General features: G+C 66.9%; 90 protein-coding genes and 2 tRNA genes (2 of these 92 only partly in view). 45 read left to right on the top strand and 47 right to left on the bottom strand.

Translation table 11 applies throughout. The annotated features are described in order from the left end of the window. The 6 genes from NSE01_RS07135 to NSE01_RS07110 all read left to right on the top strand — a co-directional run. A protein-coding gene (locus NSE01_RS07135; protein ID WP_147158898.1) for a queuosine precursor transporter crosses the window boundary here: on the top strand, positions 1–440 show its 3' portion. It extends 256 nt beyond the left edge of the window; only the last 440 of its 696 coding nucleotides appear in the window; the start codon falls outside the window, past its left edge; its stop codon occupies positions 438–440. A 44-nt stretch (positions 441–484) separates the two neighbouring features. Beyond that, positions 485–1,423 carry an acetylglutamate kinase gene (gene argB, locus NSE01_RS07130; protein WP_147158897.1) on the top strand — a complete coding sequence of 313 codons (939 nt, stop codon included), beginning with the start codon at positions 485–487 and terminating at the stop codon, positions 1,421–1,423. A 165-nt stretch (positions 1,424–1,588) separates the two neighbouring features. Further along, positions 1,589–1,888, top strand: a complete 300-nt coding sequence (locus NSE01_RS07125; RefSeq protein ID WP_147158896.1) for a YggT family protein — start codon at positions 1,589–1,591, stop codon at positions 1,886–1,888. A 26-nt stretch (positions 1,889–1,914) separates the two neighbouring features. Continuing rightward, complete coding sequence (gene folD / locus NSE01_RS07120) at positions 1,915–2,808, top strand: bifunctional methylenetetrahydrofolate dehydrogenase/methenyltetrahydrofolate cyclohydrolase FolD (RefSeq protein WP_147158895.1); 894 nt, start codon at positions 1,915–1,917, stop codon at positions 2,806–2,808. Between the two features lie 139 nt (positions 2,809–2,947). Then, positions 2,948–3,718, top strand: coding sequence for a hypothetical protein (locus NSE01_RS07115; protein WP_147158894.1), 771 nt, complete (start codon positions 2,948–2,950; stop codon positions 3,716–3,718). Positions 3,719–3,722: 4 nt separating this feature from the next. Continuing rightward, on the top strand, positions 3,723–4,343 hold the full coding sequence (locus NSE01_RS07110) for a MarC family protein (protein ID WP_147158893.1): 621 nt from the start codon (positions 3,723–3,725) through the stop codon (positions 4,341–4,343). A gap of 39 nt (positions 4,344–4,382) precedes the next feature. Here NSE01_RS07110 and NSE01_RS07105 read toward each other — a convergent pair whose 3' ends face one another. Together NSE01_RS07105 and NSE01_RS07100 are read right to left on the bottom strand one after the other, a co-directional pair. Further along, positions 4,383–5,009, bottom strand: a complete 627-nt coding sequence (locus tag NSE01_RS07105; protein ID WP_174812005.1) for an LON peptidase substrate-binding domain-containing protein — start codon at positions 5,007–5,009, stop codon at positions 4,383–4,385. 3 nt (positions 5,010–5,012) lie between these two features. Then, positions 5,013–5,921 carry a tetratricopeptide repeat protein gene (locus tag NSE01_RS07100; RefSeq protein ID WP_147158892.1) on the bottom strand — a complete coding sequence of 303 codons (909 nt, stop codon included), beginning with the start codon at positions 5,919–5,921 and terminating at the stop codon, positions 5,013–5,015. 195 nt (positions 5,922–6,116) lie between these two features. On the opposite strand from NSE01_RS07100, the gene NSE01_RS07095 reads away from it, so the two are divergent. The 3 genes from NSE01_RS07095 (at position 6,117) to NSE01_RS07085 (ending at position 8,405) form a co-directional block, all read left to right on the top strand. After that, positions 6,117–6,191: transfer RNA gene (locus NSE01_RS07095), tRNA-Gly, on the top strand. 371 nt (positions 6,192–6,562) lie between these two features. Beyond that, positions 6,563–8,068 (top strand): aldehyde dehydrogenase, encoded by a 1,506-nt coding sequence (gene adh / locus NSE01_RS07090; protein ID WP_147158891.1) that lies wholly within the window; start codon positions 6,563–6,565, stop codon positions 8,066–8,068. A 4-nt stretch (positions 8,069–8,072) separates the two neighbouring features. Then, complete coding sequence (locus NSE01_RS07085; protein WP_147158890.1) at positions 8,073–8,405, top strand: DUF779 domain-containing protein; 333 nt, start codon at positions 8,073–8,075, stop codon at positions 8,403–8,405. Between the two features lie 39 nt (positions 8,406–8,444). On the opposite strand, the gene NSE01_RS07080 is transcribed toward NSE01_RS07085, so the two are convergent. The 10 genes from NSE01_RS07080 to NSE01_RS06810 all read right to left on the bottom strand — a co-directional run bounded on the left by NSE01_RS07080 (position 8,445) and on the right by NSE01_RS06810 (position 37,765). Next, positions 8,445–8,960, bottom strand: a complete 516-nt coding sequence (locus tag NSE01_RS07080; protein ID WP_147158889.1) for a hypothetical protein — start codon at positions 8,958–8,960, stop codon at positions 8,445–8,447. Between the two features lie 91 nt (positions 8,961–9,051). After that, positions 9,052–9,300 (bottom strand): hypothetical protein, encoded by a 249-nt coding sequence (locus tag NSE01_RS07075; RefSeq protein WP_147158888.1) that lies wholly within the window; start codon positions 9,298–9,300, stop codon positions 9,052–9,054. 11 nt (positions 9,301–9,311) lie between these two features. Next, entirely contained in the window at positions 9,312–9,776 is a 465-nt protein-coding gene (locus NSE01_RS07070) for a nuclear transport factor 2 family protein (RefSeq protein WP_147158887.1), read from the bottom strand. A gap of 235 nt (positions 9,777–10,011) precedes the next feature. After that, positions 10,012–10,608 (bottom strand): pyridoxamine 5'-phosphate oxidase family protein, encoded by a 597-nt coding sequence (locus NSE01_RS07065; RefSeq protein WP_147158886.1) that lies wholly within the window; start codon positions 10,606–10,608, stop codon positions 10,012–10,014. A gap of 126 nt (positions 10,609–10,734) precedes the next feature. Next, positions 10,735–30,591 (bottom strand): beta strand repeat-containing protein, encoded by a 19,857-nt coding sequence (locus NSE01_RS21860; protein ID WP_281289482.1) that lies wholly within the window; start codon positions 30,589–30,591, stop codon positions 10,735–10,737. A 99-nt stretch (positions 30,592–30,690) separates the two neighbouring features. Continuing rightward, entirely contained in the window at positions 30,691–32,601 is a 1,911-nt protein-coding gene (locus NSE01_RS06830; RefSeq protein ID WP_147158885.1) for a TolC family outer membrane protein, read from the bottom strand. 52 nt (positions 32,602–32,653) lie between these two features. Then, positions 32,654–33,001 (bottom strand): PilZ domain-containing protein, encoded by a 348-nt coding sequence (locus NSE01_RS06825; protein WP_147158884.1) that lies wholly within the window; start codon positions 32,999–33,001, stop codon positions 32,654–32,656. Further along, positions 33,001–34,647 (bottom strand): hypothetical protein, encoded by a 1,647-nt coding sequence (locus NSE01_RS06820; protein ID WP_147158883.1) that lies wholly within the window; start codon positions 34,645–34,647, stop codon positions 33,001–33,003. The genes NSE01_RS06825 and NSE01_RS06820 overlap by 1 nt, the downstream gene beginning before the upstream one ends. Positions 34,648–34,697: 50 nt before the next feature. Continuing rightward, complete coding sequence (locus NSE01_RS06815; protein ID WP_147158882.1) at positions 34,698–35,426, bottom strand: hypothetical protein; 729 nt, start codon at positions 35,424–35,426, stop codon at positions 34,698–34,700. A 92-nt stretch (positions 35,427–35,518) separates the two neighbouring features. Beyond that, positions 35,519–37,765 (bottom strand): ATP-binding cassette domain-containing protein, encoded by a 2,247-nt coding sequence (locus NSE01_RS06810; protein ID WP_147158881.1) that lies wholly within the window; start codon positions 37,763–37,765, stop codon positions 35,519–35,521. Positions 37,766–37,922: 157 nt separating this feature from the next. On the opposite strand from NSE01_RS06810, the gene NSE01_RS06805 reads away from it, so the two are divergent. From NSE01_RS06805 to NSE01_RS06790, 4 genes are all read left to right on the top strand, one after another. After that, positions 37,923–39,329, top strand: a complete 1,407-nt coding sequence (locus tag NSE01_RS06805) for an HlyD family type I secretion periplasmic adaptor subunit (protein WP_147158880.1) — start codon at positions 37,923–37,925, stop codon at positions 39,327–39,329. Positions 39,330–39,536: 207 nt separating this feature from the next. Then, positions 39,537–42,209, top strand: coding sequence for a TonB-dependent receptor plug domain-containing protein (locus tag NSE01_RS06800; RefSeq protein ID WP_246135069.1), 2,673 nt, complete (start codon positions 39,537–39,539; stop codon positions 42,207–42,209). Positions 42,210–42,315: 106 nt separating this feature from the next. Then, entirely contained in the window at positions 42,316–44,040 is a 1,725-nt protein-coding gene (ggt, locus tag NSE01_RS06795; protein WP_147158879.1) for a gamma-glutamyltransferase, read from the top strand. Between the two features lies 1 nt (position 44,041). Then, complete coding sequence (locus NSE01_RS06790; protein WP_246135068.1) at positions 44,042–44,578, top strand: GNAT family N-acetyltransferase; 537 nt, start codon at positions 44,042–44,044, stop codon at positions 44,576–44,578. On the opposite strand, the gene NSE01_RS06785 is transcribed toward NSE01_RS06790, so the two are convergent. Then, the gene (locus NSE01_RS06785) at positions 44,575–45,489 is read right to left on the bottom strand and encodes a class II glutamine amidotransferase (protein ID WP_147158877.1); all 915 of its coding nucleotides are present in this window, start codon (positions 45,487–45,489) and stop codon (positions 44,575–44,577) included. The genes NSE01_RS06790 and NSE01_RS06785 overlap by 4 nt on opposite strands. Beyond that, positions 45,474–46,520, bottom strand: a complete 1,047-nt coding sequence (locus NSE01_RS06780) for a cyclic nucleotide-binding domain-containing protein (protein ID WP_147158876.1) — start codon at positions 46,518–46,520, stop codon at positions 45,474–45,476. Before NSE01_RS06780 ends, NSE01_RS06785 begins: the two co-directional genes overlap by 16 nt. Positions 46,521–46,660: 140 nt before the next feature. Between NSE01_RS06780 and NSE01_RS06775 the strand changes: the two genes are divergently transcribed. Together NSE01_RS06775 and NSE01_RS06770 are read left to right on the top strand one after the other, a co-directional pair. Further along, a complete protein-coding gene (locus NSE01_RS06775; RefSeq protein ID WP_218033251.1) occupies positions 46,661–48,154 on the top strand; it encodes a phosphomannomutase in 1,494 nt (497 codons plus the stop codon). A 103-nt stretch (positions 48,155–48,257) separates the two neighbouring features. Continuing rightward, the gene (locus tag NSE01_RS06770) at positions 48,258–48,818 is read left to right on the top strand and encodes a VOC family protein (protein ID WP_147158875.1); all 561 of its coding nucleotides are present in this window, start codon (positions 48,258–48,260) and stop codon (positions 48,816–48,818) included. Between the two features lie 30 nt (positions 48,819–48,848). Here NSE01_RS06770 and NSE01_RS06765 read toward each other — a convergent pair. Then, positions 48,849–48,925 (bottom strand) — tRNA-Arg (locus NSE01_RS06765). 155 nt (positions 48,926–49,080) lie between these two features. On the opposite strand from NSE01_RS06765, the gene NSE01_RS06760 reads away from it, so the two are divergent. Next, positions 49,081–49,398, top strand: coding sequence for a hypothetical protein (locus tag NSE01_RS06760; protein WP_246135067.1), 318 nt, complete (start codon positions 49,081–49,083; stop codon positions 49,396–49,398). A 48-nt stretch (positions 49,399–49,446) separates the two neighbouring features. Next, a complete protein-coding gene (locus tag NSE01_RS06755; protein WP_147158874.1) occupies positions 49,447–49,947 on the top strand; it encodes an MmcB family DNA repair protein in 501 nt (166 codons plus the stop codon). On the opposite strand, the gene NSE01_RS06750 is transcribed toward NSE01_RS06755, so the two are convergent. Further along, positions 49,944–50,519, bottom strand: a complete 576-nt coding sequence (locus tag NSE01_RS06750) for a TMEM165/GDT1 family protein (protein WP_147158873.1) — start codon at positions 50,517–50,519, stop codon at positions 49,944–49,946. The genes NSE01_RS06755 and NSE01_RS06750 overlap by 4 nt on opposite strands. A gap of 379 nt (positions 50,520–50,898) precedes the next feature. Here NSE01_RS06750 and NSE01_RS06745 point away from each other — a divergent pair, with 379 nt between their 5' ends. Beyond that, positions 50,899–52,284, top strand: coding sequence for an alginate export family protein (locus NSE01_RS06745; protein WP_246135066.1), 1,386 nt, complete (start codon positions 50,899–50,901; stop codon positions 52,282–52,284). On the opposite strand, the gene NSE01_RS06740 is transcribed toward NSE01_RS06745, so the two are convergent. Further along, positions 52,257–52,445, bottom strand: a complete 189-nt coding sequence (locus NSE01_RS06740) for a DUF1289 domain-containing protein (protein WP_147158871.1) — start codon at positions 52,443–52,445, stop codon at positions 52,257–52,259. The two genes, NSE01_RS06745 and NSE01_RS06740, sit on opposite strands and share 28 nt — an antisense overlap. Beyond that, complete coding sequence (locus NSE01_RS06735) at positions 52,442–53,767, bottom strand: M20/M25/M40 family metallo-hydrolase (protein WP_147158870.1); 1,326 nt, start codon at positions 53,765–53,767, stop codon at positions 52,442–52,444. The genes NSE01_RS06740 and NSE01_RS06735 overlap by 4 nt, the downstream gene beginning before the upstream one ends. A 284-nt stretch (positions 53,768–54,051) precedes the next feature. On the opposite strand from NSE01_RS06735, the gene NSE01_RS06730 reads away from it, so the two are divergent. The 9 genes from NSE01_RS06730 (at position 54,052) to NSE01_RS06690 (ending at position 63,480) form a co-directional block, all read left to right on the top strand. Continuing rightward, positions 54,052–55,563, top strand: coding sequence for a DEAD/DEAH box helicase (locus NSE01_RS06730; protein WP_147158869.1), 1,512 nt, complete (start codon positions 54,052–54,054; stop codon positions 55,561–55,563). 115 nt (positions 55,564–55,678) lie between these two features. Then, on the top strand, positions 55,679–56,389 hold the full coding sequence (locus NSE01_RS06725) for a sterol desaturase family protein (protein ID WP_147158868.1): 711 nt from the start codon (positions 55,679–55,681) through the stop codon (positions 56,387–56,389). Then, the gene (locus tag NSE01_RS06720; RefSeq protein ID WP_246135065.1) at positions 56,386–56,874 is read left to right on the top strand and encodes a DUF2141 domain-containing protein; all 489 of its coding nucleotides are present in this window, start codon (positions 56,386–56,388) and stop codon (positions 56,872–56,874) included. The genes NSE01_RS06725 and NSE01_RS06720 overlap by 4 nt, the downstream gene beginning before the upstream one ends. Before the next feature lie 71 nt (positions 56,875–56,945). Then, a complete protein-coding gene (locus NSE01_RS06715) occupies positions 56,946–57,830 on the top strand; it encodes an HpcH/HpaI aldolase/citrate lyase family protein (protein WP_246135064.1) in 885 nt (294 codons plus the stop codon). Between the two features lie 104 nt (positions 57,831–57,934). Further along, positions 57,935–59,326: a PAS domain-containing protein gene (locus tag NSE01_RS06710; protein ID WP_147158867.1), complete on the top strand. Its 1,392-nt coding sequence runs from the start codon at positions 57,935–57,937 to the stop codon at positions 59,324–59,326. A gap of 43 nt (positions 59,327–59,369) precedes the next feature. Further along, positions 59,370–60,338, top strand: coding sequence for an alpha/beta hydrolase (locus NSE01_RS06705; protein ID WP_147158866.1), 969 nt, complete (start codon positions 59,370–59,372; stop codon positions 60,336–60,338). A 48-nt stretch (positions 60,339–60,386) separates the two neighbouring features. Further along, a complete protein-coding gene (locus tag NSE01_RS06700) occupies positions 60,387–61,733 on the top strand; it encodes a M48 family metalloprotease (protein ID WP_246135079.1) in 1,347 nt (448 codons plus the stop codon). A 32-nt stretch (positions 61,734–61,765) separates the two neighbouring features. Continuing rightward, on the top strand, positions 61,766–62,566 hold the full coding sequence (locus tag NSE01_RS06695) for a DsbA family protein (RefSeq protein ID WP_147158865.1): 801 nt from the start codon (positions 61,766–61,768) through the stop codon (positions 62,564–62,566). Next, positions 62,566–63,480 carry a hypothetical protein gene (locus tag NSE01_RS06690; protein ID WP_147158864.1) on the top strand — a complete coding sequence of 305 codons (915 nt, stop codon included), beginning with the start codon at positions 62,566–62,568 and terminating at the stop codon, positions 63,478–63,480. The genes NSE01_RS06695 and NSE01_RS06690 overlap by 1 nt, the downstream gene beginning before the upstream one ends. Here the strand turns inward: NSE01_RS06690 and NSE01_RS06685 are convergent. Beyond that, positions 63,477–64,100, bottom strand: a complete 624-nt coding sequence (locus tag NSE01_RS06685) for an HD domain-containing protein (RefSeq protein ID WP_147158863.1) — start codon at positions 64,098–64,100, stop codon at positions 63,477–63,479. The genes NSE01_RS06690 and NSE01_RS06685 overlap by 4 nt on opposite strands. Positions 64,101–64,194: 94 nt before the next feature. On the opposite strand from NSE01_RS06685, the gene NSE01_RS06680 reads away from it, so the two are divergent. The 6 genes from NSE01_RS06680 to NSE01_RS06655 all read left to right on the top strand — a co-directional run bounded on the left by NSE01_RS06680 (position 64,195) and on the right by NSE01_RS06655 (position 68,686). Next, positions 64,195–65,355 (top strand): sensor histidine kinase, encoded by a 1,161-nt coding sequence (locus NSE01_RS06680; RefSeq protein ID WP_147158862.1) that lies wholly within the window; start codon positions 64,195–64,197, stop codon positions 65,353–65,355. Between the two features lie 3 nt (positions 65,356–65,358). After that, the gene (locus tag NSE01_RS06675; RefSeq protein ID WP_147158861.1) at positions 65,359–66,156 is read left to right on the top strand and encodes a LytR/AlgR family response regulator transcription factor; all 798 of its coding nucleotides are present in this window, start codon (positions 65,359–65,361) and stop codon (positions 66,154–66,156) included. 39 nt (positions 66,157–66,195) lie between these two features. Further along, positions 66,196–67,059 (top strand): carboxylating nicotinate-nucleotide diphosphorylase, encoded by an 864-nt coding sequence (gene nadC / locus NSE01_RS06670; RefSeq protein ID WP_147158860.1) that lies wholly within the window; start codon positions 66,196–66,198, stop codon positions 67,057–67,059. Positions 67,060–67,129: 70 nt separating this feature from the next. Further along, the gene (locus NSE01_RS06665) at positions 67,130–67,558 is read left to right on the top strand and encodes a hypothetical protein (protein WP_147158859.1); all 429 of its coding nucleotides are present in this window, start codon (positions 67,130–67,132) and stop codon (positions 67,556–67,558) included. Further along, positions 67,558–68,250, top strand: a complete 693-nt coding sequence (locus tag NSE01_RS06660; protein ID WP_147158858.1) for a ribonuclease T2 — start codon at positions 67,558–67,560, stop codon at positions 68,248–68,250. The genes NSE01_RS06665 and NSE01_RS06660 overlap by 1 nt, the downstream gene beginning before the upstream one ends. A gap of 49 nt (positions 68,251–68,299) precedes the next feature. Further along, positions 68,300–68,686 (top strand): VOC family protein, encoded by a 387-nt coding sequence (locus NSE01_RS06655; protein ID WP_147158857.1) that lies wholly within the window; start codon positions 68,300–68,302, stop codon positions 68,684–68,686. 3 nt (positions 68,687–68,689) lie between these two features. Here NSE01_RS06655 and tadA read toward each other — a convergent pair whose 3' ends face one another. Beyond that, positions 68,690–69,145: a tRNA adenosine(34) deaminase TadA gene (gene tadA / locus NSE01_RS06650; protein WP_147158856.1), complete on the bottom strand. Its 456-nt coding sequence runs from the start codon at positions 69,143–69,145 to the stop codon at positions 68,690–68,692. Between the two features lie 125 nt (positions 69,146–69,270). On the opposite strand from tadA, the gene rpmB reads away from it, so the two are divergent. Further along, on the top strand, positions 69,271–69,555 hold the full coding sequence (gene rpmB / locus NSE01_RS06645) for a 50S ribosomal protein L28 (RefSeq protein WP_147158855.1): 285 nt from the start codon (positions 69,271–69,273) through the stop codon (positions 69,553–69,555). Positions 69,556–69,618: 63 nt separating this feature from the next. On the opposite strand, the gene NSE01_RS06640 is transcribed toward rpmB, so the two are convergent. The 5 genes from NSE01_RS06640 to NSE01_RS06620 all read right to left on the bottom strand — a co-directional run bounded on the left by NSE01_RS06640 (position 69,619) and on the right by NSE01_RS06620 (position 75,034). Next, positions 69,619–70,596, bottom strand: coding sequence for an esterase-like activity of phytase family protein (locus NSE01_RS06640; protein ID WP_147158854.1), 978 nt, complete (start codon positions 70,594–70,596; stop codon positions 69,619–69,621). A gap of 54 nt (positions 70,597–70,650) precedes the next feature. Further along, on the bottom strand, positions 70,651–71,166 hold the full coding sequence (gene msrB / locus NSE01_RS06635) for a peptide-methionine (R)-S-oxide reductase MsrB (protein WP_246135063.1): 516 nt from the start codon (positions 71,164–71,166) through the stop codon (positions 70,651–70,653). Between the two features lie 166 nt (positions 71,167–71,332). Next, the gene (locus NSE01_RS06630) at positions 71,333–72,667 is read right to left on the bottom strand and encodes a cytochrome P450 (RefSeq protein WP_147158853.1); all 1,335 of its coding nucleotides are present in this window, start codon (positions 72,665–72,667) and stop codon (positions 71,333–71,335) included. Between the two features lie 112 nt (positions 72,668–72,779). Further along, the gene (locus NSE01_RS06625) at positions 72,780–74,012 is read right to left on the bottom strand and encodes an ABC transporter permease (protein ID WP_147158852.1); all 1,233 of its coding nucleotides are present in this window, start codon (positions 74,010–74,012) and stop codon (positions 72,780–72,782) included. Further along, positions 74,012–75,034 carry an ABC transporter ATP-binding protein gene (locus NSE01_RS06620; protein ID WP_246135062.1) on the bottom strand — a complete coding sequence of 341 codons (1,023 nt, stop codon included), beginning with the start codon at positions 75,032–75,034 and terminating at the stop codon, positions 74,012–74,014. The genes NSE01_RS06625 and NSE01_RS06620 overlap by 1 nt, the downstream gene beginning before the upstream one ends. A gap of 46 nt (positions 75,035–75,080) precedes the next feature. Here NSE01_RS06620 and queG point away from each other — a divergent pair, with 46 nt between their 5' ends. Then, positions 75,081–76,148, top strand: a complete 1,068-nt coding sequence (queG, locus tag NSE01_RS06615; protein WP_147158851.1) for a tRNA epoxyqueuosine(34) reductase QueG — start codon at positions 75,081–75,083, stop codon at positions 76,146–76,148. Here the strand turns inward: queG and NSE01_RS06610 are convergent. From NSE01_RS06610 to NSE01_RS06590, 5 genes are all read right to left on the bottom strand, one after another. Then, on the bottom strand, positions 76,132–77,370 hold the full coding sequence (locus tag NSE01_RS06610) for an NAD(P)/FAD-dependent oxidoreductase (protein ID WP_147158850.1): 1,239 nt from the start codon (positions 77,368–77,370) through the stop codon (positions 76,132–76,134). The two genes, queG and NSE01_RS06610, sit on opposite strands and share 17 nt — an antisense overlap. A gap of 202 nt (positions 77,371–77,572) precedes the next feature. Further along, positions 77,573–82,291: an NAD-glutamate dehydrogenase gene (locus tag NSE01_RS06605; RefSeq protein WP_147158849.1), complete on the bottom strand. Its 4,719-nt coding sequence runs from the start codon at positions 82,289–82,291 to the stop codon at positions 77,573–77,575. A gap of 178 nt (positions 82,292–82,469) precedes the next feature. Continuing rightward, positions 82,470–83,495, bottom strand: coding sequence for an LLM class flavin-dependent oxidoreductase (locus tag NSE01_RS06600; RefSeq protein ID WP_147158848.1), 1,026 nt, complete (start codon positions 83,493–83,495; stop codon positions 82,470–82,472). Further along, on the bottom strand, positions 83,492–84,502 hold the full coding sequence (locus NSE01_RS06595; protein WP_147158847.1) for a tetratricopeptide repeat protein: 1,011 nt from the start codon (positions 84,500–84,502) through the stop codon (positions 83,492–83,494). Before NSE01_RS06595 ends, NSE01_RS06600 begins: the two co-directional genes overlap by 4 nt. Positions 84,503–84,512: 10 nt before the next feature. Then, positions 84,513–85,244, bottom strand: coding sequence for an alpha/beta fold hydrolase (locus NSE01_RS06590; RefSeq protein ID WP_147158846.1), 732 nt, complete (start codon positions 85,242–85,244; stop codon positions 84,513–84,515). A 120-nt stretch (positions 85,245–85,364) separates the two neighbouring features. Between NSE01_RS06590 and thrS the strand changes: the two genes are divergently transcribed. The 4 genes from thrS to NSE01_RS06570 all read left to right on the top strand — a co-directional run bounded on the left by thrS (position 85,365) and on the right by NSE01_RS06570 (position 89,545). Continuing rightward, entirely contained in the window at positions 85,365–87,359 is a 1,995-nt protein-coding gene (thrS, locus tag NSE01_RS06585; RefSeq protein WP_147158845.1) for a threonine--tRNA ligase, read from the top strand. Further along, positions 87,356–88,102 (top strand): sulfite exporter TauE/SafE family protein, encoded by a 747-nt coding sequence (locus NSE01_RS06580; protein WP_307725967.1) that lies wholly within the window; start codon positions 87,356–87,358, stop codon positions 88,100–88,102. Before thrS ends, NSE01_RS06580 begins: the two co-directional genes overlap by 4 nt. A 91-nt stretch (positions 88,103–88,193) precedes the next feature. Then, positions 88,194–89,129, top strand: coding sequence for a hypothetical protein (locus NSE01_RS06575; RefSeq protein ID WP_147158843.1), 936 nt, complete (start codon positions 88,194–88,196; stop codon positions 89,127–89,129). Between the two features lie 95 nt (positions 89,130–89,224). Continuing rightward, complete coding sequence (locus NSE01_RS06570) at positions 89,225–89,545, top strand: PilZ domain-containing protein (protein WP_170233778.1); 321 nt, start codon at positions 89,225–89,227, stop codon at positions 89,543–89,545. On the opposite strand, the gene NSE01_RS06565 is transcribed toward NSE01_RS06570, so the two are convergent. The 11 genes from NSE01_RS06565 to NSE01_RS06510 all read right to left on the bottom strand — a co-directional run bounded on the left by NSE01_RS06565 (position 89,542) and on the right by NSE01_RS06510 (position 98,373). Further along, the gene (locus NSE01_RS06565) at positions 89,542–90,876 is read right to left on the bottom strand and encodes an oxygenase MpaB family protein (protein WP_147158841.1); all 1,335 of its coding nucleotides are present in this window, start codon (positions 90,874–90,876) and stop codon (positions 89,542–89,544) included. The two genes, NSE01_RS06570 and NSE01_RS06565, sit on opposite strands and share 4 nt — an antisense overlap. A gap of 271 nt (positions 90,877–91,147) precedes the next feature. Then, on the bottom strand, positions 91,148–91,519 hold the full coding sequence (locus NSE01_RS06560) for a HesB/IscA family protein (protein WP_147158840.1): 372 nt from the start codon (positions 91,517–91,519) through the stop codon (positions 91,148–91,150). A gap of 23 nt (positions 91,520–91,542) precedes the next feature. Next, on the bottom strand, positions 91,543–92,010 hold the full coding sequence (locus NSE01_RS06555) for an SUF system Fe-S cluster assembly protein (protein WP_147158839.1): 468 nt from the start codon (positions 92,008–92,010) through the stop codon (positions 91,543–91,545). Then, positions 92,007–93,218 carry an aminotransferase class V-fold PLP-dependent enzyme gene (locus tag NSE01_RS06550; protein WP_147158838.1) on the bottom strand — a complete coding sequence of 404 codons (1,212 nt, stop codon included), beginning with the start codon at positions 93,216–93,218 and terminating at the stop codon, positions 92,007–92,009. The genes NSE01_RS06555 and NSE01_RS06550 overlap by 4 nt, the downstream gene beginning before the upstream one ends. After that, on the bottom strand, positions 93,215–93,949 hold the full coding sequence (locus tag NSE01_RS06545) for a SufD family Fe-S cluster assembly protein (protein WP_147158837.1): 735 nt from the start codon (positions 93,947–93,949) through the stop codon (positions 93,215–93,217). The genes NSE01_RS06550 and NSE01_RS06545 overlap by 4 nt, the downstream gene beginning before the upstream one ends. Further along, positions 93,942–94,304, bottom strand: coding sequence for a hypothetical protein (locus tag NSE01_RS06540; RefSeq protein ID WP_147158836.1), 363 nt, complete (start codon positions 94,302–94,304; stop codon positions 93,942–93,944). Before NSE01_RS06540 ends, NSE01_RS06545 begins: the two co-directional genes overlap by 8 nt. Beyond that, positions 94,301–95,044 carry a Fe-S cluster assembly ATPase SufC gene (sufC, locus tag NSE01_RS06535; RefSeq protein ID WP_147158835.1) on the bottom strand — a complete coding sequence of 248 codons (744 nt, stop codon included), beginning with the start codon at positions 95,042–95,044 and terminating at the stop codon, positions 94,301–94,303. Before sufC ends, NSE01_RS06540 begins: the two co-directional genes overlap by 4 nt. Further along, the gene (locus NSE01_RS21670; RefSeq protein WP_246135060.1) at positions 95,044–96,057 is read right to left on the bottom strand and encodes a GNAT family N-acetyltransferase; all 1,014 of its coding nucleotides are present in this window, start codon (positions 96,055–96,057) and stop codon (positions 95,044–95,046) included. The genes sufC and NSE01_RS21670 overlap by 1 nt, the downstream gene beginning before the upstream one ends. Next, on the bottom strand, positions 96,054–96,440 hold the full coding sequence (locus tag NSE01_RS06520; protein WP_147158834.1) for a hypothetical protein: 387 nt from the start codon (positions 96,438–96,440) through the stop codon (positions 96,054–96,056). The genes NSE01_RS21670 and NSE01_RS06520 overlap by 4 nt, the downstream gene beginning before the upstream one ends. Beyond that, positions 96,437–97,924 (bottom strand): Fe-S cluster assembly protein SufB, encoded by a 1,488-nt coding sequence (sufB, locus tag NSE01_RS06515; RefSeq protein WP_147158833.1) that lies wholly within the window; start codon positions 97,922–97,924, stop codon positions 96,437–96,439. Before sufB ends, NSE01_RS06520 begins: the two co-directional genes overlap by 4 nt. Then, on the bottom strand, positions 97,921–98,373 hold the full coding sequence (locus NSE01_RS06510) for an RrF2 family transcriptional regulator (protein ID WP_147158832.1): 453 nt from the start codon (positions 98,371–98,373) through the stop codon (positions 97,921–97,923). The genes sufB and NSE01_RS06510 overlap by 4 nt, the downstream gene beginning before the upstream one ends. Positions 98,374–98,847: 474 nt before the next feature. Between NSE01_RS06510 and NSE01_RS06505 the strand changes: the two genes are divergently transcribed. The 3 genes from NSE01_RS06505 to NSE01_RS06495 all read left to right on the top strand — a co-directional run bounded on the left by NSE01_RS06505 (position 98,848) and on the right by NSE01_RS06495 (position 103,606). Then, entirely contained in the window at positions 98,848–99,879 is a 1,032-nt protein-coding gene (locus NSE01_RS06505) for a quinone-dependent dihydroorotate dehydrogenase (protein ID WP_147158831.1), read from the top strand. 12 nt (positions 99,880–99,891) lie between these two features. Then, positions 99,892–101,655, top strand: a complete 1,764-nt coding sequence (gene ggt / locus NSE01_RS06500) for a gamma-glutamyltransferase (RefSeq protein ID WP_147158830.1) — start codon at positions 99,892–99,894, stop codon at positions 101,653–101,655. A gap of 109 nt (positions 101,656–101,764) precedes the next feature. After that, positions 101,765–103,606 (top strand): AMP-dependent synthetase/ligase, encoded by a 1,842-nt coding sequence (locus NSE01_RS06495; RefSeq protein ID WP_147158829.1) that lies wholly within the window; start codon positions 101,765–101,767, stop codon positions 103,604–103,606. A 27-nt stretch (positions 103,607–103,633) separates the two neighbouring features. Here NSE01_RS06495 and NSE01_RS06490 read toward each other — a convergent pair whose 3' ends face one another. Continuing rightward, positions 103,634–105,622 carry an alkyl/aryl-sulfatase gene (locus NSE01_RS06490; RefSeq protein ID WP_147158828.1) on the bottom strand — a complete coding sequence of 663 codons (1,989 nt, stop codon included), beginning with the start codon at positions 105,620–105,622 and terminating at the stop codon, positions 103,634–103,636. Between the two features lie 204 nt (positions 105,623–105,826). On the opposite strand from NSE01_RS06490, the gene NSE01_RS06485 reads away from it, so the two are divergent. Further along, a complete protein-coding gene (locus NSE01_RS06485) occupies positions 105,827–107,560 on the top strand; it encodes a DEAD/DEAH box helicase (protein ID WP_147158827.1) in 1,734 nt (577 codons plus the stop codon). A 124-nt stretch (positions 107,561–107,684) separates the two neighbouring features. Here the strand turns inward: NSE01_RS06485 and NSE01_RS06480 are convergent, their stop codons facing one another. From NSE01_RS06480 to NSE01_RS06470, 3 genes are all read right to left on the bottom strand, one after another. Beyond that, on the bottom strand, positions 107,685–108,233 hold the full coding sequence (locus NSE01_RS06480; RefSeq protein ID WP_147158826.1) for a hypothetical protein: 549 nt from the start codon (positions 108,231–108,233) through the stop codon (positions 107,685–107,687). Between the two features lie 166 nt (positions 108,234–108,399). Then, the gene (gene trmB / locus NSE01_RS06475; RefSeq protein WP_147158825.1) at positions 108,400–109,128 is read right to left on the bottom strand and encodes a tRNA (guanine(46)-N(7))-methyltransferase TrmB; all 729 of its coding nucleotides are present in this window, start codon (positions 109,126–109,128) and stop codon (positions 108,400–108,402) included. A 42-nt stretch (positions 109,129–109,170) separates the two neighbouring features. After that, on the bottom strand, positions 109,171–111,474 hold the full coding sequence (locus tag NSE01_RS06470; protein ID WP_147158824.1) for a TonB-dependent receptor: 2,304 nt from the start codon (positions 111,472–111,474) through the stop codon (positions 109,171–109,173). Positions 111,475–111,566: 92 nt separating this feature from the next. Between NSE01_RS06470 and NSE01_RS06465 the strand changes: the two genes are divergently transcribed. Continuing rightward, a complete protein-coding gene (locus NSE01_RS06465) occupies positions 111,567–112,409 on the top strand; it encodes a helix-turn-helix domain-containing protein (RefSeq protein WP_246135059.1) in 843 nt (280 codons plus the stop codon). An 84-nt stretch (positions 112,410–112,493) separates the two neighbouring features. Here the strand turns inward: NSE01_RS06465 and ctrA are convergent, their stop codons facing one another. Next, a complete protein-coding gene (gene ctrA / locus NSE01_RS06460) occupies positions 112,494–113,195 on the bottom strand; it encodes a response regulator transcription factor CtrA (protein ID WP_147158822.1) in 702 nt (233 codons plus the stop codon). Positions 113,196–113,458: 263 nt separating this feature from the next. Next, positions 113,459–114,496: a tetratricopeptide repeat protein gene (locus NSE01_RS06455; protein WP_147158821.1), complete on the bottom strand. Its 1,038-nt coding sequence runs from the start codon at positions 114,494–114,496 to the stop codon at positions 113,459–113,461. Between the two features lie 309 nt (positions 114,497–114,805). On the opposite strand from NSE01_RS06455, the gene NSE01_RS06450 reads away from it, so the two are divergent. Beyond that, positions 114,806–115,343, top strand: partial view of a cyclic nucleotide-binding domain-containing protein gene (locus NSE01_RS06450; protein WP_246135078.1) — the beginning only. Its footprint extends 1,991 nt past the window's final position; only the first 538 of its 2,529 coding nucleotides appear in the window; the start codon lies at positions 114,806–114,808; the stop codon falls past the right edge of the window.

The raw sequence follows: 115,343 nt of genomic DNA, 5'->3' as shown, positions 1-115,343 counted from the left end.
TTGGTTTCGTGCCGCTGATTTGCTCGATGCTGCTGCTGACCTTCGTTATCAACGCGGTCCCGCCCGCGCCGTTCTGGGGCGATCAGGAAGCCTATGCCCGCCTCCTCGGCCAGGGCGCGCGGATGCAGTTCGCGGGGCTCATTTCCTACGGCACCTCGCAGACGCTCAATGTCTATGTGTTCTCGCGGCTTGCCGGCGGGCGCGGGCGCCTGCTGATCCTGCGCGCGTGGATCGCCAGCCTCCTCAGCCAGATGGTCGATACGCTGATCTTCATCACCATCTCGTTCGCCGGGGTGAAGGATGCCGCGGGCGTGCCGCTGCCGATCGGGGAAATCATGACCGGGCAGATCGCCTCCAAGCTGCTGCTTTCCACGATCATGGTGCCGCCGCTGATCTGGGCCTTCGTGAAGCTGGGGCGCTGGATGGACGGCGAACGCTAGAAATATTGCGCCGCCGCGCCGCTTGGTCCAAAGCGCGGCGCATCATGGCTACCACGCACGAACCCGCCGCCGACGACGCCGCCCACCACAAGGCTATGCTCGCCAAGGCCGAAACGCTGACCGAGGCGCTGCCGTACCTGCAGCGATACGCGGGCAAGACGTTTGTCGTGAAGTATGGTGGCCACGCGATGGGCGATCCTGACCTTGCGCAGGACTTTGCCGAAGACATCGTGCTGCTCAAGGCGATCGGCATCAATCCGGTGGTCGTTCACGGCGGCGGCCCGCAGATCGGTCGGATGCTGAAGGCGCTGGGGATCGAATCGCGGTTCGTCGATGGCCTGCGTGTCACCGACAAGCAGACCGCTGAAGTTGCCGAGATGGTGCTGGCAGGCGCGATCAACAAGGAACTCGTCAGCTGGATCGCGCGTGCAGGCGGCAAGGCCATCGGCATTTCCGGCAAGGACGGCGGCATGGTGATCGCCCGCAAGGTCGAGGCCAAGAAGGCCCCCAAGGCGATCAACGACAAGGACAGCGGCGAACAGATCGTCGTCGATCTCGGCTTCGTGGGTGAACCCGCGCGGATCGATACCACGGTGATCGATACCATCACCGCCGCGAACATGATCCCAGTGATCGCCCCCATCGGTGTGGGCGAGGACGGCGAGACCTACAACATCAATGCCGACACCATGGCGGGCGCGATCGCGGCGGCGCTGGGCGCGGCGCGGCTGTTCCTGCTGACCGACGTGCCGGGGGTGCTCGACAAGGAACGCCGCCTGCTGACCGACCTTACCCCGGCAGACATCAACCGCCTTGCCGAGGACGGCACGATCAGCGGCGGCATGATCCCCAAGCTCGAAACCTGCGTCCACGCGGTCGAAGCCGGGTGCGAGGCGGCAGTCGTGCTCGACGGGCGGGTGCCGCATGCCATGCTGATCGAGATCTTCACCGCACGCGGCGCGGGTACGCTGATCCGGGCCTGAGGGTTTCCCGACTTCGCCAACTTTGCGCGCACAAGCTCTGGACAAATTTGTATGCAACACATACAAGTTTGTCCATCGCCGTCGGTCGTTCGGCGAGGGAGCCCTTGTGGGGCGGGGAGAGGGTCGGCTAGGAGCAGGCCTCCTCGCTGACATAGGAAATGCGAAATGCTGTTGTTCACGCTGATCTCTGCCATTTCGCAGCTGATCGACATCGTCGTGATGGTGGTGATTGTGCAGTTCGTGCTGAGCCTGCTGATCGCCTTCAATGTGGTGAACACGCACAACAAGGCGGTTTCCGCCGTGTGGACCGCGCTGAACGCAATCCTTGATCCGCTGCTGAACCCGATCCGCCGGGTCATGCCGAATACGGGGGGCGTCGACTTTTCGCCGATGATCCTGATCTTCGGCCTGCGGCTCCTCGTCCAGCTGCTTTACTACCTCGCGATGGCGGCCACTTCGATCTGATCCAACCAGCCATAGAAAGTGCCGAGATGACTGCCGCGATTATCGATGGGAAGGCCTTTGCCGCGAACCTGCGCGGCAAGGTTGGTGAACTGGCCGCCGCATTCGAGGCGAAGGCTGGCCGCAAGGCGGGCCTTGCCGTGGTGCTGGTGGGCGAAGATCCGGCCAGCCAGGTCTATGTCCGTTCCAAGGGCAAGCAGACAGTGGAAGCCGGGATGGCGAGCTTCGAGCACCGCCTGCCAGCCGAAACGGCGGAGGCCGACCTTCTCGCGCTGGTCGAACAGCTCAACACCGATCCCGCCGTCGATGGCATCCTCGTCCAGCTGCCGCTGCCCGGCCATATGGACGAGCAGAAGGTCATTTCCGCGATCAACCCGGACAAGGACGTCGATGGCTTCCATGTCATCAGCGCGGGTAGGCTCGCTGTCGGCCAGCCGGGCTTCGTGCCCTGCACACCGCTGGGGTGCCTGATGCTGCTGAAGGACCGCTTGGGCTCGCTTTCGGGCCTTGATGCCGTTGTGATCGGCCGCTCCAACATCGTCGGCAAGCCGATGGCGCAGCTGCTGCTGGCCGAAAGCTGCACCGTGACGATCGCGCATAGCCGCACGAAGGATCTGCCCGCTGTGGTGCGCCGTGCCGATATCGTGGTGGCGGCGGTGGGCCGTCCCGAAATGGTCAAGGCGGACTGGATCAAGCCCGGCGCAACCGTCATCGACGTCGGCATCAACCGCGTGCCTGCCGCCGAGGAAGGCAAGACGCGGCTGGTAGGCGATGTCGGCTATGCCGGCGTGATGGAAGTTGCCGGCGCGGTGACGCCGGTGCCGGGCGGCGTGGGCCCGATGACGATTGCCGTGCTGCTGCGCAATGCGCTGGTGGCGGCCTATCGCAATGCCGGACTGGAACTGGCTGCGGACGCAATCTGAGGGAAGACCCACCCCCAACCCCTCCCGCTTGCGGGAGGGGAGAAGAAAGCACGACCTTAACTCCCCTCCCGCAAGCGGGAGGGGTCGGGGGTGGGCCTGGCGCTTCCCCTTGGCACGCACCTGCTCTAGGCTGCGACGCATGAAGCGCCTGATCCCCCTCGCCGTGCTGGCCCTCGCTGCATCCGCCTCTGCACAGGATCCGCGCTCGGCGCCGGGTTTTGGCGGCGGGATCACCCCCATCGGCAACCCCAGCGCGCTGATCGCGTCGGAAAGCGCCTTCGCGCGGCTGGCGCGCGAGAAGGGGCAGTGGACGGCCTTTGCCGCGACGGCGACCGACGAGGCGGAAATGTTCGTGCCGCAGCGAACGCTGGCCAAGGCCTGGCTCAAGGGCCGCGCCAATCCGCCGCAAGCGGTGCAGTGGCAGCCCAGTTCGGTGTGGATGAGCTGCGATGGCAGCGCAGGCGTGACCTTTGGCGGCTATCAGGCCGGCAGCGCCAACGGCTGGTTCTCCACCGTGTGGCAGCGCCAGAAGAAGAAGGGTGACTACAAGTGGGTCCTCGATCAGGGCGGAGACCTGACGGCGCCGCTGGCAGGCGCTGACTTCATCACCGGCAAGGTGGCGGACTGCGTGCCGCGCCCCCGCCGCAATCCGCTGGCGGATGAGCCCCCGCCCCCACCCAAGCTGCCCAAGGGCACGCCGCCGCCGATGCGCCCGCTCCCCGGACCGATCCCGCCGCTGGCAGCCGTGCCCGGTGTGGATAGCAAGGATGGCCGCTCGATCGACGGCACGCTGGTCTGGCGCTCCACCGTGCTGCCCGGCGGTACGCGTGAATGGACCGTATGGATGTGGCAGGACGGCAAGATGAACGAAGTGCTGAAGCGCACGGAAGTCGCGAAGAACGAAGGTTGATCTGATGCTGGCCCTGTTTCTTTCCGCCTTCACGACGCTGTTCGTGGTGATCGACCCGCCCGGCTGCGCGCCGATCTACGCCGGGCTGACGGCCAATGCCACGCCGCGGCAGGCCTTCATCATGGCCGTTCGCGCGTGCCTGATCGCCAGCGGCATCCTCGTGGTGTTCGCGCTGTTCGGCGAAGACCTGCTGGGCGCGCTCCACATCGAGCTCGACAGCTTCCGCATTGCGGGCGGGATCATGCTGTTCATGATCGCCATCGACATGGTGTTCGAAAAACGCACCGAGCGGCGCGAGGAGCGGGCGGAAAAGGTCCGCACGCAGCAACCGCACGTGGAGGATGTCTCGGTCTTCCCGATGGCCATGCCGATGCTGGCGGGGCCGGGCTCGATCGCTTCGGTCATGCTGCTTACCGCGCGGGCGCATGGCCTGCAGGAAACGCTGGTGATCCTTGGCGCGCTGGCGGCTGTGATGACGCTGAGCTTCATCGCGCTGGTGGCGGCACGTCCGATCATCCGCATGCTGGGATCGCAGGTGGAAGCGGTGATCACCCGGCTGCTGGGCGTCCTTCTCGCGGCGCTGGCCGCGCAGTTCGTGATCGACGGGATCAAAGCGCAGTTCTAGCTCCCCTCCCGCATGCGGGAGGGGTCGGGGGTGGGCCAGCTACTGCAGCGTCACCCGCCCATCATCGGAATCGCGCCTGCCGAAGAACTGCATCAGTTGAACGAGCAGCTCGCACCGCGCGGCAAGGGTGTCCGCTTCGAGCAAAGCCTGCTTGGCGGCAGCATCGAACGGGGCGATCTGCGAGACGCCGTTGATCAGCGACACGTCATCGAGCCGGCCGACCGAATCCCAATCGACCGAATAGCCCTGCGCTTCGGCAAAGCGGCGCGCTTCGCGCTCGAATGAAGCGCGCTCGACGGCGCTGAGGCTGGCTCCGGCGTCATCCTCGATCAGTTCGGCCTCGATCTGGCGGAACGGCGTCGTCACATCGAGTTCGCGCAGCATGCGGAAGCGCGAGATGCCTTCGAGGATGACGTTGTAGCGCCCGTCCTCCATCGCCTCGACTTCGCCGATCTTGCCAACACAGCCGATCTGGAACAGCGGCGCGCCATCATACTGGCCTTGCGGCTGGATCATCGCGATGCGCCGATCCCGCACCAGCGAATCGGAGATCATCGAGCGGTAGCGCGGCTCGAAGATGTGCAGCGGCAGCTGCAGCCCCGGGAACAGCAGCGCGCCCGTCAGCGGGAAGATCGAGAGACGCACGGGTTTGCCTGCCTCGCCCATGGCCTAACCGAACAGCACGGTGGAAAGCTTGCGCCGGGTGGCGGCGACCCACGGATCTTCAAGGCCGATGGCTTCGAAGATCTGGAGCAGGCGCGTGCGGGCAGCGCCATCGTTCCAAGCACGGTCGCGCGCGACCATGCCGAGCAGGAGGCTGGCGGCGCCGTCGCGGTCTCCAGCGGCGTAGAGGCCGTTGGCGAGGGCGAGTTCGGCGTCCATGTCACCCGGATTGGCGCTGGCGGCAGCGCGCAGGCCATCAAGTTCGCTGGGTTCCGGCGCATCGGCAGCCAGCGCGAGGGCCGAGCGGGCCTGCGCCAACGCCGGATCGTCCGCCAGCTTGGGATCGAGCGAGGCAAGCACGTCCTCCGCCGCGGCCTTGTCACCCGCCAGCAGCAGCGCGCGAATCAGGCCGGAGAAGGCAGCGGCGTTATCGGGCGCGATCTCTGCGATCTGCGAAAAGATGCCGACGGCGCGTTCGCCATCACCGCCTGCCAGCACTTCCTCACCCATGGCGAGGAGCGGGGCGATATCCTGCGCGGGCTCGTCACCGGCCTGGATGGGCAGACGCGCAAGCATCTGATCGAGCATCAGGCGCAGCTGCGATTCGCTGCGCGCGGGCGTGAGGTCTGCCACCGGCTGGCCCTGGAACATGGCATAGACGGTGGGGATCGAGCGCACCTGAAACTGCGCGGCGATGAACTGTTCCTCATCGACGTTGACCTTGGCGAGGACGACGCCCTTGTCCGCATATTCGCCGCAGACCTTTTCGAGCACCGGGGTGAGCGCCTTGCACGGGCCGCACCATTCCGCCCAGAAATCGAGCACGACGAGCTTGGTCATCGAAGGTTCGACCACGGCCTTGCGGAAGCGGTCTACCGCTTTCTGTTCTTCGAGATTGAGGCCAAGGCTTGCCACTGGATCGTCTCCGCAACTGGATGTCGTGATTCCCCATGTGGGAAGCGGGGGCCATTCGGCAAGGGCATTTGCGGGCAAGCAGGGCCGGGATGGCCCCGACACGCATTTTTGCTGTTGCGCAGGCCAGAGAGGGAAGCTAAGGGCGCACCTCACCCCGGTCGGGGGCCTTCTGGCAGCCCGATCCGAAACGCACGAGCGGGCGTAGCTCAGGGGTAGAGCACAACCTTGCCAAGGTTGGGGTCGAGGGTTCGAATCCCTTCGCCCGCTCCAGTTTCCTTCCCAAACATCGCGATTGTCTCGCAGCCCTCCGACGGGCTGAGAGCGATTCGTTGCGTCCCCAATTTAGGTCAGGTTGACACAGTTGACACAGTCCTGAGCGAAAACTCCGGGCGGGGTCGGCAGCGGCCTCTTGCGGCTGGATTTCGCGGGATTGACGGGGGTCAAGGAGCATCGCGCCGGATTACCGCAGGACGCGGCGTGTAGGACAGGGGTTGCGCGCCGGTCTGGCTGCGGCCTTGCATCGAAGCCCTTGTTTTCACGCCCGCCAGCGATAGGCTTCGCGGGCGGAGCGGCCCTTGGCGGCCAGCCCCTGATTCCATGCCCGGGCGCCAGACCCGGCGGGACAAACGAGAGGAACGACGATGACCGGCGAACTGCCTGCGCACCCCTACAAGGATTATTACGGCAACTTTATCGGCGGACGCTGGGTCGATGCCGCAGACGGGCGGCGGTTCGACAATCCCTCTCCGATCACCGGGCAGGTCATCACGTCGCTGGCGCGCTCCTCTGCCGCCGATGTCGAAGCCGCGCTTGACGCAGCACACGCTGCCAAGGATGCATGGGGGCGGACGAGCCCGGCCGAGCGCGCGCTGATCCTCAACCGGATCGCCGACCGCATGGAAGCGAACCTCGCGCTGCTGGCGGCGGCGGAGACCTGGGACAACGGCAAGCCGATCCGCGAGACCATGGCGGCGGACATGCCGCTCGCCATCGATCACTTCCGCTATTTCGCCGGGTGCATCCGCGCGCAGGAAGGCGGCATTTCCGAGATCGATCACGACACGATCGCCTACCACTTCCACGAACCGCTCGGCGTCGTCGGCCAGATCATTCCGTGGAACTTCCCGATCCTGATGGCGGTGTGGAAGCTGGCGCCCGCGCTCGCCGCTGGCAACTGCGTGGTGCTGAAGCCTGCCGAGCAGACGCCTGCTTCGATCCATGTGCTGCTGGAACTGATCGCGGACCTGCTGCCGGCGGGCGTGCTCAACGTGGTCAACGGCTTTGGCCTCGAAGCAGGCAAGCCGCTGGCGCAGAGCCGCCGCATCGCCAAGATCGCCTTCACCGGCGAGACGACGACCGGCCGCCTCATCATGCAATATGCCAGCGAGAACCTGATCCCCGTCACGCTGGAACTGGGCGGCAAATCGCCCAACATCTTCTTCGCCGACGTGATGGATGCGGACGACGACTTCTTCGACAAGGCGCTCGAAGGCTTTGCCATGTTCGCGCTCAATCAGGGCGAAGTCTGCACCTGCCCGAGCCGGGCGCTGATCCAGGAATCGATCTACGACCGCTTCATGGAGCGCGCGATCGCCCGCGTGGAGAAGATCGTGCAGGGCAGCCCGCTCGATGCATCGACGATGATCGGCGCGCAGGCTTCTTCGGAGCAGATGGAGAAGATTCTCTCCTACTTCGAGATCGGCCGTGGCGAAGGCGCCAAGGTGCTGACGGGCGGCGAACGCGCGGTGCTGCCGGGCGCCATGGCGGGCGGCTTCTACATCAAGCCGACGATCCTTGAAGGCCACAACAAGATGCGCGTGTTCCAGGAAGAAATCTTCGGACCCGTGGTGGCGGTGACGACTTTCAAGGACGCCGAGGACGCACATGCCATTGCCAACGACACGCTCTATGGCCTTGGCGCGGGCGTGTGGACACGCAACGGCACGCAGGCATACCGGACGGGCCGCGCGGTGCAGGCCGGGCGCGTGTGGACCAATTGCTATCACGCCTATCCGGCGCACGCGGCGTTCGGCGGCTACAAGCAATCGGGCATCGGGCGCGAGAACCACAAGATGATGCTCGACCACTACCAGCAGACCAAGAACCTGCTGGTGAGCTACAGCCCCAAGGCGCTGGGCTTCTTCTGAGCCAATGAGCGGCGTTTCCGCCACGCCGGAAGCGCTGGCCCTGCTCGGCGCAATCGTCGCCGAGCATGGGCCGGTGCTGTTCCACCAATCGGGGGGGTGCTGCGATGGCTCCTCCCCGATGTGCTACCCTGCGGGCGAGTTCCGCGTGGGTGCCGGGGACGTGCTGCTGGGCGAGGTGGGCGGCATGCCCTTCTACATCGGCGCGCAGCAGGCGGAGGCGTGGGCCAGCAATCTGGACCTTCTGCTCGATGCCGTGCCGGGGCGCGGGGGCATGTTCAGCCTGGACAACGGGCGTGAGAAGCGGTTTCTGATCCGCAGCGGGGCGTGTGCGGTTTAGGTTTGGATGACCGCTCTCGACCCCGTAGCGGTCATTTGGCTAGTCCGGATATTCGATGCCCAGGTCCTCCAGTGACCTGAAGCGCCGAAGCCCGACCTGATCAAACTCGTCGCGCTCGTGGGACCGAACTACGCCGAGCCTTCTGAGCCCTTCATTGATCGGTGACTTTCCGCCCTTCGAGGTCTTTTCATACAATTCAGCGAGCGGCGATCCAGCCGAAGGCGTTTCGGTCGATTCTGCGCCCCACCACGTTAACTGGCCATTCTCGAAATAGGCGGCGCTCTGCCCCCCAATTCCACCGAAGTATTCCGTTTCGACGTAAAGAGTTGGACCACTTAGCGCGGCCGCAATCCTCTGGGCCATCAGCGGCGTTAGGTACGTGAACCCGTTGATCGCCGGTTCTATCGAAATCGCGAGATCATCAAGGCGCTGCTCATCTAACGGGATGATGACGAGACCGAACGAAAGCTCCGTTGGTGCGGGTGAACCAAGCCGAGCAACGAGACTTTTCAAGGCTTCATTGGTGCCGATTAGCGCGTTGATGTGGTGTCCCATCAAACGAACTTATCAGCAGAGGATGTGGGTGCAACGGCAGCTAACCACCAATCCCAGACACCCCGCTAGCGGCTGAACCTGTCCGCCCCGCTCACCGCTGGCCGCAGGGCTTCGAGCCCGAGGCCTGAACAACCGGCAGCAGGATCCACGGGAACAGGCCCGCAAAGAACACGGCCTGCGCGGGCACTGCCGCAGCAGGGGGGAAGATGAAGAACGCGAAGGCGCCCCAGGCGAGGAGCAGGGCCCAGCCGAGCAACCAGCTTTCCAGCCATTCCGGCCGGGCGTTGAGGCGTTCGAAGCAGAGATGCAAGGCGAGCGGGCGGGTGCGGGCGAGTTTCATCGGTCTGGCTTTCAGAAACCCAGCTCGGTGAGGCTGGGATAATCATCGGGGCGGCGGCTGAGCGGCCAATCGAGCTTGCGTTCGTCGGCGCGGATGGGGTGTTCGTTGATGCTGGCGATGCGGCGGCGCATGAGGCCGTGTTCGTCGAATTCCCAGTTCTCGTTGCCATAGGCGCGGAACCACTGGCCGCTGTCGTCGTGGTATTCATAGGCGAAGCGCACCGCGATGCGGTTCTCGGTGTAGGCCCAGAGTTCCTTGACGAGGCGGTAATCCAGCTCGCGCGCCCACTTGCGGGTGAGCAGCGCTTCGGCCGCGGCGCGGCCCTGCGCGAACTCGGCGCGGTTCCGCCACTGGGTGTCCTCGGTATAGGCGAGCGCGACGCGCTTGGGATCGCGGGTGTTCCACCCGTCTTCGGCAAGGCGCACCTTCTGGGCGGCGGTTTCAGCGGTGAACGGCGGGAGCGGCGGACGCGACATGACAGGGCCTTTCCATGAGGCTGGGAGAGGATCGGTAGAACCGAATAAAAAGGGTGGCACCCGGGCAGGAATGCGGGGGGGGGATGGCTCCCGCCCGGGTGCTGGGGCTCTGCGCGGCCAGGGATGTGCCGCCAGAGCGCTAGGGGCCGCCGGGAAGGGAGGGGGGGGGAACCGGCGGCTGCTCACTCTATGTAGGTATTGGGACTTAGCTTTGGTAGAGGGATAAACTGCAACGCTATGTTCCATTTTTTGAAAGGGCGGCGAGCTGTGCTTCGAGCGCGGCGATCCGCTCGTCGCGCGTGGCGAGCGCTGCGGCGACATCTTCTGCGTGCAGCAATTGCGGGATGTGCTGCGGGCAATTGATGTCCCACGCGGTGATCGTGAAGACCATCGCCTGTTCGGGAACGCCGCGATAACCGGGCATGGCGAGCGCCGCGTTGAGTTCGGCATCGCCTTCGATCACATCGAGCTCGCCCCAGATCTTGATCCGCTGGCGGTGCGCGTAATCCATCAGGAAGATGAACGCCTTGCGGTTTTCCGCCGCATTGCCGGTGGTGATGTACTGCAGGTTGCCGCGAAAATCGGCGAAGCCGAGGCGCTGGTCATCGAGCACCTTGAGGAAGCCCTTGGGGCCGCCGCGATGCTGGATATAGGGCTGGCCATCTGCGCTTGCAGTGCCGAGGTAGAAGCTGCGCACTTCTGCAATGAAGGCGGCAAGACGGGCATCCACCCGGTCCGCCATCATCATCCCGGCATAGTGGCGGCGCGAACCCTTGCGGATCTGCGCGGCCTTTACCGAGGGTGAGAAGGCGTGATCGGTAGGGTCTGTCATGTGCGGAACCTTCATGCGGTGTTGGACCTGTTTTAGCTTTGCCGCGGCGGGCGACCAGCCGCCCGGCCCGCAAGGCACCCTTGCACAAAACGGATGGCGGGCGTCCCCAGCCCTGAAACCTGCACCTCAGATCACCGAAAGCTGCGCCACGGTCGTCGTCAGGCTGCTGTCGCTGTAGAAGGCGTAGTCGTTCCCGCTCTGGGTATAGAATGCCCCGCTGCCGATCTGCAGCGTATCGCCTGCATCGAAATCGACCGTCAGGTGCGAGGCGTTGCCCGCGCCGGTGACGCTCTGGATGAAGCTGGCATCGACCGTGAGGCTGGCGTTGGTGCCGCTGGCGGTGAAGTCTATCGTCTCGACCCGGCTGAGCACTCCGGCGAGCTGCGCGGAATCGACCGTGCCGGCATTGGCGGCGAGCGCGACCGTATCGCTGCCCGCCCCGCCATCCACGCTGAAGCCCGCGCCGAGGATCAGCGTGAAGCTATCGGCGAAGCTGGAACCGATCACGCTTTCGATGCCGGACAGGGTATCGCCCGCAGCATCGCCCGCGCTGCCGGTGCCGGTCCCCGCGCCGCCGCCGCCGAGTGACAAGGCCACCGCGCTGCCCGATTGCGAGTAATCGGCGATATCGGTTCCGGCGCCGCCGATCAGGCTGTCTGCGCCCGCGCCGCCCGCGAGCCGATCGTTGCCTGCGCCGCCATCGAGCACGTTGTTGGCGCCGTCACCGGTAAGCCGGTCATTGAAGGCCGAGCCGATCAGGTTCTCGATGCTGGCATAGCTATCGCCCGCCGCCTCGTTGGTGTTGAACGAGCTATCCGCAAGGTTGGCTGCAACGCCGAGCGTGGAATTGGCATAAGTCGCCGTATCGGTGCCCGCGCCGCCATCGAGCAGGTCGCTGCCGAGGCCGCCGTTCAGCAGATCGTTGCCCGCCTCGCCATAGAGCGTGTCGTTGCCCGCGCCGCCGGTCATCGTGTCGTCACCGCCGCCGCCGCGGAAGGTTTCGTCGGCGCCGGAACCGAGGAAGGTATCCGCGAGCGAGGTGCCGATCACTTGCTCGATGCCCGAGAGCAGATCGCCCGCTGCGTCACCGCCGCCGGACGCCGTGCCATCGAGCCGGGCGGTGATCGCCGAAGCGGAGGCGGAGTAGTCGATCGTATCGAACCCGCCGCCGCCGATGAGCGTATCGGCACCGGCGCTGCCGTAGAGCGTATCATCGCCGAGGCCGCCATCGAGCAGTTCTATACCCGCCCCGCCGCGCAGGGTATCGTCCAGCGCGGAGCCGACGACGCCTTCGATCGAGATGTAGCTGTCACCCACCGCATCGGACGCCGCGACGACGAGGCTGCCGCTGGCGAAACTTGCGATGATCGCGCTGGCGGAATTGGCGAAGGAGACGCTGTCCGCCCCCGCGCCGCCATCGAGCACATCTGCCCCCGCGCCGCCGACCAGCACGTCGTTGCCATTGCCGCCCTGCAACGTGTCCGCACCCGCGGTGCCCCACAGCGTATCGTCGAAAGCGGAGCCGATGAGGATCTCGACGCCGGTGATGCGGTCACCGGTGGCCTCGTTGCCGCTACCGGCGGTGCCATCGAGATACGCGGTCACCCCGCCGGTCGAATTGGCATAAGTGAACGTATCGGTGCCTGCACCGCCGTCCACGGTGTCGGCCCCGGTGCCGCCGTCGATGAAGTCGTTGCCATTTCCGCCGTTCAGCGTGTCATCGCCGACGAACCCGCTGATCGTATCATCGCCGTCGCCGCCGCTGATGGTCTCGTTCGAATTCGAGCCGACCAGCGTATCGTTGAAGGACGAGCCGATCAGCCCTTCGACCGAGGTCAGCACATCGCCCTGCGCGAAGCCCCCGTTGGCCGAGGTGCCATCGAGATAGACCGAGACGGCGGCGGTGGAATCCGAATAGTCGGCCGTGTCGAAGCCGTTGCCGCCGCTCAGCGTATCGGCGCCGGCCCCGCCGCGCAGGAAATCATCGCCCGCGCCGCCGCTCAGCACGTTGGCACCAGCATCGCCGATCAGCGTGTCGGCGCTGCCCGAGCCGGTGAGGTTCTCGATGCTGACATAGGCATCGCCTGCCGCATCACCGGCGCTGCCACTACCGGCCAGCAGGCTGGCGATGACGCCGGATGCAGAGCTCGCATAGCTGACGGTGTCCGAACCTGTGCCGCCATCGAGCAAGTCGGCGCCGGCATCGCCGCGCAGCGTATCGTTGCCTTCCATGCCGTAGATCGTGTTGTCGCCGGAGCCGCCCCAGAGCGTGTCGTCGAACTGGGTGCCCTGCAGTATCTCGATGTTGGTGAGAACGTCGCCCTGCGCCTCGTTGCCGCTGCCCGCGGTGCCATCAAGCCCGACGGTGACCGCGCCCGAGCCGTAGTAGCTGACGGTATCGGTGCCCGCGCCGCCGTTGATCGCATCCGCACCGCCAAGACCGCGGAACCATTCATCGGCGGCAGTGCCGGTCACGCTGTCGTTCTGGTTGGTGAGATAGATGATCTGGAAGTTCTTGTAGGTATCGCCCGCCGCATCGCCGCCCACGCCGAGCGTGACACCGTCGAGATTGATGGTGACACCGGTGGTCACGGCGACGCTGTTGGGGAAGCTGGCGTTGGTGCCGAAAAACAGCGTGTTGACGCCCGCGCCGCCATCGAGCGCATCGGCGCCGGAACCGCCGGAAATCGTATCGTTGCCATTGCCGCCGAGAATGATGTCATTCCCGCCAAGGCCGACGAGGCCATCGTTGCCATCGCCGCCGCTGAGCACATTGTTCGATGCATTGCCCTGAAGCACGTCGCCAAAGGCCGAGCCGGTGAGGTTCTCGATGGCGACATAAGTATCGCCGAGCGCATCGCCGGCCGTGCCGCTGCCGGCATTGAGATCCGCCGTTACCGAACTGCCGGCACCCGAATAATCGACGGTATCGGTGCCCGCACCGCCATCCATGAAATCGAAGCCGCTGCCGCCGAGGAACGTGTCGTTGCCGGCATCGCCATAGAGCGCGTCGCTCCCGGCGCCGCCATCGATGCTATCATCACCGGCGCCGCCGCGGATCGTGTTGCCGCCATTGCTGCCGACAAGCGTATCGTTGAAGCCTGAGCCGATCAGGTTGACGAAGTTGGTGAAGGTATCGCCCTGCGCCTCGCCGAGCGTGCCGGTGCCCGTCGCTAGGCTGGCGGCGACCGCCGATGCGGCGGAAGCATAGCTCAGCGTGTTGGCGCCGTTGCCACCATCGAGCACATCGGCCCCCGCGCCGCCGTCGATGGTATCGTCGCCGTCGTCGCCATAGAGCGTATCGGCCCCCGCACCGCCCTGGATGGTATCGTTGCCGAAGCTGCCCCAGATCGTGTTGGCATTCGCATCGCCCGTCAGCGTATCGGCGCCGTTGCCGCCCTGGATGTTCTCGAACCCGGTGAGCGTATCACCCGCCGCATCGCCGCCGCTCGCCGTGCCGGTGAGGAGGCTGACGGTGACGCCGACCGCCGCGCCGAGATAGCTGACGGTATCGGTGCCGGTGCCGCCATCCATCACGTCTGCTCCGGCGCCGCCGAGGATCACATCGTTGCCGGCGCCGCCCCGGAGGGTGTTCACACCCGCGCTGCCGGTGATCGTATCGTCGAAGGCCGAACCAATGGCGTTCTCGACCGTGCCGGGAACGAAGAAATCGCCATCCGCATCGCCGCCGGTGTTGTTGGTGCCGGTGCCGCCGATCAGCGTATCGTTGCCGTTGCCGCCGTAGAGCGTGTCATTCCCCGCACCGGTATCGAGCGTGTCGTTGCCATCATTGCCGTAGACGGTTTCCGCGCCGGCAGCGCCGATGAAGCTGTCGTTGAAGGCAGAAAGCGACCATACCTCGATGTTCGCAAAGGTATCGCCTTGCGCCAGCCCGGTGGAGAGCGCGGCATTGGTGACGTTCACCGTCAGCGCGCTGGCGGAGCTCGTATAGTCCACCGTATCGGTGCCCGCGCCGCCATCGAGCGTATCGGCGCCGAGCCCCGGTGCGAGCACATCATCGCCGCCGCCGCCGAAGATCGTATCGGCGTTCGCGGAGCCATAGATCACATCGGACAGCGCCGAGCCGATCACGCGTTCAACGTTGAGCAGCACATCGCCATTGGCCTCGCCCGCGCTGCCCGCCGTGCCGTCCATGCGCACGATCACACCGCCTGCGTTGGAATAGTCCGCCGTGTCGAAGCCGTTGCCGCCGTCGAGCGTATCCGCCCCGGCCCCTCCGACCAGCGTATCGTCGCCATCTCCGCCGAGCAGCGTCTCGTTGAAGCCCGCCCCGATCAGCGTATCGGCCAATGCCGAGCCGATCACGCGTTCGACGCCGGTGATCGTATCGCCCTCCGCATCGCCGCCGCTGGAGGCCGTGCCGTCCAGCCGCACGGTCACGCCGGTAAGGCTGGCCGAATAATCGACCGTATCGCTGCCGGTGCCGCCGTCGATGCTGTCTGCCTGGCCGAACGAGACGAAGGTATCGTTGCCGCCCCAGCCATAGAGCGCGGTGGCCGCAGTTGTGCCGCCGCGCAGCGTATCGCCATAGTTGAGCGAGCCGTAGATCACCTCGACGGCGGACAGGACATCGCCCGCAGCCCAGCCGCCGGAACCCGCCGAACCATTGTTGGTGACCGTGATCGCGGCGTTCGAATTGCGGTAATCGACAATGTCGGTGCCCGATCCGCCCGTGACCTGATCGGCGCCGAGACCGGTGACGATGGTGTCATCCCCCGCGCCGCCATCGAGCACGTCCGCGCCGTCCGCGCCGGTCAGCGTATCGTTGCCGCTCCCTGCAAGGATGGTCGAGCCGGTGGCTGCGGCAATGATCGTGTCGTTCTGCGCCGAGCCGATCACGGTTTCGATATCGAACAGCCGGTCCCCCGCCGCATCGCCGGTGCCGCCGAAGCCGCCGTCCATGTAGATCAGCATGCCGCTGCTGGTGGAGGCAGAGTAATCGACCACGTCAATTCCCGCATCGCCGTGGTAGATATCCGCGCCGCCCGAGGCGATGAACGTATCGTCCCCCGCACCGCCGACGAATTCCTCGTCTGCGCTGCGGCCTTCGAAGCGGTCCGCGAAAGCCGAGCCGACGACGCGCTCGATATTGGCAAGCGTATCGCCCTCGGCATCGCCGCCGCTGGAAGCGCCGCCGGTGCGGATGGTGACGCCGGACGAAGATGCGGAATAGTCGGCAGTGTCGGAACCTGCGCCGCCGTCGATGGTGTCGGCCCCGGCCCCGCCCGAGAGCGTATCATCGCCGATGCCGCCAAGGAGCGTATCATTGCCCCCGCCGCCAGAGAGCGTGTCGTTGCCGTCGAAGCCATCGAACCAGTCGTCGCCGGTGCCGCCGATGAACGTGTCGCTGCCGCGCGAGCCGGTGAAGCGTTCGACCGAGACGAAGGTATCGCCCTGTGCATCGCCGCCGGTGGCGGTGCCTGCGGCAAGATCGACGGCAACGCCGCTGACCGAGCCTGCGTAGCTGACGGTATCGGTCCCCGCGCCGCCATCGAGCACATCGGCGCCGCCATCGCCCGAAAGGAGATCATCGCCCGCGCCGCCAAGCAGCATATCCGCGCCGCTACCGCCCGACAGCACATCGTTGCCGCCGCCGCCGCTCAGCGTGTCGTTGGAGAACGTGCCGGTGATCGTATCGGCATAGGCCGAGCCGATCACGCCTTCGATCCCGGTGAGCCTGTCGCCTGCTGCAATATCGCCGCTGCCGGCGCTGCCATCGAGCGCGATGGCGATCCCGGCGGCCGCGCCGGAATAATCGGCGGTATCGTTGCCGGTGCCGCCGATCATCGTGTCGATGCCCGCGCCCGCGACAAGCAGATCATCGCCCGCGCCGCCTTCCAGCGTATCGACCGCCGCGCCGCCGATCAGCGTATCGCCATAGTCCGAACCAAGCAGGCGCTCGATCCCGGTGAGGACATCGCCTGCCGCCTCGCCCGCCGAGCCGCTGCCGTTGCCGCCACCAGCCGCAAGGCTGACGGTAACCGCAGCGGCGGCGTGTTCGTAGGATGCGGTATCGGAGCCGGCGCCGCCATCGATCGCATCGGCGCCTGCGCCGCCTTCGATCACATCGTTGCCATCGCCCGCGATCAGGGTTTCAGCGGCGCTTCCGCCCACCAGCACATCGGCAAAGGCGGAGCCGAGCACGCGCTCGATGCCGATCAGCACATCGCCCGTGGCCGCGCCGCCCGATCCCGGATCGACGCCGTTGTTGTAGACCGTCACGCCCTGCGTGCTGGCGGTGTAGTCCGCCGTGTCGAAGCCGGTGCCGCCATCGAGCACATCGCTGCCGGTGCCGCCGATCAGCGTATCATCACCCGCGCCGCCGAGCAGGGTATCCGCCCCCGCGCCGCCATCGAGCCGATCATCGCCCGCGCCGCCTTCGAGCACATCGGCATTGGCCGAACCGGTCAGGCGGTCCGCAAAGGCCGAGCCGACGACGCGTTCGATGCTGCTGAGGGTATCGCCGGCTGCATCGCCCGTGGTGCCGGTGCCTGCGGCGAGATCGACAGTGACCGCGCCGGTGGAGGCCGCGTAGTCTGCCGTATCGAAGCCTTCGCCGCCGGAGAGCACGTCTGCGCCGCCGAGGCCTGCCAGCACGTCATCGCCCGATTGGCCAAGCAGGGTATCTGCGCCCGCGCTGCCGCCGAGCATGTCAGCAAAGGTAGAGCCGCGGATCGTCTCGATGCCGGTGAGCACATCGCCCGCGGCATCGCCGCCGCTGCCGGTGCTGCCGTCGGTGGCGATAGTGACGCCCGAGGCCGAATTGGCGTAGTCCGCGATATCGGCGCCAAGGCCGCCGTCGATCTGGTCTGCACCGAGGCCGCCTTCGAGCGTATCGTTGCCGCTGCCGCCGGACAGCGTGTCATCGCCCGCCGCGCCCTGGATCGCATCATCACCCGCGCCGCCTTCGATGACATCCGCCGCAGCGGAGCCGAGCAGGCTATCGGCATAAGCCGAGCCGACGACGCGCTCGATCCCGGTGAGCACATCGCCGAGGCCATCGCCAAGCGTGCCGGAGACCCCGTCCATGCGCACCGCAACGGCGGAGGCAGCGCCCGAATAGTCGGCCGTATCGAAGCCCGCACCGCCATCGAGCGCGTCCGCCCCGGTGCCGCCGATCAGCGTATCATCGCCATTGCCGCCGGAGAGGCTGTCTGCGCCCGCGCCGCCCGATAGCGTATCGTCGCCATCGCCGCCGAGGATCGTATCGGCAGCAGACGAGCCGACCACCGTATCGGCAAAGGCCGTGCCGATGACTTGCTCGATACCGCTCAGAACATCGCCTTCGGCAAGCCCGCCAGAGGACGCCGCGCCATCCATGCGCACGGTGACGGCAGCGGTGCCGGCGCTGTAGTCCGCGGTATCGAACCCTGCGCCGCCGGTGAGCAGATCGACCCCGGCGCTGGCGTTAAAGAGGTCGTCCCCCGCGCCGCCATCAATCTGATCGGCATTCGCCGAGCCGTTGAACACATCGTTGAAGCCCGAGCCGATCACGCGTTCGACATTGAGGATGACATCGCCATCCGCATCGCCGCCGACCGAGGCGGTGCCATCGAGGTTGATGGTTACGGCGCTGAGCGAGGTGGCGTAGGACACGGTATCGGTGCCGAGGCCGCCGTCGAGCAGGTCTGCCCCGGTGCCGCCGATCAGCGTATCGTCGCCCGCCTCGCCAAAGAGTTCGTCGTCCCCGTCGCCGCCGGTGACCACATCGTTACCGGCCCCGGCGCGGAAGGTTTCGTTGGCGGCGGAACCGGTGAGGCGGTCGTCGAAGGCCGAGCCGATCAGCTGTTCGATGCTCACCAGAGTATCGCCCGCCGCATCACCGCGGCTGCCCGCCGCGCCGCCGAGCGTGACGGTGACCGCGCTGGCCGATCCGGCATAGCTCGCGGTATCGAAGCCCGCACCGCCATCGAGCGCATCCGCCCCTGCGCCGCCGATCAGCTTATCGTCTCCGGTCCCGCCGAAGAGCGTATCGTTGCCCGCGCCGCCGCTGATGATATCGGCCCCGTCGCCGCCAAGGATGGTGTCATCACCCGCCGAACCGCCAAGCGTATCGTCGGCGGACGAGCCGATCAGCCGCTCGATGGTAGACAGCGTATCGCCGGTCGCATCGCCTGCGGTGCCGGCGCTGCCATCGAGAGCGACCGCGACGGCAGCGCTCGCCGCGGAATAGTCTGCCGTGTCGAACCCGTCGCCGCCAACGAGCGCATCAGCGCCGCCGCCGCCGATCAGCGTATCGTCGCCCGCACCGCCTTGCAGCGTTTCATCCGCATCGGCGCCGATCAGCGTATCGCCCTGCGCCGAGCCGATCACGATCTCGATGCCGGTGAGCACATCGCCTTCGGCATCGCCGCCCGAGCCGGTGCTGCCATCGAGCGCGACGCGCACGGCCTGGATCGAGCCCGAGTAATCGGCCGTATCAGTGCCTGCGCCGCCATCGAGCACATCGCTGCCCGCGCCGCCGGTGAGCGTGTCGTTGCCCGTACCGCCGCTCAGCGTGTCATCGCCAAGCCCGCCGAGCAGCACATCGTTGCCGCCGCCGCCAAGCAGCACATCGGCGTTGTTGCTGCCGGTGAGCCGGTCGGCCTGCGCTGAGCCGACGACCATCTCGATACTGGTGAGCACATCGCCCTGCGCGTCGCCCCCGGTGCCAGTGCCATTGGCGAGATTGACGGTAACCCCGGCGCTGCTCGCCGAATAGTCGGCCATATCCAGGCCCGCGCCGCCATCGAGCACGTCCGCACCCGCACTCCCTTTGAGCACGTCATCGCCCGCCCCGCCGAGCAAGCTATCCGCCCCCGTCCCGCCGCGAAGGGTATCGCCAAGGGCGCTGCCGATCAGCACTTCGGCATTGGCGATCACATCGCCTGCCGCATCGCCGCCAGTGTTGGCCCCGCCATCAAGCCCGGCATTAACGCCGCTGGCCGAGGCCGAGTAATCGACCGTATCGGTGCCCGCGCCGCCATCGAGCACGTCCGCGCCGAGGCCGCCGACGAGGGTATCATCGCCCTCCTGCCCGAGCAGGGTATCCGCCCCGGCGCCGCCGAGCAGCGTATCGTTGCCGCCGCCGCCTTCGAGCGTGTCGTTGCCATCCGCGCCGCGCAGGCTATCGGCCTGGGCCGAACCGACGACGCGCTCGATATCGGTGAGCATATCGCCCGCCGCATCGCCGCCGCTGGAAACCGTGCCATCGAGATTGACGGTGACCCCGGCAGCGGAAGCCGAATAGTCTGCCGTGTCGAAGCCCGCACCGCCGTCGAGCATGTCCGAACCTGCGGTGCCGACCAGCGTGTCGTCCCCCGCATCGCCATAAAGCGTTTCCGCGCCGCTGCGGCCGATCAGGGTATCGGCAAAGGCGGAACCGCGCAGCACTTCGACATTGGTGATCGTATCGCCCGCCGCATCGCCGCCGATGCCCGCCGTGCCGCCAAGCGAGGCGGTGACGCCTGCCAAGGACGCAGCATACGTGACCGTATCGAAGCCGCTGCCGCCATCGATGCGGTCTGCCCCGGCACCGCCATCGAGCAGATCATCGCCCGAGCCGCCGAGCAGCGCATCATCCCCGGCAAGGCCGACGAGCGTATCATCGCCCGCGCCGCCCGAAAGCGTTTCCGCACTGGCGCTGCCCGTGAGCATGTCGTCAAAGGCGGAGCCGTTGACGCGCTCGATCCCGATGAGGACATCGCCCTGGGCATCGCCGCCGCTCGCCGGAGAGCCATCGAGCACGATCTGCACCGCCGCATCGGAGGTGCCGTAGTCCGCCGTATCGAAGCCGTCGCCGCCGGAGAGCACATCGGCCCCGGCGCCGCCGCGCAGCAGATCATCCCCGGCACCGCCGAGCAGGGTATCCCCGCCGCCGCCGCCCGTCAGCGTGTCGTTCCCGCCGCCGCCTTCCAGCGTTTCCGCTGCCGAACCGCCGATGATCACATCGCCGAAGGCCGTGCCGACGACACGTTCGATGCCGGTCAGGCTATCGCCCTCGGCATCGCCGCCCGTCGCGGTCGAGCCATCGAGCGTGATCTGCACGGCTGCGGTGCTGGCGCTGTAATCGGCGCTATCAAAGCCCGCGCCGCCATCGAGCACATCGGCGCCCGCCCCGCCCGCGAGCAGATCATCGCCGATCCCGCCCGCGAGCGTATCGCTGCCCGCCCCGCCGGAAAGCGTATCGTTGCCCGCCCCGCCGAGCAGGACTTCATCCGCCGCAGCGCCGGTAATGGTGTCATCGAAGTCCGAACCTTCGACCTGCTCGATCCCGCTGACCCGGTCGCCCGCAGCATCACCGCCGGAACCGAGGCCGCTCGCGAGGTTGAGCTGGATCGCCGCAGCGGAGGTCGCATAACTAAGCCGGTCGAAGCCGGTGCCGCCATCGATCACGTCCGCACCGCTGCCGCCAATGATCGCATCGTCGCCCGCGCCGCCCAGCAGCGTGTCGTCACCGGCGCCGCCGGAAAGCACATCATCGCCGGCGCCGCCTTCGAGCGTATCGGCGCCCGCGCTGCCGCCGAGCGTATCGGCAAAGGCCGAGCCGACCACGCGCTCGATCCCACTCAGCGTATCGCCCGCCGCATCGCCGCTGCTGCCCACGCTGCCATCGGCGGCGATGGCCACGCCGCTGGCGGAAGCCGCATAATCTGCCGTATCGAACCCGGTGCCGCCGATCAGCACATCCGCGCCGATCGAGCCGGTGAGCGTATCATCGCCCGCGCCGCCATCGAGCGTCTCGCTGCCGATGCCGCCGCCGAGCGTATCCCCGTAAGCCGAACCGACAAGCCGTTCGATCCCCGAGAGGACGTCGCCCGCCGCAAACCCGCCGCTGCCGATGCGCCCATCGAGCGCGGCACTGATCGCGCCGGTCGAGCCGGAATAGTCCGCCGTATCGGTGCCATCGCCGCCGACAAGCGTATCGGCGCCAAGACTGCCGACGAGCGTATCGTCACCATCGCCCGCGCGGATGGTTTCGCTGCCGCTGCCGCCGCCGAGCCGGTCGTAGTAGATCGAGCCGACCAGCACTTCGATGCTGGTGAGCGTATCCCCCGCCGCGCCGTCCGCGCCCACGCTGCCATCAAGCGCGATGGTCACGCCGCTGGTGGAGCTTGCATAGCTGGCGGTATCGTTGCCAAGCCCGCCATCGATCGCATCGGCGCCGTCGCCGCCAACGATCACGTCGTTGCCCGCGCCGCCGAGCAGCACATCGTTGCCCCCGCCGCCGTAGAGCGTGTCGTTGCCCGCACCGCCGTCGATCCGGTCGGCATTGTCGCTGCCGCTGAGCTGGTCGTCGAACGCCGAGCCGACAAGGCCCTCGATATCGATCAGGACATCCCCCGCCGCATCGCCGCCGCTGCCACCCCGGCCATCGAGATAGGCGGTGACCGCCGCGCCCGATCCAGCGTAGCTCACCGTATCGAAGCCGCTGCCGCCATCGAGCAGATCGTTTCCGGCGCTGCCGAGCAGGGTATCATCGCCCCCGCCGGCAAGGATCGCTTCGCTACCGCTGCCGCCGCCGAGCGTATCGGCAAAGGCCGAGCCGATGAGGCGCGAAATGGCGGTGAGCTGATCGCCGGTTGCTTCGCCGCCAGTGCCGGCCGCGCCCGAGAGATCGACCGCGACGCCGGAAGCCGCGCCCGCATAGCTGGCGGTGTTGATGCCCGTGCCGCCATCGATCACATCGGCGCCGAGCCCGCCCGTGAGTTCATCATCGCCGCTGCCGCCGAGCAGCACATCGTTGCCTGCCCCGCCGACCAGCACGTCGTCACCCGCACCGCCGTCGAGCCGGTCGTCCGCAGCGCCGCCGATGATCGTATCGTTCTGCGCCGAGCCGATCACGCCTTCAATGCTGGTAAGCATATCGCCTTCGGCATCGCCGCCGCTGGCCAGACTGCCATTGGGACCGCCATCGAGGCGCACGATGACCCCGGCGGCGGAATCGGCATAACTCGCGGTATCAAAGCCATCCCCGCCGTCGAGCAGGTCTGCTCCCACGCCGCCCGCAAGGATATCGTCGCCCGCGCCGCCCAGCAGCGTATCGCTGCCACCCTGGCCGGAGAGCACATCGTTGCCGGCACCGCCATCGAGCACTTCACCCTGCGAGGCGCCGATGATGGTATCGTCGAAGGCGGAACCGATCGCGTTCTCGATCGAGGACAGCGTATCGCCCTGCGCATCGCCGCCCGCTGAGAGCGAGCCATCGAGGTTGATCGCGATACCGGCGGCGGAGGTCGAATAATCGGCGGTATCGGATCCCGCGCCGCCGAGCAGCAGATCCGCGCCCGCGCCGCCGCGCAGCACGTCGTTGCCCGCGCCGCCATCGAGCACATCGGCACCGGCGCCGCCATCGAGCAGATCGTTCCCGCCGCGCCCGCGCAGCACATCATCTGCGGCAGAGCCTGCGATGCTGTCGTCGAACTCGCTGCCTTCGACGATCTCGATCGAGACGAAACTGTCGCCCGCCGCATCGCCGCCCGTGCCGCCGGTCAGGAGGCTGAGCGTGACGCCCCCCGCCGCGCGCGAGAAGTCCGCTGTATCGATGCCTGAACCGCCATCGAGCACGTCCGCGCCGCCGCCACCGCGCAGGATATCGTCCCCGCCTTCGCTGTGCAGCACTTCATCGGCCGCGCTGCCGGTGATGACGTCGGCGTCGGCCGAGCCGATTACTTCCTCGATACTGGTGAGCACATCGCCTTCGGCAAGGCCGCTGGCGCTGGCACCCCCGGCAAGCGTGACGTTCACGCCGACAAGCGAGGCCGAATAGTCGACCGTATCGTGCCCGGCGCCGCCATCGATCGCATCGGCACCGGCGCCGCCGTCGATCATGTCGTCGCCCGCCCCGCCGAGGATCGTGTCATCACCGCCAAGGCCGGCGAGAACGTCGTTCCCCGCGCCGCCTTCCAGCGTATCGGCCTGCGAGGAGCCGGTCAGCTGATCGGCAAAGGCCGAGCCGACGAGGCGCTCGATGCTGTCGAGCCGGTCGCCCGCCGCATCCCCGGCGGTGCCGCGCCCGGCGGCGAGCGAGACGGCAACACCGCCGCTGGCGTCACTGTAGTCCGCTGTATCGAAGCCGGTCCCGCCATAGAGCAGATCGGCGCCGCCGCGCCCGGTGAGCACATCATCGCCCGCACCGCCGAAAAGGCTGTCGTCCGCCACAGTGCCGCGCAGGGTATCGGCATAGTCCGAGCCGATGAGGTTCTCGACATTGAGCAGCCGGTCGCCTTCCGCCGATCCGCCAGTGGAAACCGAGCCATCGACCGAAACCGAGACGCCGGAGGTCGAACCCGAATAATCGACAGTATCCGAACCATCGCCGCCATCGATGAGATCGGACCCTGCGCCGCCATCGAGCAGATCGTTGCCCGCGCCGCCGCGCAGCGTATCGTCGCCGCCGGCGCCCTTGAGCACATCGTTGCCCGCCCCGCCATCGAGCAGGTTGGCCGCGCTGTTGCCGGTCAGCCGATCATCGAGCGAAGAGCCGATGACGCCTTCGATGCTGGTGAGCTGGTCGCCCGCCGCATCGCCGCCCACGCCGATCGAGCCATCGAGCATGACCGTGACGCCGCCATCGCTGGCGCTGTAATCGACCTCGTCGGTGCCGGAGCCGCCATCGAGCATGTCGGCCCCGGCGCTGCCGCGCAGCACATCGTCGCCCGCGCCCGCGAGGATGGTCTCGCTGCCCGCGCCGCCGCCGAGATTGTCGGCATAGGCCGAGCCGATGAGGCGCTGGATACCTGTCAGCGAATCGCCAGCCGCCTCGCCGCCGGTCCCCAACGCGCCGGAAAGATCGACCGCGACGCCGGATGCCGCGCCCGCGTAGCTGGCGGTGTTGATGCCCGATCCGCCGTCGATCACGTCGGCGCCGAGCCCGCCGGTGAGCACATCGTCACCGCTGCCGCCGAGCAGGCGGTCATCGTCCGCGCCGCCGATGATCGTATCGTCGCCCGCGCCGCCAGAGATCGTCTCGGCTGCCGCATCGCCGATCAGCGTATCGTCATAGGCCGAGCCGGTGAGGTTCTCGATGCCGAGAAGCTGGTCGCCCTCGGCGCTGCCGCCGGTGCTGACGGTGCCATCGAGCCGCACGGTTACGGCTTGCGCCGAGGTGCCGTAGTCGACGGTGTCGATCCCGTCGCCGCCCTCGATCCGGTCCGCACCGGCGCCGCCATCGAGTATGTCGTCACCCGCGCCGCCGCGCAGAGTGTCGTTGCCCTCACCGCCGATGAGCGTGTCACTGCCCGCGCCGCCTTCGAGCGTATCGTCGTTGATGCTGCCGAGCAGGCGGTCGTCGAACGCCGAACCGACGAGGCGTTCGATCCCGGTGAGCGTATCGCCTGCCGCATCGCCGCCTATGCCGATGCTGCCGCCGAGGCCCGCGACAATGCCTTCGCTCGAGCCGGAATAGTCGACCGTATCGAACCCGGCCCCGCCTTCGAGGGTGTCCGCGCCAGCGCCGCCATCGATGATATCGTTCCCCGCGCCGCCGAGCAGAATGTCCGCTCCGTCGCGGCCCGCGAGCAGATCGTCGCCCGCGCCGCCTTCGATGGTGTCATCGCTCGCCGCGCCATAGAGCCGGTCCGCGCCGGACGAGCCGATCAGGTGTTCGATGGAAATGAGGGTATCACCCTCCGCATCGCCGCCCGTGCCGGTGCCGGCAGCGAGATCGACCGCCACACCCAAGGCCGAGGTGCTGTAATCTGCGGTATCGATGCCCGCGCCGCCATCAAGCACGTCTGCCCCGCCGCGCCCGGTGAGCACATCGTTGCCGCCACCGCCGCGCAGCGTCTCGTCCGCACCCGCGCCGGTGAGCCGGTCGTCATAGCCGCTGCCGATGACTTCCTCGATCCCGGCCAGCGTATCGCCGGTGGCGGTGCCGCCAAAGCCGGTGGTGCCATCGAGATAGACGCTGACGCCCGAGCCGGAGAGGCTGTAGTCCGCGCGGTCGTAGCCCCCTCCGCCGTCGATCACATCGGCGCCAGTGCCGCCGTCTATCACATCATCGCCTGCACCGCCGAGCAGGGTATCGTCCCCCGCCGCGCCGCTCAGCATATCGTTGCCATCGCCGCCGATCAGGCGGTCGGCGGAGGCGGTGCCGGTGAGCTGGTCATCGAAGGCGGAACCCTGCACGCTTTCGATGCCGGAGAGCTGGTCGCCTTCGGCATCGCCGCCCGCGCCCGTGCCTGATCCGAGATTGACGGTGACCGCGGCGGAAGAGGCGCTGTAGTCGGCTGTATCGAACCCGGCTCCGCCTTCGAGCACATCGGCCCCGGCGCCGCCATTCAGCATGTCGTCGCCCGCATCGCCGCGCAGCGTGTCATCGCCGCCCGCGCCGAAAAGGCGGTCGTCCCCGCCGCCGCCTTCAAGCGTTTCCGCCGCGCCGACGCCGGTGATCGTATCGTCGTAGGCCGAGCCGAGGATGCGCTCGAAGCCGGTGACGGAATCGCCTTCGGCATCGCCGCCCTGGCCCGCCGAACCATCGAGTGTGAGCGAAATCCTGCTGCGGCTGTCCTCGTAGCTCGCGGTATCGAAACCCGCGCCGCCATCGAGCATATCGGCACCGCCGCGGCCTTCGATCACATCATCCCCCGTGCCGCCGATGAGGGTGTCATTGCCGGCCGAGCCATCGAGCGTATCGGCGAAGGCCGTGCCTATGACCCCTTCGATCCCGGTGAGCGTATCGCCATCCGCATCGCCGCCGCTGGCGCTACCAAGCGCGAGATCGACGCGCACGCCGGCGCTGCTGGCGCTGTAGTCGGCGACGTCCGCACCGGCGCCGCCATCGAGAATATCGGCCCCGGCGCTGCCGTAGATCGTGTCGTTGCCGCCCTGGCCGAGCAGCACATCGGCATCGCCAGAGCCGCGCAGGATATCGCCGAACGCGGAGCCTGAAATGCCTTCGACCCCGCTGAACTGGTCGCCCCCGGCATCGCCGCCGGAATTGGCGCCGCCATCGAGACCGGCGTTCACCCCGGCTTCGGAGCGGCCATAATCGACGATATCGATGCCGAGCCCACCGATCAGCGTATCTGCCCCCGAACCGCCATCGAGCCGGTCGTTGCCCGCGCCGCCATCGAGCGTATCGACCCCCGCGCCGCCAGTGAGGCGATCATCGAAGCTGGAGCCGAGCACGCGCTCGATACCGGTCAGCGTATCGCCCTGCGCATCGCCGCCAAGGCCGACCGAGCCATCATTGCCGACGGCCACGCCGGTAGCGCTGGCGCTGTAGTCGGCGGTGTCGAAGCCGTCGCCCCCGATCAGCCGATCAGCCCCGCCAAGGCCGGCGAGCACATCGTCGCCCGCGCCGCCGTTCAGCGTATTGGCGCTGTCATTGCCGGAAAGGCGATCGGCAAAGGCCGAACCGGTGAGCGCTTCGATGCCTTCAAGCTGATCGCCCGCCGCATCGCCGCCGCTGCCCGCCGATCCATCGAGCGCAACGGTAACCGCTTCGCCCGAGGCGCCGTAGTCCGCCGTATCGAAGCCTTCGCCGCCCTGGAGCAGGTCTGCCCCGCCGCCGCCCGCCAGCAGATCATCGCTCGCGCCGCCGGAGAGGCGGTTGGCCCCGGCATCGCCGATGAGGCGATCAGCATAGGCCGAGCCCGAGACGTTCTCGATACTGCTGAAGCTATCGCCCGCAGCGCTGCCGCCAAGCCCGGTATTCGCGGCGAGGTTGACCTGAACGGCGGTGTTTGAATCGCTGTAGTCGGCGGTGTCCTGCCCGCTGCCACCGGCGAGCCTATCGGCACCGAGACCGCCGCGCAGGGTATCATCGCCCGCGCCGCCTTCGAGCGCGTTGTCGCCGCTATCGCCGATCAGGGTATCGGCATAAGCGCCGCCGACAAGGCGCTCGATGCCGGAAAGCCGGTCGCCCTCGGCGATATCGCCGGAGGAGGCATTGCCATCGAGCCGCACGGTGACCGCGCCGCCGGCAGCGGAGTAGTCGGCCGTATCGAAGCCATCGCCGCCAATCAGGGTATCCGCGCCCAAATCGCCGGTCAGCGTATCATCGCCGCCCTTGCCCGAGAGCGTGTTGTCACCCGCGTCACCGCCGAGTCGGTCGGCGAAAGCGGAGCCGGTGAGCGCCTCGATCCCGCGCAGCACATCGCCAGCGGCATCGCCGCCGACGCCCGCAGTGCCATCGAGCGCGACCGAAATGCCTGCGCCGGAGCCGGAATAATCAGCCGTATCATAGCCGGTGCCGCCGAGCAGCGTATCTGCCCCGGCGCCGCCGGAAAGCGTATCGTTGCCGTCGCCGCCGACGAGCGTGTCGTCTCCGCCCGCACCGATCAGGGTATCGTCACGCGCGCTGCCGACGACTTTCTCGATATTGGTGAGCCGGTCACCCTCGGCATCGCCGCCTTCGGAGAGCATGCCATCGAGCCGCACCGTGACGCCGAAGCGCGAGGCGCTGTAGTCGGCGGTGTCGAACCCGTCGCTGCCATCGATGGTATCGGCTCCGCCGAGGCCAGCGAGGATATCGTCCCCGCCAAGGCCGCGCAGCAGATCGCTGCCCGCAGAACCCAGCAGCGTGTCGGCAAAGGCCGAGCCTTCGAGGCCCTCGATGCTGATGAAGCGGTCCCCCACCGCATCGCCGCCATCGCGCAGCGCGCCATCGAGCGCGACCCGCACCCCGGCGCTGGAACCGGCATAGCTCGCAATGTCGAAGCCGGCGCCGCCATCGAGCAGATCGGAACCGAAGCCGCCTTCGATCACGTCGTCGCCCGCGCCTCCCTGAAGCGTTTCATCACCCTTCCCGCCGACAAGGTGGTCATCGAAGGCGCTGCCCTTGAGCACTTCGATATTCGCGTAAGTATCGCCCTCGGCATCCCCGCCGTGGCTGGCGCGGCCATCGAGATAGACTTCGACGGCAACGGCGCTGGTGCTGAAATCGACCGTATCGATCCCGCCCGCACCATCGATCCGGTCCGCGCCCGCGCCGCCGGTCAACACGTTGTCTCCGGCATCGCCGGTGAGCACATCGTCGAAGGCCGAGCCAGTGATGTTCTCGACCCCGAAGGCGGTATCGCCCTCGGCATCGCCGCCCTTGCCCGCCGTGCCATCGAGCCGCGCATCGACGCCGGTGGCCGAGCCGCTGTAGTCGAGCGTATCCACGCCGGCGCCGCCGTCGAAGCGGTCCGCTCCGGCGCTGCCGGTCATCACGTCGTCGCCCGCGCCGCCTTCGGTCCATTCGTCGGCTGCGCCGCCGTGGATGATGTCGTTGCGGCCCGTGGCGATCAGGTGTTCGATGCTGAACAGCGTGTCGCCTTCCGCCTCTCCGCCGCGCGAAGGGGTGCCGTCGAAGAACACCTCGACACCCTTCGCACCCGCAGGCGCGCCATCGAATGCCCCGCTGTAGTCCGCCGTATCCGTGCCCGCGCCGCCATCGAGCACGTCGGCACCCTTGCCGCCGATCAGCGTGTTGTCGCCCGCATCGCCGGTAAGGCGGTCGTTGAAGTTAGAGCCGACCAGGCCCTCGACGTTGACGTAAGTGTCGCCTTCCGCCGCGCCGCCCTTGCCCTTGCCGGTGGCAAGGTTGGCATCCACGCCTTCGCCGGAGAGATGATAGTCGGCCACATCGAAGCCGGTGCCGCCATCGATCTTGTCCGCGCCCGCGCCCGCACCAACGTGGTCGTCACCCGCGCCCGCATTGATATTGGTGCCGGGCGGATTGGCGAAGAGGACGTAAATCGGCTCACCGGTGACGGGATCCTTCACGGTCATCCCGGCCTGATCGACAACGTCCTTGATGCCGAAATGCGTCGAGACCGAGACCGAATAGGAGGATGTCTTGCCGTCTGCCGAGAGGCCGAGCAGCACCGGGAAATAGAACTCGTCCTTGAAGCCATTGGCGGCGGCTTCGGCGATGGTCGATGGCAGCTTGTAGGTGAGCTGCACATCGAACGCGAAGTGCGACTGGCTGGCGGGGATCGGCACGGTCTTGCCGGTTGCCGGGTCGGTGGTCGTCGTCAGCTTCTCGATCTTGCCCTGATCGATCGTGACGAGCCAGCCCTTGTCGGTCAGCGTGCCGTTGACGATGCCGTAGCCCGGCGGGAGCGAGGGGATCAGCACTTGCAGCAGCTGGAGGCCCTTGGCCGGCACTTCGGCGACCACATGCAGCACGCGCAGGCTGCTTCCTTGCGGCGCATGGGTGGGGTCATCGGCATAGAGCACGTCGCTGCCCGCGGTGCCCTCGATGCTTTCGGGCGCGGACTGAGCGGCGAAAGCGGCATCCTTGGCCGAGCCGGGGCCACCGGTATCACCCTTGATGACCGTCTCGCCGTTCTCGGTGCTGCGGGTCACGCCTTCCGAGTTGTAGAGCGTGAAGGTGAGCTTGGGGACGAGCTTGCCGATACCGGCAGGGCCCAGCGCATCTTCCGGTGCGGGCGTCGCGGAACGGGGAGACTGCACGCCCGGCGACGTTGCGGTTTGCGGCGGGGAATCGCTGATCTTCTCGGTCAGCGCCTTGCCGGTCATGTCGGACTTGTGCTGCTTTTCCTGCTTGGCGGCGGCATCAGCCTGTGCCTGCGCGGAATCCTCGGGCTGGACGGCGCCGGCAGGCTGCTTGGCCTCGGTCGGCTTGGTCGCATCCGCGCTGCTGAGGTGAAGCTCGAGGTTGGGGTTCTGCGGATTGATCTCGCCCACCATGCCGACCGTCTCGTCCGCCGAAAATTCCTTGTCGGCGAACACGATGATCGGCTTGCGGCCTGAAAATGCGGCCAGCGCCATGCCCGGGATGATGATGCGCGTGCCGTCCGTAAACACGAGCACGACGTCGACATCGGCAATCTCGACCTTGAACGGGGCGTATTTGACACCGAGCCGGGCCTTGTCGTCCGCATCGAGCTGGACGACCTTGGCCGCGCCCAGGTCCTGCTTCGCAACCGCGGCCTGCGCGCCTTCCGCTTCGGGCGCGAGATGAGGCGGGCCCTTGCCGCCGAGTGGCTGGCCGGTGGAACCCGATTTGGCGCGAACGATCTTGACCATAAGACCTCAGTGGATGGGCGGCGATTCTAGCGCCCGCGTGCTTAGGGCTTGGGCCAGAGCGCGCTCCGGTACTTCACGTATGCGGCGGAGAGGGCCTGCTCAGTCCTCGCTGCCGGGGGCGGGCTGGACGAGATCGGGGAGCGGCTGGCCGCCGCTGACGAGATCGAACAGTCCGCCGAGCTTCTGGAGCACGCGGTACTCGGCGGCGCGCAGGGCGATCTGGTTGGCGGTCTGCTTGGCCTTGGCGGCGAACAGCAGCTGTTCGGCGTCGAGCAGATCGAACACGGTGCGCCGCCCGCCGCGGAACTGCTGCTTGTAGAGATCGGCGACTTTCTCGGCCGAGGCGATTTCCGCCTCAATCGTGGCGATCTTCTCGCGCGCGGCGCCGAGGCTGGCGTAATCGATGCGGATGTCCTGCTCCACCTCGCGGCGGCGGCGGTCGAGCTCGTAATCGGCCTGGCGCAGACGCGCGGCAATGCGGCGCTTGGTCGCGGTGGCCGCGCCGCCGTTGTAGAGCCGGTAGGAGAACGTCACCATCGCGCGGGCATCGACGGCGCGGCCAGTCGAGCCGAGCACGTCCTGCCGGTAATCGCTGGCGATGGTGAGGCCAAGGCGCGGCAGCGCGGTATCGGCCTGGCTATCGTACTGCTTGTCGAGCGAGCGGCGGTCTTCGACGGCCTGCGCGAGGCGCGGGCTGCGTGTGTCGATCAGATCGACCGCGACATCAGCGCTTTCGGGAAGCGCAGCGCCGGCGGCGGGCACCTCCGCCGCGCGGAGGGGCATGTGGTCCGTAAGGCGCTTGTAGGCATTGCGTGCCTGCTCGAGCGCGCTCTGCCGATCGAGCAGCTGCGAGCGGACATTGTCGAGCCGGGTCCGCGCACGCTCGACATCGGCGGCGGTGGTGAGGCCGAGATCCTTCTGCACGGTGACGATGCGCAGGATCTTCTGCACCGAGGCGATTTCGCCATCGGCCAGTGCAACGAGGCTCTGCTGGAGCAGGACGCCGAGGTAGGCATTGGCGATATCGTAGGAGATCGCCTCGATCCGCTCACGCGTGCCCCATTGCGCGGAACGGTAGCTGGCGCGGGCGCGCTTGATATCGTTGATAGTGACGCCGAAGTCCCACAGGTTCTGGTTGAGCGCGATGGTCGCTTCGCTGCGGAAGCGCTGGGTGGGCGCCTGCGGAATGCTGCGCGCGAACTCGCGGCCCCACGCGCCGGTCACATCGACGCGCGGCAGGTAGGCGGCGCGGGCCTCGTTCACTGCGTAACGGGCATCGTCCTGCTGGGCGAGCGAGATCTGGATCTCCGGATTGCCCTTGAGCGAGGCGATGATGGCATCGGTGAGGGATTCGGTTCCTGCCGTCCCGGTCGGGGGCGGAGAGGTTGGGCCGGGATCTGGGCCGGGATCTGGGCCGGGATCAGGTGCATCGGGCTCTGCCGGAACGGGCGGAGGCGCATCGAGCAGCGAGAGGACAGCCCGCCGTGGCCGCGCTTCGGCCACGGCGGGCTGCGCCGGATCGAGCGGGGGAAGCTCGCCATCCGCGGTGACGCTGGCCGCGAGCGCCGAACCATCGGGCATCGGCCCTTGAGCCGGAACCGGTGCGGGCGCGGCGGCGAGCTCTGGAAGCGGGAGCGGCGGGACGACGTCGGTGAGGATGGCCGGCGCGAAGGGAACGGGGAAAAGCGGGCCAGCCGAAGCGAGCCGGATCAGCGTTTGAGGGAGCGGTGCGGGTGGTGGCGGCAGCACAGAGGCGGGCGGCATGGCCGCGCCATGGCCCATGCCCGCTCCGGATGCGGTGACCAGATCGGGACCGTCCAGCCCTTCGAGAACATAGGCCAGCTGCGGCGGGGACGCCGGAGTGGCGGCAGGGGCAGGCTCGGCAGCGCGCGCCGTGACCCCCGCAAGCGCCGCGCCTGCGGCGAGCGCCGTCAGCGGCAGTCTGGCAAGGGAGTGCAGCACCTCGGCTTCCTTCTCGATCTTTCCGATCCTGTCCCGGTCTGCGACCATCGTAGTTAATTGCGGTGCAAGCAGGCCCTAGGGGATCGCCCTTGCGCGCCCCTCAGGCGGCGTCAGACTCCACCCTGCGATGGGCCAGCAGGTGGTCCATTTCGCTCTCGCCAAGCAGCGTCTCGAAGCAGATGCCGAAGCCGAGAGGGGTGGTTGCGACGATCTCGCCGACGAGGGCGAGGCCGGCGGCCTGTACCTGCACCGCATCTCCTCGGCGGTTCATCAGGTAAGCAAGGCGCGGGCGGAACATCGCGCCGCCGCGCGAAAGGTTGATGAGGCGGCCCTCGTAGCTCACCATCTTCTCGGTCAGCACGATCTCGCCGTCGATCCGGCAATCGTGGCGCACGTCGGCGCGCGAGAAGACGGGGCGGCGGCCGAACGGGTGGAACTTCAGCGGCATCACATCGCTCCGCGCTGGGTGGTGGGAGTGGCTTCATTGCCCTCTGGCGGTTGCGCCACCGGCTCCTCGAAGCGCATGTCGAGGCGGCGGCGCAGGCGCTCCATTTCGGTGCGCGCATCGCCGAGCTGGATGGAACCGGTATCCGGCGAGGCAGCCATGGCCGCGGCGAAAGTCTCGAACGCGGCGCGGTGCTCGGCGCTGCGCAAGTCCAGCCGGGCAATCGCATCGCGGTGGTGCGCGGACGCAGTGGCGAGGCGCTCCAGCCGCCGGTCGAGCCGGCCGGCCATCTCGCGCATGGCGCGCCGGTTGGCGGCAAGGCTGCCCTGCATCTCATGGCGCAGGCGCCGCGCCTCGACGAGCTGACGCCGCGCTGCGGTGCGCGGAGAACGGCCAAACCATGCCGCGAAACGATCCCAAGCGGATGACGGCAGCGGCGCGATCTCGCGCGGTGCGGCAGAGCCATGCGGCATATGCTGCGCTTCGCCCGCCAGCGTGATGAGGCTATCGAGCTGGCGGTGGATCTCGTCGCCATCGAGCGCGGCAGACCGCTCTGCCAGCACGCCGAGCGCGGCGAGCGTGGCGCGGATATGCGCGCGGTCGGCCGCGGCATCCTCATGGAGCGCGCGCAGCTGGGCGAGCATGTCGGACTGGTTGTGCGCCAGTTCCGCCACCGCGTCGGACACAGGGCGCAGCAACTGGCGCGGATCGGAGAGCCCGGCGACGACATCGCCCAGCGTGCCGACCGCAGCGGTGAGCCCGGCGATTTCCTGCCTCGTCGATCCGGCATCGCGGGCAAGCCCGATGATCGCGGCACGCAGTTCGGCAAGTTCCGCCGCCCCTGCCTCGATCGCTCGGCGGACCGAGCCGAAATCGCGCGAGGGGCTGGTGGCCGCCTCGCCCTGCCCGGCTTCGAGCTGGGCGAGATTGGAAAGCCAATGCTCGAACTCGCCTCGCAGGGTCTTCATCGCGCTCGTCATGCAACGTTCGAGCGCGCCGAGGACCATCGAGGTCATCAGGCCGAACAGCGACGAGCTGAAACCCACCGACATGCCGTTGAGCGGGGCCTTCATGCCCTCGATCATCTTGCCGAAGCTGTCGGCGCCGGCAGCGCCCGACAGGTCCATCGCGCCGATCAGGTCGGACACCGAATGGACTGTCTTCATCAGGCCCATGAACGCGCCGAGCAGGCCAAGGAAGACCATCAGGCCGGAGAAGTAGAGAATGGTCGACTTGCGATCATTGATGCGCTGATCGACATCGTGGAGCAGCGTCTGGACGGTGTCCGCGCCGATCTCGAGGTGGTCCTGCTTGCCCAGTTCCTCGGCGATCAGGCGGTAGCCCTGGCCGAGCAGTTCGGGTTCGCGGAACACGATGGCGGGCTTCGCATAGGGATCGCGCGGGCGCTTGGCGCGCTCGCCGTAATCGACCTGGAGCGCGTGGAGCGCGACGACTTCGTTGCGCAGCGAGAGGACGTTGCGGAAGGCAATGCCCGCCGCGACCCCGAAGACAGCGAAGATCGACAGGTTGAGCGCCATCTTGGCCTTGATGCCGTCGATCACGAATTCGTGGGCATAGATGCCGAGCCCGACGAGGACCGCCATGATGACGGCCATCTTGAGGAGTTCGGCGCGGAGCTTCTTTTCCATGGCGGAGGATCCGGCGGCAGAGCCTTTTCTGGAATGGGGGGCGGCGGCGTTCACGGCTTGATCACCACGCGCACCATGTGCCCATCGGGCGCAGCCGCATCGGTGACGCGGATCTGGGTGGTGAGGTCAGTCGGTGCGAGCCCGGCGCGCAGCAGCAGGTTTCGGGTCATCGCGGCGCGGTAGAACGCAATGCGCTGCGCTTCGGAGACCGAGCGGGTCTGCGGCGCGAACGACCAGATCTCGTACTTCGTGCCGGGCCGCGCCTTGCCCTTGATGAAGCTGATGACGCGCGCGGAATTGGCCTCGTCATAAGTCGCGGCATTGGGCGCGAAGGCGATCTTGAGCAGCGTGTCGGCGGTCTTGACCTCGACGCCCCTGGCATCATCCGGCTGCTCCTGCGCCTTGACCTGCAGCTTCAGCGTATCGGGCGTTTCGCGCGTACGGATGGAAAGGCGCTCGGCCCCGTCGGTCATGGAGGGGGAACGCAGCACGGCGCCGAGTTCGGCAACGGAAGTGCCCGCATCGGCATCGCGCGGGAAAAGCACCGGAGCGGCGCCGGGCGCGCAGGCGATGGGCCTGCCATCCTTGCCGGCCTTGTGCTGCTGCTCAGCCTGATGGATCATCTGCTGCTTGAAATTGGCGATCACGCGCTGCGAGAGCTGCATCACCGCCGCACTCATGATGACGAGCAGGAAGGTGACCACCATGATGACGGTGGTGAGCACGTCCACGAAAGCCGGCCAGTGATTGACTTCGCCGTCGGCGGATGCCCCTGCCACGTCGCGCTCCTGTAGGTGGCGACGCGAAACGGCGCGGCGCCATGCTTAACCGGCCATAAGGCACTGTGTTTAAGGGGTCCGGGCGAGGCTGCTCAGGCTGCTTCCCTAGGGGCCCGTTTACCATTGGCCTGCGCATTCTGGCCGCCAAGCTGGGCGAGCACTTCGGCCTTGGGGCGGTCTGCCACGATGCGGCCTTCCTCCAGCCAGATCACCCGGTCGACGATCTCGAGCAGGGCAAGGCGGTGAGTGGCGACGATCAGTGTCTTGCCGCGCGCCGCTTCTGCCAGCCCGGCGATGACGCCCTGTTCGCTCGCAACATCGAGCGAGGCGGTGGGTTCATCGAGCAACAGGACCCGGGGATCGCGCACCAGCGCACGCGCCAGCAGCAGGGCCTGGCGCTGCCCGCCCGAAAGCGCGGAGCCGCGCGGGCCGACCTGCCGCATGTAGCCTTCGGCGGTCCGCGCCACGAAGCCGTCGAGCCCCGAGCAGCGGATCGCCCGCTCCACCACCGCAGCTTCGGGTTCCGGCATGCCGAGCAGGATGTTGTGCCAAACCGTGCCCTCGAAGATCATCGCATCCTGCGCGCTGTAGATCACGTTCCGGCGCAGCTGCGGGATGGCAAACCGATCGAGCGCGTGCCCATCGAGCGTAATCAGCCCTTCCTGCGCGGGGATCAGCCCGGCGAGCAGCTGGAGCAGGGTCGACTTGCCCGAGCCCGACTTGCCGATGAGCGCGACGCGTTCGCCTTCGCGGATGGTGAAGGTGAGGCCCGTAAGGCTGGGCGAACCGCTGCCGCCGAACGTGTGCGCAAGGCCCGCAACCGCCACTGCGCCGCGCATCGGGGCAAGGCTCACGGCGGGATCGGACACATCGCGCTCCGGTTCGGTCTGGAGCAGCCCGGCCAGCGCCTGAAACTGCGCGAGGCTCTGGTAGGCGCGCGCGAACATGCTGACCGTGGCCGCCACGGGCACCATCGCGCGGCCCGTCAGAAGCACGACGGCGATCAGTGCGCCGGTGGTCATCAGGCCCGCCTTGATCTGGAGCACGCCGATCACGACGACCATGACCGTCACCAGCTGGACCAGCAGCCCGGAGGCCGAGGCCGGCAGTTCAGACCAGTGCCGCACCTGCTTGTTGCCGATGGCAAGATGGTCCGAAATCACGTCCCAGCGCCCTTCGAACAGCCCCTCGGCATGGTTGGCCTTGATCGTGGTCCAACCGCTGGTGAGTTCGGCGGTGAGGTCGCTGCGGGCCTGCACAAGCTTTGACGCGCGGCGGCTGGCGAGCTTGAGCGCATAATTGCTGACCATGCCGAACAGAATGAGGCCCAAGGCACCGGCCGCGGGTCCGATCACGGTGAACCCGCCAATTGCGGCAATCAGCGTGAACATCAGGACGACGAAGGGGAGATCGACGCAGAGCGTGGCGATGGCGTTTGGCACCAGCAGCGAAAGCGCTTCGAGATCGCGCAGGCCGGTCAGCATGGCGCCGAAACCCATGCCCAGTGTTGGCGCGCGGGCGCGCAGCACGGCAACGACGGCGCGGTGCTGCACCGCCTGCCCCACGCGGGTCGCCACCGCCTCAACGAAGCGCGCCTTGATCTTCTTGAGCAGCAGTTCGAACACCAGCACCAGCATGACGCCGATGGACAGGGCCCACAGGCTCTCGATCGCCAGATTGGGGACAACCCGGTCGTAGATCGCGCGCATGTAGAGCGGGATGGCGAGCGCACAGAGGTTGAGCAGGGCGCTCGCCAGCAGCATCTGCCCCAGCGGCCGGCGCTCGGCGAGATAGGCGCCGAGCAGCCACATCGCCGGGTTGCGGCGGATAAGTTCGCGTTCATGCGCATCGCTGGCGCCGTTCACCGGATCGACCGGACCGCTGTGCAGCGCCTCGCCGGAAAGCAGCGGGCGCAGGGCGGCAAACGGCACCGACTGCTGACCGGATGCATCCAGCAGGGTGACATGATCGCTGGCGTGGCCGGTGACGAGCACCGCGCCGCCGCTGGCCATGGTCATCACGAGCGGGAGATCCGCTGATTCCGGCGCGTGCTGGCCAATCGGGCGCCAGTGCGCCTCGATCCCGATCCGCGCGAGCGCGAGGGGCGCAAGCTTTGCGGCAAGGGCTTCCTGCGCCATCGGCAGTGCTGCACCGAGCGCGGCCTGACTGCGTTCAATCCCCCGCGCCGCCGCCAGCGCTTCGAGTGCGGCGAGCATCGGCAGGGGCGTGACCATGGGCTGGCCCTGAACGCCGGATGGCGGGGCCGACGGCTTGCGGAAGATCCTGCCGAAGAGGCCTGAGCGGTGCGCATCAGGCGGGGCGGACGGTGGTTCGATCATGGCGGTTACCCTGCTTTCAGGGCCGGGAGTGCCAGTTTATGGAAAACGCCGCCTGAAGCGGGGCCTAGGGGACTGCGCGTAGGTCTGCGGCAAGCCGAAACAAGGATAATGATTGGTAAATCCCCGGCAACACTCTCTCTATGACCGAGGTTCTGCCATGCGCTTCGCGCGCCTTCGCCAGTCCGTGATTACCTCGCTCGGCGGCGCGAGCCTGTTCGACGACTTGCGCCCCGGTGAAGCGGATGCGGTGCTCGGCGGCAAGCTCGCGCTCATCAGCCAGCCGATCGGCGCGGTGCTGCCGTGGAGCGCGCGGATCGGTTTTGCCGGGGCTTCGCGGTTGCTGAAGGCGCTGGCGATCACGTTTGGCCTCGTGGTGCTGTGGATGGCGCTGTTCACCGTGGACAAGGTGACGCGCGGCGCAGGCCGGGTGCTGCCGTCCACCCAAAACCAGCTCGTCCAGCATCTTGAAGGCGGGATCGTGAAGGAAATCCTCGTTCAGGAAGGCCAGCGCGTGCGCAAGGGACAAGTGCTGATGCGCATCAGCAATGCCTCGACCGGGGCGGCCATCGAAAGCGCTCGCACCGATCTGGTCGCCAAGCGGATCGTGCTCGCGCGGCTGGATGCCGAGATTACCGGCGCGGGCAGCTTTGTGCCCCCCGCCGAGCTTGCGGCGCAGGCCCCTGACATCGCCGCAAGCGAGGCCGGCCTGTTCGCCTCGCGCCGGGCGCAGCGGATGAGCCAGGTGGGCGTAATCAACGAACAGGCGCGGGCGAAATCGGCCGAGGTCGGTTCGCTGCAGGCACGGCTTGCCAATCTGCGGAATGAAGAACGGCTGGCGCTGGAGCAGTTCTCCAAGCTTGAGCGGGCCTATGCCGAAGATGCGGTTTCCGAGCGCGACGTGCTCGACAAGCGCGCCGCCATCCTTTCGCTGCGCACCCGCATTGCCGACGTGGCCAACCAGATCCCGCAATCCTCCGCAGGCCTTGGCGAATCCGCCGCGCGGCGCGGGGAGATCTGGGCGAGCGACATGGAGCAGATGCGCGCGCAGGCGGCGCAGCTCAGGCTCGAGCTCGCCAAGGCCGACGAGCAGTTCGGCGCAGTGCAGGACCGCGTCGCGCGTGAGGAAATCCGCGCGCCGGTTGATGGTGTCATCAATCGGCTTAACGTGCGCACCGCAGGCGGCGTGATCCGCGGCGGCGAGCCGGTGGCGGAGATCGTCCCCGCCGCCAGCCAGGTCATCATCGAGGCGCGTATCGCGCCCAAGGACCGCAGCAATATCTGGCCGAGCCTGCCCGCGCGGATCAAGATCTCGGCCTACGATTCCACCGTCTACGGTTCGCTCGAGGCCAAAGTGGTCGACGTCTCACCCGATGCGATACAAGACCCGCGCGGCGGGCTTTACTACCGCGTGCGGCTCGATGCGGGCCGCGCCAGCTTTGGCGCAGGCATGCCGGTGATCCCGGGCATGACGGGCGAAGTGGCGATCCGATCGGGCCGCCAGACGATCCTCAACTATGTGCTCGGCCCGCTCATCCGCATCTCGCAGGAAGCCCTGCGAGAGTGATGAAAATCCTAGCAAAAATGTCTGTGGCAGTGTCGCACCGACAATAGCAAAAATGTCACACAGCAGCCGGTTTCGCACGTGCAGCACCCCGAATGCCCTGCAAAGCTGTTTACACTTTCAATCGAGAGAATATCCCCGGCTCACTGCAACCGCAGGCAGCTGGGGGGGAATTGCGCCCGGCTGCTCAATTCAGGGGGGTACCCTATCGTGCGTAAGTTCTCCAATCTCGCCCTGCGTGGCGCACTGCTGGCCTCGGCCGCTGCCTTTGGTAGCGTCGCTGCGCCGCAGGCGGCGTTCGCGCAGGAAACCGCCGCGCCGGCCGATGACGCCGCCGCCGCGCAAAGCATCGTGGTCATCGGCACCCGCCGTACCGACCGCACTGTCGCTGACTCGGCCTCGCCGATCGACGTGATCAGCGCTGCCGACCTGACGACGCAGCCGACCGCGAACTTGCTGGACTCGGTCCGCAACCTCGTGCCGTCGTTCTTCGTCGGCCAGAACTCGATCTCGGACGCCTCGACCTTCGTGCGCGCGCCTTCGCTGCGCGGCCTTCCGGGCGACCAGCTGCTCGTCATGCTCAACGGCAAGCGCTACAACCGCTCGGCCCTCGTGCAGGTCTACAACGGTGGTGACACCGGCCTTTCGTTCGGTTCGCAGGGCCCCGACATCTCGGCGATCCCCGCGATCGCGATCAAGGGCCTCGAAGTGCTGCGCGACGGCGCGACCGCTCAGTACGGTTCGGACGCCATCGCGGGCGTGCTGAACTACGGCTTGCGCGACAACGGCGGCTTCGAGCTCGTCGGTCGCTACGGCCAGTTCTATGCCGGTGACGGCCGCAGCTACCAGATCGCAGGCAACGCCGGCCTCAAGTCGGACCGCGGCTTCATCAACGTTTCGGCAGAATACAACAACGACGGCCGCACCAGCCGCGGTGTGACCCGCCCGATCGCCGCGCGCTTCGCCGCGGAAAACCCGAATCTGGCCGACAAGCTGCCGTTCTACCCGCTGCCCGCGCAGATCTGGGGCAACTCGCCGAGCGAAGGCTGGAAGGCCGTCGTCAACGCTGCCTACGACGTGACCGACAACAGCAAGGTCTACGGCTTCGGCAACTTCGCGCACAGCAAGGCCGAGCAGAGCTTCAACTTCCGCTCATCGTATCAGGGCTCGAGCAGCTTCGAATACGACGATGGCACGGGCCAGCTGAAGACCGGCACCATCGGTGGCCGCAACTTCTTCCAGGTTCCCTACTACAACACGCCGTGCCCGGCTGGTAACCCGACCTGCCCCGCTGGCGGCTACGTCAAGGACGGCAACGTCTTCAACCTGACCTCGATCTACCCGGGCGGCTTCACGCCGATCTTCGTCGGCAGGACCGACGAGGCCTATGGTACCGTGGGCTGGAAGGGCAAGACCGACAGCTCGTTCACCTGGGACATCTCGGCCTCGCTGAGCCGCAACTCGCTCGACCTGTCGATGTACAACTCGATCAGCCCGTCGTTCGGCAAGGATTCGCAGACGAGCTTCGAGTTCGGCAAGCTGATCCAGAAGGAATTCGACGCCAACCTCGACCTGACTTACGCAGTCGACGCTGGCCTCGCCAGCCCGATCACGTTCTCGGGCGGCGCGGAATACCGCCGCGAGACCTACACCTCGACCGAAGGCGACTTCCAGTCCTACGGTGCAGGCCCCTACGCGATCGCGCATAACCTCTATGTCCAGACCGCGCCGGGCGTGTACGCCCCGTCGATCGTTGGCGAAGGGGAGATCGAGCAGACCGCGTCCTACGATCCGGCGGCAAGCGGCTACGGCGGCACCTCGCCCAAGTATGCAGGCACCAGCCGCCAGAAGAGCTACGGCTTCTACGTGGGCGCCGAAGCGGACATCACCAAGCAGCTCACGCTCGGTGCCGCCGGTCGCTACGAACACTACGATTCGTTCGGTGGCCGTTTCGTTTACAAGTTCAACGGCATCTACCACGTGACTGACGAGTTCGCGCTGCGTGCCACCGTTGGTTCGGGCTTCCACGCCCCGACCCCGGGCCAGAACAACACCGCGGTGCTGACGACCAACTTCCTCGCCGGTAACTCGGTGCAGGTCGGCACGTTCCCGGTGACCAGCGACGTCGCGAAGTACTTCGGCTCGAAGGCGCTCAAGCCTGAAAAGTCGAACAACTTCGGCTTCGGCTTCGTGTTCCAGCCGACCAGCGCGCTGACGCTGACGGTTGACGCCTACCAGATCAAGGTCACCGATCGCATCTTCATCTCGAAGTCGTTCGTTGTCGGCGCGTCCGACATCGCCGCGCTGCCCGAGCTCGCCTCGGTTGGCGTAGGCGGCAATGTCCAGTACTTCACCAACTCGCTCGACATCCGCACCCGCGGCGTCGACGTGGTGGGCAGCTACCGGACGGATCTCGCTGGCGGCAAGCTGAACCTGACGCTGGCCTACAACTACAACAAGAACAAGGTGACGAAGTTCGATCCGGCCGCCATTGGCCCGTCGCAGATCATCGACGCCGAAAACCTTGCGCCGAAGCACCGCCTCAACCTCCAGGGCAACTGGACGCTGGGCAACTTCTCGATCGGTGCTGCGGGTCGTTACTTCGGCAAGTGGCGCGCGGACACCGACTATCCGGGTCAGGAATTCGGTGCCAAGGTCACGGCCGACATGGACGTGAGCTACACCTTCATGGACAACTTCACGCTGACCGTGGGTGGCAACAACATCTTCAACACCAAGCCCGACCGGATCAAGGCTTCGACCTCGAATCCGATCTACACGCTGACCAACAGCACCGGCGACGGCCAGATCTATCCGCGTAACGGCGGTCCGTTCGGCTTCAACGGCGGCTTCTGGTACGTCCGGGCTCGCGTCAAATATTGATATAGGCCGGTTTGGCCAAACGGATCGGGCGGGGAAGTTTCGGCTTCCCCGCCCTTTTCTTTTGGGCGCTGCAGAGGCAGAGGAAGGCCGAGAGGAAAAACCACCCATGACCTTGCGTACGACAGCCATTGCCGCGCTTGCGGCGCTTTCCCTCGTATCGAGCACCAGCCTGCAGGCCGCATCGCAAGTGCCGGTGGGCGCCGAGCACGGCATGGTCGTATCCGCGCACCGGCTCGCAAGCGATGCCGGGGTCGAGGTGCTGAAGGAAGGCGGCAATGCCGTCGATGCCGCGATCGCGGTCGCCTATGCGCTGGCGGTGACGTTCCCCGAGGCCGGCAACATCGGCGGCGGCGGGTTCATGACGGTTCGCTTTGCCGATGGCCGCACCAGCTTCATCGACTTCCGCGAGACCGCGCCGGACGCCGCGACGCCGACGATGTATCAGGACAAGGCCGGCAAGGTGATCCCGCTGCTTTCGACGCGCGGGCACAAGGCGGTCGGCGTGCCGGGCACTGTCGCAGGCCTCGAACTGGCGCGCGAGAAGTTCGGCACGCTGCCCCGCGCCCGCCTGATGGCCTCCGCCATCAGCCTCGCGCGCGATGGCTTCGTGATGGATCAGGGCGATGCCACGTTTCTTGCCGAAGGGGCCGAGGATTTCGCCAAGGACCCGGCCAGCGCGGCGATCTTCCTTGATGGCGGCAAGCCCTGGGAAAAGGGCCACCGCTTCGTGCAGGCCGATCTTGGCCGCATGCTCCAGCTGATCGCCGACAAGGGCGCCGACGCGTTCTACAAGGGCGAGATCGCCGAGAAGATCGCAGCCTCGAGCAAGGCGCATGGCGGCATCCTCACCAAGGCCGACTTTGCCGCCTATCGCGCCATCGAGCGCGCGCCGCTCGAATGCGACTACCGCGGCTATCACATCATCTCCGCCCCGCCGCCGAGCTCGGGCGGCGTGGTGGTGTGCGAGACGCTGAACATCCTCTCCGCCTATCCGATGGGCGAACTCGGCTGGCATTCGGCGCAGAACATCCACTACCTCACCGAAGCGCTGCGCCACTCGTTCCATGATCGCAACGTGAGCCTTGGCGATCCGGGCTTCGTGAAGGCCGATGTCGCAAAGCTGATCTCGCCCGATTATGCGGCCAGCCTGCGCACCGGAATCAGCGCGGACAAGGCCACACCGTCCGTCTCGCTCGGCGTGCCGGGCACGGGCCACGAAGGCGCCAGCACCACGCATTTCTCGATCGTCGACGCGGCGGGCAACGCCGTCTCGCTCACCTACACGCTCAACGACTGGTTCGGCGCGCGGGTGACGGCAGACGGCACCGGCATCCTGCTCAACGACGAGATGGACGATTTCTCGTCCAAGCCCGGCGAGCCCAACATGTACGGCCTTGTCGAGGGCACCAACAACGCCATCGCGCCGGGCAAGCGGCCGCTTTCCTCGATGACGCCGACGATCGTGACCAAGGACGGCAAGCTGGCAATGGTGGTCGGCACCCCCGGCGGCAGCCATATCCCGACCGGGGTGCTGCAGGTCATGCTCAACGCGATCGACCACGGCATGACGATCACCGAAGCGACCGATGCCTCGCGCATTCATGCGCAGTGGCTGCCCGACGTGATCTTCATGGAACCCAACGCGCTGAGCGCTGAAACCCGCGCCGCGCTGGAGGCCAAGGGGCACAAGCTGGCGGCGATGGACTACTGGAACCAGATCGCCGCGATCCTCGTCGGTGGGCCTGCGCTGGGCAAGCCCCCCGTAGGCCATGACCGGCTCTATGGCGCGATCGATCCGCGCCTGCCGGTGGGCAGCGTCGCCGGGTACTGAGTTGGGCGAGTTCGCGCACGCACTGGCCACGGAGGCAGACCTACCGCGCCTGCGCGCGCTGATGACGCGCGCGATCGAAGAGTTGCAGCGCGGCTTCCTCACGCCGGAGCAGGTGACCGCCAGCCACCAGATCATGGGGCTCGACACCCAGCTGGTGAAGGACCGCACCTACTTCATGATTCTGGATCAAGGCGCGCTGGTCGGTTGCGGGGGTTGGAGCTGGCGGGCGACGCTGTTCGGCGGCGACGACAGCATCGTCGCGCGCGAGCCGCTGCCGCTCGATCCGGCCAAGGATGCCGCCAAGATCCGAGCGATGTATGTCGATCCCGCCCACGCCCGGCGCGGCATCGGCAAGCGGATCATGGCGCTGTGCGAAGATGCCGCGCGCGCGGCCGGCTTTCACAAGGTGGAGCTGATGGCAACGCTCGCCGGGAGGCCGCTCTACGAGGTGTGCGGTTACACGGAGATCGAAGCGGTAGAGGCAACCTCGCGCGAGGGTGTCGTGGTTCCCATCATCCGCATGGGCAAGCCGCTCTAGACTTCGAGCGCGTGGGTTTCGACCCGGCGGCGCGTGCCCTCCGAGCGCACCACCAGCGCGGCGTATTCGGGTACCTCGATCCACGTTGCGAAGTCGCGGGTGAGCGGTTCGGACGCGACGATCACGCTGTCTGCCGCCTGCGCGCCGCCGACCAGTTTCCATTCGTCATCGTGCAGGCCGTAATCGCGCCCGAAGGTGTACCACATGCTGAGGAAGTTGGTGCTGCCCTGCAGCGCCCCCGCCGCGAACCGGCCAAAATCGAAGGTAAAACGCGCGGCGATGAGGTTCACCCCGTCGCAGAAGATAAGGTTGGCCGAGGAACTGCGCGTCACGCCATGCCGTTCTCGCGCGGCGCGGATCAGGGCGAGCGCATGGCGGATCGCCGCGAGGATCGCCTCGGGCTCGTTCACCCGGTAGGGATCTTCCAGCGCCGAGACCGTGAGTGCATAGATCCATTCGCTGTCGGTTGACCCCTGGATCTGGTGCGCGAATTCAGGCTTTACATGGCTGGCCAGCTCAAACCGCATCTCGCGGAAGCCGGCGAGATCGCCATTGTGGGCCATGGCCAGCGGCACTCCTTCGAAGCGGAACGGGTGCACGTTCTGCTCGTTGATTTGCACGCTGGAATTGTACGGCACCCCGCGGATGTGAGCGAGGAGCCCCGCCACCCTGAGCTTGCTGGCGAGCGCCTTGAGATTGCGATCGAACAGCGCAACCTGCGTCGTGCGATAGCGGAACGGTGCTGCGGGTTCGTGGCTCGAGGGATCCCATGCGGTCATCCCGAAGCCTGCGAGGTTGAGCATGGCCAGCATCTGCGCGCTTATCGTCTGGTTGAGCAGCGAGGAATCGGGGGCATACAGCAGATGGTCGAGTAGCACCGGCTCGCCAAGGTAGCTCAGGATGCGGCACATGCGCTGGCCTCCCCGGCGGCGTTGAAGCGTTCGAGCGCGGTGATGCGCCCGAGGTGGCGATTGGCGCGAACGTGTTCGAGCACGAGTTGCCGCCCGATGACGGCCATCAGGGCGCGGGCCAGCGGGGCCGGATCGGTGGCGAGCGCTGCCAATCGCGCGGCAGGGATGGCGAGCATGAGCGTTTCCTCGGCCGCTTCGATGGCCAGCGGCTCGCCTGCCCCATCGAGCGCGGCAATCAGCCCGGCAATTTCGCCGGGGCCGTGGATGGCGATCGGCTCGATCCCGCCTTCCCGCATGATTCCAGCGCGCAAGGCGCCGCGCAGCACCACCCGGATGGCGCCGGGTGCTGCGCCCGGAACGAGCACCGCGCCGCCTTTGGCAACGTGCTGCCACGCGGCGATGCCGGCGATCCCGCCAGCGTGCGCCGTCCATTCGGCAAGACGCGGCACCCCCGCAATCAAGGCGGCAAGGTCGCCTGCCTCCACCGCGCCCGGCGGAGGGCCTGCCCCGAACCTGCGCAGCGCGCTGGGTTCGAAATCCGCAGCATCGGCAATGCGCTCCACGCCCTGGCGGATGCGGCCGGCCATGAGCCGGCAGACCGCCGCGAAGAGTGCAAGAGCGGGCGGCCAGCCATCGGCCACCAGCGCCTGGATGCGGACGCGCGGAATGCGCAGGCCAGCGCTGGGCTCGACCGCGCGGACGCTTGCCGAGCGGGGCCGATCATCAAGCAGGGCGAATTCCCCGACCACATCGCCGGGCATGACCGTGCTGATCGCCGTCAGTTCATCGCCGGGAATGCGCGTCGCGACCTGCAGCGCGCCCTCGGTGAGCAGATAGGCGGCATCGGCGGGCCCGCCCTGCCGAAACAGCAGATCACCTTTTTCGAGGGCGAAGGGATCTCCCGCGCGAGAAAGTTCGTCCATCGCCGCCGGATCGAGCGCCAATGAGCGGCCGATCACGACTGGCGCGCCAGCCTGCTGCAGCCGCATCACGCTCTCCACCATGCTGCTCCGCTGGAACAAACCTACCATTCCTGCCTTTCTGCGCAAGCACGGTGGTGTCGGAAGGGCCGGTTGGTCCGGTGCGGCGGCGGATCGGATGCGTTCGGCCTTGAACCTTGCCGCAGGCCGCGCGAAGAGCGTCGCGCACGGAATGGGATCGAGAAACTCGCATGGCGCAGATCACGGTGAAGGACCTCATGGCCGAAAGCGGTGTCGCTTTCGGCACGAGCGGCGCCCGCGGCACCGTCGCCGCGATGACGGACCGGGTCTGCTACGGCTATACGCGGGGCTTCCTTTCCTACCTTGCCGGGCTGGGTGAATTCGCGGCCGGTGGGCGGGTCGCGCTGGCCGGAGATCTGCGCCCAAGCTCACCGCGGATTCTCGCCGCCTGCGCGCGGGCGGTGCGCGATCAGGGCGGCGTGCCCGTGTTCTGCGGCTATGTGCCGACACCGGCGCTGGCGCTGTTCAGCTTTGCCGAGGGCATCCCCAGCCTGATGGTGACGGGCAGCCATATTCCTGCGGACCGCAACGGCATCAAGTTCTACCGCCCCTCCGGCGAGGTGCTGAAGACGGACGAGGCGGGCATGGCCGCCCAGCCGGTCACCTCGCCGGACGGCACGTTTACGGCAGCCGGCATGCTGGCGGAGGCGGAAACGCTGCCCCCGGTCACCGATGTCGAGGCCGCCTATGTCCAGCGCTACATCGATCATTTCGGCGCGGGTTCGCTCAGCGGCAAGCGCATCGGAATCTACCAGCATTCGGCGGTTGGCCGCGATCTCCTCGCCCGGATCGTGCGCGAACTCGGCGCGGAGATCGCGCTGCTCGGGCGTTCGGACAGCTTCATCCCGGTCGATACCGAAGCGATCCGCGACGAGGATGTGGTGCTCGCGCGCGATTGGGCAAGCAGCGGAACATTCGATGCGATCGTTTCCACCGATGGCGATTCCGATCGTCCCTTGCTGGCTGACGAGCACGGAACATGGCTGCGCGGCGACGTGCTTGGCATTCTTTCGGCAGCGCGCGTGGGGGCGACGAAGGTCGTGACGCCGGTGAGCAGCAATACCGCGCTCGAGCTTTCGGGCCGCTTCCCCCGCTGCCGCCGCACTCGGATCGGCTCACCCTATGTGATCGCCGCGATGCGCGAGGAACAAGCCGCACCGTCCGACGTGGTGTGCGGATACGAGGCGAACGGCGGCTTCCTGCTCGGTTCGGATATCACTGGCGCCAACGGCACGACAACGGCCGCGCTGGAGACGCGCGACGCGGTGCTGCCGATCCTGCTGGTGCTGACAGCGCCCGGTGGCAGCGTTTCCGAACAGTTGGCCAGTCTGCCGCAGCGCTTCACCTTCAGCGACCGACTGAAGGAATTTCCGCCAACGCTCGGCCAGCGGCTCTTCACCATGTTGCAGGCAGGATCGCGCGAGGAGCAGCTGGCGCTGCAGACCCGGCTGTTCGGCGCCTTCGCGGGCGAGGCGGCCCTGATCGACGCGACCGACGGGGTGCGGGCCACCTTCAGCACCGGCGAGATCATCCACTTGCGCGGATCGGGCAACGCCCCCGAGCTGCGCTGCTATACCGAAGCTGACAGCGAGGACCGCGCTGCGGCGCTCAACCGCGATGCGCTGGGAAGCGTGAAGGCGGCGCTCGGCATTGCCGGGGAATAGGCGCCCCTTACGACAAACGCTAAGTGACTCGGTTCCGCTCAACCGGCAAGATTTCCGCACGCTGCAAAAGCGTCGAGGCTTCCGGTTTGAAGGAGAGACCCGCATGATCCGGTCCTACCCGCTGTTCCAGCAGGCCTATTATGTGCAGAGCATCGATGCGGCGGCGGAGAAATGGGCGAAGGCCTTCGGCGCGGGGCCGTTCTTCATGGCGCGCCACCACCGCTGCGACGAATTCACCTATCGCGGCACGGCGGTCGAGGCCGATGTCTCCTACGCCTTCGGCTATCTCGGCGATACGATGATCCAGTTCATCGAGCAGCATGACGACAAACCGTCGATCTACCGCGACATGTACAAGGCCGGCGAGGAAGGCTTCCACCATGTGGCCTATCTCGTCTCGGACTTCGCTGCCGAGCGGCAGCGCTGGCTCGATATGGGCTATGCCCTTGCGACCGAACTCTACGCCGATCAGGTGAACGCTGCCTATTTCGACACGCGCGCGCTGAACGGCGGGTTCACCGAAATCCACGGCGATCCGCCCCACATCATGGGCATTTTCGGCGTATGGAAGCGCGCGCACGAGGCGCGTGACGCGCATTCCCCCGTAACCATCGAAAGCGGCGCGATCACGACCTATCAGCGCGCGCCACTTCTGCCGAAGTGATGCAGCTTGGCTGAATTGCTGGAAAAGAGATGGTGCACCCGACAGGATTCGAACCTGTGGCCTCTGCCTTCGGAGGGCAGCGCTCTATCCAGCTGAGCTACGGGTGCGTGGGAGCATCCGCCTAGCAGCGCCGCGCGCCGCTTGCCAGAGGTTTGTCGCTTAGCGATTTGGTAGGCGGCGCTGGGCTATACTCGCGGGGATGGCTTCTCGTCCCCCCTCCCACGACGCGAATCGCGCGGGCGTTCGTCCTGCGGCGAGCCGGATGGCGGTGAAATGGGCAGCGGTGCACGAAGCGGCGAAAGCGATCGGTGAACTGGCCGGAATTGCGCCCGAGTATCGCTCGCCCGAGATCCGCAACTTCCCGGCAATCATGCGCGATACCGGCGGCTGGCGCCATCGGCTGGCCGAGCAGGGCGTTGACGATCTTGCTGCGATTCTCGAGCCCGGCCTTGCCGCGCTGCTGGCCTTGCATGGCAGCGGAACGCCGGCAGGCGCCGCAGCGCTGGCGCTGTGGCAGGAATTCCAGACGGCGCGCGCGGGGCTGCTCGCGCTGATCCCGTCGCTCGGGATCGAGCGCTAGGCGCCAATCGCGCTTCCATTGTTCCATTTTTGTTCTTAAACTGTGGCCATGTTCGATTCGGCCCTCCCTGCTGCTGCGCCCGCACCTGCCGAGCGGGAAGCACTGGCGGTCGCGCGCGGGATCGGGCGGCTGTTTGCGCGCAGCGGCATCTGGTGCCTGCCCGAAATGCCGCTGCGTTCAGGCCGGCGGGCAGACCTGATGGGCATCGACGGCAAGGGCCGGATCGTGATCGTGGAGATCAAGGTCGCGCGGGCCGACCTGCTCGGCGATGCGAAATGGCCGGATTACCTTGAATATTGCGACCGGTTCTACTGGGGCCTTGCCCCGCATCTCGACCGCGCCTGCCTTGAAACGCCCGCCTTCCGGCCAGACCTGTGCGGGGTGATCGTGGCCGATGGCTATGACGCGGAAATCCTGCGCCCTGCCCCCAGCCGGCCGCTCGCGCCGGCGCGCCGCAAGGCCGAAACCGAGCGACTCGCGCGCGCGGCGCTGCGGCGGCTGGTGGTGGCGGGCGATCCGCAGTGCGCCGGGTGGGGCGAAGAGGCTTAAAGCACCCCGGCGGTCGCGAGCAGCAGGACGAGGCCAAGCACTGCAAAAAACAAGGCCGCGATGGCGCGCACCACGCCGAGCGGGACGCGCTTCACGATTTCACCGCCGAGCAGGACAGCCGGGACGTTCGCCAGCATCATGCCGAGCGTGGTGCCCATGGTCACCGAGACCGCATCATGGAAACGCGCGCCGAGTGCGATGGTGGCGACCTGCGTCTTGTCGCCCATTTCGACGAGGAAGAAGGCGACAAGCGTCGTGAAGAAGGCGCCGCCGCGCGAGACGGCAGGGGCTTCGTCATCATCGAACTTGTCCGGCACCAGGGTCCAGGCCGCCATGGCGAGGAAGCCGACGGCGACGGCATAGCGGAAGGCGGGGCCATCGAACCAGCCAGCCGCGAGCGACCCCGCCAGCGCGGCGAGGAAGTGATTGGCGAGGGTCGCGACGAGAATGCCCGCGATGATCGGCAAAGGACGTTTGAAGCGCGCGGCAAGCACGATGGCGAGGAGCTGGGTCTTGTCGCCGATCTCGGCAAGGGCGACGATCGCGGTTGAGGTAAACAGGGCTTCGAGCATCGACGTGTTCCGGGGCCGGGCGAACAATCGAGACAACGGCACCGATCTCCCCCGCCCGGCCGGACGGGGAGAACAGGTGCCATTGGTCTCGCCCGGCAGGCGGAACGGGTGCGTTCCTGACCTGCCGCCTGCGCCATGGCCTCTCGGCCAAGCATGTTGACGCGCCGGACAAGTCCGGCAGGGGGCTGCGCGCGGGCGCGCACAGCGGCTACTCCCCAAGTGACGGCGCGGCCTCTAGTCTGCATCGGACCACTGTGCAAGGCGCATTGCCCCTGACATGACTGGACGTCCTGCGCAAATGCTGTATTCAGCAATGCATAGCAGCAGTGATCCGACCCGGCAGCGGGAGGTGGTGCATCCTGATCAGTGGAAGCGACTTTTGACCCGAAGAGCGACCTTTGCCCTCAGCGCGGCCTGCGCCTTGCTGCCCTTTGCCTCCCCAGCCCTGGCCAAGCCGGGACCGCTGGCCGAGGCGCTTGGCGCGCCCGATGATCTTTCGATCAGTGCAACCGTACGGGCGCGGGTAGAGGGGATCGACGGGCAGTTCCGCCCAAGCCCCGCCGCTGCCGACGCGATGTTCTCGCTGCGCACGACGCTGGCTGTGGAATACGATGCGGGCCCGGTGCGCTTCGGCGGCGAACTGTGGGATGCGCGCGCCTATGGCGAGGGGCCGGCCTCCACCATCACGACGTCCGAGGTCAACACGGTCGAGCTGGTGCAGGCCTATGCCAAGATCGAGCTGGGCGATTGGCGCAAGGGCGCGAAGGGCGGGCATGGCCTGCTGACGCTCGGCCGCCAGACCATGGATATCGGCTCGCGGCGCCTCGTCGCGCGCAACCGCTACCGCCAGACCACCAACGGCTTTACCGGCGCCGATCTGGAATGGACGACCCATGGCGGCACGCGGCTGCAGGCATTCTGGACGATGCCGCAGATCCGCCGGCCGGACGATCTGGCGAGCCTGAGGGACAATGCGGTCAAGTTCGATCTCGAGACCACGCGCGTCCAGTTCTTCGGAGCGCATGCCACGCTGCCGCATGTGCTGGGCGGCGTGCTCGAGACATACGGCTACCGCCTTGCCGAGCAAGACGGTGACAACCGCCCAACGCGCAACCGCCGCTTGTGGACGCTGGGCGCGCGGGCCTTCGCACGGCCGGGGGCGGGCAAGTGGGACCACGATGCAGAAGGCGCATATCAGTTTGGCACCGCGCGGCGCAGCGCGGGTGCGGCCGATGTGACCGACCTCGATGTTTCGGCATGGTTCCTCCACGCGGAGGCCGGATACACCATCAAGGGCGGCTGGAAGCCGCGCGTGGCGGCGCTGTTCGATGCGGCAAGCGGCGACAGCGGCCGGGCCGGGCACTATGGGCGGTTTGACACGCTCTATGGCGCGCGGCGCTTCGATTTCGGGCCGACCGCGCTTTATGGCGCCCTGCAGCGGGCCAATATCATTTCCCCCGGCCTGCGGCTGGAAGCAGTGCCCGACAAGCGCACCGACGTGATGGTTTCCTACCGCGCGATGTGGCTTGAAAACCCGCGCGATGCCTTTGCCACCACAGGAGTGCGCGATGCCAAGGGTGCCTCAGGGCGCTTCGCAGGGCATCAGGCCGAGGCGCGGCTGCGGCGCTGGCTGGTGCCGGATATCCTGCAGGCGGAAACTGGTGGTGCGGTGCTGTTCAAGCAGGGCTTCCTGCGCGATGCGCCCAATGCCCCGGCCAGCGGCAACAGCGTCTACGGCTATTTCGACCTGACGCTGACGCTCTGACTCTGCTGCTCGAGGCGGCCTAGGATGACGTGCTTCTGAGCCGCCGTGGCCGTGGGCCAGGCCATGATTTCCTCGATCGTGCGCGCGCAGCCGCGGCACAGGCGGGTAAGCGGATCGAGCGTGCAGGTGCCGGTGCAGGGGCTTGCCGGTTCGCTGCTCATCGCTTTTCAGCAGCCAGCCGGCTCATCAGCAGTGCGGCGCGCTTGGCCTGCAGGTTGAGGCTGGCGAGGTCGACCGTTTCATCCGGCGTGTGATCGCCCTTGCTCGCTGGCCCGAGGCCGACGAGGCCGGGCACATCCGCCGCGACGAAACTGATATCGCCCGCGCCGCGCTTGAGCGGATCGAGCGGGGGCATCGCGGGCAGGCCGAGCGCGGCGTTCACCTCATTGAGCCGGGCGAGCAGCGCGCGGTTTGCATCGGTGGGAGCCATCGGCGGATAGCCGTCCTCGAACACGATCTTCCCCGCGGCGCCCGGGAAGGCGCGCGCGACGATGGCGGCCATCTTCTCCTGCGCGCGGGTGTTCTGTTCCGGCGAAAGCGTGCGCAAGTCACCGCGCGCGATGGCCTTGGCGGGGATGATATTGGTCTTGCCGGTGGCGCTCACGTGGGCCTGATCGGCAGCGAGCACGGCCTCTGCCCCGCCCGCGATCATGCCGACGTTCAGCGTGAGATTGGGCTCGGGCACTTCGGCGCGGATCGCCGCAAGCATGCGCGAAAGAGCATAGATCGCCCCATCGCCATCGGCGCCGAACACGCCGCTGGAATGGCCGGATTTCGCGGCAACCTCGATCGTCCAGCTGTAGGCCGAGCGGCGGGCGATCGAGCCCATGTCGATGAGCTTGCCATCCGGCCCCACATCGCGGGCGAGGCCCTCGAAATCGAGAGCGATGTCTGCCTTCCTGCCTTCCGCGATCAGATCGGCGCGCGCAGCGGACTGCGGATCGCCGGCGTCTTCTTCGTCACCGGTGAGGTAGGCGACGACGTTGGCCTGCTTCAGCGTGCCCGCGGCTGCCATGGCGCGCAGCGCGGCAAGCATGGCGACCACGCCGCCCTTGTCGTCAGCCACGCCCGGGCCGCTGGCGAACTGGCCCTTGCGAGTGAAGGTCTGAAACGGCGAATCCGCTTCGAACACCGTATCGAGGTGGCCGATCAGCAGCAGGCGTTTGGCCTGGGGCTTCCCCGTGTGGGTCGCGACGAGGTGACCGGCGCGCCCGGTCTGCTCCATCGGCAACCACTTCACGGTGAAGCCCAGCGCCTCGAATTCAGGGCGAACCATGTCCGCCACGGCCTTCACGCCGGCGATATTGCGCGAGCCCGAGTTCTGGTTGACGAGGCGTTCAAGCAGCGCAAGATCGCGCTCCTCGTTGGCCTCGACAGTGGCCACCATGCGCTTTTCCGGGGCCGTCAGAACGGGCGCTGCAAACGCGCTGACGGGGAGCAGGAGCGAAGCGGCGAGGAGCGCTGAGGCAAGTCGGTTTTGCATCCGTCGGTGATAGAACCACAGGCCCGCATTTGGGAAGCCTGCACCTTGGCGCGTAATTTCCTTGCTTTCACACGCAATTGCATATATGCGCAGCTCCAGCAGGACTGGCGAGCGGACGTTCCGCCGCAGGCTCGGGCAAGCGTGAGGTCCGCCGTTCAGGGCGTGAACCCGCCCCGGCTTAACAGCTGCTTCGCTTGGCTTCCCCTTCACGCATGGGTCGCATGGTCGACCTTCTGCCTGCGCGCTGCGTGTTGCTGCGTGCGCCATTCATTGATTGGATTCTCATGTCATATTTCCGCGATCTCGGCCTTGCCGAGCCGATTCTCCACGCGCTTGAAACGAAGGGTTACACCGACCCGACGCCGATCCAGCGCCAGTCCATCCCGGCGCTCCTCGAAGGCCGCGACCTCCTTGGTATCGCGCAGACCGGCACCGGCAAGACCGCTGCCTTCGCCCTGCCCTCGCTCCACCGCCTTGCGGCCAATCCGCAGCCGCGCAAGCCCGCCTCGTGCCGGATGCTGGTGCTTTCGCCGACGCGCGAGCTTGCCGCGCAGATCGCCGAGAACATCGCGGCTTATGCCAAGAACCTGCGCCTGACGGTCGACTGCGTGTTCGGCGGCGTGCCGGTGGGCAAGCAGGCCCGCCGCCTCGTGCCTGGCTGCGACATCCTCGTCGCGACGCCGGGCCGCCTGCTCGACCTGATCGACCAGCGCGCGCTGACGCTGGGCCGGGTCGAGATCTTCGTGCTCGACGAAGCCGACCAGATGATGGACCTCGGCTTCATCCACGCGCTGCGCCGGGTGGCCAACCTGCTGCCCAAGCAGCGCCAGAGCCTGTTCTTCTCGGCGACCATGCCCAAGGCGATCGCGGACCTCGGCAAGCAGTTCATCAACAATCCGGTGCGCGTGGAAGTGACCCCGCAGGCGACGACCGCCGAGCGCGTCGAGCAGTACGTCACTTTCGTCAATCAGGCCGAGAAGCAGGCGCTCCTCACGCTGCGCATCCGCGCGCTGCTGGCAGACAAGAAGCTTGATCGCGCGCTGGTGTTCACACGCACCAAGCACGGCGCGGACCGCGTTGTTCGCCACCTTTCGGCGGCCTCGATCAGCGCCCGCGCGATCCACGGCAACAAGAGCCAGGCGCAGCGCACCGCCGCGCTGGACGCGTTCCGTCAGGGCTCGTGCCCGATCCTCGTCGCCACCGATATCGCCGCGCGCGGGATCGACGTGAGCGGGGTGAGCCACGTGTTCAACTTCGAACTGCCCAACGTGGCCGAGCAGTATGTCCACCGCATCGGCCGCACCGCGCGCGCCGGCGCTGATGGCGAAGCGATCAGCTTCTGCGCGCCGGACGAGAAGCCCTACCTCAAGGACATCGAGAAGCTGACGCAGGTGAAGCTCACCCCGCTGCCGCTGCCCGAAGGTTTCCAGGCGGAGGCCGCGAAGCTTCCCGCCGTCAGCCGCAAGCCCGAGGAAGCCGAGCGCGACGCACGCCGCGACGAACGCGATCAGCGCGGCCGCTTCGGCGATCGCGGCTCTCCACGCGGTGAACGTCGCCGCGACGACCGTTCGCCCGGTGGCCGCGCGCAGGGCCGCGATGGCCGTCCGCGCGATGCCAATCCGGCGCGCCCCGCCAATGAACGCGGCCCGGTCGGCAATCCCGTCCGCGCCGAGCGCACCGACGCACCGCGCGAAGGCCAGCGTGAGGGCGAAAAACGCCGGTTCCGCCCCAATGGCGGCGGCAATGGTGGCGGCGGTGTCGGCCAGCACCGCAACAAGGTCCGCCGCGTCGTCTGACCAGCGCGCGCCTGTGGACTGACCGAATGGCCGTCTGTCCACAGGCACGCTCGCTTGGCATAGGGTCTACCGTGACCGCGACTTCCCCCCCGCAACCCATCAGATCGCGCCGCGCATGAGCGAGCTGTGGCTGACCGCGGCGATCATGACCGCGATCGTCGCCGCGCGTTATCTGGCGGTGAGCGGGTTGTTCGCGTGGCTGACCAAACTGGTACGCCCCGGCCATTACGACGGCCTTGCCCGCCAGATGCGCAGCGAGATTGCGTGGAGCCTCGCCTCAGCCGCGATCTATGGCGTGCCGGCGGGGATCATCGCGTGGGGCTGGCAGCACTATGGCTGGACCCGGGTCTACACGAACGTGAACGACTACCCGCTGTGGTGGCTGCCGCTCTCGCTGTTCGCCTACCTCGCGCTCCACGATACGTGGTTCTATTGGACGCACCGCCTGATGCACCGGCCCAGCGTATTCCGCGCGGTCCATGCCATCCACCACGCCAGCCGCCCGCCGACGGCGTGGGCAGCGATGAACTTTCATCCTGTGGAAGCCGCGATCGTCGGCCTGTTCATACCCGCGTTGGTTTTCGTGGTTCCGATCCACGCCAGCATGCTCGGCCTGGTGCTGATGGTGATGACCATAATGGGCGTGACCAATCACATGGGTTGGGAAATGTTTCCCAAGGCCCTCGTTCATTCAAGCGTAGGGCATTGGGTGATAACAGCCAGCCACCATCACCGTCATCATGAGCTCTATCGATGCAATTATGGCCTCTACTTCCGTTTTTGGGATCACGTCTGCGGGACCGACAAGGGGCTGTCCGCGCCATGATGCGGAAGGGGCTGGCGATCACTTTGGCTGCGCTGACGGCGCCGGTCGCGATGGCAGCCATGCCGCTGCCGGAAATCCACATGCAGATGCCGGCGCAGGCGAGCGCCGCGGCGCCAAGCTCGATCCTCGTCCAGATCGACGGACTGCGTTCCAACCGCGGGCAGATCCTTGCCTGCATGACGGCGAACCCGAAGACCTTCCCCGATTGCCAGAAGGACCCCCATGCGCGGCATCTTACCGTGCCGGCGGCGAACGGCGAGACAGTGCAGTTCAGGGACGTGCCGCAGGGCCGCTATGCCATCGCGCTGTTCCATGACGAGAACGGCAATGGCCGCATGGACAAGATGATGATGCTGCCGCGCGAAGGCTTCGGCTTTTCGCGCGATGCGCCGCTGCAGTTCGGCCCGCCGCGCTTCGGCGCCGCTTCGTTCCAGGTCGGACCGGTACAGCTGAAGACCGCGATCAAGGTTCGTTATATCCTGTAACATTTGCTTGCGCGGCAACGCAGCATGAGGAAAGGCACACGGCCAAGCCTCATACTTTGTCGGAGAAGTGTGTGCCTGAAGCCCTGATTGGAGCGCAGCCGCTGCGCTCGCTGCTCTATATGCCTGCCAGCAACCGCCGCGCCGTGGACAAGGCGCGCGCGCTGCCGTGCGATGCCGTCGCGCTCGATCTTGAGGACGCCGTTGCGCCCGAGATGAAGGACGAAGCCCGCGCGGCGCTGGTCGAGGAATTGACCGCTGGCGGTTTCGGGCACCGGCAGATGATCGCGCGGATCAACCCGCTCGGCTCACCCTGGGGCAAGGCCGATATCGCCGCGCTCGCCCATTGCCCGCTGGATGCCCTGCTCGCGCCCAAGGTGGATGATGCATCCGACGTGGTCGCGCTTTCCGTGGCGATGGACGGGGCGGGCTATGATCCCGCCGTTCGTCTGTGGGTGATGATCGAGACGCCGCAGGCCGTGCTGGCGCTGGAACGGATTGCCCAATCGGCGCGCATTTCGCGGCTTGCAGGGTTCGTGCTCGGGCTGAACGATCTCGCCAAGGAAACCGGGATGGCACAGGTTACCGGACGGGCCGGGTTCGTGCCGGTCATGGTCGGAGCGCTGATGGCAGCGCGCGCCTACGGGCTCGTCCTGCTCGACGGGGTGTGCAATGCGATCGATGATACCGCGCGGCTCGATGCGGAATGCCTGCAGGCGCGCGAGCTTGGCCTCGACGGCAAGACCCTGATCCATCCCTCGCAGATCGAAACCGCCAACCGCGTGTTCGCGCCGGGCGAGGCTGAGGTGGCGGAGGCCGAAGCCATCGTCGCGGCGTTTGCCGATCCCGCCAATGCCGGCAAGGGCGCACTCAAGGTCGGCGGCAAGATGGCCGAGCTGCTCCACCGCGACATGGCGGTGCGGGTGCTGGCCAAATCGGCAGCGATCGCGGCGCGGTAACTCCACATTCGAACGATTGCGCGCAGGCATGCGGCGCAACTTAAACACATCTTTACCATGTTGCGCCATGACGGGCCCCATCGGACGACCACGGGGACTGGTTCATGGATACCTATCGCGGCATTTCCAAGGATGGTTCGGAGGGCCAGGAGCCCCTCGACTATGCCGCCGACTACACCGCATACGAAGAATCGATTGACGAGCAGGGTGCCGCTTCGCCGCCGCCACCGCCGATCGGACAGGACGAGCGCCGCATGCAGGTGCGCGCCTACAATTTCTGGGCGAGCCTGCTCGATCAGGGCCAGTTTCCGCCCGTCCAGTCGCTGCTTGATGGGCAGATGCCCGATTTCGCCGACCATTCGGTGCTGCTGCACTTCGACAACGGCATCGAAGATCCGGCCATCCCGTTCCTCGGCCAGGTGCTCGCGGACGAGTGCGAGGCGGGTGGCCCGCTGCGCCGCCTGAGCGACATTCCCGGCCGCTCGCTGCTTTCGCGCATTACCGACCACTATCTCCAGATCATCGCCAACCAGGCGCCGATCGGTTTCGAAGCCGAATTCGTCAACCAGCGCGGCCGGACGATCCTCTATCGCGGCATTCTCCTGCCGTTCTCGACCGACAATGACACGATCGATTACCTCTACGGCGTGATCAACTGGAAGGAACTCGCCGACCAGCACACCACCGATGCGCTGCTGCTCGAAGTCGATCAGGCGCTTGACCAGCGCCCGAGCAGCGCGACGCTGGCCCCGCGCCGCACCACGGACGTGCCGCTCGGCGGCTGGGCGGATGGCCCGGATGCAGACAGCCATCCGCTCGATCTGGCCGAGATCGGGGCCGAGATCATCACCGGCGACGACACCTTGCCCGGCGATGCTTTTGTACTCGATGAGCCGGAACCGGCCTGCCTCGCCGACTGGCTCGCTTCGGCGCGCGATCTGGCGCACATTGCGCACACGAACGAGGACCGCACCCGCGGCGCGCTCTATGCCGCAATCGGCCGGGCGTGGGACTTCGCTCTCGCCGCCGGGGAGGCGCCAGAGGACTATGCCGAGATGATCGCCGATGCGGGCCTCACGATGCAGGCCCGCGCGCCGCTGACCCCGCTGGTCAAGCTCGTGTTCGGCGCGGACTACGACAAGACGCGTATCGCGGAATACACCACCGCGCTGACCCACGCACAGCGCCTTGGGCTGGGCTATGGCGAACTGGGCGCCTATCTCGCCGCCGCCACCGGCGGGCTCAAGGGCGTCGTCGCGCTTGAACGCAAGCTGCGCCGCCAAGAGACTGGCAAGACCGCGCCCAAGCCGCGCACCTCGATGGTCGATGGCCTGCGCGCGCTCGATCACAAGCCGCTCTATGCCCTGGAACCGGAAGGTGCGGAGTTCGCTCTGGTGCTGGTGCGCCGACTGGCGAGTGGCCCTGCCGTTCTGCTGGGCGAGATCGACGACGACCAGACGATGCTGGAGCGTGCGGCGCGCCGTTTGCTGGGCTGAAGGGCGGCTTCCCCACTCTCGCAAAACCGTCTAGCCATGCCGCATGGCCGACGCTTTGACCCCTGCCCGCAAACCGCGCCGCCGCTGGCTTGGGTGGACGCTTGCGACCCTCGCCCTGCTTGGCGTTGGTGGATTTCTCCTTTACCGGCAAGCGCTTGCGACAGAAGCAGTGGCGATGCTCGACAGTGCCGACCGCATCCTGCGGGGCGGCGACGGGTCGATCCGCGAAGTGGCCGCCGTGCGCTATGGCAGCGATCCGGCGCAGAAGCTGGAGATGTTTCTCCCCGCCGATGCCGATGCCGCGAAAGGGCCGCTGCCGATCATCGTGTTCATCCACGGCGGCGGCTGGCGTTCCGGCGATCCGCATGACTACCGCTTCATGGCCCGCGCGCTCGCGCCGCAAGGGTATGCGGTCGTGCTGGCGGGCTACCGGCTCTACCCCAAGGCGCAGTACCCGGGGATGCTGGAAGACGGTGCCGCCGCGCTGCGCTGGGTGGCGGACCATGCCGGACCGCTCGGCGGCGATCCCCGCCGCGTCGTACTGATGGGCCACTCGGCCGGGGCCTACAACGCGGTCATGCTCGGCCTCGACAAGCGCTGGCTTGCCGCGCGCAGCCTCGATGCGGACGCACTGCGGGGAGTGGTCGGCCTTTCCGGACCCTATGATTTCTATCCGTTCGAGAGCGAGGCGACCAAGCTGAGCTTTGGCAAGGCACCAAACCCCGAAGAGACGCAGCCCGTGGTCCACGCCCGCGCGGGCGGACCGCCGCTGCTCCTCGTCCACGGCACCGCCGATACCCGCGTGCGGCCGCGCAATTCGGTCGAGCTTGCCCGAACGATGACCCGCGCCGGAGCACCCACCCAGGCGGTTCTCATCGATGGCGTGACGCACGAGGGGCTTATCATGCTGTTCGCGCGGCCCTTCAGCCACGATCCCCGCGCGATCGATGCGGTCCTTCCGTTCCTTGCCAAGGTCACCGCTTCACCAGCGGTTCAGGCGACCGGCGGATAAGCTGCGCCCATCGTGACCCGATCCCTTCTCCGCCGCACCGGCCAGGCCATCGCAGCCGGAATTGCCGGAAGCATCGCGCTGTTTCTCGCGCCGACGCCTGCCGCCGCGCAATCGGTGCTGCGCGATGCCGAAACCGAAGCGTTCTTTCAGGATATGGCCGCGCCCATCGTGGCGGCGGCGGGGTTCAATCCGCGCGCCATCGATCTCGTCCTGCTCAATGATCCCTCGATCAACGCCTTCGTCGCAGGCGGGCAGGCGGTCTATATCCACTCAGGCCTGATCAGCGCTGCTGACAACGCGCAGGAAGTTCAGGGCGTCTTCGCGCACGAATTGGGCCACATCACCGGCGGACACGTGATCCGGGGCGACGAAGGCGGCAAGCCCGCGACCGGGATCACCATCCTGAGCCTCCTGCTAGGCGCGGCGGCGGCGGCGGCAGGTTCGGGCGATGCGGGCATCGGCATCCTCATGGCCGGGCAGCAGGCCGCGCTCGGCAAGTACCTTGCCTTCAGCCGCGCGCAGGAATCCTCGGCAGACGCGGCCAGCGTCGGCTTCCTGTCGAAGGCCGGCATCTCGGGCAAGGGTTCGGTCGATTTCTTCAAGAAGCTGCAGAACCTCGAGTTCCGCTATGGCTTCAAGCGCGATGCCGACGCCGAATTCTATTCGACCCACCCGCTCACGGCAGACCGCCTGACCACTTTGCAGGATGCGTTCACCCAGGATCCGGCATGGAACAAGCCGGTCGACCCTGCGCTGCAGACCCGCTTCCTGCGGGTGAAGGCCAAGCTCGTCGGCTATCTGGCAGAGCCATCGGCCACGCTTGCCGCCTATCCCGAATGGATGCAGGACGCGCCCGCACACCTCGCCCGCGCCTATGCGTTCCACAAGGAAGCGCTGATGGACAAGGCGCTGGCCGAAACCGACGCCCTGCTCAAGATGGATCCGAACGATCCCTATGCGCTGGAGCTCAAGGGGCAGGTCCTGCTCGAATCGGGCAAGCCTGCCGAAGCCCTCGCCCCGCTGCGCCGCGCGACCGAGCTTACCCGCAATACCCCGCTGATCGCGACCACGCTCGGCCATGCGCTGCTGGCGACCGAGGACAAGGCCAATTTCCCCGAAGCCGAGCGCGTGCTCAAGACCGCCGTGGCGCGCGACCGCGACAATCCCTTCGCGTGGTATCAGCTCGGAGTGGTCTATGAAGCGCAGGGCGATATCCCCCGCGCGCGGCTCGCCAGTGCGGAGCAGCAGCTGGGGGAATTGCAGTTGCCCGAAGCGCTGCGCAGCGCCGAAGCCGCCGAAGCCGCCCTTCCCAAAGGCTCGGCCGATTGGCTGCGCGCGCAGGATATCGCAATGTCGGCACGCGCGATGATTGAGCGGATGCGCAAGTCGCGGTAGCGAGTTCGCGCGGCCCGTCAGGAGTTGAATGAATGCGTTTCAGTCCGTTTCTTGCTCTGGCGCTGGTGATCGGCGCAGCTGGCGCTGCCGGCGGCTGGTGGGCCATGCATGGCCGCGGAGGTGCGGGGCAAGGCGAGGAGCAGCAGGCTGCCGCTACGGATGCCAAGCTGGAAAGCCAGCTTGCCGATGCGGGGATCGATGCCCGCAAGCGCGGCGCGATCGAAGCGCTGGTGCGCAGCTACATCCTCGAACATCCCGAGGTGCTGCCCGAGGCGATGGAGAAGCTGCAAAATCGGGAAACCGAGGCCCGGCTTGCGCCCGTGCGCGGCGCGATCGAAACGCCGTTCCCCGGCGCTATTCTGGGCAATCCGCAGGGTAAGGTAACACTGGTCGAGTTCACCGACTTTTCCTGCACCTATTGCCGCAGCAGCGTGGCCGATGTGGAAGCTCTGGTGAAGGACAACCCCGACCTGCGCGTTGTGGTGCGCGAACTGCCGATCATCGCCCCCGAAAGCGAACCCGCCGCGCGCATGGGCCTCGCCGCCGCCGCACAGGGCAAATATGCCGCGTTCCACAAGGCGATGTTCTCCGGCGAACGGCCGAGCAGCACCAGCATCGCCGCTGCGGCCAACGCGGCAGGCGTGGACAGCAATGCAGCCACGGCCTTCGCTCAGCAGCCCGGCGTGCATCAGGAACTGGAGCGCAACCTGGGCTTCGCGCGCCAGCTTGGCATCAACGGCACTCCGGCGTGGAGCGTGGGCGGCAAGCTGATGACCGGCGCGGTGGGCCGCGAGGCGCTGCAGGCGGCGGTCGACGCGGCCCGCAAGGGCTGATGCGCGTGCGGTTGGTGTTCGTCGCCATGGCGGCGGCGCTGGCGTTTGCATCCCCCTCCGCCGCGCAGCCCATCGACGACCTCCAGCGGGACGACGCGCTGGTCCAGACCATCGGCTGGCGGCTCAGCCACGCCAATGCCCCGTTTTGCGCGCGGGCAGCGCCGGGGATCGGCCTGCTGCTCGGTGATATGCAGACCTTCGCCGATCCAGCACTGGCGCGCGAAGCCTATGGCCTTTCCGGCGACATTGCCGTGGCGGCGGTCGCGGCACGCAGCCCGGCCGAAGCGGCGGGGCTCGCCGTCAATGCGGTGGTCAACGCCGTCGATGGCGTGCCGGTTGGTCCACCGCCGCGCAAGGGCAGTTGGGACCGCATCTGGGCGCTGCAATCGCGGCTGGAGCAGGCAGCGGCGCGCGATGGCAAGGTTTCGCTGACACTGAAGGGCGGCAGCGTGGTCGCGATCACCGCCGCGCCTTCGTGCGGGGTGCGCTTCATCCTCGATGACGGGAAGGACAACGCCGGTGCAACCCGCAGCCAAGTGCGTATCGGCCGCGAGGCGCTCGATCGGATAGGCCGCGACGAAGCGATGATCGCCGCCGTGCTGGCGCATGAACTCGCTCACGCCGCGCTGGATCACGAAACCCTGCTCGGCTCCGGCAAACGCAGCACCGAGGCTGTGCGCCGTACCGAGCGCGAGGCGGACCGGCTTTCGGTGTGGATCATGGCCAATGCCGGTTATCCGCCCGAGGCGGCGCTGCGCATGATCCGTTTGATCGGTCTGCGCGGCCTGCTGGTCATCCCCGGCGCCAGCCACGGCAAGGCGAGCACCCGGGCGGCAGAAATGACCGCTGAAATCGCAGCGATGCGCGCCCAGCCCGATACGAACTGGGCGCTTCGCTTCAGGCGAGAACCTTAAGCCGGAACGCCAGCTTTCGCGGCGGTCGTTTCCATCGCCAGAATCGACGTTTCGCTGCGCGGGCGGGCCAGCACGCGGCGCACCATCGGCTCGAAGAAATCGAGCGGCAGCGTATCGTAAGCGGGATCGAACGCAGCCTGATCGTACTTCGCGCAGAACTCGGCGCAGGCATCGAAGTGCGGGTTGTCGCGGTGCTTCTCGCGCACGTTGCGGTCGATACCGAGGTAGTGGAAGTAGTAATAGCCCTGGAACGCGCCGTGGTTGCGGCAGATCCAGTGCTCTTCCTCGCTCACGAAGGGCTGTAGGATCGCGGCGGCGATTTCGGGGTGGTTGTAGGAACCCAGCGTATCGCCAATGTCGTGCAGCAGCGCCATCACGACATAGCTTTCAGGGCGGCCATCACGGTGGGCGCGGGTGGCGGTCTGCAGGCTGTGGGTCAGGCGGTCGATCGGGAAGCCGCCAAAATCGCCGTCGAGCAGCCTCAGGTGGGCCAGCACGCGGTCCGGCAGGCCGGCGGCAAAGCCGACATAATCGCGCGCGATGATGGCCCAATCTTCCTGCGTGCCCTCTTCCATCGAATGGAACTGCGCGCGCTCTCCGGAATCGCCGTGATGATCCATGGTTCTCTCCCTTTTGCCCGGAGAGTAACCGCTTTACCCAGCCACGCAAAGCCCACCTGTGGCGCTGGGCCAAACTGTGGGTTACACACCCTTCATGGCAATGAAGCTGCCGCTGCGCCCCACGCCGTTCTTCGGCAACAAGAACCGCGCCTTCTGGCGCCTGCAGATGCTCGGCTGGGGCGGTGCGATGCTGCTGCGTGCGCTGTCCAGCCTCGCCAATGCGCAGCCTTGGTCGTTCCTGATCATCGTGCTGATCGCCTCGATCACCGGCTTCTCGATCAGTCTCATCCTTTCGGTGATCTACCGCGCGCTGATCAACCGTGCGCCGCTGATTACCTGGGGGGTGACCGCCGTGGTGCTGGCCGTCGCGGTCGGCTTCTATGCCTTCATCGATAGCTGGGTCATCAGCCTCTACCGCACAGAGGGCAACTCGGGCTTCGCGCAGCTGTTCCTCGGTGTGTTCTACCTTGATCTCACGCTGCTCGGTGCGTGGTCGGCGCTCTACTACGCGATCAATTTCTACGTGCAGGTAGAGGAACAGAACGACCAGCTCATGCGCCTCGAAGCGCAGGCGACTTCTGCGCAGCTCGCCATGCTGCGCTACCAGCTCAACCCGCACTTCCTGTTCAACACGCTGAACTCGATTTCCACGCTGGTGCTGCTCAAGCAGACCGAGCCCGCCAATGCGATGCTCAGCCGCCTGTCCTCGTTTCTGCGCTACACGCTGATCAACGAGCCGACCGGGCGCGTCACCGTGGCGCAGGAAGTCGAGACGCTGAAGCTCTATCTCGACATCGAGCGGATGCGCTTCGAGGAGCGGCTGGCGACCGAGTTTCGCATCGACGACGCGGCCTCCCCCGCGCTGATGCCCTCGTTGCTGCTCCAGCCCCTCGTCGAAAACGCGATCAAGTATGCCGTCAGCCCGCTTGAGGAAGGGGCCACGATCATCATTGCGGCGCAACTCGTCGGCCCGGTGCTGCGGGTCACCGTGTCCGACACCGGGCCGGGGTTGCAACCGGGCACCGACCCTTCGACATTGTTCGGCGTGACCAGTTCCCGCAAGGATTCCACCGGGGTCGGCCTCGCCAACATTCGAGACCGGCTGGCCCAGGCTTATGGCGAGAACCAGCGGTTCGAAATCGGCGAGCGGCCGGGTGGAGGCTTCATGGTGGTGATCGAGCTACCCTTCGAAGCGCGCGAGGAAGCGCCCTCCAGTCGAGTGTCTGCCCAGCAGTTCGTCTCTCAGCAAAGGTAGCGCATGACCATTCGCACGATCCTCGTCGATGACGAAAAGCTCGCCATTCAGGGCCTTCAGCTGCGGCTTGAAGCCTTCCCCGATGTCGAGGTGATCGACACCTGCTCCAACGGGCGCGAGGCGATCCGCAAGATCAAGACCGAAAAGCCCGATCTCGTTTTCTGCGACATCCAGATGCCCGGCTTCGACGGCTTCAGCGTGGTGAGCGGCGTGATCGAGATCGACCCGCCGTTATTCGTTTTCGTCACCGCCTATTCCGAGCACGCAATCCGCGCGTTCGAAGCCAATGCGGTCGACTATCTGCTCAAGCCAGTCGAGCCCGCCCGCCTTGCCGACGCGCTCGACCGCGCGCGCACACGGCTTGCCGAGAAGCGCGGGCTGGAAGAGGCCGAAAAGCTGAAGACCGTGCTCGCCGAAGTCGCCCCCGACGCGATGGATGGCATTCCCGAGGACAACGAGCCTGCGGTCGGCCGCTTCGAGAAGCTCATCAACATCAAGGATCGCGGCCAGATCTTCCGCGTCGATGTCGACACGATCGAACGGATCGAGGCGGCGGGCGACTACATGTGCATCTACACCGGCGACAATTCGCTGATCCTGCGTGAGACGATGAAGGATCTCGAGCGCCGGCTCGATCCGCGCGTGTTCCAGCGCGTGCACCGCTCGAAGATCGTCAACCTCGACCGCGTGCGGCAGGTGCGGCCGCACACCAATGGCGAATGCTTCCTCGTGCTCGATTCGGGCTCGGAAGTGAAAGTCTCGCGCTCGTACCGCGATGTGGTGGCGCGCTTTGTCCACTGATGCTCGACAGCGGGACCGGCCATAGCTAGTCCCGCTGCCATGACTGCATTCTCCATCCCCGGCTTCGATCTCGAAGCCTTCGTCGCCGCCACGCTGGCCGAAGACCTCGGGCAGGGCCTCCCCGGCGGCGGGCATGATGTGACGAGCGAGAGCGTGATCCCCTCGGACGCGCGCTTTGCCGGGGTGATGGACAGCCGCGATGCGATCACTGTTTGCGGTCTGCCGATTGCCGCCGCATTTTTCCGCGCACTCGATCCCGCGATGGAGATCGAGGTGCTGGTGGCGGAGGGCGCGCGGGTGGAGCCCGGTTCGGCGCTGATGCGGCTCACCGGCAGCGCCCGCGCCATGCTGACCGCCGAACGCAGTGCTCTCAACACGGTGCAACACCTTGCGGGCGTCGCCACGCTGACGCGCCGCTATGTCGATGCCATGGGCGCGACCACGGCGAGGCTGCTCGATACGCGCAAGACCATCCCCGGCCTGCGCCATCTCGAAAAGTATGCCGTGCGCACCGGCGGCGGGGTAAATCACCGCATGGGCCTGTGGGATGCGGCGATGATCAAGGACAACCACGTGCTCGTCGCGGGCGGCGTGGCGGAAGCGGTACGCCGTGCACTGGCCGCCGGGGTGCGCGAAGTGATCTGCGAAGTCGACCGCATCGACCAGATCGAACCCGCGCTGGAGGCCGGCGCCACTCGTCTCCTGCTCGACAACATGGGGCCTGACATGCTGCGCGAGGCAGTGGCGCTCGTTGATGGCCGCGCGCCGTGCGAAGCTTCGGGCGGCGTGCGGCTCGAAACCATCGGCGCGATTGCCGCCTCGGGGGTGGACTACGTTTCTGTCGGCCGCCTGACGCAGAGCGCGCCTGCCGCCGACATCGGGCTTGATTTCACGCCACTTTGAACTGTCTCGAGATTGCCGCCGCGCGCCTGCATGCTAGTCTGCGATGGCAGCGTGCAAAGGGGCAATCGCATTGAGACCGCAATCGATCATCCGGTTCGAACAGTTCTATCTGACGAGCACGGCGCTCACCATCCTGCTGCAACTCCTGAATTTTGCCGGGCTCATCGGGCCTGACGCGCTCAAGGAAACGAATTCGGAACTCGTCCTGGTCCTGGTCGCGATCAGCTATGCCCTCGCCTTCGTGATCTGGTTCCTGATCGCCCGGCGCGCCAGCAATATCGCCAAATGGTTCTTCGTGGTGATTACCCTTCTCGGGCTGATCGGCACGGTGCCGATGCTGGCTGCGCTCTTGTCGACCGACGTCGCATATGCGCTGTGCTTCGCGGTGGTCACGGCGCTCAACCTGATCGCGCTGGCATTTCTGTTCCGGCGCGATGCGGCCCAGTGGCTGCGGAGCCGGGGGCAGGTGGGCGTGATCGATATCACCACCTTCAACTGATGCGGCACCCGCTCCTTGCGGCGGCTCTGGCGCTGCCCGCCCTCGCCCATGCAGAAGTGCCGCAGTGCCGCCTGCCGCCGGCGGTCGCTGCGCCCGCCCTGCCTGCACCGGATGGTCCGCGCCGGGTTCTGCCGATTGCCGGCTACACACTCGCCCTCAGCTGGTCGCCCGAATACTGCCGCACCCGCGCGCGAGATCCCCGCGCCGCATTCCAGTGCGGAGGCAAGCTCGGCCGCTTCGGCTTCATCCTTCACGGCCTCTGGCCCGAATCGACGCCGGGCAACTGGCCGCAATGGTGTCCGGCAACGCCGCTGTCTGCCGAGACGGTGCGCCGCAATCTCTGCATGACGCCCTCGCCCGATCTGATCGCGCACGAATGGGCCAAGCATGGCGCCTGCATGGCAAGTTCGCCGGAGGGCTATTTCCGATCCGGAGCAGACCTGCTGCGCGCGGTGCGTCTGCCCGACATGATTCGCCTGTCCCGCCAACCGGGCCTCACTGCGGGAGACCTGCGCGCCGCCTTCAGCGCTGCCACGCCCTCGATTCCCGCGGCGGCGATCCGGATCAGGGCAAATGGACGCGGCTGGCTGGATGAAGTCCACATTTGCTATGGCAAGGACCTCAGGCCCGCTTCCTGCGCAGACCAAGGCGCCGCTGACACCGCACCGCTCAAGATCTGGCGGGGCCGGTAGCCGGCTAGTCGGCGGGTCCGAATAGCGAGGCACATCAGGGGAAGCCGCCATGTCGCTCAAGCTCGATCACCTCACGATCCTCTCACGCGATCCAGAAGCCAGCGCGGCCTTCTATGGCCTGCTGCTGCCCCGCCTCGGCTTCACGCAGAAGAAGCCGCAGATCTGGGCGAACGAAGAGGGTCTCCACATCCAGTTCGGCACGGCCAAGCCCGAAACGCGTGCATATGAGCGCTATGGTGCCGGGCTCAACCACTTCGGCTTCACCGCGCCATCGGTTGCGATGGTCGAGGCGCTTGCGGCGGAGATGGAAGCGGCAGGCCATGTCGCGCGGCTCCAGCGCTTTCCGGGCGGGACAACGGCGCTGTTCCTGCCCGATCCCGATGGGCTGCGCGTCGAAGTCTCATGGTATCCGCCGGGCACGCCGCCAGTGGACTGAGCCTCAGCGCCGCGCCTTGAAGAAATCGCGCAGCATGTCCGCCGCCTCGCTCTCACCGATGCCGGAGTAGACTTCGGGCCGGTGCAGGCAGCCCGGTGCATCGAACACCTTGGCGCCGTGTTCCACCGCCCCGCCCTTGGGATCGCTGGCAGCGTAGTAGACCCGCGCCAAGCGCGCATGAACGATGGCGCCCGCGCACATCGCGCAAGGTTCGAGCGTGACCCAGAGGTCGCATCCGGTCAGCCGTTCCTGCCCCAGCTTAGCCGCCGCGGCGCGAATCGCCATGACTTCGGCATGGGCAGTAGGGTCGTGATCTTCGCGCGGCGAATTGTGCGCGGCGGCGATGACCACGCCGTCCTTGACGATGACCGCCCCGATGGGCACTTCGCCCGCATCTGCGGCGCTTGCAGCGGCCTCAAGCGCCATGCGCATGGGTTCGGGAAGGGGCCAGCGGGTCATCCCTAACGGGCTAGCGCGGCTTGGGGCGCGGATGCAACGTGCGAATCCTTGACTTTGCGCCACGGATCGGCAAGAGCGCGCCCTTCCCGATCCAAGATCGTTCAAATCCAAGCGAGTTTTCAGCCATGTCGCGTATCTGCGAACTGACCGGTAAGGGCCGCCAGGTCGGCCACAACGTGAGCCACGCCAACAACAAGACCAAGCGTCTGTTCCTGCCCAACCTGCAGAACGTCACGCTCATGTCGGAAAAGCTCGACCGTAGCTTCAAGTTCCGCGTCTCGACCCACGGGCTGCGCTCGGTGGAGCACAACGGCGGTCTCGACAACTGGCTGCTGAAGGCTTCGGACACCAAGCTCAGCCCGCGCGCGCTCAAGGTGAAGCGCGAGCTGGCCAAGGCCGTCGCTGCCTGAATTGCCTGACAGGCGGGACCATCCCGCCTGCAGCTTTCCTTACGGAACCACGCGGGCCGGAGTCTAACGGACTTCCGGCCCGACGCGCAGCTTGAGCAGCAGTGTTCGCTGCGCCCAGACCATCTCGTTGCCATCCGAGATCAGCCAGATCATCTGGCTGCCATCGGCTTCGCGCGTCACGGTCATGCCCTCGAAATTGTCGCGGATGCGCGGATCGTCGATCCGGGCGATCACGCGCGGGGTGATGACCGCGCCCGGGCGGACATCCTGCGGGGCGAACATCAGGATGATCGAGCGGAAGCCCCCGACGCTGAAATAGCGCCCCAGCATGAGCATCCGGCCATCGGGCATCTGCGCCATCTCGGAAGGCCTATAGCCGGACGGCAGGATGAACTCCGCCCGCGCGGGCGCTTCGAACGAGCGTGGCACACCGGGGAAGATCAAGCAGGGATGGCGCGTCAGGTCGAACCAGCGGGAATAGGTCTCGCCAACGATCACTGTGCGCCCGTCGGCCAGCCGCGTCATCGCTTCGGGCCCCTGATTCTCCGGCCATTCGGCCAGCACGGGCAGCATGATCTTGTCGCCTCGCGAAAGATCGGGGCTGAACCGCTCCAGCATCGGTGCATCTTCGTAGCCGACGACAAGCTTGCCCGTAGCAGGTTCGACGAAGACCGATTCGGCGTCGATCGGAAAACCCTGCTCGCGCGATTCGAACGGAGCCAATCGGTCCAGCCGCGCGCGCCATGGCCCTGGCCGATCAGGCCGTGAAAACCTGAGAATTCCGCCGCGGTCTCCGACCGCGACAAAACCGCCGTCCGTTTGTGCCAGCCCGGAAAGCGTGGCCAGCCGGCGGGTATTGCTGACAAACTGCCAGGCCCCGTCCAGCGTGAGTTCGCCTGTCTGGGGCAGGCTTTTGCGCAGGCCCGGCATCAGATCCACGCGGTGGACGATGGAGACGCTGGGTGGCGGCGGCAAAGGCTCGCGCACCCACGTTACCGGTACGAGCGCGAGTATCAGCAGAGCCAGTTTGAACGCGCGCATCGCAGCCGCGCTTGCCACAGCCCGCACGGCCTGAACAGCCCGCGCGGGCGCTCGTCAGGCGGGGATAAACTTCAGCGCATCACCGTTGATGCAATAACGCTTGCCAGTGGGAGGCGGGCCATCATCGAACACATGGCCGAGGTGCCCGCCGCAGCGCGAGCAATGCACTTCGGTGCGCGTCATGCCGAACGAGGTGTCAGCCGACGTGCCGATGCCGCCCTTGATCGGGGTCCAGAAGCTGGGCCAGCCGGTGCCGCTATCGAACTTGGTCGATGAAGCGAACACGGCATTGCCGTCTGCCGCGCACGTGAAAGTGCCCTTGCGGTGCTCCTTGAGCAGGGCAGAGGTGAACGGCCGCTCAGTCCCTTCCTCGCGCAGGATGTAGTACTGCGCGGGCGTGAGGAGCTTGCGCCATTCCGCATCGGTGTGGTGCAGCGGAAACGTGCCCTTGCGGGTAGCGGCAGCGGGCGCACCGCAAGCCGCCGCTGTCATGGCGGCGGTGGCGGTGAGGAAAGCGAGGAAGTTGCGACGCGAAGGTTTCATGGCGTCCGGTTCGGCGAAAACGGTCATTCCGTTACATCCGCTGCATAAAGCAGCAGATCAAGCAGACCGTTCGGGCGGGAGAGGAGAAGTCCCGCCGTGGGTCGGGGAGGGGGGCGGGGTAACCCACCGGCGGGACACCCCTCTCCTAGACTTCTCTACCTGAACCGAATCTGACCGACGGGATAGGTCCCGTTCAGCGCTTCTCGAGAACCACTTCCAGCTTGCGGAAGCCGTGGACGAAGTTGGCGCGCACGCGCTGCACATCGCCCGCAACGCGCACGCGCATCTTGCGCTCGTGCATTTCCTCGAGCAGCACGCGCAGCTGCAGTTCGGCAAGGCGGGCGCCCACGCAGCGGTGGATGCCGTGCCCGAATGCCAGATGGCGGCGGGCATTGGGGCGATCGACGATCAGCTTGTTCGGGTTCTCGAACACGGTCTCGTCGCGGTTGGCGGAAAGGTACCACATGATGACCTTGTCGCCGGCCCTGATTTGCTGGCCGAACAGTTCGTTGTCCGCCGTCGCCGTGCGGCGCATGTGCGCCAGCGGCGTGACGAAGCGCAGGCATTCCTGCACCGCGTTGGGGATCAGCGAGGGGTTGCCTTCGAGCAGCGCCCGCTGATCGGGGAACTGATCGAGCGCGTGGACGATGCCCGACATCGTGTTGCGCGTGGTATCGTTGCCGCCGACGATCAGCAGCACGAGATTGCCCATGAATTCGAGCGGGCTCATCTTCGACATCGCCGGCGAGTGGATCATCATCGAGATGAGATCGGGCGTCGGCGCGGCACCCATGCGCTGCATCCAGAGGCCCTGGAAATAGCGCGCCATCTCGCTCAGAATCTCGAAGCGCTGGTCGGCGAGATCCGATGCCAGTGTCAGCTCGACATCGCCGGCCCAGTCAGACCAGAACGTCAGCAGGCGGCGATCAGCCCAGGGGAAGCCGAACAGGATCGCGAGCATGCCGGTGGTGAGTTCGATCGAGACCTTGTCCACCCAATCGAACTTTTCGCCCCAGGGCAGGCTATCCAGCACTTCGCCGGTGCGATGGCGGATTTCCGCTTCCATCCGCGCGATTTCGGCAGGGGTGAAGGCGGGCGCCACGGTGCGGCGCTGGCCGGTGTGATCGGGCCGGTCCATCGCGATGAACATCGGCATCTGGCGCTCGGCCAGCTTGGCGGGATCGGTGCCTTCCGGCGGATCGCCAATGGTGATGCCGCCATGCTGCCACGAGGAAGAGAACAGCTCGGGCAGCGATTCGACATGCTGGATCGCCTTGTGCGTGGTGACGTTCCAGTAGTTGCCATAAGGCGTGCCGGTGACCTTGTTGATCGGCGCCTTGGCCCGCATCTCGGCAAAGATCGGCCCCCAGCGGTCCTCCACGTAAATGGCCGAAGCGCTCACGTCCCAAGGCTGGGTGTGGACCGGCGCCGCCTGCGGATTGGCGGCGAGCCATTCCTCGTAAGCCTCGATCGCCGTGGGCGAGGAGCGATAGGTGAACGGGGCTTCGGGCGCGAGCTGGGTGGCCATGGCTATCCTTCCGATGCGGACGGCCCATGGACGCGGGGCCGCCCTGTCATTCGGGGGATACTATCCGTGCAACCTACATCGCTGTCAATAAGCTATTGCCAGCTCGAAGCGCTTATCGTGCCGGGGCGGCAGCAGCGCGGCGAAACCAGCCCCGACGGCCCCGTGCCGGGCCAGATTTCATAACCGTGCGGCGGAACAGCTGCGCCCCCACGCGGATGATCACGCCAACCCACACCGCCTGCCACACCAGCGCAACCAGATGCGGCCAGAGCACCGGCGACTGCGCCGCCTGCGCCAGCATCGCGAAAGGCGAGCTGACCGGGAAGACCAGGCTTGCCGTCTCGATCCACGTGCCCGGGCGGGCCAGCGCATAGCTGGCGAAGAAAAACACCATGAGTTGCATCATCGTGACCGGCATGGAGAGCGTCTGCACTTCGCGCACCGTGGTCGCCATGCCGCCGATCGAAAGGAACAGGGAACCGAGCAGCAGATAGGCCATCGCGAAGTAGAGGAAGCCGAGCACGCAGAACATCGGCCAGCCGACGGCGGGCGTTGCCAGCAGCGGGATCGACTTCATGCCCGCCAGCATCAGCATGCCATAGACCGAGCCCCACACCGCGATGCCGACCAGGCTGACCGCGAGCATCGCGAAGAGCTTGCCGAGGAACAGCGCATCCATCGGAATCGAGGCGGCAAGCACTTCGATGATCTTGTTGGCCTTTTCCTCAACGAGGTTCGACAGCACCATGCCTGCCAGCAGCATCGTCAGCAGAAACAGCAGCACCTGCCCGGCCTGCGCCGTCACCGCGAGATCGACATGCTGCTTGGCAGCGGTCGTGGCGATCTTGTCTTCCTTGACCTCGGGATAGCTGCGCGGCCCCGGCGCACCGGCCTCTGCCGCGATCAGCGCCACTTGTCCGCGCCACTGGTCGACACGTTCGGAGCTCCCGGTCAGGACCGGCTTTTCAAGCGTGCCGGTGATCACGGCAGCAAGCTGCGGTGCGCCCTTCACGCCCTTGCTGGCGAGCACGGTGCGCGCATCGAAGGTTTCGCCCGGCTCCAGCCGCGCGAGCACGGTGTATTCGGGCACGAAGCCCGACATCTTCGGCGCGAGACTGCCGCGCGCGGCAACCAGCGAATCGCCCTGATGCGCAGGCATGGCAATGCCGATCACCGGATTGTCGATATCCCGCGAGACCTGCGAGCCCACCGCCGCCGCCATCGCGCCGATGAACACCGGGAACAGCGGGCCGATCAGGAAGAAGATGAAGGTCTTGGAAAAGATCACCGCGCAGAAATCACGGCGCATGATCACCCAAGCGGCGGCAAAATGGCTGCGGAGCATCAGCGGCGACCCTTCTTCTGAATTGCCTTCTCGGCCTCTTCCTGCGCCGATTCCTCCAGCGCGCGGGCCGCAGCCTCGCCCGCGATGGACACGAACGCATCGTGCAGGCCGGGGCGCTCGATCGAGAGCGAGAGAATGCCGGCATCGCCTTCGATCAGCGCGCGCAGCAGCGGCTCGACCCCGCTTTCGGGCAGGGTGAAGAACCAGAAGCGGCCTTCGTGGCGCGCATCTGCCGGAATGGCAGCGCGCCACGGCCCTTCCTGCGCGCGGGTCTCGAGCCGGACCTGCGGGCGCAGACGATCACGCGCGGCGTCGACCGGCCCCGCAAACGGCACCTTGCCGCCGGCGATGATCGCGATCTGGTCGCACAGGCGCTCGGCATGGGCGATGACGTGGGTGGAGAAGATCACCGTCGTTCCGCGCTCGGCAAGGCTGCGGATCATGCGCTCGAGCTTGCCCTGGTTGAGTGCGTCGAGGCCGGAGAACGGCTCGTCGAACACCACGAGATCGGGTTCGTGCACGAGCGTGCCAAGCAGCTGGACCTGCTGCGCCATGCCCTTGGAAAGCTGGCGGATCTGGCGGTCTGCCGCATAGCCGAGGCCATGCTGTTCGAGCAGTTCGCGGCCGCGGCGGCGGCCTTCCTTGAGCGGCACACCGCGCAGCGCGGCGAGGAACGCGATGGCCTCAACCGCCTTCATGGCGGGATAGAGACCGCGTTCCTCGGGCAGGTAGCCGATGCGCCGCGCGACTTCGGTCGGCCGTTCATGGCCGAGCACGCAGCGATAGCCCGAATCGGGATCGATGATGCCAAGCAGCATGCGCAACGTCGTCGTCTTGCCGGCGCCATTGGGCCCGAGGATGCCGTAGATCGCACCGCGCGGGACCGAAATGTCGACGCCGTCGACCGCGGTGAAGCCGTCGAAGCGCTTCACAAGGCCGCGCGCTTCGATTGCGAGGTCAGCAGATGGAACGTTGTCCAGCACGGGCGTCCCGGTAAAGGAGGCAAAGGGTTCGATCTTCATGAGATCCGCCGTTAACCGTAAGCGATGAACGAGGGAGGCAGCAAGTTTGGTTAACAGCGCGGAAACCACCCTCGCCTCGCGCATCAAGGCGGAGGCAGCGCGGCTGGGTTTTGCCGCCTGCGGGATCGCGCCCGCCACCGATGATCCGGTGCGCGCCGAGCGGTTAGAGCAGTGGCTGGCAGAGGGCAGCCACGGTTCGATGGAGTGGATGGAGACCCGCTTCGAGCACCGCCGCGGCCCGCAATCACTGTGGCCCGCAGCGCGCAGCGTGATCGCGCTCGGCATGAGCTATGCCCCCGCCGCCGACCCGCTCGCGCTGGCCGAGGCCAGAGACCGCGCACGCATCTCGGTCTATGCGCAAGGGGCGGACTATCACGACGTGGTGAAGCGCGCGCTCAAGGCGCTGGCACGCTGGCTGGTGGCCGAAGTGCCGGGGGCCGAGGTCAAGGTCTTCGTCGATACCGCGCCCGTGATGGAAAAGCCGCTGGGCGAGGTGGCGGGGATCGGCTGGCAGGGCAAGCACACCAATCTGGTCAACCGGCAGCACGGTTCATGGCTGTTCCTTGGCGCAATCTACACGACGCTCGATCTGCCGCCCGATGCGCCCCACGCTGACCACTGCGGATCATGCACCGCCTGCCAGCGCGCCTGCCCGACCGATGCCTTCCCCGCGCCCTACCGCCTCGATGCGCGGCGCTGCATTTCCTACCTCACCATCGAGCACAAGGGGCCGATCCCGGCGGAATTCCGCGCCGCACTGGGCAACCGCATCTACGGCTGCGACGATTGCCTCGCGGTCTGCCCGTGGAACAGCTTTGCCAGCACAGCGGCGACCAACAAGGCGTTCCTCCCCCGCGCCGAACTCACCGCGCCGCGCCTCGCGGAATTGCTGGCACTGGATGACGCGGCCTTCCGCGCGCTGTTTGCAGGCTCGCCGATCAAGCGGATCGGGCGTGACCGGTTCGTGCGCAATTGCCTCTATGCTGCGGGCAACAGCAGCCACGCGGCGCTGATGGCCCCGGTGCAACGCTTGCTCGGTGATCCTGATCCAGCCGTGGCAGACGCCGCAAGCTGGGCGCTGGACCGGCTCGCGGAAGCTATGCCAGTTCCTTGAGCGGGGTGCCCGCGTCCGCCAGCCGCTCGGGCGCGATCACGGCGCCGGTCTCCACCAGCTTGCGGCCCTGCACATAGTCCTTGATCATGTTGACGCAGTCGAGCGCCACGACCTTGCCCTGCTTCAGGTAGATCACTGAGAAGCTGCGCGTGGCCGGATCGCCCCGCGTGACGACGGCATCGTGGCCGGTGGAAAGGCCGACGGTCTGGAGCTTGAGGTCATACTGGTTCGACCAGAACCACGGCACAGCGTGGTAGGTGGCATCGACGCCGCAGATCGTCTTGGCGGCGACGGTGGCCATGTCATTGGCGTTCTGCACCGATTCAAGCCGGATCACCGCGCCATCGGCAAAGGCGTTGGCATGCGCCGCGCAATCGCCGATCGCGTAGACGTCGGGGAGCGAGGTGCGGCACTGGCCATCGACCTGCACCCCGTTTGAACCCTCAGCGCCAGCCGCGCGCAGCGGCTCGACGCAAGGGATGATGCCGATACCGACGATGACGAGATCGGCGGGGAGCACGCTGCCGTCAGCGAGCTTGACGCCGGTAACCTTGCCGCCTTCACCCACCAAGCAATCGACCATGACGCCGGTGCGCAGATCGACGCCGTGGGCGCGGTGGTCCGCTTCGTAAAACGCAGACAGCGCCTCACCCGCCACACGCGCCAGCACGCGCGGCAGGGCTTCGAGCAGGGTGACGTGGCAATCGAGCTTGGTCAGCACGGCTGCGGCTTCGAGGCCGATATAGCCGCCGCCGATCACCACCGCGCGCCGCGCGCCGGCATCAAGCTCGCCCATCAGCCGGTCGACATCCTCGCGCGTGCGCACCGCGTGGACACCGGCGAGATCGGCCCCGGCGCACGACAGCTTGCGCGGATCGCCGCCTGCGGCCCAGATCAGGTGGCCATAGTGCAGACTGCGGCCATCGCTCAGCGTCGCGACATGGGCGGCGGCATCAAGCGCGGTGACCTCGGTGCCGAGCAGCATCGTCACGGCCTTGTCCGCCCAGAACGCCTCGGGACGGATCATGATACGGTCGAAGGTCTTGTCGCGCGCAAGGTATTCCTTGGACAGCGGCGGGCGCTCGTAGGGCAGTTCAGGCTCGCGCCCGACGACCAGGATCGTGCCGGTGAACCCGTTCTGCCGTAGCGCGATTCCCGCCTGTGCACCGCCATGGCCCGCGCCGACAATCACCACATCAGCTGCCAGATCCGTTCCGCTCATGCCCGCACTCCTTTTGGTGAGCGCGGATTTGGCGAAAAGTCGCGGCGCGTCAACTGGCGCGAGTGAGAATGTCCGCACCGGCACAGACGAGTTTGCAGTCCATCCCCCCAACCCGCTCATGTTGAGCTCGTCGAAGCATCATACACAGCGGCCGCGCCAGCACCCTTCGACAAGCTCAGGGTGAGCGGGTTGGGGAGGGCCGTTACCGTGCCAGCAGCGTCCGCGCTTGGCTTGCCAGCTGCGCCAGCATCGCCGGGGCGACCCCGCCTGCGCCTTGCGCCCGGCCTGTCAGCGCGCGGAAATTGCGCACTGGTGCCGCCTGCGCCTCCAGCCACTGCGCCACCGCCGCGCCCGGATCCTGCCCGGCCGCGCGGGCGAGGAAATCGAGGCGCATCTGCTGGAAATCGCGCGCGAGGCCAGCGACGAGCAGGCGCTCCCATGGATCGGAGGGGCTCATCCGGCTCGCTGCCTGCTGCGCCCAATCGAGCCCCAGCGCGGCACCGAGCGCCGAGAAGGCAGCGGTCAGCGCCGCCGGGTCGATCACGCGCGTCGCGGCGAGGTGGGCAAGGCCGATGGCCCCGTCCATATCGACGAGGTGCGCGATCCGCTGCGCCACTTGCGGCGGCACGCCCGCATCGGTGAGTTCGGCCAGCATGCGCCGTGCCTGCACCTTCGCCTCGCCCTGCAGCAGTTCGCTGGTGGAGCCTGCCAACTGGGTGACGCCGGGGGCGAGTTCGGCGATCAGCTTGCCCGGCTCGAACGACCCGCGGCCCGCGCGCAGTACATCGGCGATGTGGCCGCGCAGCACTTCGGCGACGCGGGCATAGAGCGAGAGCCGCACCTGCTCCGGCATGGCATCGCCGTCCGGCCCGTCGAGCAGCGCCCAGATTCCCTTGAGATCGAGCAGACGCGCCGCAACGACAAAAGCCGATGCCACTTGCGCCAGGCCCACGCCTTCCTCCTCGACCAGTTCGAAGGGATGCACCGGCCCCAGATCGTTGACAATGCGGTTGGCCAGCTTGGTCGCGATCAGTTCGCGGCGCAGGCGGTGGCTGCGGATATCCTCGGCGAAGGTTTCCTGCATCTGCGGCGGGAAAGCGGCAAAGAGATCGGCTTCGAGCACGGGATCATCGACCACCGGGCTCTCTTCCAGCGCGCGCTGAAGCACCAGTTTCGCGCTGGAGAGCAGCACCGCGAGTTCGGGCCGGGTGAAGCCGTGACCAGCGGCAGCTCGGCGCAGCATGTCTTCGCTGCTGGCAAGCCCTTCGGTCTTGCGATCAAGATCGCCGTTTTCCTCCAGCACATCGACGAGCCGCGCATAGGCGGGCGCCGCCCCTGCCCCGCCGCGCTCGGCGATGGAGAGCGCGAGGGCCTGCAGGCGGTTATCCTCCAGCACGAGCCGCGAAACATCGTCGGTCATCGCGGTGAGCAGCGCGACGCGGCCGTCTTCATCGAGCCGCCCGGCGCGCTTGGCCGAGGCGAGCGCGATCTTGATGTTGACCTCGTTGTCCGAACAATCGACGCCCGCCGAGTTGTCGATGAAGTCGGTGTTGATCCGCCCTCCCCGACCCGTCGCACCGACCAGCGAATATTCGATGCGGCCCGCCTGCGTGGTGCCGAGGTTGGCGCCTTCACCGATCACACGTGCGCGGACGTCCTCGCCATTGATGCGCAGGCCGTCGTTGGCGGGATCGCCCACCGCGACGTTGTTCTCGCTCGAGGCCTTCACATAGGTGCCGATGCCGCCGAACCAGAGCAGATCGACCGGCGCCTTGAGGATCGCGGTGATCAGCGCTTCAGGCTCAAGCTCGGCGTCCTCGACGCCCAGCATCGCGCGCACTTCGTCTGACAGCGGGATCTGCTTCATCGTGCGGGGAAACACGCCGCCGCCCTTGGAAATGAGCGACTTGTCGTAATCGTCCCAGCTCGACCGCGGCAGCGCGAACATGCGCGCGCGCTCTGCCCAGCTTGCTTCCGGATCGGGCGAAGGATCGAGGAACACGTGGCGGTGATCGAAGGCCGCCACTACCTTGAGCGCCTTCGACAGCAGCATGCCGTTGCCGAACACATCGCCCGACATGTCGCCGCAGCCCGCCACGGTGATCGGCTGGGTCTGCACGTCCACGCCGAGTTCGCGGAAGTGGCGCTGCACCGAAAGCCACGCGCCGCGAGCGGTGATGCCCATGGCCTTGTGGTCATAGCCTTTGGAGCCGCCGCTCGCGAAGGCGTCATCCAGCCAGAAGCCCTTGGCCTCGGCGATGGCGTTGGCGATATCCGAGAAAGTCGCGGTGCCCTTGTCTGCAGCGACGACGAAATAGGGATCCTCGCCATCGCGAATCACCACGCCGGCAGGGTGGACCACCTCGCCGCCGACGATGTTGTCGGTCACGGAGAGCAGTGTGCGGATGAACACCTGATAGCTTTCGCGCCCTTCGGCCAGCCATGCTTCACGCTGGCGGATGGGATCGGGCAGCTGCTTGGGATAGAAGCCGCCCTTGGCGCCAGTCGGCACGATCACCGCGTTCTTCACGCGCTGCGCCTTCATCAGGCCTAGCACTTCGGTGCGGAAGTCGTCGCGCCGGTCGGACCAGCGCAGGCCTCCGCGCGCGACCGGGCCGGCGCGGAGGTGGATGCCCTCGACGCGCGGGCTGTAGACGAAGATTTCACGCCACGGCACTGGCTTGGGGAGGCCGGGAACCAGCGCGGAATCGATCTTGAATGCCAGCGCTTCGGCGGCGGCAGGCGCGAACGCATTGGTCCGCAGGATCGCTTCGGCGAGCGCGCGGAACTGGCGCAGCAGGCGGTCGTCGTTGATCGCGGCAACCCCGGCGAGGCCGCTGCGGATCTGCTCGGCAAAGCGGGCTTCGGCTTCGGCGCGGTCTTCGGCGAACGCGGGATCGTGGCGCGCAAGGAACAGGCCGATCAGCCCGCGCGTGACAATGGGCGCGCTGCGCAGGGCTTCGACTGCGGTGGCGATCGAGAACGTCATGCCGGCCTGACGCAGGTAGCGATACCAGGCGCGCATCCAGTTAGCCCCGCGCGCAGTGAGCCCCGCAGTGACGATGAGGCGGTTGAACAGGTCATCCTCCGCCCCGCCGTTGAGCACGGCGGCCAGCGATTCCTCGATAGCCTCGGCGCGGGCGAGCAGTGCCTCGCCCTCGATCCCTTCGGGCAGCGCGACGAGGAAATCATGGATGAAGCCCAGCCGCCCCTTGTCGAGCGCGGTCGGCACTTCTTCCAGCACGCGGAAGCCGAAGTTTTCGAGCACCGGCACCGCATCGGACAGCACGATGGCGCCCTCCCGCTGGTAGAGCTTCAGACGCAGGCCTTCTTCGCCGGGGAGGCGGTGGAGCCGCACCGCGCGGCGGGGGGCGCCCGTCTGCGTCAGCGCGCGCAAAACGCGGATGTCACCTGCAGCTTCGGCTGGGCCATAGGCGCTGCGGTAGCCAATCGGGAACGCCTCGGCATAGCGCGCGGAAATCGCGGCAGCACGCGCCGGATCTTCACCCTTGGCCAGCTCTGCTTCGACCGCCGCGCCCCATCCGCGCACCATCGTCTGCAAGGCGGCATCGAGCGCCGCTTCATCGGGCAGGGCTGCGCCATCGCGGATATCGATCACGAAGCGCATTACCGCGAGCGTGCTGCCCTCGACCGAGAGGCTCCAATCGAGAAGCGGCGCGTCGGTCGCGGCTTCGAGCATGGCCTGCACGCGGTGGCGAAGTTCGGTCGATTGCACATCGCGCGGCAGCCAAACGAAGGCGAAGAGATGGCGCGCGAGCGGCGCGGCAACGAGCGACAGGCGCGGACGGGGCCGATCAATCAGCGTCATCATCGTCGTGGCGACGCGTTCGAGATCGGCCTCGTCAAAGCTGATGAGCAGATCGTGCGGCAGCGCCGTCAGCGCGTGGGCCAGCGCCTTGCCGGCATGGCCGTTGGGCGCGAAGCCGAACTTGTCCATCAAGGCTTCGAGCTGGCTGCGCATGCGCGGGATGCGGTCCGGCGTGGCAGCCAGTGCAGCGCTGGTCCAGACGCCGGCATGGACGGAGAGCGCGGTCACCTTGCCGCCTTCCATCACCGGCGCGATGAACAGATCGAGCGGGACGCGGCGATGGACGCGGGCGATGCGGTTCGCCTTGACGATGAGCGGGCTGCGCGGGGCATCAGCGCCGCGCTCGCCCAGCCGGTCGAACCATGCGAAGGCGCGGTCGTAGCTCGCCTTGGCCAGCAGCGGCGCATCGCTGGCGCGGCAGATGCCGAGCGCCTGCCTATGCGAACCATCGCGGTGCTGGACGACATGGCCGAGCTGGGTAAGCATCCCGTCGGCCAGCCAGCGCAGCAATGCCGCGCCCTCCTGATCGGGGAGCGTGCGCGCGTCTTCCTGCATCGCGGCCTGCATGCGCGGCCAATCAGCAACGGCGGCATGGACGTCTGCCAGAGTGGCGCGCAAGCCGGCGAGCAATTCGCGGCGTTCGCGCGCATCGACGCGCTCGGTCTCCAGATAGACCATCGATTCGCGGCGTTCACCCACCGCATCGCCTTCGGGCAGGCCGAGCAGGTTGCCCTCGGGATCGCGCCGCACCGCCACCACGGGATGGACCAGCCGATCGATCGCCAGGCCCTGCGCCGAGATCGCCGCCGCAATCGAATCGACGAGGAATGGCATGTCATCATTGATGACCGCGATGCGCAGATAGCGCGAACCGCCTCCGGAACCCGACTGCCCGCCGACGCTTTCGATGGCAATGGCCGGCTCAGCCCCCGTGCGCTTGGCCGCCGCAATCAGGGTGAAACGCGCCGCTCCGGCCAGCCGTTCCGCTTCGAAATCGGCGGCTTCCGCGGGCAACAGGGAGGCTGCGAAGCGCGCAGCAAGCGCTTGCGAAAGGATCGCATCCACGCCGGAAACGGCGGTCTTGGTAGCCATGGTCGCTCCTGCATCCCGGCGCTGTCACTCCGCAGGTTTGCCCTGCCGGAGGCGCGCCATCTTGTCGTCATGAGCGCGCAATTTTATGTCACACTCATGAACTAATAATGCGAAGCCTACTCCGGCATCGGCGCAGAGGCAAGCGGGAGGAGCCTTAAGAATTAGGCATCATTGGCTATTATGCCGGAACGGCCAAGTCGGCCTGCAATGCTTCCATGGTGAGCGCCAGACTGCGGTGGCGCAGCGCCGGATCGAAGGTGGAGCCCGAGACGATCAGCTCGTCCGCCCCGGTCCGCGCGCGGAAGGCGGCCAGCCGCTCGCGCACCGTCTTGACGCTGCCGATGGCGCTGACCTGCCGCATGTGATCGAGCATGGCGAGCGAGGAAGGATGCAGGCTTTCGCGGTAGCCGGGCACCGGCGGCGGCAGCTTACCCGGCGAACCGGTGCGCAGGCGCACGAACGACTGGTCCATCGAGGAGGCGAGCAGCACGGCTTCCTCGTCGGTATCCGCTGCAATCACGTTGATCGCAGCCATCACGTATGGCTTGTCGAGCCGCTCCGAGGGCTGGAACCGTTCGCGATACAGCGTCAGCGCCGCGTCGAGGTGATCGGGCGCGAAGTGCGAGGCGAAGGCATAGGGCAGGCCCAGCATCGCGGCGAGCTGCGCGCCGAACAGGCTTGAGCCGAGGATCCACATTTCCGGCTTTGCGCCGAGGCCGGGCGTCGCCTGCAGCGGCAGGCGCGCATCGCCCGCGAAGTGCAATTGCAGCTCCACCACGTCGGTCGGGAAGCTCTCCGCCGCCTGATGGATATCCTTGTGCAGCGCCCGCATGATGCGCTGGTCGGCGCCCGGCGCGCGGCCGAGCCCGAGGTCGATCCGGCCCGGAAACAGCGCATCGAGCGCGCCGAACTGTTCGGCGATCACCAGCGGATTGTGGTTGGGCAGCATGATTCCGCCCGCGCCCAGCCGGATGCGCGAGGTGGCATTGCCGATGTGCGCGAGCACGACCGAGACCGCCGCGCCCGCGATGCCTTCCATGCCGTGGTGCTCGGCCACCCAGAAGCGGTTGTAGCCGAGGTCTTCCGCCGTCTTTGCCAGCGATGCGGCTTCGGCCAGCGCCTCGCTCACCGTGCCGCCTTCCCGCACAGGGACGAGATCGAGGACAGACAGCTTGAGGTCAGCCAAAGTGCCTGAATGACTCATCGCGCGTTCTCCGGTGGCGCGGCAGGGGCTGGCGCCGGTGCGGATGATGTGGGGGCAGGGCCGATCTGGTCAAGATATCCTTTGGCCGTCACGGCTTCCGGGCTGTTCGGCGCAAGCGCCACGACCGATTCCCATGACTTCCGCGCGGCATCCTCGCGGCCCGAAAGCATCGCGATCACGCCCGCCTCGAGTCCGATCGGCGCGCCGAGCGGATCGCCATGCAGTGCGAGACTGGCGGCCACTTCGATATCGCGCTGCGCCCGCTCGAGATCCTTGCCCCGCCGCGCGAGCGTGGCGGAAAGCAGCCAGCCTTCCGGTTCATTCGGCGCAAGCCGATGCGCTTCCTGCAAGGCCCCGCTCGCTTCGGGCAAGCGGCCCAGCGCAACAAGCGCACGCGCCCGGCCGATCTGCACCGCGCCGCGCACCGCGTTGTCATCGGCGCTTGCGGCACTGGCGGAAGGCGGCGTCAGCGCCTTGTCATACCACCCGAGCGCGGCTTCGGCCCGGCCACCTGCCAGCGCGGCATTGCCGGCCATGGTCTGCAGCGCGGCCACGGCAGCCGGATTGTTGCCCGGCACCTGCCCGGCGCTCTCGGCAAAGGCTGCCTCGGCCCCGGTGGAATCGCCCTGTTGCAGGAGCAGCTGGCCAAGGCACTGCGCGGCAGCGCCATGCGCGGTGTCCGGCGTCGCGGCCTTGCCCGCTTCGGCCAGCCATGCCCGCGCGGCGGCAATGCCTGCAGTCAGATCCTTTTCACCCGCGGCCAGACAGAGCGTGTAGCGCGTCGGCCTTGGCGAGGCGGCTTGCGCGGGAGCCAGGGCCGGGATGCCGGTCTGGGTGGCAGGCGGTGTCTCTCCGGGAACGGGCGGTGGAACTTCGGTCACGCGCTTGCGGCGCGGGATCGGCAGCGGCGCGGGCTCATACGAGTGCGGGTTCGGGCCGATCTGGTGCCAGACATCCGCCGGGAGAGGAGCTTGCGCGGCAATCAGGGCGGGAAGCAGGATGAGCATCAAGGATCCTTCAGTCCCCGCCCAGCGCGTCTAGCGCAGCGAGGAGCACGGCGATATCCGACGGCCGGGAAAGCCGGTGGTCCGCGTCCTTGATCAGATGGACCTGCACATCGGCTGAACGCAGCGCCGCCGCGAGCCGGATCGATGTCTCCCACGGTACATCGGGATCGGCCTGCCCCTGGATTAGCCGCACCGGACCGGTGAAGGCGATGCCCTTGGCCAGCACCCGGCATTCCTGCCCGGCCGCCCAGAACTTCGCGTAAGTCGGCGTCGGTTCGGGGCCGTAGATGTTGTCCTCGTAGACCGTCTCGCCGCGCGCAAACACGGCCTTCTGCTCGTCGGTAAAGCCCCATTCGCTGAAATCCGGCGCGGGCGCGAGGCCGACGAGCGCGGCCACGCGGTCTCCCAGCACTTCCGCCAGCAGGAGCATCAGCCAGCCGCCCATGCTCGATCCGCACAGCACGGCGCGTTCGATGGCGAGGTGGTCCAGCAGCGCGATCACCTCGTCGCGCCACAGCGGAAGCGACTTTTCCGCGAAGACGCCCTCGCTCTCGCCGAGGCCAGTGTAGTCCAGCAGCAGGCACGCACGGCCCCGCTTTTCGGCATGGGCCATCACCGCCTTCGCCTTGCCCCCGCTCATGTCGGACATGTAGCCGGGGAGGAAGACGATCGTCGGGCCTGCGCCCGGCTGGAAGAGGTAGGCCATCCGTTCGCCCGATGGCAGGGTCATGAAGTCGGTCATGCCGCGCTTGTGCCACCGTGCGCGAGGCGGTCAAATGGTTACAAACGCTATTCCTGCGCGCGCCCGTTTCTGCCAAAGGCGCGAGTGATCGCCCGACGGGCGAATTCAGCGAGAGTACTCATGTCCGAGATGTTCAAGATCACCCTGCCCGATGGTTCGTCGCGCGAAGTCGCGCCCGGCACGACCCCGGCAGACATCGCCGCCGCGATTGGCCCCGGCCTTGCCAAGGCGGCGATCGGCGCGCGCGTGAACGGTGAACTGTTCGACATCACCCGCCCCTTCGAAGGCGATGCTGCGCTCGCGCTCGTCACCGCGCGCGACGAGGCCGATGCGCTCGAACTGGTGCGCCACGATTATGCCCACGTGCTGGCCGAGGCGGTGCAGGCGCTGTTCCCGGGCACGCAGATCACATTCGGCCCGAGCACGGACGACGGCTTCTATTACGACTTCGCTCCGAAGGACCGTGCCTTCACCGAGGACGACCTGCCCGCCATCGAAGAAGCGATGCGCAAGATCATCGCCGCGAACAAGCCGCTCCGCCGCGAAGTGTGGAGCCGTGAGCAGCTGATCAGCCGCTGGAAGCAGCAGGGCGAGACGTTCAAGGCCGAATGGGCCGCCGAACTGCCGGAAAGCGAAGAGCTGACTGTGTACTGGTCGGGCGATGACTGGCTCGACATGTGCCGCGGGCCGCACCTTGCCTCCACCGGCAAGCTTGATCCGCAGGCCTTCAAGCTGACGCGCGTTTCGGGCGCTTACTGGCGCGGCGACCAGTCAAAGGCGATGCTCAGCCGCGTCTATGGCACCGGCTGGCTCAACAAGAAGCAGCTCGATGCGCACCTCACGCGGCTGGAAGAAGCGGCCAAGCGCGATCACCGCAAGCTGGGCCAGGAAATGGACCTGTTCCACCTCCAGCAGGAAGCGCATGGCTCGGTGTTCTGGCACCCCAAGGGCTACCGCATCTGGCGCGAGCTTGAGGCCTACATGCGCCGCGCCATCGACGGCGCAGGGTACAAGGAGGTCAAGACCCCGCAGGTGATGGACGCGCGCCAGTGGGAGCAGTCCGGCCACTGGGGCAAGTACCGCGAGAACATGTTCGTCATCCCCGACGAAGTGCCGAACACCGAGGACGAAGGCCCGATCGTTTCGGACGATGCCGAGTGGATGGCGCTCAAGCCGATGAACTGCCCGGCGCACGTGCTGATCTTCCGGCAGGGCCTCAAGTCCTACCGCGAACTGCCGCTACGCCTCTATGAAAACGGCTGCTGCCACCGCAACGAACCGCACGGCGCACTGCACGGGTTGATGCGCGTGCGCCAGTTCACGCAGGACGATGCGCATATCTTCTGCCGCGAGGACCAGATCGTCTCCGAAGTGCGCGCCTTCTGCGAACTGGCAGACCGGATCTACAAGGACTTCGGCTTCACGTATTCGATCAAGCTGGCGCTGCGCCCCGAAAAGCGCTTCGGCACCGAAGAGATGTGGGACATGGCCGAGACGGAGCTGCGCAATGCGGTGACCGAGGCCGGACTCGCCACGCCGGAATACGGCTGGGAGGAACTCCCCGGCGAAGGCGCATTCTATGCGCCCAAGCTCGAATGGCACCTGACGGACGCCATCGGCCGCACCTGGCAGGTCGGCACGATCCAGTCCGACCGCGTGCTGCCCGAGCGGCTCGATGCGGGCTACATCGGCGAGGACGGTGAGCGCCACCGCCCGGTCATGCTCCACCGTGCAATCTTCGGATCGTACGAGCGCTTCATCGGCATCCTGATTGAGCACTTCGCCGGCCGCCTGCCCGCATGGCTTGCTCCGGTTCAGGCCGTCGTCGCGACCATCGTTTCGGACGCCGACGACTATGCACATGAGGCCACAGCAGCGCTGCGCGCCGCAGGGATCCGCACCGAGACCGACACGCGCAACGAGAAGATCAACTACAAGGTGCGCGAGCATTCCTTGCAGAAGGTCCCGTATCTGCTGGTGGTCGGCAAGCGCGAGGCGGAGGAAGGCACTGTGGCGATCCGCACGCTGGGTGAGCAGCACCAGAAGGTGATGCCGCTGGCCGAGGCCATCGCGATGCTCAAGGCCGAAGCAACCCCGCCGGACCTGCGCGCCTGATCGCACTTCTCGATCTTCCGCTGCTCTCGCTGGCGCTCTGCGCGCTGGCGGCGTTCATCGCCGCCTTCGTGCGGGGGCTGGCGGGATTTGGCATGGCCATCCTGCTCGTCCCGCTGATTGCGCTGGTCATCCGGCCGGGCGAGGCGGTTGTCGTCTCCAACATGCTCGGCCTGCTCATCGGCCTCGTCGGCGCGCGCAAGGTGTGGAACGCGGGCGAGAAGAGCGCTGGCGTGATCGGCGGCCTCGCCATGCTGATGACCCCGCTCGGTCTCCTCGCCCTGTTCGCCACGCCGCCCCCTGTCGCCCGCGTGCTGATCGCGGTGGTAGCAATCGCCGCCTTCGTGATGGTGCTGCTCCCGGCCAAGCCCGGCCACGCGCCCGGCAAGCTGGAGACCGGGCTGACCGGCGCCGCGTCGGGCCTGCTCACCGGGTTTGCCGGTATGCCGGGACCGCCCGTCGTGCCCTATTACCTGCGCCGCCCGATCCCGCGCGAGGTGGCCCGGGCCTCAATGCTCACGGTGTTCCTGCTCACGTCTACAGCAAGCACAACCGCCGCGCTGGCGCTTCACCTCGCAACATGGCGCGATGCGCTGTTCGCGCTGCTGCTGTTCGGGCCGGTGCTCATCGGCAATCACCTCGGCTCGCTCGCGTTCGGCAAAGTGAGCGATGCGCTGTGGCGCGGATTCGTCGGCGTGCTGCTCGCCGCCTCTGCGCTCATGGCGGTCGTTCGCTTGCTCGGCTGAACTGCCTATCCCGCTCGGCGGCATGGGTAACGCCAAATAAACCCTCTCCGGTCCATAGGTGCCATCTCTGCACAACCGGACGGACTGCGTGATGACGATCAACTTCCCAGAGCTGGCCCGCCAGGCCGCCGCCGATGGCGCCATCACGGCAGACGAAGTGCTGGCCCTGCGCCGTTCAGCATGGCCCGATGGCCGCATCGACCAGACCGAGGCCGAAGCGATTCTCGCGATCAACGAGGTCGTCTCCACCAAGAGCCCCGAATGGATAGACTTCCTCGTGGAAGCTGTCGGCGAATACGTGCTGAACGGCACCGAACCGCGCGGCTATGTCGCGGATGACACTGCCAATTGGCTGATTTCCCGGCTCGACCACGACGGCTGCCTCGATTCGGCAGCCGAACTCGAACTCCTCGTCCGCGTGCTGGAAAAGGCGCTTGGCACACCTGACCGGCTCAAGGATTACGCACTGGCCCAGATCGAGCGCACCGTGCTCACGGGCGAAGGCCCGACGCGCGATGGCGGAAGTCTGATCCCGGGTTCGATCACCGAGGCCGAATGCAAGCTGCTGCGCCGCGTGATCTTCGCCAACGGCGGTGATCGCCCCGCCGGGGTGAGCCAGCGCGAGGCCGAAATGCTGTTCCGCATCAAGGATGCAACGCTGGGCCAGCCGAATGCCGCCGAATGGCAGCGCCTATTCGTACAGGGCGTCGGCAACTACCTGCAGGGCTGGACCAGCGGGCGTTCCATCACCCGCGAGCGGGCAGCCGAGCTCGAAGGCTTCATGAACCAGACCTCCAGCGGTCTTGGCGGTTTCTTCCATCGGATGAGCCGCGTCGGCGCGGGCGACCTGCGCTCCGCAGCGCGCGACGTGCTGGCGGCCCCCCCCGCGCGTGACTTCGCCGGTGAAGCTGGCTCCGAAGCGGGTGTGACCTCGCCCGAGCAATCCTGGCTCGACGGCAAGATCGGCGCGGACGGGCAGACCGACCCGCTCGAAGAGGCGCTTCTCGCGTTTCTTGCCGAGGCGTGAAGCCGCCTTTCACGTGAAATTAGCCATTGTGGCAGCAAGAACCGTTTACCGGAAGTCCCGCATAACCGTCTCATCGCAAGGGGACGTTTATGCACATGCCGGCCAGAATGCTGTCGCACGAAGTCGCGGTCGATAATCGCCGCGTCCAGCGCCAGCGCGCGGGTGAAGTCACCTCCGGGCGCGTGCAGCGAATCTTCGATATCTCGCGCTATGGCTGCCAGATCGAGAGCAACGATCTTGCCGACGGCGCGAGCGGCCAGTTCGTGGAGATCGATTTCGGCACGGTCGTTACGCGGGCAATCATCCGCTGGTCGGACCGCGCGCGGCTCGGCCTCGAATTTGCCCGGCCCCTCGGCTCGCGCCAGGTCGATGCATTGCTGACCGAACCGGCACCGATCCGGCTGCGCAGGCTCTAAGCCGCGGGCTTCGCCACCGCCGGCTTGTACTTCGCGGCGTCCGTCGTGAACTCGGCATGGCCGAGGCTGCCGAGATAGCCGCGCACCTTGCCCACCAGTCGCTGGTCCGCGAGGTGCCGGACCACAGGCGTCTTGGCGGCGACACCATAGAGCCGCATCTGGCCCATCAGGCCCACGCCGACGGCTGTCGCGCGCAGCTTGTCGATCGCGCGGATCTGCACACCGAAGCGCGCCGCAGCCTTCTCGCTGCCATTGCAGAAGTTCTGCATGAAATAGACCTTGGCGAACGAGCGCTCGAGCCGCGCGCGGACTTGCCCCTGCGGGGTCGAGGTATCGATCAGATCGGCTTCCAGCGTGGCGCGCAGCAGGCCGCCGCAGGTCGCTTCATCGAACCCGGCGCGCAAGCTGAGCGCGCGCGCATTCCACGCATCGACGATCCCCTGCGGCGTCTCGGCCAGCAGGTCTTCGGGCAAGCCGAGCAGGAAGCAGCGATAGCGCGACAATTCGATCTGCGCGCGTTCCTCGGGCGTGAAGTCGCTCCGCCCCTCACGCAAGACCTTGGAGGAAATCAGGAAATCAGAGATCAACCCGGCAGGCATCTGGTCCACCTGCGGGATCGGGATGCCGTAGATTTTCTGGTCCCACTTGTCCGCAGACAGCACGTTGAAGCGCACCATCGAGTGCATCAGCCGCACCATCGCCGCCGCCTTGAAGCCCGGCCCGAACCGCGCCAACGCGCCGGGCAGCACCGAAGTGCCGAAGAACGTCGCGGTCTCCTTGATCCGGCGCGCGGCGGTCTTGTTGGAGAGCGTGCCCGTCAGCGCCATCGGCAGCGCGGCATACTTGTTCATGAAGGTTGCGACGAACGCCCCGCGGATCGCCCACGGCGCGACATTGGCGAAGCTAACCCGGTGTAGCCGCGCACCTTCCTCGACCATCTTCATATCCACCCACGCGGGCGTGGCTTCCATCGAACGGATGAAGGTAACGAGTTCGGCGGGCGCGCCTTCCACCTTGTCGGCACCCTTGTCGCAGGCCTCGACCAGCATATCGACCAGCCGCCGGAAGCCGTATTCCGGCATCAGCGCGGCATAGGGATCGGCCACGGCATCACCCATCAGGGTGTAGGCGGCGATGCGCTCCATGAGTTCGGTGTTTTCGAGCAGCCGTGCCGCAGCCTTGGGATAGGAGCGCAGTTCGCTCCCCGCCACATCGCCATCCAGAAGCAGGCGTTCGGGATGAATTTCGAAATCGACCCCGCCATACATCGCCGGATTATCGATGCGCTGCGCCGCAATGCGCTGGCGCAGCTGCGCGATGGGGGTGGGCACGGCTAGAGCCTGTCCTGATGAGGTGGAAGCGTTGTCATCGTCTCAGGAAGCTTCTCGGCAAGGAGCGCCGCGCAGTGCGGGCCGGTAGCCCGTGCAAGCGGCGCGACGCTGTCCGAGGGGCTTCCTGAGACGACCCCGAAGGGGCGGGCCGCTTTTGGCCCATCGCAGCGTTGCTCGTCGGTCACTATGGGCAAGCATAGCTCCCTCCTCTCGCCTCGCGCTGGGCCAAAATCGGCTCCGTGCCAACGCTTCCACCTCATCAGGACAGGCTCTAGACCGTGAAGCTTTCCCCGCAGCCGCAGGAGCCCTTGGCGTTGGGGTTCTGGAACACGAAACCGGCGGTGAAATCGTCTTCCTGCCAGTCCATCGTGCTACCGATCAGATAGAGCACCGAGCCGCCGTCGATGAAGAACGTGCCGCCCGGCGTCTCGATCCGCTCGTCCATCGGGTTCGCTTCAGAGACGTAGTCCACCGAATAGGCGAGGCCAGAGCAGCCCCTGCGCGGGGTGGAAAGCTTCACGCCGATCGCGCCTTCCGGTGCGGAGGCCATCAGCTTCGCCACGCGCGCCTCGGCAGAGGGCGTGAGAATCACCGCAGCGGGGCGCTGGCGGGGCTTGGGGCGAGTGGTGGTGTCGGTGGTCATGGCTTCACCTAGATAGGTACGGTTCAGAGCATACCAAGTTCGAGCTTCGCGTCATCGCTCATCTTGTGCGGATCCCATGGCGGATCCCACACGAGATTGACCTCGGCATCGCGCACGCCGGGGACGGCCTCGACGCGCAGTTCCACTTCTGCGGGCATCGTTTCGGCGACCGGGCAGTGCGGCGTCGTCAGTGTCATCGTGACCATGACCGAACCTTCCGCGCTCACGTCGACGCCATAGATCAGGCCGAGGTCGTAGATGTTGACCGGAATTTCCGGATCAAAGATCTCGCGCAGCGCGGCGACCACGCCTTCGTAGATATCCCCGCCCGGCTCGCCCGGCGCCGCATCCGCTGGCTTCTCGGCAAGGAAGCCCTCCAGATAGTCGCGCTTGCGTTCCAGCTTTTCGGCAGGAGTCTCAACTGCTTCCTCGACGCGCGCGCGGCGCGGCGGTTCGACGCCTTCGACTTCCTCGATCTCGATCCGGCTCATCCGAATATCCTTTTGGTCCGCTCGATGCCGCGCAGCAGGGCGGCGACATCGCTTTCATCGCTGTAAATGCCGAAACTGGCGCGCGCCGTGGCCGGCACGCCCAAATGCTCCATGAGGGGCTGTGCGCAGTGGTGCCCCGCGCGGATCGCCACGTTTTCCTCGTCGAGGATCGTGCCGAGATCATGCGGGTGCACGCCTTCCAGTGCGAAGCTGACGATCCCGGCGCTGTCTTCCGGCCCGAACAGGCGCACCGAATTGATCCGCCCCAGTGCCTCGCGCGCCATGGCCACCATCCGCGTCTCATGCGCGTGGATCGCATCAAGGCCATGGCTGGTCAGGAAGTCTGCCGCCGCGCCGAAAGCAATCGCCTCGACGATCGCCGGGGTGCCCGCCTCGAAGCGCTGCGGCGCCGGAGCCCAGGTCGTCTGCGCAAAGGTCACGCGGTCGATCATCGAGCCGCCGCCCTGCCATGGCGGCATGGCATCGAGCAGGTCCTTCTTCGCCCACAGCGCGCCGATCCCGGTCGGACCATAGAGCTTATGCGCTGAAAAGACGTAGAAGTCGCAGCCCAGCGCCGCGACATCGACCGGGAGCCGCGCCGCCGCCTGGCAGCCATCGAGCAGGATCTTCGCGCCCACGCCGTGCGCCAGCGCCACCGCGCGCGGCACATCGAGGACCGAGCCCAGCACGTTGGAGACATGCGCGAAGGCAACCAGCTTGTGCGCCGGGGTGAGCATGCGCTCCGCCGCGTCGAGGTCGATCCGGCCGTCCTCGGTCAGCGGGCAGACGTCGATCTCGAGGCCCGTGCGATCCCGGATCAGCTGCCACGGCACGATGTTGGAGTGATGCTCCAGCTGCGACAGCAGCACGCGATCACCGGGCTTAAGGTTGGTGACGCCCCAGGTCTGCGCAACGAGGTTGATCGCCTCGGTCGCGCCGCGCGTGAACACCAACTCGTCCTCGCGCCCGCCAATCAGCGCCGCCACGGTGCGCCGCGCCGCTTCGTAGGCCAGCGTCATCTCGGCCGAGCGGGTGTAGACCCCGCGGTGGACCGTTGCGTAATCTGCGCCCATCGCGCGCGTCATGGCATCGATCACCGATTGCGGTTTCTGCGCAGTCGCGGCGGTATCGAGGTAGTGCCAGCGCTTGCCCTCGGCGTTGAGCAGGCCGGGCCATTCGGCAGCGCGGGTGAGAGTTTCGGTGCTCACAGCAAGCCCTCCAGCGCCGCCAAGGCTGCCTCTGTCAGCGCTTCGCCTTCCGGCGCGCCCAAGAAAGCCTCCGCGATGAACGCATGGAGCATCAGCTTCTTCGCTTCCGATGGCGGCAGCCCGCGCGATTGCAGGTAGAACAGACCCATCGGATCAAGCTCACCCACCGCGCAGCCATGTGCGCACTTCACGTCATCGGCATAGATTTCGAGCTCGGGCCGCGCATTGGCGGTCGCGGTGCGCTCCAGCAGCATCGCGCGGATCGATTGCTCGCCGTCGGTGCCGATGGCCCCGCGCGCGACGTGAACCTTGCCCAGGTAGGTGCCCGTGGCATGGCCGCCGAGCACCGAGCGCACGACCTGCCGGCTCACCGCATCGGGCGCCAGATGACGGACTTCGGTCACGATCTCGAGCGTCTGTTCGCCGCCGCCAAGCTGCGCCGCGCCGAAGTGGAACGACGCGCCCTTGCCGAGCGTGGCCGTCACCGCGATGCGGCCATAGGCCTGCCCGGCATTGAGCACGCGCAGATCGAAGCTCGCGCCGTCTTCCAGCGTAATGACGATCTCGCGCACGTCCGCAGCATCGGCATTCGCGGTGATCGCCAGCGCGCCAGCCTCGCCGGCGGCGACGTGGATTTCCTGCGCCGCGACGGGCCACAGCCGCTCCAGCGCCGCGAGGTCGGCGTAGCGATAGGCCTCGTCGGCGCGGGTCGGGAGGGCGAGACTATCCACGGGCCACCTCGCAGCGCACCAGAGCGATGGGGTTTTCGGGAGCCCTGCTACCGTTCCGATCAAGGATGCGCAGCGTCATGGTCTTGCCATCCGGCCCGAGCGCGTAGTCCGCCGTCAGCGCAACGCCGAAATCGTCGTCACCTTCGCGCACCACGATGTGGCCCTGATCGAGCATGTCGACAGCCTTGACCACGCCCCAGTAATCGCCCTCGGTGTTCATCGGGGCGGTCACGATGCGGCGCGCATACTTGTCCGCGCAGAGCGCCGAAGTCGGCGCCCATTCGCCGTGGAACGCGGCGGGCATTGCGGGCGCCGCGCTCCCCGCCGCAGCCGCAAGGGCAAGCAGCAGGCTCATGCCGCCACGGCCTCGTAGCCTTCGCTTTCCAGCTGCAGCGCGAGTTCCGGACCACCGGACTTCACGATCCGGCCACCCGCCAGAACGTGAACGAAGTCCGGCTGCACGTAATCGAGCAGGCGCTGGTAGTGCGTGATGAGCAGCACCGCCTTGTCGGGCTTGCGCATGATCGCATTGATGCCTTCGCCAACGATCCGCAGCGCGTCGATATCGAGGCCGCTGTCGGTCTCGTCGAGGATGGCGAGCTTGGGCGCGAGGATGCCCATCTGCACCATCTCGGCGCGCTTCTTCTCGCCGCCCGAGAAGCCCACGTTCACCGGGCGCTTGAGCATGTCCATATCGAAGCGCAGGAGGCCCGCCTGTTCCTTGGCGCGCTTGATGAAGGCGGCGCCCGAAAGCGGCTCTTCGCCATGCCCCTTGCGCTGCGCGTTGAGCGCCTCGCGCAGGAACTGGAGGTTGGAGACGCCGGGAATCTCGACCGGATACTGGAAGCCGAGGAACAGCCCCGCCGCCGCGCGCTCATGGGGTTCGAGCGCGAGCAGGTCCTGCCCGTCGAACTCTACCGAGCCGCCGGTCACTTCATAGCCGGGGCGACCGCCCAGGGTGTAGCCAAGCGTCGACTTGCCGGCGCCGTTCGGCCCCATGATCGCGTGGATTTCGCCGGCGTTGATCGAGAGCGAGAGGCCCTTGAGGATCGGCTTGTCGGCAACGGTGGCGTGCAGATTGTTGATCGTGAGCATCAGTATTCCCGGGGACGGCGCGGCGCCGGGCGGCGCGTGGCAGTTCTGCTGGAGCTTGACCGCTTGGCGCGGCGTTCGGTGTGGAGCGCGCGCATCGCATCGGAAATGCGCTGCGCGGCGGCATCAGGATCGGCGAGCACGTCGGCAGCGGCGATGCGCTCGACGCGGTAGCCCACTTCGGACAGGCTCTTGTCGCGAGCGGCGGTAAAGGCGGCATCGGCATCGCCGTCGATTTCGACGACAAGCATCAGCTGCTTGCAGGCGAAATCCACGATGGCCGAGCCGATCACCGTCTGCCGCTTGAAGCTGTAGCCGCCGGTTTCGACGCGGGTCAGCGCATCGGCCAGCGCTTCCTGCGCGGGGGTGGGATTGCGGCGCATCTCGCGGGCCCGCTCGTGCAGGGCATCGAGGCGGCTTTCGGAAATCTCCCAGCCGCGCCCCTTCTTCTGCAAGGTCGGCGCATCGCCCTCGCCGAAGCGCAACGAGAGCTTGCGCTTGGGCTGCGACTGTACCTCAACCGGGAGGACGAAACGCTTGTGCACGCGGTCGACCGGGGTGCCATCCTTGAGCGGGACGTCCTCGGTAACGCCATGATCAACGAAGCCCTGCTTGGCATAGAACGCAAGGCCGCCGCTATTGTCGCCCCGGATCGTCGCGTTGATGGCGGTCAGGCCCAGTTCTTGGGCGCGCTTCGTCGTCGCGGCAAAGAGCGCTGAACCGATCCCCCGCTGGGTGCCGCCGACGCGCGCAAAGGTGCCGATATCGCCGACATCCTCGGGCAGACCGGGGTAGCGCCCCAGCGTCTGGAAGCCGAGAAGGGTACCGTCATCGTCCTCGGCCACGAAGCAGCAGTGGACGTTGGGACCGGTGAGATAGGCCGCGTTCAGCGCCTCCGGCGTATAGGGATCCTGCAGCGCGGTCGTCCCGCCAGCGGCGATGACCGCGTTGAGCAGTTCGGCCAGTTCAGCGGCATCGTCAGCCGCAACAGGACGCACTGTGATGGTCGTGGTCATTGCGTGTCCTTCTTGCCGTTGCAGTTGGCGAGGAAGTCCGCGCGCATCTCGTCGAACAGCTCCCGCCACGATGTCTCGATGGCGCGGGCATCATCCAGCTGCTTCTGGCGGGCATCGATCTGGGTCAACGCGTTCGCCGTACTCGCCTGTCCGGCAGGTGTGCCAGCCGCCGGATTGGCCATAGGCGGAGCCAGCAAAATGGCGCGCTCGCGGGCAATGTCGCGCTGCTCGGCATAGGCGGCGGCAGCGAATTCTGTGCGGCGGTGCGGTTCGCTGCTGATCATCTTGCGGATCTCGACGCGGTTGCACGTCTTCACCGCATCGAGCGCGGGCGCCGAATCGGGGATTTGCACGCCGCTCAGCAGCAGCATCGACAGAATCATCCGACCGACCCCTCAAGGCTGATGCCCAGAAGCTTCTGCGCCTCGACTGCAAACTCCATCGGCAGCTGCTGCAGCACTTCGCGCGCAAAGCCGTTCACGATGAGGGCGATGGCGTCCTCTTGCGCGAGGCCGCGCTGCATCGCGTAGAACAGCTGGTCGTCGGAGATCTTGCTCGTGGTCGCCTCGTGCTCGATCGTCGCGCTGGGGTTGCGCACCTCGATATAGGGCACGGTATGCGCGCCGCAGTCCGCGCCGAGCAGCAGCGAATCGCACTGGGTGAAGTTGCGCACGCCCTCGGCCTGCGGGGCAACGCGCACGAGGCCGCGATAGGTGTTGTTCGAATGACCCGCGCTGATGCCTTTGGACACGATGGTCGAGCGGGTGTTCTTCCCGTTGTGGATCATCTTGGTGCCGGTATCGGCCTGCTGGTAATTGTTGGTGACGGCGACCGAATAGAACTCGCCCACCGAACCTTCGCCGTTGAGCACGCAGCTGGGGTACTTCCACGTGATCGCGGAGCCGGTTTCCACCTGCGTCCAACTCACCTTGCTGCGTGCGCCCTGGCACAGTGCGCGCTTGGTCACGAAGTTGTAGATGCCGCCCTTGCCGTCTGCATCGCCGGGATACCAGTTCTGCACGGTCGAGTACTTGATCTCGGCATCGTCGAGCGCGACGAGTTCGACCACTGCGGCATGGAGCTGGTTTTCGTCGCGCTGCGGGGCGGTGCAGCCTTCGAGGTAGGAGACGTAGGCGCCCTTGTCGGCCACGATCAGCGTGCGTTCGAACTGACCGGTGTTTTCCGCGTTGATGCGGAAATAGGTCGAAAGCTCCATCGGGCAGCGCACGCCCTCCGGAATGTAGACGAAGGTGCCGTCCGAAAAGACCGCGCAATTGAGCGCCCCGAAGTAGTTGTCGTGCATCGGCACGACCTTGCCCAGCCAGCGCTTCACGAGATCCGGATATTCGCGGATCGCCTCGCTGATCGAGCGGAAGATGACGCCGGCCTGCTCGAGCTCCTTGCGGAAGGTCGTCGCCACCGAAACGCTGTCGAACACCGCATCGACCGCGACCTTGCGCGCGCCTTCGACACCCGCGAGCACCTTCTGCTCTTCGAGCGGAATGCCGAGCTTCTCGTAGATGCGCAGGATCTCGGGATCGACTTCATCAAGGCTGCCCAGCTTGGGCTTGGCCTTGGGCGCGGCCCAGTAATAGGCTTCCTGATAGTCGATCGGCGGGATGTTGAGCTTGGCCCACTCGGGCGTGGGCATCGTCAGCCAGTGACGATAGGCCTTGAGCCGCCATTCGAGCATCCACTCCGGCTCATTCTTCTTGGCCGAGATGAAGCGCACGGTGTCTTCGGAAAGGCCCTTGGGACCGTATTCCTGCTCGATATCGGACGACCAGCCATGCTCGTAGTCGGCAACGCGGGCCGCTGCTTCGCGCGCGGCCTGATCCTTGATCTCGATTTCAGTGTTCTCGCTCATGCTGTGGCTCCCGCCCCCGCTGCTGCCTGGGCCGGGCGCGCCAACTGCGTCAAAGGCACTCCGGCCAGCGCGCCGCGCAGCGCGGCATCGACCTGCGGCCAGTGCGGGCGCACGGTGCAATCGGCTTCCAGCGTGCAATCGTGGCGGCCATGCACGCTGCACGGCGCCATCGCGATCGGACCTTCGACCGCCTCGACGATATCCGCCAGCGAGATCGCTGCCGCCGGCCGCGCCAGCTTGAGCCCGCCGCCAAGCCCGCGGACGGACTTGAGCAGACCGGCTGCCGAAAGCTTGCTCACCAGCTTCTGCACCGTGGGCACCGGCAGGCCGGTCTCGTCCGCCAGCTGCTGCGCCGAAACCCGCGCACCACCCGCGCCATGACGTCCGCAATGGCTTGCGGCGGCGGTCATCGTCACCACGGCATAGTCGGCCATGCTCGAAAGTCGCATTGCAGCACTTTCCCGGAAAAAAGACGCCCGATCCGAAATCGGACCAAACTGTTCCGGTTATCTAGGAGATGCTGGACGCAAGCGCAAGCAGCCAGCCATGCCCCAAAATGTCAGGATGCGAAGCCTGTGCCACCGCGGACCGCGCGCGCTGCGCGTTAAGTCCAAAAACACCAAAAAAAAGGCGGCCGTGCCAGGGCACGAGCCGCCATGAAGTCGAGAACTCGGAAGCATTGCTGCACCGAGCCCTTCGGGTCGCACGATTTTGGTAGATCACTGCAGAGCCAAAGAATTGTACGGATTCGACAAAATCGGTGGCACAGCTGCAACAGCCTAGTGAATTCAATACTTAACCCGTGCTTAACCGACAATCTGGTTGCAATTGCTGCTTGGCGCGCCGGTCCGGGGAGGCAATAGAGCCAACCATCCGTTACCGTTGCGCAAGAACGGGACGGGGCCGGAGGGAAACGACCACGCATGCTCTATTCGATTTGCCGTCCCCTGCTGTTCCGCATTCCCGCCGAATCTGCCCACCGCCTCACGATCGCCGCTCTGGCGGCTGCGCCGCGGGGGAGCCGGGCCGCACCGCAACCATCGCTGTGCCAGCGAGTCGCAGGACTGGTCTTCCCCAATCCGGTCGGGATTGCTGCCGGGTTCGACAAGAATGGCGAAGTGCCCGACGCCCTGCTCGGCCTCGGCTTCGGTTTCGTCGAGGCAGGCACGGTCACCCCGCGCCCGCAGGAGGGAAACCCCAAGCCGCGCCTGTTCCGCCTCGTCGAGGACAACGCGGTCATCAATCGCATGGGCTTCAACAATGCGGGCGCAGAGGTTGTCGCAGCGCGCCTCGCGGCGCGGCAGAGCCAGCCCGGGGTGGTCGGGGCCAATATCGGCGCCAACAAGGATTCGGTGGACCGCATCGCCGACTACGCGGCGATGACCCGCATCATGGCCCCGCTGGCAAGCTACCTGACGGTCAATATCAGCTCGCCCAACACCCCCGGCCTGCGTGCCTTGCAGGATCCGGCCGCGCTGGCAGACCTGCTCGATGCGGTGATCGAGGCGCGCGGTGCGCTATCCACCAAGTTGTTCCTGAAGCTTGCCCCCGATCTTACCGCCACGGATATCGATGCCATCTGCAAGATCGCGATCGACAAGCAGCTCGATGCGCTGATCGTCACCAACACCACGATCACCCGCCCTTCGCTGCGCTCACCCCTTGGGGGCGAGGCGGGCGGCCTTTCGGGCGAACCGCTGCGCCCGCTGGCGCTGCAGGTGCTGCGCGATTTCCGCAGCGCCACCGGTGGCCGGATTCCGCTGATCGGCGTGGGCGGCATCGCCAGCGCGGATGATGCCTGGGCGCGCATCCGCGCCGGGGCCAGTCTGATCCAGATCTACAGCGCGCTGGTCTATGAAGGACCCGGGCTGGTGCGGCGGATCGTGGACGGTCTCGCCAAGCGTGTTCGCGCCGAGGGCATGAGCAGCATTGCCGAGGCCGTCGGCAGCGAATAGTCACTAGCGGTGATGATGAACCGCCTTACCCGCTCGCTGCTCGCCCCGCTCGCAATCGCCTCGCTGGCCAGCGCCTGCGCGCCGCTTCCCAACGCGGCACGCCCGGTTTCCGCGAACACGTCGGCTGCACCCGCGATACCCGAGGATCCTGGCGTCGTTACGGCGGCCGACCCGCGCGCCGCTGCGGCGGGCGCCGAAATGCTGCGCCTCGGCGGGTCTGCTACCGATGCGGCGATCGCGGTCATGCTCGCGCTCACCGTGGTCGAACCACAAAGCTCCGGTATCGGTGGCGGCGGCTTCCTCGTGACGGCGGATGAAGCGGGCAATGTCGCAAGCTTCGACGGGCGCGAGATGGCCCCCTCCGCCGCCACGCCAGATTGGTTCAAGGTCGATGGCAAAGTGCTGAGCCACAGCGATGCGGTGCCGGGCGGGCGCAGTGTCGGCGTGCCGGGCAACCTGCGCCTCGCCGCGATGGCCCACGCGCGCACCGGCAAGCTGCCGTGGCGCGTGCTGTTCGGCCCAGCCATCAAGCTGGCGGGCGAAGGCTTTGCGATCACTCCGCGCCTTAACAATACGCTCGGCTTTGCCTCAGACATCGCCGGGCTCGATCCTGCTGGCCGCGCCCTGTTCTTCGGACCGGACGGCAGCCCGCTCCCCGTCGGCACCGTGGTGCGCAATCCCGCGCTCGCCGCGACGCTCGAAAAGATCGCAGCGCTGGGCGCCGACAGCTTCTATCTGGGCGGCAATGCCAAGGCGATTGCCGCAAAGGTCGGCACCGCCCCGCGCAATCCTGCGCCGATGTCGACCGCCGATCTCGCTGCCTACAAGGCCAAATCGCGCGATCCGGTGTGCGGCCGCTACCGCGTGTACCGCGTGTGCACCATGGGTCCGCCCTCGGCGGGCGGCGTCACCGTGCTGCAGACGCTGGGCGAACTCGAACGCTTTGACCTCAAGGCGATGGGCCCCGCCTCCCCCACCGCGTGGCACCTTATCGCAGAGGCCGAACGGCTCGCCTTTGCCGACCGCGACGCCTGGCTTGCCGATCCCGATTTCGTGCCAGTGCCCACCGCGGGCCTGACCGATCCCGCCTATGTCGCCGCCCGCTCGGCGCTGATCTCCGAGACGGCTGCGATCAACACAGCCGCTCCCGGCAAACCCGCCGGTGGAAGCGACCGCTTTGCCATGGCCGGCCCGATCGACGAGCACGGCACCACCCACTTCGCCGCGGTCGATCGCTGGGGGAACGCGGCGAGCTACACCTCGACCGTCGAAAGCGCGTTCGGCTCCGGCCTCATGGTTGGCGGCTATTTCCTCAATAACGAACTGACCGACTTCAACCTCGACCCCGACCGTGATGGCAAACCGACCGCCAACCGCGTCGAAGCCGGCAAGCGCCCGCGCAGTTCAATGAGCCCGGTCGTGGTCTATGGCCCCGATGGCCACTTGCGCCTGATTGCAGGGGCGGCGGGTGGCTACACGATCCCGCCGCAAGTGATCCGCGTGATCATCGGCACGCTCGATTGGAACCTGTCCGCGCGCGACGCGATCACGCAGGGCATCGTGATGCCGGCGCCCGGCGGGATTCTGGCCGTGGAAAGCGGCACGCCGCTTGCCGCGATGGTTCCGGCGCTGCAGGCGTTTGGCCACACCAAGGTCGTGGCGGTGCCGATGCGGCTCAAGGCCAATGCCATCGAGTGGGTGCCGGGCACAGACGGAAAATACCACTGGGTCGGCGCCGCCGATCCGCGCAGCGAGGGCGCTACGGCCTCCCCCTGAGGCGCTATCCACAGGGCTTCTTGCCCTTCCGCAACGGCACTCCTAGTTTCCCGGCTAAACAAGAAGGCCCGCGGGCGCGGGCACCGTTGGGCCAGGGGATCGTCACACCGTGCAGCTTTCCGATTTCGCGTCGTATCCGAATCTCGTCGCCATGTTCCTCGATCGGGCCGAGTTCTTCGGTGATCGTCCGTTCCTCTGGGCCAAGCGCGGGGGCACATGGCAATCGCTGAGCTGGCGTGAAGCGGCGGATCAGGTCTGCCTGCTGGCGGAATCGCTTCGCGGCCTTGGCCTCGATCCGGGCGACCGCGTCATTCTCGTTTCGGAAAACCGGCCGGAATGGTGCATCGCGGATCTCGCGATCATGGCCGCAGGGCTGGTCACCGTGCCCGCCTATGTCACCAATACCGAACGCGACCATCTCCACGTGCTCGAAAACTCGGGCGCGCGGGCGGTCATCGTGTCCAATGCCAAGCTGGCCCAACCGCTGCTCGCCGCCTGCCTCAGCGCCGCGCCGGTCGAACACATAATCGGCATGGAACCGCTGCGCCGCATGCAGTCCGAACGCATCGGTTTCCACGATTGGTCCGCGATGACGAGCGGCGATCCCGCGCCGGCGCGCCTTTCGGTGGCCGCGCGCATTGCCGCCATCGGCCGGCACGAGACGGCCTGCATCATCTACACCAGCGGCACCGGCGGCGCCCCGCGCGGCGTGCTGCAACACCACGGCGCGATCCTGTGCAACGTCGACGGCGCGGCGCACATCCTCGCGGAAGACTTCGGCTGGGACGCAAGCGGCAAGGAAACCGAGGCGTTCCTTTCGTTCCTGCCGCTCAGCCACGCCTATGAACATACCGGCGGCCAGTACCTCCCCATCGGCATGGGCGCGCAGATCTATTACGCCGAGGGCCTCGAGAAGCTCGCCTCCAACATCGAGGAAACGCGGCCCACGCTGATGGTCGTCGTCCCGCGGCTGTTCGAAGTGCTGCGCGCGCGGATCATGAAGCAGGTCGAAAAGCAGGGCAAACTGCCGAACTACCTGATGGCCCGCGCCCTCACCATCAGCGCCCGCAAGGCCGAAGGCGCCGGAGTCCTGCGCCGGATCGCCGACGCGCCGATGGATTTCTTCATCGAACGCACCCTTCGCCCCAAGATCCGCCAGCGCTTCGGCGGCCGGATGAAGGCGATGGTCTCTGGCGGGGCGCCGCTCAATCCCGAAGTCGGCCTGTTCTTCGATGCGATGGGCCTCACCATGCTGCAAGGCTACGGCCAGACCGAATCCGGCCCGGTCATCAGCTGCAATCGCCCCAAAGTCGGCCTTGCGATGGATACCGTCGGCCCGCCGATGCGCGGCGTCGAAGTGAAGATCGCGGAGGATGGCGAAATCCTCGTGCGCGGCGAACTCGTCATGCACGGCTACTGGCAGAACGATGCCGAGACCCGGCGCGCGATCCCGCAGGATGGGCCGCAGGCAGGCTGGCTTCACACCGGCGATATCGGCCATTTCGACGAGAAGGGCCGCATCAAGATCACCGACCGCAAGAAGGACATGATCGTCAACGACAAGGGCGACAACGTCTCACCGCAGCGGATCGAGGGTATGCTGACGCTCCAGCCGGAGATCGCACAGGCGATGGTATCGGGCGACAAGCGGCCCTACATCGTCGGCCTGATCGTCCCCGATCCCGAATGGGCGATGGAATGGGCCCGCACGCAGGGCGAGAAGTACGACATGACGGCGCTTGCAGACCTCCCCGCCTTCCGCGCCACCATCCGCGCCGCGGTGGACCGGGTGAACAAGGACCTCTCGGTGATCGAGAAGGTCCGCCAGATTGCGCTGGCGGATGAAGCCTTCACCATCGACAACGAGGAAATGACCCCCTCGATGAAGATCCGCCGCCACAAGATCAAGGAACGCTACGGGTCGAGGATCGACGCGCTGTACAAGGGGTGAGGCCCAGCCGTGAGGGCTCTCAATCCCTCACGGTTCAGCGATATTGAACGCCCCCGGCATCGCATCGAGCGCAGCCAGCCATGCTTCAACGGCGGCCCGGTCGCCTTCGACCTTGAGCCCTGCGGCTTCCAGTTGCGCCAGCGGCATCTTCAGGAAGAGCAGCCCCAACAGCAGGCGGCGCGGGGCGGTCAGCGTCGCCGCTGCGCCAGTGGCCGCGCCCATCCGCGCGAGCATTGCGGTGCCGGTGAGCTCCACCCCCGCCGTCTCGCCGCGTTCGGGCATCACGAGGTTGATCGCCATCTTGCGCCCCGCCAGCTTGGCCGGATCGATCCGCGTCGCAACCGAATCGAGCAGGAGCTGCGTCGGCACGGCGGCGATCATGTCCTGGCTCTGGCTTGAGGTGGCGGAAGAAATGCGTCCATTGCGCAGCTCGTTCGCGGCGGCGAGGAACTGGTTGCGCCAGATCGCGCTTTCCGCCTGATAGCCCTGCTGTTCGTAGCTATCCGCCAGAGCGGCGCGCGCGGCCTTGTTTGCCGGATCGGCGAAGACTGCCGCGCTGAGGAGTTCGGAGGCCCAGCGGTAATCGCCAGCCTTCATCGCCGCGCGGCCCTGCGCCAGCACCTTGGCCGGACCGCCGATGGCCGCGACGAGCCGCTTCGAACGCTCCGCCGCCGGCCACGGATTGAGGTTGGCCGGCACCGCATCGTACCAGCCGAGGTAGAACTGGTAGACCGCCTTCGCGTTGTGGCTGTAGGTGCCGTAATAGCCGTGGTTGAACCAGTCCGCAGCGATGGCTGCCGGCTGCACCAGCTCTTCGGCGATCTCCGTCGGGGTCTCGCCCTTGTTCATCAACCGCAGCGTCTGATCGTGCAGCAGGCGGTAGTTGTCGCGCTGGCTCGCCAGCATCCGGCTCACTTCGGCCTGCCCGAAGCGCGGCCAGCAGTGGCTGGAAATCACCGCATCACTGCGCCCGCCATAAAGGTGCAGCGCTTCATCGAGATACCCCGCCCAGGCCCGCGTATCGCGTACCTTGGCGCCGCGCGGGGTGAGGATGTTGTGCAGCGAACAGGTGCTCATCTCGGCAGAGAGCAGCACCTTCGGCCCCGGCAAATAGACGTTGAGTTCGCTCGGCGCCTCGCTGCCTGAGACGATCTGGAATTCCATCGGCACGCCATCGACCACGCGCGTATCTCCGGTGCGCGCGATCGTGTCAGTCGGCGCGATCAGCGTGATCGTGCCCGAGGAGACGCCGAGCCCGATGCCGCTGCCCATCTGCCCTTGCGCGCCGGGCACTAGGCCGCCGCCAAACTGGTACTGCGCTCGCCGGCCCATCGCAGCGCCGGCCAGAATGTTCTCGCTCGCCGATTCCTCGATGAAGTGCGCCGGGGCGAGCACCTGCACCTTGCCCGCTGCCACATCGGCTTCGGCAATCACCCCGCGCACGCCGCCGAAGTGGTCGGCATGGCTGTGGCTGTAGATCACTGCCGAAACCGGCCGCGCGCCAAGCTGCGCATTGACGAGCGCCAGCGCAGCCGCGGCCGTTTCCTTCGTCGTCAGCGGATCGACCAGCACCCAGCCGGTTGCCCCACGGATCACGGTCATGTTCGAAACGTCAAACCCGCGCACCTGCCACACGCCGTCCGCCACCGCGAACAGGCCGTGCTGCTTGAGCAGCCCAACTTCGCGCCAGAGCGAGGGGTTCACGCTGGCGGGCGCAGGGCCCTTTACCCAATCATAGGCGGCGACATTCCACACCGCCCGGCCCGCCGCATCGCGGATCACCGGATCGGCGGCGCTCGCCACAAAACCCTGCGCGGCGAAGGCCGCATCGCGCCCGTCCTCCTGCGGCAGCGCGGCGGCCACGGCCTGCTGCGCTGCCACTGTCGCCGCGCTTGCGGGCTTGGAAGAAAGCGCCGGGTCGGCAGGTGGAGATGCGGGCGGGGCGGCCAGTGCCAGTCCCGGCAAGAACGCCGCCGTCGCCAAAGCCAGCCGCATCATGCGAGCGCGCAATTCCATTGCAATCCCCTCCTGTCGTTCTTATCGCGCCAGCTTGTCCGCTCCCGCCCGGGCTGACAAGAGGGGTGCAAAATCGGGGCCCCTGCAAAGAACACAAGCCAAACGGCTCGAATTGTTCTATGGGGCGCGCTTCTCCCGGCGTGGAGGCGGCAGATTCCGGCCGCCACCGCGAGTTCGGCAAGCTATTCTTCCCCCGAAAGTCCTATGCCCTTTTCCCAGCTCCCCCCCGCCCTCGGCGCCGCCGTGGCAGCCCGTGGCTATGCCGCCCCTACCCCGGTGCAGGCCGCCGTCCTTGAAGCCGAAGCCCATGGCCGCGACCTCGTCGTCTCGGCGCAGACCGGCTCTGGCAAGACCGTCGCCTTCGGCCTCGCCATGGCCGCGGACTTGCTCGCCGGTGAAGACAAGCTCGGCCCCGCCGGCGCCCCGCTCGCGCTGGTGATTGCACCCACCCGCGAACTCGCGCTGCAGGTCAGCCGCGAACTCATGTGGCTCTTTGAACAGACCGGTGCGCGCATCGCCACCTGCGTCGGCGGCATGGACCCTTCGCGCGAACGCCGCACCCTGATGCACGGCACCCATATCGTCGTCGGCACCCCGGGCCGCCTGCGCGATCACGTCGAACGCGGTGCGCTCCAGCTTTCCGCCTTGCGTGTCGCCGTGCTCGACGAAGCCGACGAAATGCTCGACATGGGCTTCCGCGAGGACCTTGAGGCGATCCTCGATGCGACGCCCGACGAACGCCGCACGCTGCTGTTCTCGGCAACCATGCCCGCGCCGATCGTCGCGCTCGCCCGCCGCTACCAGAACAACGCGCTGCGCATCTCGACCGTCACCGAAGAACGCGGCCACGGCGATATCGACTATCAGGCGATGGCCGTCGCCCCCGCCGATATCGAGCACGCCGTCGTCAACCTCCTCCGCTTCCACGAGGCGGAAACCGCGATGCTGTTCTGCGCCACGCGCGACAATGTCCGCCGCCTCCACGCCAGCCTCACCGAGCGCGGTTTTGCCGTCGTCGCCCTGTCGGGCGAGCACAGCCAGAACGAGCGCAACCACGCGCTGCAAGCGCTGCGCGACCGCCGCGCCCGCGTCTGCGTCGCCACCGATGTCGCCGCGCGCGGGATCGACCTGCCCTCGCTCAGCCTCGTCGTCCATGTCGAGATTCCGCGCGATGCGGAAACGCTGCAGCACCGTTCGGGCCGCACCGGGCGTGCGGGCAAGAAGGGCACCGCGGTGCTCATCGTGCCCTATCCGCGCCGCAAGCGCGTGGAAGCCATGCTGCGCGGCGCGCGCATTCCCGCGCGCTGGGTGCCGGTGCCATCTGCCGCCGATATCCGTGAGGCGGACAGCACCCGCCTGATGTCGGTGCTGCTCGCACCGGTCGAGGCCACGGACGAAGACCGCGCGCTGGCCCAGCGCCTGCTCGCTGAACGCAGCGCCGAAGATATCGCCATGGCGCTGGTCCAGGTCCACCGCGCCCGCATGCCCGAACCCGAAGAGCTGATGAGCGGCGATGCAGGCGGCCCGCCGCCGCCGCGCGAACCGCGTCCCGGCTTCGAACAGAGCACATGGATGCGGCTCAACATCGGGCGCGATCAGAATGCCGATCCGCGCTGGGTTCTGCCGCTGCTCTGCCGCCGCGGCCATGTCAGCCGCAGCGAGATCGGCGCGATCCGCATCACTGCGCGCGAAACGCTGTTCGAAGTGCCCACGGCCATCGCCGCGCGCTTCATGGACGCGGTGCGCCGCACGGCCGAGGAAGCGGACGAGTTCGAGATCCTGCCGATGGACGGTGCCCCGCGCGAGGACGCACGCCGTCATCGCCGCGAAGGCAAGCCGGGCCATGCGCCAAAGCCCTATCGCCAGCCGGGCCGATCAGAGGCGCCGAAGCCGCACCGCAAGGGCACGTGGCGGGCAAAGCCGGATCGGGCGAAGTAACGGCCCTCAGGCCGCTGCTCGTCACATGGGATCGTCATTGCGAGCGTAGCGAAGCAATCCAGAGCCGCGCAATGCCGCCCTGGATTGCTTCGCTACGCTCGCAATGACGAATTGTCGGTGGGCCTCAGGCCGCCTCTTCGAGCTCGACGTATTCCGGAAAGAATTGCGGTGAACGCAGCGACCAGCCTGGTGCCGTCGCTGCGGCTTCGCTGATCGATTGCAGCAGTTCCTTGCGGCGTTCCGGACGGATATGCGGGAGCGCTGCGGCGCCGCAGAAGGCACCCGGAAGCCAAGGCCGCACCTCGGCGCCGAGCAGACGCTCATAGAGAAAGCGGTAGGCCGAAAAGCATTCGATGCGGCCCTGCGAGAGATCGAAGGTGGTTACCCGCAGCAGCGGACCCATCACGGTTTCGAGGTCTTCGAGACCAGCGGCTTCACCGCCCGCGACGTCGGTCGTCAGCAGGCTGCGGAGCAGCTTGAGATCCTGATACATGACGTATTGCGTGCGAATCGAGGCCGCTTCCGCAGGTCCGCGCGCCCAGCGGCGGAACGCATCATGCCGGCCGAGGCCGATATCGAGACTGCGCCGGATATAGCGCTGCTCGCACGGTGTGAATCCGGCAAACTCGCGCATCTCGGTCACAATGGTCTGCGCTGTCTGGGTTGTGGCCATAAGCCCCTCGCTTCGCTTTCCTTGCCAGACGATCCCTTGCTGTCCGGCGTTGAGGCTGAAGTTAAACCCGCTTGGTTAGGAAGAGATTAATTGGTTAATGCGCTTTCTGACGGGCGGCCCCGAAGAATGTTTCGCAAGGCACGGCGCGAAGGCCGGCCTCGCGGTGTCAGCAGCGCCGGTAACGGAAGTACCAGACCTCGTGCCCCTGCGCGCGGGCCTTGGCCTCGTAACGGGTCTCGGGCCAGCCACCGGGGCGCTTCTGAAAGTCTCCCGCCTGCTTTGCCAACCACTCGAACTGATCGGTGTGGCGGCGCATGACCATCAGCGCATGGCGCAAGTAGATCGGATGATCGGTGCCGAAACGGAACTCGCCGCCGGGCCTGAGTTTGCGCGCGATGAGGTCGACCGGTCCGTCGTTCATCATCCGCCGCTTGGCATGGCGTGCTTTGGGCCAAGGATCGGGATGGAGCAGGTAGACGAACGAGAGCGCGCCATCCGGCACGCGCGCGAGCACTTCGAGCGCATCGCCGTGGTGGATGCGCACGTTGCGGATCGGCATGCCGGTCGCGCTGCCGTCGGAACCGCGCCCGCCATCGATGTGCACCAGCGCCTGCGCCACGCCGTTGAGGAACGGTTCTGCGCCGATGAAGCCGTGATCGGGCAGCATGTCCGCGCGGCCCGCCATGTGCTCGCCGCCGCCGAAGCCGATCTCGAAGTGCAGCGGACGAACATTGCCAAACAATGCCTCCGCCGTGACTGGCCCTTCATCAGGCACCGCGATCTGCGGAAGCAGCGTATCGATCAGCGCCTGCTGGCCAGCGCGCAGCGGCTTGCCCTTGGCGCGGCCATAGAGGCGGTTGATGGTGAGCGGATCGCCCGGCTTGTGTGCGGTCATGGTGCGGCGCCTCTGGCAGCGCGGCGGGAGCGGGTCAACGTTTCAGAACCCGCGCCGGACTCCGATCGTCCAGCGCCGCGGCGCGCCCGGACCGAGAAAACGCGGTGATGATGCGCCGGGCGCTTCGGCGAGAGGCACCGATCCGATCTCGCCGAACGTCCCGAATGTGGCATGGCGGCGGTCCAGCAGATTGCGCACTTCGCCGAACAGCATGACCTCGTGCACCAGTTCAACACCCGCGCGCAGGTCGATCAGGATATAGCCCGGCACCAGCGGAGCGCGGTTCGATTCGTCACCGAGCAGCACCTGCCCAGACCGTGCGGAAACCGTAGCGCCGACGGTGAAGCGCCGCGAGGTGCCGACCTTCCCGGCATAGTCCAGATTGAGATTGGCGCTGTGGCGCGGCACGCCCGGCAGCCGGTCACCGGGACGGACAAGGATCGCGCCGTCCGCCTCCGCCACCGGATTTCCGGGGCTGGCGATCCGTACCGACGAACGATTGGTGGCATCGGTGAAGGCATAGGTCGCCGCCACCCTGAGGCCGCCGCGCTGCGCAGTCAGCGACAGTTCGATGCCCTGCCGCCGCGCATCGCCAAGGTTCTGGAAATAGGCGCGGCCACGGACCCCGGAGGCGACACGGCGGATCTCGTCACGGCTGTCGGCGCGGTAGGCCGAAGCGAGCCATTCGATTCGCCAGCCGCCCGCATTGCCCTTGCCCGAAGCGCCTAGTTCCCATGTCCGCGCCACGACCTGCCGCAGCGGCGGATCGGCAACGAAGAAGTTGGCGAGGCTGCAAGGCGCTTCCGGATCGGCGCAGGAGAGTTCCGCCGGGGTCGGCGCACGGTTCGATTCGGCATAACCGGCACGCAGCGAGAAGCCGGGAGCGGCCTGCCAATCGAGCTCAAGTCCGGGGTTGAGCCGGCCGAAATGGTGCTGCCCGTTCAGCGCCGTGCCGATCTGATCGGCGAGCCGGATAGCCGCGTAGTTGTAGCGCAGCCCTGCTTCGAGTTGCAGGCGCGGCCCCAGCGGCAGCGTTTCCGCAGCGAAGAACCCGGCATAGAAATTGCGCGCGATGACCGAGGTCGGGGCAATGGCATTGTCGCTTTGCGCAATCACCGGGCCAGCCGATTTCACCCCGCGCGTAACGTCGAGCGTGCCGAGTTCGGTCGTCGCCGCAAAAGCGCTCCGCCCATAGTCGAGGCTGGTGCCGATCGTGAGCACGTTGCTCCCGCCCAGCAGCGGCCGGCGATCGGTGATCTGCGCAAGCAGGCCGTACCCGCGCGAGGAGAGCGCCCCGCGATTGAACACAGCATAAGTCGGATCACCCGCCAGCGCGCGGATCGGGCTGCCCTGCCGGTCGGTCAGGACTTCGGCTTGCTCTTCCCCCTCACTCTCGGTCTCGAGGCAGAGCAGCCCTGCGTCTTCCTCGCAGGGTTCGATATCGGCGGCATCGCCGTTGAGCAGGCGGCTCTTCTGCCACTGCGCGTAGATCGCCGCCTGCAACCGCGTGGTGGGCGAAAGATCGGCCCAGGGGTGCAGGCTCACGCGGGCGAAGCGGTTCTCCGTGCGGTCCGGGTAGGTGAACACCGCGCTGCGGCGGACGGCGAGCAGGTCTTCCGGCGCCGCGCCATTGCCGCTGAGGCCGGTGCTGGCGAGGATGAGCTTGGCATGGATGCCAGCCGCAACGCCGTCATAGCCAAGGTCGGCAAAGCCGCTCAAAAGGCGCGAGGTGCTGTAGTCGCGCCAGCCTGTTTCGCCGCGCGATTGCACCGCCGCGAATGCGCTCCACCGCCCGGCTGCGCCGCCGGCAGCAAGGCTCACATCATGCGCGCCGTATGCCCCGAGCGAGGCGCTGGCGGTGAGGCCGGGTTCGTTGCGCCCGGTCGCTGTTTCCAGCACGAGCGCACCGCCGAGCGCATTGAGACCGTATACCGGGCTCGAATCGAGCAGTTCGACGTTACGCAGCGCGGCATCAGGCACCAGATCGAGCGAGACGGTATCTCCGAACGGAAGATTGAAACGCGCGCCATCGAGATAGGCGGCAAGGCCCTGCGCCTGCCCTTGCGCGCCCGACGCGGTTTGCCCGCGATAGACGAGTGCGGGCTGCCAGGGATTGCCCTGCGCATCCTGCAAGGTCACGCCCGGCAGCTGCCGGGTGAGCGCGCCGATAAGGTCAGGGCGGCCGCCGCGCGCAAGATCGCCGCGCGAGAGGCCGAGCGCATCGTCGCTGTCCAGCCCCGCACCGGGGGCCGTGACGAGAATGGACTGATCCACCTCCTGCGCCTGCGCAGTGGAGGCCATGCACGCCAACATGGTCGCAACGGCAATGGTGAGCGATCTCCTCATCTGGTGCGCGGTATGCAAGCGCAACGCGCCAGACAAGAAAATTGGGATGGACGCCCGGCAGCCCTTGTGGTGATTCGCTCGCCATGTCGGCCATGGAACGTCTGACCAGTGCACCTTCGCGGGATACCAGTTCGCTTGCGGACGCGCTCAGCGTGCGCGAGCTGGAAGTGCTGCGGCTGCTGGCCGAGGGGCACACCATCAAATCGATCGCTGCACAGCTTGATCGCACCGAAGCATCGATCAACGAACGCCTGCGCGATGCGCGGCGCAAGACCGGGGTTGGCAGCAGCCGCGAACTCGCCCGGCAGTTGGTGGCCCAGAAAATCTGGGACAAGAATCCTGATCTGGCAATGACATCGCTCCCGGCAGAGGGATCGGTCCAGCCCGCAAGCCGTGGGCTGCCAGGACCGAAAGGAACGATTGCCATGCTTATCGCCATGCCTCTCATCGCCGCTGGATCGCTGCTGATGGCGGCCGACGCGCCCTTCAATGCAGCCCGTCCGCACACCGCGCAGACGGCCGCAGCCGCCCGCACCTCGCCGCTGGTTGGCCGCTGGGCACTCGATACCGCCGGCGTACCTGCCGAGGAACGGCCCCGCGCCGTCACCATCAGCTTCAGCGTCGCGCCCGATCAGCGCTGGACCACCCATGTCGAGATCGTGAATCCGGATGGCGGAACGCTCCATGCGGAATCGACTGCGGCGCTTGATGCGGCGCCGGTGCCGGTCAGCGGCAACATGGGCTTCATCGACAGCGGCTCGCTCCGCCAGCCCGCGCCGGGAACGCTGGTGATGACGCTGGGCAAGGACGGCGCACCGGTCTCAACGCGGGTCTACACCGTCTCGCGCGACCGCAAGTCGATGACCGAGACGATCATCTGGGCCGGCAGCAGCATGCCCAAGCTGGAAACCAACACCTTCCGCCGCATCGGCTGATCGGCTGCCCCCAAACGCAAGCGGCCCGCCATTGCTGACGGGCCGCTGCGCACAGAGGTCAAGCCGGGGGGATTTGCGGCCGAATCAGGCCGCTTCGACGTCCATCTTGTCGTCAGGATCGCGCAGCACGTAGCCACGGCCCCAGACCGTCTCGATGTAGTTTTCACCATCGCAGGCATGAGCCAGCTTCTTGCGGAGCTTGCAGATGAACACGTCGATGATCTTGAGCTCGGGTTCGTCCATGCCGCCGTAGAGGTGGTTCAGGAACATTTCCTTGGTCAGCGTGGTGCCCTTGCGCAGCGAAAGCAGCTCGAGCATCGCGTATTCCTTGCCCGTCAGGTGGACACGGGCGCTGTCGACCTCGACCGTCTTGGCATCGAGATTGACTGAAAGCTTGCCGGTGCGGATGACCGACTGCGAGTGACCCTTCGAGCGGCGCACCACGGCGTGGATGCGGGCGATCAGTTCCTCGCGGTGGAACGGCTTGGTGACATAATCATCGGCGCCGAAGCCGAACGAGCGGACCTTCGAATCCATCTCGGCAATGCCGGAAAGGATCAGCACCGGGGTCTGCACCTTGGCGACGCGCAGCTTCTTGAGCACGTCGTAGCCATGCATGTCGGGCAGGTTGAGGTCGAGCAGGATGATGTCGTAATCATACAGCTTGCCGAGATCGAGGCCTTCTTCGCCAAGATCGGTAGCATAGACATTGAAGCCTTCGGTCGTGAGCATAAGCTCAATCGCCTTGGCCGTGGTCGGCTCGTCCTCGATCAGCAGCACGCGCATTGGATCAGCCCCTTATTGCCATTCCCCGATGGCTTGGACCCCAACTCGGGGCCTTCGCCGTCATTAACCATATGACCAATGAACATGAAAGGTTAATTTATCGTAAGCGAACAGCCCGGCACCCTTCGGATATCGCTTATCTGCGAGACACCCCTAGAGGGGTAAATTCCCATTTTCTGTCAATAGTTAAGAGCCTTGATCTGGCGCAACCATCGCGCGGCGGCGCGTAGCATCGGTCGAAACCTTTTTTAAGAAGTGGCGCCTTATCGACTGGAAGCTGCGCCCGGCACCCCCACCGCGCTGGCCGCTTCGCGCAGCTTGCGCGTAGCAGCGAGATCGTTGCGGAAGGCCGCGAGCCCGCCTTCGAGCGCCTTGGCCGCCTTGGCTGGCTCGCCCAACTGCATGCGGCTGCGCATCAGCATGATCCAGCCATCGGCATTGCCCGGATTCTTCGCCAGCTTGGCCTCCAGCCCATCGACCATGCCGCGGATCATCGCTTCCTGCTGGCCCTTGGGCAGCGAAGACGCGGCCTTGATTTCGGCGGAAGACGGCCCGGGGATCGCGCCGGAGGCTACCGCAGCGCCATTTGTTGCCATGCCGCTGGTGGGAGCGGCGAACTGGGCGGCCGCGAGCCGCTCTTCGTAGGGGATCTTGTAGCGGTCCCCCACGCTCTTGATGACCGCGCGGATGTCCTCGGCATAGGGCGCGTCGGACGGCGTATCCTTGAGCAGCGCGAACCACGCATCGATTGCCTTGCGGTGCTGGCCGCCAAGATCCATCGCCACGGCGCGGAAATAGCGCGCCCGCGCATCCTTGGGATCGAGCTTCAGCGCCTTGCTGAAGGCCGCCTGCGCGTCTGCCGGGATCTTGCCTTCGGTCTTGCTCGCCAGCACAAGCGATTCGCCGAGGAACGAATAAGTCTCGGCATGCGTGTCATCGAGCTTGGTCGCTTGCTTGAGCGCGGTCGCCGCTTCGGCGTAGCGCTCCGTCTGGAAATAGGACCAGCCGAGCATGCGCCAACCCTCGGCATCATCGGGCTTGGCCTTGAGCCGGGCTTCGAGCCGGGTGATCACATCATCGACCGAAGGGGCCTGGCTTTCCGTGGGAGCGGGCGGGCGGGCGATGATCTCGGCATCGCGCTGACCGCGCCAGACGGCCACGGCACCTGCGGTAAGCGCCACGACCGCGGCAAACACGAGGACCAGACGGCCACCGCGGCCGGTCGATGCTTTGGAGGGGGAAGCTGCTGGAGCGGACGAGCGGGCTGGATCGGGGGTCGGCGTAGAATCGGCCTCGGTCATCACATGCTCCCTTGTGCGCCGTGATCGGCGCTGCCCCTGATGCCGGGCATATCCTCTGCCCCCGGCACCATGCAAGCGGCGCGGCATCCATTCACCGCGCACCAAAGCGGTACGGGGTGCAGGCCGTGTGCCGCCAAATTGCGACTGGCAAAGCGCAGCGCTTCGGCTAAACTCCTGCGCAAACGGGGCGCAAATCGGAAGAACAAGGCACAGGGCCTGCCAACAAGGGCCCGTGCCAGGCATCGCGGGGGGCGTGCACCGGTGAGCGAAGTCTACAAGGTTGCGATCATCGGTTCGGGTCCCGCGGGGATGAGCGCGGCGAGCCGGGCAGCGCAACTGCGGTTGCCGCACGTCCTGCTCGAAAAGACAGACCATCTTTCCGATACGATATACAAGTACCAGAAGGGCAAGCATGTGATGGCAACGCCGTCACAACTCGTGCTGCGCTCAGATCAGGAATTCGATGCCGGCAAGCGCGAGGATATCCTCGGCCGTTGGAACAAGCGCACCGAAGAACTCGGCGTCAATGTGAAATACAATGCCGAGGTCAAATCGATCAAAGGCACCGGCCCCACCATCGAAGGATCGGTCCAGAAGATCGTCACCCGCGCGCGCGATGGCTCCACCACCACGACCGAAGTACAGCGCTTTGCCCCGCCCTATGCGATCACGCTGACCTCGGGCGAAGTCGTGATGGCCGAGGCGGTGGTGCTCGCCATCGGCACGCAGGGCAACCCGAACCTGATGCGCTGCCCCGGCGGCGACTTGCCCCACGTGACCTACCAGCTCGATGATCCCTATGCCGTGCTCGATCAGCACATCGTAGTGGTCGGCACCGGCGACGCCG

This window comes from Novosphingobium sediminis (assembly GCF_007991615.1).
Lineage (GTDB): Bacteria > Pseudomonadota > Alphaproteobacteria > Sphingomonadales > Sphingomonadaceae > Novosphingobium > Novosphingobium sediminis.
The sequence above is the reverse complement of the archived record's forward strand: the minus strand, read 5'-3'. Positions and strand labels throughout refer to the sequence as shown.

Excerpts from the sequence above, each read along its gene's own strand:
- argB (WP_147158897.1), top strand. The coding sequence starts at position 485 with ATGGCTACCACGCACGAACCCGCCGCCGACGACGCCGCCCACCACAAG.
- NSE01_RS07125 (WP_147158896.1), top strand. The coding sequence starts at position 1,589 with ATGCTGTTGTTCACGCTGATCTCTGCCATTTCGCAGCTGATCGACATC.
- folD (WP_147158895.1), top strand. The coding sequence starts at position 1,915 with ATGACTGCCGCGATTATCGATGGGAAGGCCTTTGCCGCGAACCTGCGC.
- NSE01_RS07115 (WP_147158894.1), top strand. The coding sequence starts at position 2,948 with ATGAAGCGCCTGATCCCCCTCGCCGTGCTGGCCCTCGCTGCATCCGCC.
- NSE01_RS07110 (WP_147158893.1), top strand. The coding sequence starts at position 3,723 with ATGCTGGCCCTGTTTCTTTCCGCCTTCACGACGCTGTTCGTGGTGATC.
- NSE01_RS07105 (WP_174812005.1), bottom strand. The coding sequence starts at position 5,009 with ATGGGCGAGGCAGGCAAACCCGTGCGTCTCTCGATCTTCCCGCTGACG.
- adh (WP_147158891.1), top strand. The coding sequence starts at position 6,563 with ATGACCGGCGAACTGCCTGCGCACCCCTACAAGGATTATTACGGCAAC.
- NSE01_RS07085 (WP_147158890.1), top strand. The coding sequence starts at position 8,073 with ATGAGCGGCGTTTCCGCCACGCCGGAAGCGCTGGCCCTGCTCGGCGCA.
- NSE01_RS07080 (WP_147158889.1), bottom strand. The coding sequence starts at position 8,960 with ATGGGACACCACATCAACGCGCTAATCGGCACCAATGAAGCCTTGAAA.
- NSE01_RS07075 (WP_147158888.1), bottom strand. The coding sequence starts at position 9,300 with ATGAAACTCGCCCGCACCCGCCCGCTCGCCTTGCATCTCTGCTTCGAA.
- NSE01_RS07070 (WP_147158887.1), bottom strand. The coding sequence starts at position 9,776 with ATGTCGCGTCCGCCGCTCCCGCCGTTCACCGCTGAAACCGCCGCCCAG.
- NSE01_RS07065 (WP_147158886.1), bottom strand. The coding sequence starts at position 10,608 with ATGACAGACCCTACCGATCACGCCTTCTCACCCTCGGTAAAGGCCGCG.
- NSE01_RS21860 (WP_281289482.1), bottom strand. The coding sequence starts at position 30,591 with ATGGTCAAGATCGTTCGCGCCAAATCGGGTTCCACCGGCCAGCCACTC.
- NSE01_RS06830 (WP_147158885.1), bottom strand. The coding sequence starts at position 32,601 with ATGGTCGCAGACCGGGACAGGATCGGAAAGATCGAGAAGGAAGCCGAG.
- NSE01_RS06825 (WP_147158884.1), bottom strand. The coding sequence starts at position 33,001 with ATGCCGCTGAAGTTCCACCCGTTCGGCCGCCGCCCCGTCTTCTCGCGC.
- NSE01_RS06820 (WP_147158883.1), bottom strand. The coding sequence starts at position 34,647 with ATGGAAAAGAAGCTCCGCGCCGAACTCCTCAAGATGGCCGTCATCATG.
- NSE01_RS06810 (WP_147158881.1), bottom strand. The coding sequence starts at position 37,765 with ATGATCGAACCACCGTCCGCCCCGCCTGATGCGCACCGCTCAGGCCTC.
- NSE01_RS06805 (WP_147158880.1), top strand. The coding sequence starts at position 37,923 with ATGCGCTTCGCGCGCCTTCGCCAGTCCGTGATTACCTCGCTCGGCGGC.
- ggt (WP_147158879.1), top strand. The coding sequence starts at position 42,316 with ATGACCTTGCGTACGACAGCCATTGCCGCGCTTGCGGCGCTTTCCCTC.
- NSE01_RS06785 (WP_147158877.1), bottom strand. The coding sequence starts at position 45,489 with ATGTGCCGCATCCTGAGCTACCTTGGCGAGCCGGTGCTACTCGACCAT.
- NSE01_RS06780 (WP_147158876.1), bottom strand. The coding sequence starts at position 46,520 with ATGGTAGGTTTGTTCCAGCGGAGCAGCATGGTGGAGAGCGTGATGCGG.
- NSE01_RS06775 (WP_218033251.1), top strand. The coding sequence starts at position 46,661 with ATGGCGCAGATCACGGTGAAGGACCTCATGGCCGAAAGCGGTGTCGCT.
- NSE01_RS06770 (WP_147158875.1), top strand. The coding sequence starts at position 48,258 with ATGATCCGGTCCTACCCGCTGTTCCAGCAGGCCTATTATGTGCAGAGC.
- NSE01_RS06760 (WP_246135067.1), top strand. The coding sequence starts at position 49,081 with ATGGCGGTGAAATGGGCAGCGGTGCACGAAGCGGCGAAAGCGATCGGT.
- NSE01_RS06755 (WP_147158874.1), top strand. The coding sequence starts at position 49,447 with ATGTTCGATTCGGCCCTCCCTGCTGCTGCGCCCGCACCTGCCGAGCGG.
- NSE01_RS06750 (WP_147158873.1), bottom strand. The coding sequence starts at position 50,519 with ATGCTCGAAGCCCTGTTTACCTCAACCGCGATCGTCGCCCTTGCCGAG.
- NSE01_RS06740 (WP_147158871.1), bottom strand. The coding sequence starts at position 52,445 with ATGAGCAGCGAACCGGCAAGCCCCTGCACCGGCACCTGCACGCTCGAT.
- NSE01_RS06735 (WP_147158870.1), bottom strand. The coding sequence starts at position 53,767 with ATGCAAAACCGACTTGCCTCAGCGCTCCTCGCCGCTTCGCTCCTGCTC.
- NSE01_RS06730 (WP_147158869.1), top strand. The coding sequence starts at position 54,052 with ATGTCATATTTCCGCGATCTCGGCCTTGCCGAGCCGATTCTCCACGCG.
- NSE01_RS06725 (WP_147158868.1), top strand. The coding sequence starts at position 55,679 with ATGAGCGAGCTGTGGCTGACCGCGGCGATCATGACCGCGATCGTCGCC.
- NSE01_RS06720 (WP_246135065.1), top strand. The coding sequence starts at position 56,386 with ATGATGCGGAAGGGGCTGGCGATCACTTTGGCTGCGCTGACGGCGCCG.
- NSE01_RS06710 (WP_147158867.1), top strand. The coding sequence starts at position 57,935 with ATGGATACCTATCGCGGCATTTCCAAGGATGGTTCGGAGGGCCAGGAG.
- NSE01_RS06705 (WP_147158866.1), top strand. The coding sequence starts at position 59,370 with ATGGCCGACGCTTTGACCCCTGCCCGCAAACCGCGCCGCCGCTGGCTT.
- NSE01_RS06695 (WP_147158865.1), top strand. The coding sequence starts at position 61,766 with ATGCGTTTCAGTCCGTTTCTTGCTCTGGCGCTGGTGATCGGCGCAGCT.
- NSE01_RS06690 (WP_147158864.1), top strand. The coding sequence starts at position 62,566 with ATGCGCGTGCGGTTGGTGTTCGTCGCCATGGCGGCGGCGCTGGCGTTT.
- NSE01_RS06685 (WP_147158863.1), bottom strand. The coding sequence starts at position 64,100 with ATGGATCATCACGGCGATTCCGGAGAGCGCGCGCAGTTCCATTCGATG.
- NSE01_RS06680 (WP_147158862.1), top strand. The coding sequence starts at position 64,195 with ATGGCAATGAAGCTGCCGCTGCGCCCCACGCCGTTCTTCGGCAACAAG.
- NSE01_RS06675 (WP_147158861.1), top strand. The coding sequence starts at position 65,359 with ATGACCATTCGCACGATCCTCGTCGATGACGAAAAGCTCGCCATTCAG.
- nadC (WP_147158860.1), top strand. The coding sequence starts at position 66,196 with ATGACTGCATTCTCCATCCCCGGCTTCGATCTCGAAGCCTTCGTCGCC.
- NSE01_RS06660 (WP_147158858.1), top strand. The coding sequence starts at position 67,558 with ATGCGGCACCCGCTCCTTGCGGCGGCTCTGGCGCTGCCCGCCCTCGCC.
- NSE01_RS06655 (WP_147158857.1), top strand. The coding sequence starts at position 68,300 with ATGTCGCTCAAGCTCGATCACCTCACGATCCTCTCACGCGATCCAGAA.
- tadA (WP_147158856.1), bottom strand. The coding sequence starts at position 69,145 with ATGACCCGCTGGCCCCTTCCCGAACCCATGCGCATGGCGCTTGAGGCC.
- rpmB (WP_147158855.1), top strand. The coding sequence starts at position 69,271 with ATGTCGCGTATCTGCGAACTGACCGGTAAGGGCCGCCAGGTCGGCCAC.
- NSE01_RS06640 (WP_147158854.1), bottom strand. The coding sequence starts at position 70,596 with ATGCGCGCGTTCAAACTGGCTCTGCTGATACTCGCGCTCGTACCGGTA.
- msrB (WP_246135063.1), bottom strand. The coding sequence starts at position 71,166 with ATGACCGTTTTCGCCGAACCGGACGCCATGAAACCTTCGCGTCGCAAC.
- NSE01_RS06630 (WP_147158853.1), bottom strand. The coding sequence starts at position 72,667 with ATGGCCACCCAGCTCGCGCCCGAAGCCCCGTTCACCTATCGCTCCTCG.
- NSE01_RS06625 (WP_147158852.1), bottom strand. The coding sequence starts at position 74,012 with ATGCTCCGCAGCCATTTTGCCGCCGCTTGGGTGATCATGCGCCGTGAT.
- NSE01_RS06620 (WP_246135062.1), bottom strand. The coding sequence starts at position 75,034 with ATGAAGATCGAACCCTTTGCCTCCTTTACCGGGACGCCCGTGCTGGAC.
- NSE01_RS06610 (WP_147158850.1), bottom strand. The coding sequence starts at position 77,370 with ATGAGCGGAACGGATCTGGCAGCTGATGTGGTGATTGTCGGCGCGGGC.
- NSE01_RS06605 (WP_147158849.1), bottom strand. The coding sequence starts at position 82,291 with ATGGCTACCAAGACCGCCGTTTCCGGCGTGGATGCGATCCTTTCGCAA.
- NSE01_RS06600 (WP_147158848.1), bottom strand. The coding sequence starts at position 83,495 with ATGAGTCATTCAGGCACTTTGGCTGACCTCAAGCTGTCTGTCCTCGAT.
- NSE01_RS06595 (WP_147158847.1), bottom strand. The coding sequence starts at position 84,502 with ATGCTCATCCTGCTTCCCGCCCTGATTGCCGCGCAAGCTCCTCTCCCG.
- NSE01_RS06590 (WP_147158846.1), bottom strand. The coding sequence starts at position 85,244 with ATGACCGACTTCATGACCCTGCCATCGGGCGAACGGATGGCCTACCTC.
- thrS (WP_147158845.1), top strand. The coding sequence starts at position 85,365 with ATGTCCGAGATGTTCAAGATCACCCTGCCCGATGGTTCGTCGCGCGAA.
- NSE01_RS06575 (WP_147158843.1), top strand. The coding sequence starts at position 88,194 with ATGACGATCAACTTCCCAGAGCTGGCCCGCCAGGCCGCCGCCGATGGC.
- NSE01_RS06570 (WP_170233778.1), top strand. The coding sequence starts at position 89,225 with ATGCCGGCCAGAATGCTGTCGCACGAAGTCGCGGTCGATAATCGCCGC.
- NSE01_RS06560 (WP_147158840.1), bottom strand. The coding sequence starts at position 91,519 with ATGACCACCGACACCACCACTCGCCCCAAGCCCCGCCAGCGCCCCGCT.
- NSE01_RS06555 (WP_147158839.1), bottom strand. The coding sequence starts at position 92,010 with ATGAGCCGGATCGAGATCGAGGAAGTCGAAGGCGTCGAACCGCCGCGC.
- NSE01_RS06540 (WP_147158836.1), bottom strand. The coding sequence starts at position 94,304 with ATGAGCCTGCTGCTTGCCCTTGCGGCTGCGGCGGGGAGCGCGGCGCCC.
- sufC (WP_147158835.1), bottom strand. The coding sequence starts at position 95,044 with ATGCTCACGATCAACAATCTGCACGCCACCGTTGCCGACAAGCCGATC.
- NSE01_RS21670 (WP_246135060.1), bottom strand. The coding sequence starts at position 96,057 with ATGACCACGACCATCACAGTGCGTCCTGTTGCGGCTGACGATGCCGCT.
- NSE01_RS06520 (WP_147158834.1), bottom strand. The coding sequence starts at position 96,440 with ATGATTCTGTCGATGCTGCTGCTGAGCGGCGTGCAAATCCCCGATTCG.
- sufB (WP_147158833.1), bottom strand. The coding sequence starts at position 97,924 with ATGAGCGAGAACACTGAAATCGAGATCAAGGATCAGGCCGCGCGCGAA.
- NSE01_RS06510 (WP_147158832.1), bottom strand. The coding sequence starts at position 98,373 with ATGCGACTTTCGAGCATGGCCGACTATGCCGTGGTGACGATGACCGCC.
- NSE01_RS06505 (WP_147158831.1), top strand. The coding sequence starts at position 98,848 with ATGCTCTATTCGATTTGCCGTCCCCTGCTGTTCCGCATTCCCGCCGAA.
- ggt (WP_147158830.1), top strand. The coding sequence starts at position 99,892 with ATGATGAACCGCCTTACCCGCTCGCTGCTCGCCCCGCTCGCAATCGCC.
- NSE01_RS06490 (WP_147158828.1), bottom strand. The coding sequence starts at position 105,622 with ATGGAATTGCGCGCTCGCATGATGCGGCTGGCTTTGGCGACGGCGGCG.
- NSE01_RS06485 (WP_147158827.1), top strand. The coding sequence starts at position 105,827 with ATGCCCTTTTCCCAGCTCCCCCCCGCCCTCGGCGCCGCCGTGGCAGCC.
- NSE01_RS06480 (WP_147158826.1), bottom strand. The coding sequence starts at position 108,233 with ATGGCCACAACCCAGACAGCGCAGACCATTGTGACCGAGATGCGCGAG.
- trmB (WP_147158825.1), bottom strand. The coding sequence starts at position 109,128 with ATGACCGCACACAAGCCGGGCGATCCGCTCACCATCAACCGCCTCTAT.
- NSE01_RS06470 (WP_147158824.1), bottom strand. The coding sequence starts at position 111,474 with ATGAGGAGATCGCTCACCATTGCCGTTGCGACCATGTTGGCGTGCATG.
- NSE01_RS06465 (WP_246135059.1), top strand. The coding sequence starts at position 111,567 with ATGGAACGTCTGACCAGTGCACCTTCGCGGGATACCAGTTCGCTTGCG.
- ctrA (WP_147158822.1), bottom strand. The coding sequence starts at position 113,195 with ATGCGCGTGCTGCTGATCGAGGACGAGCCGACCACGGCCAAGGCGATT.
- NSE01_RS06455 (WP_147158821.1), bottom strand. The coding sequence starts at position 114,496 with ATGACCGAGGCCGATTCTACGCCGACCCCCGATCCAGCCCGCTCGTCC.